An 83,535-nucleotide genomic window follows, 5' to 3' on the forward strand; every position below is an offset into this window, starting at 1 on the left:
GACGCGGCGGCGATGCCGCGCCGGCCGGCGGAGCGCGCCAGGAGCGTTCGGGCCGCCCCGCGGCATCCGGTCACAGCCACGCCCCCGCGGGCAACGGCGGCGGCCAGGGTCGTTCGGCTCAGGGCTCCGGTCGCTCCGGCGGCCTGCAGGTCGGCGGCCTCGTCCGCGGTGCCGGTTCCACCGGAGGCGCACGCCGCTCGGCTCCGCGCCGCGCGCAGGGCTAACCCCTCAGCACCACGTCTTGCCGTCTGAACGGGCCGGTCTCTCACGAGGCCGGCCCGTTTTGCGTTGCCGGAGTGGCAGTTGAGACGATTGTGCACCCCGCCGCAGCAGTGCTGCCACACTTCAGCGACAGGGTCGCCCCTCCCCCTCGTGGCTAACTCAGGAGAAACGTGACGGCGCCGGATGCTCGGCCCGGAATCACGCGGCCATCCGCCGGTTGCGCACCTGCCCGCCGCGGATCTCCTGAGTTGGCCACGGCAGCAGGCGACCGCGACGGGAGCCGGCGCGCGTTCTGCGGCGTGATCAGGCCGTGACCCCGGGGTGTAATTCAGCACCGCGTCGCTGGGTTAGTCTCGGGTCATGGTCACCACTGCAGTCATCCGTCCTGTCGAAGAAGCGGACGCCGAAAGCCTCGGCCGCGTGCACGCCACCTGCTGGCACGAAACCTACGACCAGCTGCTCAGCACGGCCGCCCTCGAGCAGCTGCAGCCGGCCCGTCTCGCCGCGATGTGGCGCAGGTTCAGCTCCCAGGGGCCGCAGTACCGGCAGGTCGCCGCCCTCGTCGACGGCGAGATCGTGGGATTCGCGGGCAGCGGCCCGGCCCGCGACACCGACAAGCCGGCGCCGCAGGAGCTCTACTTCATCTACCTGCTCGATGCGTATCACGGCACCGGCATCGGCCAGCAGCTCTTCGACGCCGTCGTCGACGAGGGCCCGTCCTACCTATGGGTCGCCGAAGTGAACCCCCGCGCGCACTCGTTCTACAAGCGCAACGGCTACGCCGCCGACGGCCACGACCAGGACCAGGAAGTCCTCGGCGAAGAATTGCACGAGGTGCGTCTGGTGCGTCCCCGGTCGCTCGCTCGCCGGCTCTCGCTCGTCACGTCCGAGTAGTCCCGCAGACGAGTAGCCCGGTTTCGGGCTCCCGCTGAGGGAGCCCGAAGCCCGCGCTGCGTCCCGTACTGGCACACCGGCCCGAGCTGGCACACCGGCCCGAGCTGGCACACCGGCCCGAGCTGGTGCGGCAGCCCGATCTAGCGGAGCTGTCCGACCGAGGCCAGCGCCATCCGCAGCAGGGCGCCGCGACCGCCCTCCATCTCCGCTGCCACGGCGTCCGAGGCTGCCTCCCGGGGCGTCATCCAGGTCAGTTCGAGGGCGTCCTGGCGCGGGTCGCAGGTGCCGGTGACGGGAACGACGTAGGCCATCGAGACCGCGTGCTGGCGGTCATCCGTGAACGCGGTGATGCCCGGCATCGGAAAGTATTCGGCGACCGTGAACGGCACCGGGCTCACCGGCAGCTGGGGGAAGGCCATCGGCCCGAGGTCCTTCTCGAGGTGACGGAAGAGCGCGTCACGCAGGGTCTCGCCGTAGAGGACCCGGCCGGACACCAGCATCCGGGTCATCTCGCCGGTCGACCGCGCGCGGAGGAGCACGCCGACCTCGACGACCTGGCCGAGACCGTCGACCCGCACGGGCACGGCCTCGATGTAGAGGATCGGCAGCCGACGACGCACCTCGGCCAGCTCGACGTCGCTCAGCCAGCCCTGGTTGGTGCTCGGCGGCGGAGCGTCCTCGGGGCCAGGCGTCCAGTCCGGATCAGGGTCAGGGGTGCGCACGCTCATGAAGCCATTCTGTACTACGCCGCGACCGGATGCCGATTTGCGGCCGCCCGGGGTCGTGACACCGACACGTCAGCGACCTTCGCGGGCGACGGATGCCGCCGGGCGGCCCTGATCGCGGTGCCGAAAACCGCACCGCAATGGAAGGATTGACTGGTCGACGGTCACGATGTCGACCTCGAGCAGGAGGACCGCCATGGACCAGTACGATCAGAGCAGCGACAGAACCGGCGCCGGCAACGACGACACCGCCAACGCCGAGAGCCCCGGCGCCACCGGGGATGCCCGCACGGTCCGCGCCGAACCGATCAACCCGGACGCCGTGCTGTGGTCCGCGTCAGCTGCCGACCGGGCCGGGCGACCGCTGCTGCTCATCCTGCACGGTTACGGCTCGCATGAGGGAGACCTCTTCTCCCTCGCCCCGCACCTGCCGCTGCATCCGGTCATCGCCGCTTTGCGCGCCCCGCTGGCGGCCGGACCGGGCTGGGCCTGGTTCCCGATCGGAGCGGCGGGGGCCAAGGTCAACCCCGGCTCGCCGAGCGCCGACGCCCTGGAGGCGGCGGCCGCCGGAGTGCTCGAATGGCTGGACACCCTGCCGGAGCAGCCGTCATCCGTGGGCCTGCTCGGTTTCTCGCAGGGCGGCGCGATGGCGCTTCAGCTGCTGCGCCAGGCCCCCGACCGGTTCGACTTCGCGGTGCAATTGAGCGGCTTCGTGGGGCGCAGCACGCATACGGGCGACGAACGCCTCGCCGAACGCCGCCTGCCGGTGTTCTGGGGTCGCGGCACGGCGGACCCGGTCATCCCTCAGGATGCGATCGACCGCACGCAGGCCTGGCTGCCCGGCCACTCGACGCTCACCGAGCGCATCTATGAGGGCCTCGAACACTCCATCTCCGAGGCCGAGCTCGGCGAGATCGTCACGTTCCTGCGCGCACAGTACGCCGCGCCGGCCGCCTAGACGCGCCGGGACCGCGGCATCCGTTCGCCCGAACGAATTCGACGGAGATTTTGGCCAAAAAGGGCTCAAACGGGCGAAAAACGGTTCGCAGCGCGAAAATCTCCGTCGAATTGGTTAGACGGCGCGCCGATCAGAACAGGCCGGGCCGACAGGGGCCGGGCCGAGCGGGCTAGCGGCCGCGGCCGGCCTTCTCGTTCTGGGCCGCCTGGCGGGCGACGTGCGCGATCTTGCGTGCGCGCTCGGCGTCGCGGTCCTTGACGCGGATCTGTTCTTCGCGCACCTCGAACTGGGTGGCCCGCTCGGTGACCAGCCAGGTCGGCGGCTGCTGCAGCAGGGCCAGGATCTCGGCGCTCGTGAGCGGCTCGGTCACGTCGCCGCGGACGAGGCCGGAGATCGACACGCCCAGCTTGGCGGCGACGACCTGCTTGGGGTGCGGGCCGTTGGCGCGCAGGTCCAGCAACCAGGCGGGCGGGTTCGCCTCCAGCGCGGCCAGCTCGGTGCGCGAGATGGGTGCGGCCTGGAAATCCTCGGGTGCTGCTTCGAGCAGAATCCCGAGCTTCTGGGCCGCCGTGGAGGGCTTCATGGTCTGGGTCTTCTTCTCGGTCATCAGTCAAGCGTATAGCCTGAGAAGACCCGTATAGCCGTAAGAGCCTGTCGTTCCGGCGGAAGACACGATACGAGACCCAGAAAGTATGAGGATGCCGGTGACCTTTTCCATTGCCTTCACCGCCGGTGTGACCCCCACCAAATGGACCCGGATCTGGGCCGATCGCAGGCCCGACCAGCCCCTTGAGGTCTTCCGCACCGACCCGTCCGAACAGGATGCGGTGCTGCGCGACGGCCGGGCCCAGGTGAGCCTGGTGCGCCTGCCCGTCGACGAAACCGACCTGAGCCTGATCGCCCTCTACCGTGAGATCCCCGTGGTCGTCGCGGCGAAAGACCATTTCATCGCCGACGCCGACAGCGTCGTCGTGGCCGACCTCGCCGACGATCACCTGCTCCAGGACCCGGACGCCGTGCCCGAATGGCGCGATGTCGCCACCGAGGTGCGCGACGGCACCCGCCGCCCCCTGCCGAAGATGCGCGACCTGGACGACACCATGGAGCAGGTCGCTGCGGGCGTCGGCATCGTCATCCTGCCCCATTCGCTGGCGCGACTGCACAGCCGCAAGGATGTCGTGTCCCGCCCGGTCGAGGACGTCTCGGAGAGCCAGGTGTCCCTGGCCTGGCTGACCCGGGAGACCACCGAAGACGTTGAGGAGTTCATCGGCATCGTGCGCGGCCGCACCCGGGACAGCTCGAGGGTCGACACCGTGCCGGCCGGCGCCGAAAAGGTGCGGAAGGAAAAGAAGACCGACAAGGCCAAGGCGGCCGCGAAGGCCGTGCGGGTGGCCGCCGCGAAGGCCAAGCCCGTCACCAAGAAGGCCACCAGCGTGACCGGGCGCACCCGCAACACGCCGAGCCCCCGGGCCGGCAAGCGCCGCGGCGGCCGCTGACCCGCACGACCCCAAGCACGGAACCGCCGACCGCGGCCAAACCAGGTCACCGCAAACCACACACCTGAGATAGGCTCAGCCATCTGCCCTCAGTGCAGGCTGAAGACCCATTTCAGGCCAAGGATCACGAGTGCCCGAACTCATCCGGTGGGTGTTGGTCCCGCTCATGCGTGCGTGGTCCGCGGCCACGACTCGCGACTACGCGGGCATCCCGCGTCCGACGGATGGCCAGCGCGCCCACTCCCCCGGAATCAACAGCGATCGCATCCTGATCTTCGGCAGCGGCCCCGCAGTCGGCTGGGGGGTGCTCAGTCACGACGTCGCCCTGCCCGGGTCGCTCGCGCGAGCCCTGTCCGCCCGCACCGGCCGGGGTACGGATGTCGATGTGGTCCCGAACCCGCACGTCACCATCCGAACGGCCCGGGCCGAACTCGACGGGCTGGGGCTCTGGCGGTACGACGCCATCGTCGTGAGCCTGGGCACGAGCGACGCCGTCAGCCTGATTCCCGCGCGGGTGTGGCAGCGGGAATTGACGGCGCTGCTGGACCGGATCGAACTGGAATCCTCGCTCACGACGAGGATCTTCGTGCTCGGCGTGCAGCCGATCCGGTCGATAGCCGCCTTCGATTCCCCCCTCGGCGCCGTGGCTGAGAAGAATGCCCGGTCCCAGAACGACATCAGTGCCTGGGTCTGCTCCCAACGCCCCCAGGCCCACTTCGTGCCGATGACGGCCAACCTGGCCGTGACGCCCGGGCGGGTGCGTACTGCGGCGCATTACAGCCGGTGGGCCGAACTCCTCGCCGCACGGATGGGGCCATCCCTCGACGCCGAACACCTCGAGGTCGACACGTCCGGCAACGGCCGTTCGAAGGCCCGTGACGCCGAGCAGCGCTCACCCGATCCGGGTCGCGCGATCGACCGGCTCGGCATTCTGGAAGGAGACCCGGACGCCAGGCTCGACCGGATCGTGGCCATCGCGAAGAGATCGTACGGCACCGCATCGGCCGCGCTCACCTTCATCGACGGCGACCGGCTCTGGGACAAGACGAACATCGGCCGGGCCCCGCGGGTCTTTCCGCTGGCAGGGTCGATCACGGCCATCGCGGTGAGCGAGCCCGGAGCGACGGTCGTGCCCGACGCTCAGGCGGAGGAGAGGTTTCGCGACCATCCCCTCGTGACGGGCGCCCCGCAGACCCGCTTCTACGCCGGGTTCCCGATCGAGGCAGACACCGGCGAGCGGATCGGCGTGCTCAGCGTGTTCGACCCGGAGCCCCGGCCCGCCGCCGACATCGACATCGTCCTGCTGCGCGAACTCGCCCTCCTGATCCAGGCGGAGCTGGGGCGCCTGCCGGACTAGCCGTGTCACACCGGGGCGACCGGCTGCCTGAGTACGGTCCGGAGCTTGGCGGGCTCGGTTCGGCGCGGGTCGCCGAGGTAGAGCTCGTGGTGCCGGCCGTTCATCCGCAGCCCGTGCTCGGCCAGGAACTCCCCGTGCAGGCCGGCGAGCGTGGGCGCCTCATCGGCGTAGGACCCGAGATGCAGCAGCTGCGCGCACAGGCCTTCGTCGAGGGCCTCCACCCGCACGCTCGCAAGGGCGGGCAGCTTCTTCTTCGCCCGGACCACCGCGATGGCGTCGGCGATGAAGGCATCCGTCACCCAGTCCGGCTGGCTGATCAGCATGGTCCACTGCCATCTCGCCTTCTCGCCGGCCGTGAAGACGGATGCGTCGTCGGCGTACCAGAGGCCCTCGAGCGGTGCCACGACCAGGTCCTGGCCGAGGGTGCGACGGCCGGCGAACTTGATCGCGTAGGCGACCGCGTAGAGCGCCTCGACGGCCTCGGCATAGGCGGGCGCGGTGGCCGGGTCGCCGCTGCCGTCGGCCGCGATGAAGCGCTGCGCGGGCACCTCGATCAGCTCCCAGTCGCGATTCGCGGGGGCGTAGAACGGCTTCAGCACGCGTTTCACGTCCCACGGGCCCGCCCCGGCCGGCGCGGTGTTGCGGGGCGAGCGCAGCTGTCCGGTGCGGCGGTCGGTGCGAAACGGCACTTCGCCGCTCATTCTGCGGTCCCACCCGACGCTGCGGCATCCTGCGGCGCCGCGTTCTGCGGCGCCGCGTTCTGCAACACCGAGAGGATGTTGCCGGCCGGGTCGGTGAACCAGGCGACCTTCGGGTCCCCGTTCCGGGAGACGCCCGCCGCGTCCTGGTCCATCCCCTCGTAGCGTTCGAATGCGACTCCCCGGGCCGTGAGCTCGGCCACCGCGGCGTCGATGTCCTCCACCACGAAGTTGAGGATGGTGAAGACGGCCGGCACGTGGTCCGGCTTCGGGTAGACGATCACCTCGGCCCCGCCGGGCAGGCGCAGGCGCAGCGGGCCCATGGCGTCATCCGTCACCTCGAGCCCGAGCGTCTCACCGTAGAAGCGGCGTGCGGCCGCCAGCTCGGGAACGGCGAATCCGCCGAACGCGTGCACGATTCCAATACTCATGTCAGGACTCCAGTCATCGAGGGCGGCCGGATGTCGGCCGGATGCGGCATCAGCGGGAGCTGATCGAGGCGAACTTGCGGATGCACAGCGGCACGAAAACGACCAGCATGACCGTGACCCCGATCAGGACCGTGGTGATCGGGTTCTGCAGGGTCCAGATGTCGGGAACCGGGGCGGTGCCCTCGTTGCCGAACAGCTCCCGGGCCGCCTGCACGAGCGCGGACACCGGGTTCCACTCGGCGAAGATGCGCAGCGGGTCGGGCAGGGTATCGCTGGGGACGAAGGCGACCGAGACGAAGGTCAGGGGGAACAGGATCAGGAAGGACGCGTTGTTGATCACCTCCGGTGACTTCACGCTCATGCCGAGCAGCGCCATCACCCAGCTGAAGGAGTAGCTGAACAGCAGCAGCAGCCCGACCCCGGCGAAGAACTCCGCCGGGGACGAATTCACCCGCCAACCGACGAAGAGCCCGGTGGCCATCATGATCACCATCGAGATCGTGTTCAGCAGCAGGTCGCCGTTGGTGCGTCCGATCAGCACGGCGGACGAGCTCATCGGCAGGCTGCGGAACCTGTCGATGATTCCCTCCTTGAGGTCCTGCGCCATCGCGGAGCCGGAGAAGGTCGACCCGAACACGACGGTCTGCGCGAAGATGCCGGCCATCAGGAACTGCACGTAGTCGGTGCCCTGCACGGAGATCGCGCCGCCGTAGACCTGGCTGAACAGCAGCACGAACATGATCGGCTGGATCACCGCGAAGACGAGCACGTCCGGGGACCGCTTGATCTTGATCAGGTTGCGCTTGGTCACCGTCCAGCCGTCGGAGTACCAGAGGGCGAGCGGGTTCCAGGCCGCCAGGCTGCCGGCGGCGCTCATTTCGACTTCTCCAATTCGCCGTCCTCCGCCGCGTCGGCGGCCCGGTCGGCCTTGTGCCCGGTGAGCTTCAGGAACACGTCGTCGAGGGTGGGCCGGCGCATCCCGGCGTCGTGCAGACGGATGTTGGCGGCGCCCAGTTCGGACAGGACATGCTTCAGCGCGTGGGGCCCGTCGATCACCGCGACCTCGAGTCCGCGGCCGTCGCTGGTCGACGTCGGCACACCCGCGCCGTACCGGGCCAGGATCTCCCGGGCCGCGGGGCCATCGTCACCCTCGACCAGGGCCAGCTCGAGCCGGTGCCCGCCGATCTGGGCCTTGAGCTGGTCCGAGGTCCCTTCGGCGATCACCCGGCCGTCATCGATCACGACGATGTCGTCGGCGAGCTGATCGGCCTCTTCGAGGTACTGGGTGGTCAGCAGAACCGTGGTGCCGTCGGCGACCAGACGCTTGATCACAGCCCAGAGCGCGATCCGGCTGCGCGGGTCGAGCCCGGTGGTCGGCTCGTCGAGGAACAGCACCTTCGGGTTGATCACCAGCGCGCCGGCCAGGTCGATCCGCCGGCGCATGCCGCCGGAGAACCCCTTGACCGGGCGGTTCCCGGCCGCGGTGAGTTCGAACAGGTCGATCAGTTCCTGGGCGCGACGCCGGGACGCGGTACCGCCGAGGTGATAGAGCCGGCCGACCATTTCGAGGTTCTCGAAACCAGTCAGGTTCTCGTCGACGGCCGCGTACTGGCCCGAGACGCCGATGATGCGCCGCACGGACTTCGGGTCGGCGGCCACGTCGATGCCGTCGACAAAGGCGGTGCCGGCATCCGGTCGAATCAGGGTGGTCAGCATCTTCACGACCGTGGTCTTGCCGGCGCCGTTGGGCCCCAGCAGCGCCTTCACGCTGCCGCGGGGCACGGACAGGTCCAGTCCGGCGAGCGCCCGCACGGGCCCGGACTTGGAACGGTAGGTCTTGGTCAGGCCAGTGGCCTCGATGATGGTCATTCGGTTGATCCCTGCCTGGTCGGGGGCGACACACGAGGTGGAAACGCGGTGAACCACAGACTCAACATTTTAACCACCCGCACCGGCTTCGACAATGACCGATCCGGGCAATAAACGGATGCGACGGCGGTCGCCGCCCGCGCGCACCGGCACCCCCGTGACTATGGTGTGCTCATGGATCAGGCGCGCTGGGACAGGCTCGTGCAGTGGCCGCTGCTCGCCGCATCCGTGCTCTTCCTGCTCAGCTACAGTTGGCGCGTGCTGGCCGACCTCGACGGCCCCCGGTACACGCTCACGTTCGCCATTCTGGTGCTCGCCTGGCTGGTGTTCCTGGCCGACTACCTGGTCAACCTCTATCTGGCGCCGCAGCGCGGACGCTGGTTCATCACCCATCTGTTCGACCTGCTGGTGGTCTTCCTGCCGGTCCTCCGGCCGCTTCGCCTGCTCAGACTGGTCACGATGCTGCCGGTGTTCCAGAAAACCCCGGGCTCGGCCGTTCGGTCCCGGGTCGGCCTCTACCTGGTCGGGGCGTCCAGCCTGCTGATCTGCATGGGCGCGCTGGCGGTGCTCGACGCGGAGCGGGCCTCGCCCCGCGCGAACATCACCACCATCGGCGATTCCGTCTGGTGGGCGTTCGTCACCGTGTCGACGATGGGCTACGGAGACTACTTTCCCGTCACCGGTGTCGGAAGGCTCATCACGGTGGGGCTGATGCTCGGCGGCGTCACGCTGGTCGGTGTGATCACGGCGACCCTGGCCTCCTGGATCATCGACCGCATCGCCGCCGTCGGCCAGGACCAGCGGTCCCGAGCGGGCAAGCACTAACCAATTCGACGGAGATTTTGAGTTAAAACCACGTTTCCGGCCGGTTTGGGCCCGATTCCGGCAAAATCTCCGTCGAATTCGTTCCGCGACGATGGTCTGGCGGCAGCGGCAGCGGCCCGAAGGCGGGTACGACTAGCGCAGCCGCACGAGTTCCGTCAGGTCGTCCCTCGGCAGCTCGTCGACCACGGCCGACACCGCCATCGAGTGCAGGAGCACCCCGCCGCCGATGGTGGTGAGAAACGCCGTGTCTGCGGCGTCGCGGCCCGTCGCGATCCGCACCAGCGACTGCCGGGGCGCCAGCAGGGTCGCGTCGACCACCTGCCAGGCGTCGTCGACGAAGGCCTCGGCCACGGCGCGGAAGTCCATTGGCGCCAACCCGGGCGCGTAGACGGAGACCAGCCGAGCGGGCACGTCGCGCGCCCGCAGCAGCGCCACGACCAGGTGGGCGTAGTCCCGGCAGACGCCCCGGCGGGCCAGCAGGGTGCGCACGGCGCCATCGGTCGGCAGTCTGGCCCCGGGCACGTAGCTGAGCTTCTGCCCGACCCACGACGTCACCCCGTGCAGCAGGTCGGCCCCCTCGAGCCCGGCGAATTCGGCGTGGGCGGTGGGACCGAGGCTGTCGGACTCGCAGTAGCGGCTCGGCCGCAGGTACCGCACCAGGTCGATGTCGGCCCCTGGCGACGGATGCGCCGGGCCGGCCAGGTCAGCGTGGTAATCCACCTCGACGGGGCCCGCTGCCACCTCGGCCAGATGCAGGCGGGTGCCGTGCTCGTCGGTGACCTCCCGAACCGGCACCTCGGCGCCACCCTGCATGACACTGAGGAGCTCGACCCGGTCGGCAGCGGCACCGGCAGCGTCGGCCGCACCGGCCGCACCGGCCGCGCCGACTGATTCCCGCGATGCGGTCGGGCCGCCCGCCACGGCGATGGACAACACGAGGCGTGCGGGCGCCAGGGCCTCGAGCGAGAGGTGCGCGGCCACGGTGCGTTTCATGCCTCGATCCTGACACGGCGCCGTGCGTGACGGCCACTCCGCGGCCGCAGCCACTGGCGAGGTGCCCGGCGCGGGGCCACACTGGGGCCGCATGCTGGGTGAACTGAACGAGCCTGAGATCGACGCTGTGCTGCGCCAGGCCGTGGTCGGCCGAATCGGCTGCCACGCCGAGGGCTGCACCTATATCGTGCCGATCTCCTACGCCTACGACGGTGACGCCGTGTACGGCCACAGCGCATCCGGAAGCAAGGTGCAGATGATGCGGGCGAACCCGTCGGTCTGCTTCGAGGTCGAGGAGGTCGACGATCTCGCGAACTGGCGCAGCGTGATCGGCTGGGGCAGCTATGAGGAATTGACCGGTGAGGATGCCGCGGCCGGGATGCGGGTGCTGCTGACCCGGTTCGCGCCGCTGGTCACGAGCGTCACCGCCGAGCCGCACCTGGGCCCGGACGGCACCGTTCTGCCGGGCCCGGCACCGGAGCCGAAATCGGTGCCCAAACCGGGGCCCGGGCCCCGGCCGAAGCCGGGTCCCGGGACATCCGTGCTGCCCCCGGACCACGCCGCCGCGGGGTCATCCCCGCACGCCGTGATCTACCGGATCCGGCTGACCGAGAAGACCGGCCGGTTCGAGAAGGCCTGAGTTCGAGAAGGCCCGAGTCGGAGAAACCCGCGGGGCCTACGCCTTGCCCGCGGCGAGGATATCGACGACGAACACGAGCGTGTCGGTGCCCGTGATCCCGGCCTGGGTCTGTCCCGCATCACCGTAGCCGAGCGCCGGCGGGATGATGATGACGACCTGGGAACCGACCGTCTGGCCGACGAGGCCCTGGGCGAACCCGGGAACGACGCTGCTCAGTGACATCGGGGTCGGTCCGCCCTTGCCCCAGGACTGGTCGAACACCTTGCCGCTGGACCAGACGACGCCCGAGTACTGCACGGTCACGGTCGCCCCCTCCGCGACCTTGCGGCCGTCGCCCTTCTTCAGCACCTCGGTCTTCAGGTCGGCTGGGGCGTCGGCCTTGGGGATGGTCACGGTCGGGGCGCCGTCCTTGGCCAGCGCCACGGTCGGGAAGCCGTCCTGGGGCTTCTGGTCCTTGCCGCTGGCGCGGGTCGGGATCTGGCCCTTGACGTCGATGACGAAGATGATGTTGTCCTTGGCGCCGACCTTGAGGTCCGCGTTTCCGGCACCGCCGAAGGCGTCAGCCGGCGGCGAAACGACGGCGACACGCGCTCCGTAGTTGGAGCAGGCCACGCCCTTGATGATGGCCGGAAAGACGCCCGACTTCTCGTCGAGGGTGATGGAGGCGCCGGCGGCGTCACCGTAGCCGCCGGCGTTCATCTTCTCGCCCGTGGTCGCGTTGTAGACCGCGAAAGCGAGTTCGACGACGTCGCCGGTCTTCACGGCGCCACCCTTGCCCTCGGTGATGACGCTGCGTTCGGTGGTCTTCGTGCTCAACGGCTTCGAGAATTTCACCGTGGGTTCCGCGTTGGCCTTCCCGGCGACCTTGACGGAATCCGAGACCTTCCCGGAATCGGTGCAGGAGATCGACGACGCGCCGGCCGCCTTGTCGGTCGAGGGAGAGGCGCTGCAGCCCGCGAGCGCGAGAACGGCGACGGTGGCAACGGAGATGAGGGCAGGAAGTTTACGCACGCTGATCTTTCTATTCGTCAAAGCCTGGTGTGGCTGGATTGAGGCGGGTTGGAACAGCCGCCCAACGCCGGGCCTTCGCCAGTATGCCGGAACGACATCTGTACCGGCTGAGTCCCCGGGTCAGAGGCCCTCGGCGATCGCCGCGGTGGCGAGGAGCCACGCCTCCCTGGTGCGAGGGTCGAGAGCGTCGATGTTGAGCGATCCGCCGGCGACGAGGGCGGCGTCATAGGGAACGTCGACCACCGCGCGGGTCAGCTGGCTGAAGTGGTCGTGCAGCCGTTTGGACAACTGGTGGTCCGCCGTCTTGGCCGGCGACGCGAGGATGGTGACCGCCTGCGCGACCTTGTCGGCGTGGCCCTTCTGTCGCAGCCCGTCCAGCAGGGCGGCCGCCCCGTAGGCGGTGTCCTCGCGGATCGTCGAGACGACGACGAGCTGGTCGGCCGTTTCGACGGCCGCTTCCCAGTTGGAGGCCCGCATGTTGTTGCCGGTGTCGATGATGAGCACGCGGTAGAACCGGCTCAGGGCAGCGTGCAGTTTGCCGAAGGCCACGTCGTCGATGCTGGCCGCTCCGGCCGGATCGAGGTCGGAGGCGAGGGCGTCGAACCGGGCATCGCCCTGGTTGCGCACGTAGTTGTCGAGGTCGCCGACGCGGGCGGAGCTCGAATAGGCGAAGTTGTCCAGGTCGCGCAGCAGGTCGACGGCGGTGTTGGTGTGCGAAGCGGTCTGTGCCCGCACACCGAGTGTGCCCATGGTCTCGTTGTTGTCCCAGGCGAGCGTGTACCCACCGCGATGGATGCCGAAGGTCGCCGCGATCAGGAGAGTGGCCGTCGTCTTGTGCGCGCCGCCCTTGGGGTTGAGCACGACGATGGTGCGCGGACCGACCAGCCGGCGCTGCACCGAGGCCACGGCGGCGCGGTGCGCCATCTCCGCGCCTCCCGGAGCCGGGGACACCACGCCGCCGGTCAGGCGGCGAACCGTTCCCTGCCAGCCCAGAATCGCCGGGCCGGCCACCATCGCCGGACGGGAGTTCATGAAATCGGAGAGATTGGGGCCCGCCTCGTCGCCGGAGACGCCATTCGAGGAAGCCGGGGCAGCCGGGGCAGCCGGCACCAGCCCGATGAAGGCCGAGGCAGAGCGGGGAACGCTGTGCGCGTCGGCCTCGGAGCCGAGGTCGAGGTCTGAGTCGAGGTCTGAGTCGAGGTCCGAGTCCTTGAGGTCCGAATCCAGGTCGGTCGACGGATCGAACATGAGGTTCTCGAACGGCTGGACCATGACGGATTCGAACGGGTCGGCCGGTCGGGCCGGCACGAAGTCCGCCTGGGAGGCCTCGAGCACGACAGCATCCAGGGGCGCCGGCTCGGAGCCGGTCAGGTCGCGGTCGGGCGCGTCGGCGTCGGTCTCGTGAGCGTCCGTCGCGTCAGTATCCGTCGCGTCAGCATCCGTCGGGAACCCGTCACTCGCACCGAGGGTGTCGGCCTCGAGGAACAGGGCCTCGATGTCGGCGTGGGGCGTGGCGTTCGCCATGTCGGCACGGTACGGTTCCGGCGAGGCAACCACGTCGATCACCATGGTCCCGGTCGGCTCGGCCGGATCGGCCGGATCGGCCGCGGGAGCAGGCGGGTTGGTGACCCCGAACGAGCGGGCGGCGGCGGCCGCGGGCTTCGGGATGAAGGCGCCGTCGGATTCCACGTCCCCGTCAGGGTGCACGATCAGTGGCGACTGGCCCTGCTCGTCCTCGGCGGTCAGGCGCACCGGACGGCCGACCTTGAGGGCGGCATCCGTGACCCGGTTGATGATCTCCTCGCGAACGCCGGCCTCGTCGGCGGCGACGATGTGCTGGCTCACGCCATCGATGGTGAGGTCCCCCGTGCCGTCGCTGCGGATCATCGCGCGGATGCGCGGGAGTTCGGATACGTTCTGCTTCATTTCGGCCTTATTTCCGTCGAGCTCAGCTCATCAGCGTGAGCACGTCGAAGATCCATCGAGCGTGCCGCCCCCAGCCTAACGGGGCAAGACGTGCTACCCCTCGTTCGGGCGGCGGTGCGGCCCGAGCCCGACAAACGATTCCCAGCTGGTTGGCATCCTGCGAAAGCATCACGAAATCAAGGATTTGTGCCCCGGACTCTTGCCGGGACCGCCGGTCGTGGCTCACCCTTAAGTGATGAAAGACACCGACTGGGTTTCGATCGCGTACTGCCGGGACTGCGGGGTCTACGGCACGGCCACCATCCGCGATGACCACAATTTCGTCTGGCCGGAGATCGTGCACGAAACCGACTGCCAGCTCGCTCGACACGGGGACATCAAGGAGATGCACTCGTGGTCCCCCAGTGCCCGGCCCGCCGCCGCGGCACCCTCCGGCCTGCTGGCCTGAGCCTCGCCGGTCCCGGCCGGGTCCCGGTTCGCCGGGAACCGAAGCCGGGAAAGCGTCAGGCGGCGTGCGGAGCCTGGCCGGTGTATCCGGACCAGCGAATGGCGTTCCGGCCGGCCCGGGTGGCGTGGGTGTCGTCGTGGCCGTTCTGGCGCCGGCACTCGACCAGGTCGTTCGCCGGGGTGATGTGCGGGTCACGGCACGAGTTCGCATAGCTGGTGTAATCGGTTTCGAGAAGGAGTTCGTCGTCGGTCATGGCTGCGTGTTTCCTGGTTCTGCCGCTGCGTTTCCGCTTCGGTGGTTCTGGTGGTTCACCCGGTTTTCAGCGGGCCAGTCGTCACTCCGCGCTGGTGATCCTGCTCCGTGCAGGGCCGTGCGAGGCTGGTTCTGTTTTTGACAGCGTACGGGGGTGAGTCGCGATTGCCAGCACGAACCCGAGCATTGGTCACTTCCGTTACCGAATTGGTGGCGGCGGCCCGATCAGACCGTCGCGACGGATGCGCTCTACTGCTCCAGCTCGAGGTGCAGGTCGCGCAGCATCATCTTCATGACCTTGCCCGTGGCCGTGCGGGGCAGCGTCTCGACGAACTGCACGTCGTCGGGAACCTTGAAGCTCGCGATCAGGTAGCGCGTGTGCGTCAGCAGGTCGACGGCCGTGGCGGCGTGGTCGGGCCGGAGCACCACGTAGGCCTTGGGACGCTCGCCCCACTTCTCATGCGGGATGCCTACCACGGCCACGTCGAGCACGGTCGGGTGCGAGAGCATCGCATTCTCCACCTCGATCGAGGAGATGTTCTCACCGCCGGAGATGATGATGTCCTTGGCCCGGTCCCGCAGCTCGAGGTAGCCGTCGGGGTGCATCACGCCCAGGTCACCGGTGTGGAACCAGCCGCCCCGGAACGCCTCGGCGGTCGCCTGCGGATCCCGGTAGTAGCCGAGCATGACGTTGTTGCCGCGCAGCACGATCTCCCCGATCGTGACCCCGTCCTTCGGCACGTCGACCATGAACTCGTCGACCACCCGGGCGCTCTCGGCCTGCAGCATCCCGACGCCCTGGCGCGAGATCCTTCGGGCACGCTCATCGGCGGGCAGGTCGTCCCACTCCGGCTGGTATTCGCAGATCGTGTACGGCCCGTAGACCTCGGTCAGCCCGTACACGTGCACGACGTTCACCCTCAGCCGCTCCAGCTGCTCGATCACACTGGGCGCGGGCGGCGCCCCGGCCGTGGTGATGCTGAGCGGCCGGTCCAGCTCGTGCGCCTGGGGGGCGTTCGCGATCAGGCTGCACACCGTGGGGGCGCCGCAGAGATTGGTGATGCCGAGCGTGTCGATGGCGCCCCACACGCTGTCGGCGCGCACGGCGCGCAGGCACACGTGGGTCGCCCCGGCCGCGGTGACAGCCCAGGGCGTGCACCAGCCGTTGCAGTGGAACATCGGCAGGGTCCACAGGTACACGGATGCGCTCGTGAACGAATTGTGGAAGACCTCGCCGAACGAGTTGAGGTAGGCACCGCGGTGCGAGTACACAACCCCCTTGGGCTTGCCGGTCGTGCCGGACGTGTAGTTGATGGTGAGCGGCGCCCGCTCGTCGTCGACGTCCCAGCGCAGCGGCCGGGCATCCGTCAGGGCGGCGGCGTCGCCGTCGGCCAGGAAGGACTCGAGGGTCTGCTGGCCGAAGTCCAGCCCGCTCGCGGCGAGACCGAATTCGGCGTCGGCCATCTCGATCACGCCGCGAAGGAACTTCGAGGACGGCCGGGCGTCGCCGACCGTGGCGGCCAGCTCGGCGTCGACGAACAAGAGTGACGCCTCGGAGTGTTTGAGCACGTACTCGATCTCGGGCCGGGCCAGCCGGGAGTTGAGGGCCACCAGGATTCCGCCGGCCAGGGGCACGGCGAAGTGCGCGATCAGCATCTCCGGCACGTTCGGGGCCAGGAACACGACCCGGTCACCCGGTGCGATGCGGGCACGGATGCCCCGCGCCATCCGTTCGGCCGCCGCCTTGAACTCGGTGTAGCTGTAGCGGCGGCTGCCGTAGAGGATGGCGTCCTTGTTCGGGTAGACCTCCGCCGACCGCTGCAGGAATCGCAGCGGGGTGAGCGGGGAATCGTTGGCTAGCCCGGCTGCGGGCTCGAGCGTCGTCATCTGTTCAAACATGGGGACTCCCTTGTCCGTCGTTTGGTGCGCGTGTCGTGCGAGAGATTCGTGCCGGCAGAGCGAAATCGGCAGAGCAAATCGCCGAGCGAAGTGCGGTGAAGTGCGGTGAAGCGCGGTGAATCAGCGGAAGGCGCTGATCCCGGTGAGGTCGCGCCCGATCAGGAGGGACTGCACGCTTTCGGTGCCCTCATAGGTGTGAATGGACTCGATGTCGGCCAGGTGCCGGATGACGTGGTTCTCCAGCAGGATGCCGTTGCCGCCGAGCATGTCGCGGGCGATGGCCGCGATCTCCCGCGCGGCGCGGGTGTTGTGGTACTTCGCCAGCGACGCCTGGATCGGCCGCAGCGTGCCGGCGGCGTCGAGTTCGGCGAGGCGCAGGCAGTGCAGCTGCATCGACGTGAGCTGGGACAGCATGATGGTCAGGCGCTCCTGCACCAGTTGGAAGCCGGCGAGCGGCTTGCCGAACTGGATGCGCTGGGTCGAGTAGTTCAGGGCCGCCTCGAAGACGGCGGTCGCGTGGCCGAGAGCGGACCACGCCACCCCCAGCCGTGTCGCGAACAGCACCGCGGAGGCATCCTTGAACGTGCGGGAACCGGGCAGGACGGCGTCGAGCGGCACCCGCACGTCGTCGAACCAGATCCGGGCCTGATGGATGGCGCGCAGCGATCCCTTTCCGGTGATCGCCTCCGCGCGATAGCCGGGGGTGTCCTGCTCGACCAGGAAACCGCGCACGTTACCGTCGTCGTCCCTGGCCCAGACGACGGTCACGTCGCCGACCGAGCCGTTGCCGATCCACTTCTTCTCTCCGTTGATGACCCACTCGTCGCCGTCGCGGTGCGCCGTGGTCTCCAGGCCCACCGAGTCGGAGCCGTGGTCCGGCTCGGTCAGGGCGAAGGCCCCGAGTTTCTCGGCTCGGGCGAGCGGCACCAGCCACTGTTCCTTCTGCGCATCGCTGCCGAACAGGGCGATGCTGCGCAGGGCCAGTCCGCCCTGGACCGCGACCACCGTGCCCATCGAGCCGTCGCCGCGGGAGATCTCCATGTTGACGAGGCCGGCGGCGAGCGGCGACATCTCGGTCAGGCCCGGGCCCTCGACCCCGTCGGTGAGCAGGTCGAGTTCGCCGAGCCGGCGGGCCAGGTGGATCGGGTATTCGGCCTTGTCCCAGGCCTCGGTCAGTTCGTCCAGCGTCTCCGTGGCGAACGTGCGGGCGCGGTCCCAGAAGGCCCGGTCGGCGGCGGGCACGTCGGCGAACACACCGTAGTAGTCGGTGTCGAGGGGCATGGAGACGTCGTAGTCGGGCACGGTTTCCCTTTCGTGGAGGACAGGCGAGGGGTTCAGCGGGTGGCCACGGTGGCCACCCCGGCCGGGTGGAAGAGGACGCCGTGCGCGGACATCGAGGCCCCCGACCGGTCGAGCAGCGGGGTCAGCCCGCCGGTGTGGTGCGGGTAGTTGGCCCCGAGGATCATGCAGGCGTCGATGTCGGCGGCCGTCTGCACGGTGCCCTCGGCGAGCATCCGCCCGGCTTCGTCGGCGAGGCCGTGCAGCAGGTGCCGGCGCACGTCCGCCTGGCTGCCGGGCACGACCGGACGTGCGTCGACGGGCGGCAGGATCTCCGCGACGGCCGCGGCGGCCGCCGGCGTGAGCACGCCGTCGGGGCCGACGTAGCTGGGCAGCGAGAGCTGCACGATCCGGCGCAGGCTCGGGCTGACCGTGAACCGGTCGGCGAAGCCCTGCTCCATGGTGTCGAGAATGTGCAGCTGCACGGCCGGTCCGATGTGACGGATGAGGGCGAGCGGCGTCATCGGGAAGCCGTCGCCGACGAGGGCGGTGTCCACGAGTTGCGCGTCCGCACCGGCATCGATCAGGGCGAGCGCGTCGCTGAACCAGCGGGTGATCAGGCGGTTGACGACGAACCCGGACGAGTCGGCCACGAGCACGGCCGTCTTGCCCAAGCGGCCGGCGAGGGTGAAGGCCGCCTCGACGGTCTCCTGGCTGGTGTCGGGCGCCCGCACGATCTCCACCAGGGGCAGCACGGCGACCGGGTTGAAGAAGTGGAACCCGACCAGGCGTTCCGGGTGGAGCAGGTGTGCGCCCTGGTCGGCGATCGAGAGCGAGGAGGTGTTGGTGAGCAGTAAAGCGCCCGGTTTCACGACCGCCTCGATCGAGGCCCAGACGTCCCGTTTGACGGTCAGGTCTTCGAAGACCGCCTCGATCACGATGTCGCAGCCGGACAGGTCGGCCACGTCGGTCGTGCCGCTGATCAGGGCGGAGACGCGGGCGCTCTGCGCATCCGTCATCGTGCCCCGGGCGACGGCCCGTTCGAGCTGGTCGGCGATGCAGTCGATGGCCTGGCTGACCCGGTCGGGCGTGAGGTCGGTGATCAGCACGGGGACGTCGAGGCGCTCGGCGAAGACGAGCGCGAGCTGGGTGGCCATGCGCCCGCCGCCGACCACGCCGACCGCGGCGGCCGACTCACCGGACCCGCCGTGGCGGCTGCGCTTACGGGCGGCCTGCAGGGCATAGAAGGCGTAGATGCTGGCCCGGCACTCGTCGCTGTAGAGCAGCGTGCCGAACGCGGCGATGGTCTCGGCCGCGACCGGGTCGCCGCCGCCGGCGAGCCGCTGCTCCGTGCGGGTGGAGGGTCCGGCGTGGGCTGTACCGGCGGTGCCGGCGGCGGACCCGCGGGTCTCGGCGGCCGTTCGGGTGCCGGCCTGCCAGGTGGTCAGAAGGGTGAGTGCGGCGTCGACGGCCGGGATGGCCCCGGGGATCCGCCTGGCCACGGCGGCGCGCACGTCGGCCGGGTCCCACGAGGCGGGGCGCGATCCGGGCCGTGCCACGGATGCCGCGGCGGTCGCGGCCGCCGTCGGGGCGGGGGTCTCCGTTCCGGCCAGCACCTCCGCCGCCCAGGCGAGGGAATCCGTGACGAAGTCCTCGTCGCCCAGGACCACATCGACCAGGCCTCGCCGCAGGGCCTCTCCGGCGGCGAGGTGTCGCCCGGACAGCGACCGGGTGACCGCGATGTCGGCGGCATCCGCGACCCCGATCAGCTCGCTCAGCGAGGAGAGGCCGCCCCAGCCGGGCACCAGCCCCAGCCGCACCTCGGGCAGGCCGATGCTACGGGCGGAGCGGGCCACGGTGCGGTAGTCGGCGCGGAGTGCGAGTTCGAGGGCGCCGCCCAGGGCCGTGCCGTTGATGAAGGCGAAGGTCGGCAGGCCGAGCCGGCTGATCCGGTCCAGCACCGAGTAGCCCTCGCGGGCGATGCGTTCGCCGTCTGACCGGGAGGTGGCGAACCGGAACGGGCCGAGATCGGCGCCGGCCCCGAAGATGGCCCCCTCGCCGGTGAAGGCGACGGCGTCCACCTGGCCGGCGTCGAGCGAGTCCACCGCGTCGCGCAGGGCCGTGAGCGCGTCCCAGGTCCAGGAGAGGAGTGCGCCGGGAGGAGGGCTGAAGGCCACCAGGGCGAATCGGCGGCCACCGACGGTTCGGTTGCTGACGTCGACTTGTGTGCTCAGCCCATTGTGCACGGTGCCCCCTTGCGCCGGTCATGAAATGCGTAAGTACAAGTTGTACCTGAGACTCAGTCTCAGGTCAAGTGATACTCAGTCTCACGCCGAGGGCGCTACGGAGGCGGAACGGAGCTGCGCCTCGATGGCGCGGGCCACCGCGCCCGGCGGTGTGGCCGCCGGGAAAACGGCGACGATCACGGCATCCGTCTGCGTTTTGCCACGGCCGTTCGCGACCCCATCCGGGTGGAACAGACGACTGACTTCCGCCAGCTCGGCATCCAGCGCGTCGGTCCCGACCTGCTCGGCGCCGCGGATCAGCCGGCGCAGAACGTAGTTGTGCGTGGCCGTCACTGCGGCCGCGAATCGAATCGTCGTCAGGGCCGGAACATCGGGGACTGCGGCGCGGAGATAGCTGGCGAAAATGCGTTCGTACCGGATCGCCATGATGGTTTCCCGGTCTCGCAGCACGGGGGTCTGCCGCACCACCTGGTCCCGGATGCGCACGATCTCCAGGCGTTCGCGGAACCGCTTGAAGACCATGGTGGCGGCCTCGGTGACGGCACGCCAGGGATCGTCGTGCGGGGCCGTGAAGTAGGCGCCGATCAGCGCGATCAGTTCATCGTGGTCGGCGAAGATCACATCGTCTTTCGAGCGGAACTGCCGGAAGAAGGTGCTGCGGGAGACCCCCGCCGCCTCGGCGATGTCCACGGTGCTCGTCGCCTCATAGCCCTGCTCGAGGAACAGGCGCACGGCGATATCGGCGACAGCCACCCGGGAGAGCGGTCGGTGCTGCCGGGACGCGTCGGCAGGAGGGGAGGATCCCTCGGGAAGTACGGACATAGTCTGGCGAAATTAGCACGGAACTCCCGGGTTCCGCGGAGCCTAGACCGGGCGGCGCCTTCCGGGCATTCTGGGACGGACGACGGGAGCAGCATGTCCATATCTGATCGAGGCGTCCACCCTCCGGCCCACCGCGCGCCGGTCGAGGGCCGTCGCATGGTTCGTTACGCGTGGATCTGCGTGGCGGTGCTGCCGGTCTCCTTCGTCGCGGCCATGATCCTCGGCGACGCCCTGCTCAGCCTCCAGGGCTACGACAGCGGCACGGAATCGCCGATCCCGATCGGAGTCCTGCTGCTGGCCGGTATTCCCGCCGTGCTGGTCCTGATCGCGCCGACCGTCCCGGCGATGTGGTTCGGCTTCCGGGCGCGGCGCCTGGGCGCGTCCTCCGGCCTCATCCCGGCCGTGATCGGGGCGACGGTGCTGGCCTTCGGCGTTCTCACGAACACACTTCCCCTCCTGTTCAGCAGGTGAGCCGCCGGCTGGAGCGCACTCCCCGGAAACCCACTCTGGTCTCGGGCGCGAATCCGGGGTAACGTTTCGGGCAGCCTGTCATGCACCCTCGTCGCCATTCACGGACCCGGAGGGGTTGGACAGGACATCCGGTGCGCTGACTCTCACGTTTCTTCTCGCCTGAGAGCGCTCCCCCCCAGCACTGTGACGCAGTCCAAAAGAAGAAGGTCGGCATGGAGTTCAGTCCCCCCTGCGTGAAGAAGGCATGCCACGGGCGGATGCGCACGCGCGCTCCAGCCGGCGAGACGCTGGCGGATGAGGAAATCTGGTTCCAGTGCGAGGAATGCGGCACCGAGAAGCACTCCACGAACCTCGGCGCCCACGACGCCCGCTAGAAGCCCGCAGCCCCGTCTGCACCGACCATGTCCCCGACCACGTCTCCGGCGTGAACGAATTCGACGGAGATTTTGCCCGAAACGGCCTCAAACGCTCAGGAACACAGGTTTTAAGCGAGAATCTCCGTCGAATTGGTTAGGGGCTACGGGGCGGTCGGTTGCGAAGCGGGTGGCGCGGCCGCCTGCGCGGCGAGCCGGGCACGCACGACGTCCATATCGAGGGTCTTCAGCGCCTGCACCAGCGTCTCGAGCTGGGTCGGGTTCAGCGCTCCCGCCTGGGAGAAGACCGGCATCTGCTCCTTGAACGCCATCAGGGTCGGGATCGACGAGATCGAGTATGTGCGGGCGAGCTGCTGCTGGGCCTCGGTGTCGACCTTGCCGAAGGCAACATCCGGATGCTGCTCCGAGCCGGCCTCGAAGGTCGGCGCGAAGGACCGGCACGGTCCGCACCAGGCCGCCCAGAAGTCCACCAGGACGATGTCGTTGTCGGCCACGGTCTGGTTGAACGTGGCGTCGGTCAGAGTGAGTGTGGCCATTCGGCTTCCTTCTTTCTCGTGAGGTGAAACGGGTCAGTCGCGCCGGTCAGCGCACCTGTTCGCCGGCCTGGCGCCAGGCGCCCATGCCGCCGCGCACCGAATACGACACATACCCCTTCTCGGCCAGCAGCCGGGCGGCGGAGGCGGAGCGCGCGCCGGACCGGCAGATCGCCACGACGGGGCGGTGTTTGGGGATGCCGGCCGTGCTGGTCTGCAGTCGGTCCAGCGGCACGTGCTTGGCCTGCGGCGAATGTCCGCTGCGCCATTCGTCCTGGCTGCGCACATCGACCAGGGTCGCCCCCGAGGCCATCAGCTGTTTGGCTTCTGCCACCCCGATGGTCTTGTAGGGCTTGGTGAAGATGGCCTTGAGTGAGTCGAGCATTCCCATGGAACGGGTCCTTTCGGTGATGAAGAAACGGGTGCGGGTGCAGGTGCGGAGCTCAGCCGGTGACCAGGGCGTAGACGCTGGCCACGCTCACCCCGGCGGCGACGACCAGCACGACGCCGGCGAAGGTGGCTTTGACCTTGCGTTCGGAGAGCCGGGTGGCGAATCGGGCGGCGACCAGCGAGCCCGCGATGGCGGCTCCCGCGAAGGTCAGCACGAGGGGCCAGTCCAGCGCCAGCGTGCTGGCGTACGCGGCCAGTCCCGCGGCCGAGTTGATCACGATGATCACGAGGGACGTGCCCACGGCGACTCCGATGCCCAGGCCGAGCACGAGGGTCAGCGCCGGCACGATGATGAAACCGCCGCCGATGCCGAGCAGGCCGGTCAGGAACCCCACCAGCGCCCCCACCAGCAGGGCCCGGGGCACGTGGGTGCGCAGGTTGCGGCGCTCGGGGCTCACAACGGCCGCCTGGCCCCGCTTCGGGATCATCCGGATGCCGGCGATCACCATCAGGGCGGCGAACACGAGCATGAGCAGGTTCGGGTCGAGCATCCGGTTGACGGCCGCACCCAGCCAGGCGGCCGGGATGCCGGCGAGCGCGACGATCGTCGCCGTGCTCCAGTCGACGCCCTGACGGATGCGCGGCAGCACCCCGACCAGCGCGGCCAGGCCCACGACGATCAGCGAGGAGGGGATGGCCTCGGCGGGGCTGAGCCCCAGCGCGTAGACGAGGGCGGGGACGGCGATGATCGAGCCGCCGGCCCCGACGAGCCCGAGCAGGCCGCCGACCAGCAGTCCGAGCGGCAGGGCGAGGAGAAGTACCCCCATGATCAGGCGTGCGCCGGCACGCGCAGTGCGGCCCAGGCGTTCGGGGCCACGCTGGAGCGTCGGCCGCCGCGCGAGAGACACCCGATGTAGTACTGCTTCACGATCATGGGTATCCTCCGGAGTCAGCCGACCGCAACGGATGCGGTGGATCGCCCCAGTCTCGCACATACCCCTGGGGGTATGCAAGAAGCCCGGTGGCGTAGCGTGTATCCCGCTGCTGGCCGCCGATCTCAGGCCAGTCTCCCCCACCCGGAAATGAGCCCCCACCATGGCAGACGGATCGCCCGCCGCACCATCGGCCGCCACCGGGCAGGAGTCCGCGGGCCGTCAGCGCCGAGCCGGACGACCGCACGAAAACGTTTTGTCCCGGAAGCTCATCACCGAGGCGGCGCTGACCGTGATCGGAGTCGAGGGTTACGGCGCCTTCACGATGTCGAGCCTGGCCCGGCGCCTGAGCGTAGCCCCGTCGGCCCTCTACAACCACGTCACCTCCAAGCAGGAGGTACTGCGATGGTTACAGGACCACGTGATGACCCAAGTGGACGTCAGCGGGTTCACCGCGGAGCCGTGGGACGCCGCGGTGCGCCGCTGGGCCTGGTCCTACCGTGACGTCTTCGCCGGCCACGTTCCCCTGATTCCCATCGTCGCCGTGCTGCCCGTCGCCGGCGCCCCCGAGACCCTGAAGATGTACGAGAAAGTCGCCGTCGGCCTGGCCGCAGCCGGGGTACCGGCAGCCCTGATCGTGCCGGGCATCGTTGCCCTGGAGTCGTTCATCTTCGGCTCCGCCCTGGACGCCACGGCCCCCGCCGACATCTTCGACACCGCGGACCTGTCCGGCACCAGCCCGACCTTCACCGCCGCGGTCGCCGCCCAGGACCGGGACACCGGCGAGCCGGCCGACGTCGCGTTCCGGTTCGGCCTGGACGCCCTCCTGGCCCAACTGGACTCGACCCGGCAAAAGGCCTCGGCCGACTGATCCGCCTCGGCAACGATCTGCAGGCAGTTTTCTTCATTCGCTTGCAATCTCGCAGGTCCACACCCAAACTAAACGAACTCAATTCATTTTGAGTCACAAACCCCCTCCCCACGACGCCTCGTCAGAGCTGACGCGCGCGCCCTGCTTCCCGAAAGAGTCATCATGACCGAAGTTTCCACCAGGGCCGCACCGGCTCCGGGCACCCCCGCTCACGCGCACAGCGCTCAGATCCACGACGCGGCGGGCACCCGCCACGGCATCACGGGCAAGGGACTCAAGGGCGGGCAGCTGGGCCTGCTGGCCGTCGTCGTGATGGGCGTCTCCTCGGTCGCCCCCGCCTACAGCCTGACCAGCTCGCTCGGTGCGACCGTGAGCGAGGTCGGATTCCAGGTTCCGGCGATCTTCATCGTCGCCTTCATCCCGATGATCCTGGTGGCACTGGCCTACCGTGAGCTCAACGCCGACTCCCCGGACAGCGGAACGTCGTTCACCTGGACCACCAAGGCGTTCGGACCGTTCGTCGGCTGGATGGGCGGTTGGGGCATGCTCGCCGCCAACATCATCGTGCTCTCCAGCCTGGCCGGCGTCGCCGTCAGCTTCTTCTACGTCTTCCTCGGCGAGGTCTCCGGCAATCCCGCCCTCGCCGACCTCGCCGACAACACCGCGGTGAACATCATCACCTGCCTGGCCTTCGTCGCCCTCGCCGTCTGGGTCAGCTACCGCGGCCTGCACGCCACGAAGCTCGTGCAGTACGGCCTGGTCGGGTTCCAGCTGGTCGTGCTCGGCATCTTCACCGTCTCGGCCCTGATCGGCGCCGGCGCCGCCGCCTCGACCACGGCCATCCCCTTCAGCTGGGAGTGGTTCGATCCCACCCAGGTGCAGAGCTTCAGCCAGTTCGCCGCCGGAATCTCGCTGGCGATCTTCGTCTACTGGGGCTGGGATGTCTGCCTCACCATGAACGAGGAGACCAAGGGCGGCCAGAAGACGGCCGGCAAGGCGGGAACCCTGACCGCGCTCGTCGTGCTCGGGCTCTACCTCGCTCTGATCGTGGCGACCATGATGGTGTCCGGCATCGGTGTCGACGGCATCGGGCTCAGCAACCCGGACAACCAGGGCAACATCTTCGCGGCCATCGCGTCGCCGATCATGGGGCCGCTCGCCGTTCTGATGTCCCTGGCCGTGCTGGCCAGCTCCGCCTCCTCGCTGCAGTCCACGATGACATCGCCGGCACGGACACTGCTGGCGATGGCCCACTACAACGCGCTCCCGCCGAAGTTCGCCAGCATCAGCAAGCGGTTCGGCTCCCCCGGCTACGCCACGATCGCCGCCGGCGCCATCGCGGGCGGGTTCTACGCGGTCATGACGATCATCAGCGTCAACGTTCTCAACGACACCATCATGTCCCTGGGCCTGATGATCTGCTTCTACTACGCGCTCACCTCCTTCGCCTGCGTCTGGTACTTCCGGCAGAGCCTGTTCAGCAGCATCCGAAATTTCTTCATGCGCCTGCTCGTCCCGGGACTCGGGGGCCTGATGCTCAGCATCGTCTTCGTTCAGACCGCGGTGAGCAGCTGGAGCCCCGACTTCGGAAGCGGTTCCGAGGTCTTCGGGATCGGGCTGGTCTTCGTGATCGGCGTCGGACTGCTGCTCCTGGGCGTCGCCGTGATGGGCCTGACCTACTGGCGCCAGCCGAGCTTCTTCCGCGGTGAGACCCTGCGCCAGGACACTCCCGCACTGGTCGTGCCCGAGTAGGGGCCGGCCGGCCTCACGGCGGGGGTGGAGCGCGCTCTGGCGTAGCGTGGGTGCAGCAATGACCGCACCCCGCTCCGCTCCCCCGGCATCCGGGCTGCCCCGCGCCTGGACGGGGCACTCCCGCGGCAGCCGCGACTACCGCCGGCTCCTGGCCGGCCTGTTCTTCGCCGGCATCGCGACCTTCGCCCAGCTCTATTCGCCCCAGGCGACGCTGCCCCAGATCGCAGCGGACCTGCACGTCGGCGCGGCGACCGCCGCCCTCGTGGTCTCCGCCTCCACGGTGGGCCTGGCGATCGGCGTCATCCCGTGGTCGGCGGTCGCCGACCACATCGGTCGCGTGCGGGCGATGACCGTCGCCGTCACGGCGGCCACCGTGTTCGGGCTCGTGGTGCCGTTCGCGCCCACCTTCCCGCTGCTCCTGACCGGGCGACTGCTGGAGGGCCTGATGATCGGGGGCGTTCCCGCCATCGCCATCGCCTATCTCAGCGAAGAGATCACGCCCGGCCACGCCGCGCGCGCGGCCGGCACCTATGTCGCAGGCACCACCATCGGCGGTCTGCTCGGCCGGCTCGTGGCTGGACCCGTCGCCGAGCTGTCGAACTGGCGCATCGGGGTCTTCTCCGTGGCAGTCCTCTGCGCGGTCGCGGCTGCACTGTTCGTGGCCCTCGCCCCGAAACCGCGGGGCTTCGTTCCGCGACGGGCGCGTGCGCGAAACCCCGCGGAGAGCCTCCATCGCCTGCTCGCCGTCAACCTCCGCTCACCGCGGCAGCTGGCCTTGTACGCCCAGGGGTTCCTCCTGATGGGCGGCTTCGTCGCCCTCTACAACTACCTCGGCTTCCGGCTCGCAGCACCGCCGTTCAACCTGCCGCAGACCCTGATCAGCCTCGTCTTCATCGCCTATCTCGCCGGCACGTGGTCCTCGGCCCAGGCCGGCATCCTCGCATCCCGGTTCGGTCGCCGCGCCGTTCTCCTCGTCTCGATCGCGGTCATGGTCACCGGGGTGCTCCTGACCCTGACGACCGCGGTCCTGCCGGTGCTGATCGGCCTGGTCGTGGCCACCGCGGGGTTCTTCGCCGCGCACGCGATCGCCTCCGGCTGGACCGGAAGCGATGCCACCACCGGGCGCGCGCAGGCCTCGTCGCTCTACAACTTCTCGTACTACGCCGGCTCGAGCCTGTTCGGCTGGCTGGGCGGGGTTTTCTTCGTCAGCTTCGGCTGGCTGGGCACCGCGGGCATGGTGGCCGGCCTCGCCGCCCTGGCCGGAGCCCTCACGCTGGCTCTGCTCCCCCGCGGTCGCGCCGGAATTGCACTGCCGAGCGGGTGTCGTAACTTCTGAATCGTCACTGCTCGTGCGGTGCCGGAACGAACAGGGAGTGCACCATGACCAATGTCGAGTTGCTCGTCTACGCCGACCGTCTGGGTGGCACCATCCACGATCTGCGGGCACTGCTCGACGGGCCGCTGCGGGCCTTCGGGAGCGTGCACGTGCTGCCGTTCTATGTTCCCTTCGACGGAGCGGATGCCGGCTTCGACCCGATCGACCATGCCGCGGTGGACCCGCGCCTGGGCACCTGGGACGACATGCGCAGCCTGGCCGGCACGCGCGGTCTGACAGCGGACCTGATCGTCAACCACGTCTCCTCCTCCTCGGTCGAATTCGTCGATTGGCTCGCCCGCGGCACCGCCTCCGCCTACGAGGGCATGTTCCTCACCTTCGACACCGTCTTCCCGCACGGGGGCACCGAGAAGGACATCACCGCGTTCTACCGGCCGCGGCCCGGCCTCCCTTTCTCGGCCTACCAGGGCGCCGACGGCAGTCGCCACCTGGTCTGGACGACCTTCATGCCCACCCAGGTCGACCTGGACGTGCACCACCCCGCGGCCCTCGCCTACCTGGCCCGGGTGCTGAAGACGCTGGCCGGCGGCGGGGTCACGACCGTGCGCCTGGATGCCGTCGGGTACGCCGTCAAGACGCCGGGCACCGACAGTTTCATGACGGAGCAGACCCTCGCGTTCGCCCGCACGGTCGTGGAGATGGCGCACGAGGAGAAGCTGGAGGTGCTGGTCGAGGTGCACGCGCATTACAGCCAGCAGCTCGCGATCGCCCCGATCGTGGACCGCGTCTACGACTTCGCGCTCGCGCCGCTGCTCCTGCACTCGCTGGGCACCGGAACGGTGGACCGGCTCGCCCGCTGGTTCGAGATCCGGCCGGAGAACGCGATCACCGTGCTCGACACCCACGACGGCATCGGCATCATCGACGCGGGTCCGATCGGAACGAAGCCCGGCCTGCTGACCCACGACGACATGGTGGACATCTTCGCGCGGGCGCACACGGCCACGGCCGGCCACTCCACGATCGCATCCGTGGTGCCCGAGTGGTTCACCCTGCCGCACCAGATCAACGCGACGTTCTTCAGCGTGCTCGGCGGCGAGGACCTGCCCTACTTCCTGGCCCGCGCCGTGCAGCATTTCCTGCCCGGTCGCCCGCAGGTCTACTACGTCGGCCTCCTCGGCGGGCTCGACGACTCCGCACTGTTCGCCCGCACCGGCAACGGGCGGGACGTGAACCGCCACGTCTACACGGCCGGGGAGATCGAGCAGGCCCTGACGACCGACATCACCCGGGCGCAGCTCGGCCTCGCCCGGCTGCGGTCGACCCACCCCGCGTTCGACGGTGACTTCTCCTGGGGCGTCACCGGCGACGACGCCCTCGAGCTCCGCTGGTCGCACGACGACGCCACCGCGCGACTCGCCGTGACCACCACGGTGGGCGCGCCGACCGTGAGCATCGTCCTGACGGATGCCGGGCACACGCAGGTGCTCGACACCCTGGCGGCCGTCGCCGACTGGACCCTCGTGATTCGCTGATCGCGGCGCGCCCGGGGCCCGAGTCCGGGCGTTCGCGCTTGACTGAGCTGTGCGCACCCGAACCCGCTGTTACCGCGACGGAATCCTCGTCGACGAGGATTTCCCCCTCGTCGACGTGTCCGAGCATCTCGCCCTGCCCGCCAGCGTCGTCTGGGTCGACCTGTCCGACCCCGACGAAAGCGACCTGGCCCTCCTGGCCGACGAGCTCGGTCTGCACGAACTGGCGGTCGAGGACGCCCTCAACCTGCGGCAGCGGCCCAAGCTCGACCGTTACCCGGACCACCTGTTCCTGTCCGCATATTCCATCAGCCTGGAGAAGTCCACGGCCCGGGTCAGCACGAACGAGATCGCCGCGTTCATCACCGACCAGGCGCTGGTGACCGTGCACAAGAACGGCCGATTCGACCTGGACGCGGTGGTGAACCGCTGGGATTCCACCCCGGACCTGGCCACGAATGGGGTCTCCTACCTCCTTCACGGCCTGCTGGACTACCTCGTCGACGGGTATTTCGAGGCGGTCGAGGCGCTGGACGACGAGATCGAGGATCTCGAAGACCTTCTGTTCCTTCCCAACAGCGACCAGGAACAGGTTCAGCGGCGCTCCTTCGAACTGCGCAAGAGCCTGGTGACGCTGCGGCGGATCATCCTCCCGATGCGCGAGGTTGTGAACACGCTGCTGCGCCGCGACCTGCACCTGCTCCAGGACGAGATGGGTCCCTATTTCCAGGACGTGTACGACCACGTGCTGCGGGCCATGGAGTGGACCGAGAGCCTGCGGGACCTGGCCACCAGCATCCTCGAGGCCAATCTCGCCATTCAGGGCAACCGGCTCAACGTGATCACCAAGAAGGTCACCGGGTACGCGGCTATCATCGCCGTGCCCACCGCCATCACCGGGTTCTACGGCCAGAACGTTCCCTACCCCGGATTCGCCCAGCCGCTCGGGTATTACACCTCCGGCGCACTGATCCTCGGCCTCTCGGGGCTGCTCTACCTGCTGTTCAAACGCAACGACTGGATCTGATCGGCTGGCGGCACCCCCGGCGTCACGGCACCCAGTAGCCGGTCTTGCCGAGCAGCCGGGTTTCGAGATCGGCCTGCGGCGACACGTCGATTTCCGGCCCGAACACGCCCATGGTGCGCCAGGCATCCGCCTGGGGAACGATCTGCTCCCAGAGGTTCTCGACCAGAGGTGCCGGCAGGGAGTAGTCGAGCCCGATCAAGCGCGCGATCGACCACGCCTGGAACGCACGGTAGATGCTCACGTGCTGCAGGTACTCGGCAAGCGTGAAATCGCCGTAACTGAGATGAACGATCGCGTCGGGATCGAGTTCACGGTTGACGGCGCCGGTGGCGAGGTCGTTCAGTCGGTCGTAGGCCGCGATCGGATCCTGTCCGAGGAGGTCGCCGTCGTACGTGTCGCCGACCTCGTCGATCGTGCGTCCGGAGAGAACGTCGGGCACCCAGGCCTCGTCACGAGCGTGCTCGGCGACGATGTCGCCCAGGGTCGGATCCGGCCTGCGTGTCCAGTCGGACGGAGCCGGCATCGTGAGCTGCGTTGGAATGAGCCGGTCGAGCACGGAGCGCAACGCGGCATCCGCCTGGAGAAACATCTCTTTCTGCTTCATCCCCGCACGCTAGCACGGAGCGTGAAGAGTGGTCGGAGGCCGCGGTTCGCCCCTGTCGTTTCGCGGCCCCCGGTCGTGCGGCGCCCCGGTTACCCGAGCGCCAGTCTGGAGGTGAAGGCTCAGTGCTTGAAAGCGTCCTTGACGTTTTCGCCGGCCTTCTTCACGCTGGCCTTGGACTGCTCGGCCTTGCCTTCGGCGATCTTGGAGTCGTCATTCGTGGCCCGGCCGACGGCCTCGGTGGCCTTGCCCTTGAGGTCTTCGGCGGCGTTCTCGATCTTGTCGGATGCGCTCATGGCGTGTTCCCTTTCGGTTGATGTCTCGTGGGTGGCAGCCAGGCGCGGGTGCGCCAGACGAACATGCTCGCAGCCGTCGGTTCCCCGGCGTCCACATCATCATCGCCATCGTCATCGGCCGGCCCGATGAGCAACGCATCGAACGTGGGCAGGACGGCACCGGCAGGTTTGGTGTCATCGGCGGCGAGTGAGTGGAACATCGGGCATCCTTCGGGTCTGCGATTGAGGCTGTCAGTGATAAGACGTGGGTTGTGCCATATTTGTCACACGTATTTGTCAAAAGTTTTTTGAACACGGCGGTGAAGGAGGCGGAGGGACGATGACAACGACCCCGACTCGGGCGCCGCTCGCGTCTCCCCTCGAGTCCTTCCCCGACCAGACCCTGGCCGATCGCGCCGCGGACGGGGACATGCGGGCCTTCGAGGTGCTCGTGCGCCGCTACGGCCCGCTGATGCGGGTGTATGCCAGCCGGGTCCTGGGGTCGAACGACGAGATGGACGACGTCGTGCAGGAGGCCTTCATCACGGCCTGGCAGCAGCTTCCCACCCTCGAGAACGGCGCCGCCGTCAAGAGCTGGCTGATGCGGATCGTCAGTCGCAAGAGCATCGACCGGGTGCGCGCACGGCGTCGGCACGTGGACATCGACCTCACGGATGCCGCGGCTCCGGAACACGAATCCCCGCATAGACTCGTGGAAGCGGAGTCACAGACGGAAGAACTCACACGTGTTCTCGCTACACTGCCCGAAGACCAGCGACGCTGCTGGATGCTCCGGGAACTGGCAGAGTGCAGCTACGGCGAGATCGCCGAACAGCTGGAACTGCCCGTCTCGACGATTCGCGGATTATTGGCCCGAGCACGCAAAACCCTGCTTCACGAGATGGAGGAATGGCGATGACCTCATCGAATGATCCCTCCGCAACATCCGTCGCTGATGACGACACCGCTCGCGAACTCGCGCAGTACGACGGTCACACCTTTGAACAGCTGAGCGAATATCTCGATCGGGACCGCACGCCCGCCAACCCGAGTATCGACGGCTCCCCGGAGTGCCAGATCGCCCTGAAGGGGATGCAGCGGCTTCGGAAGGCGCACCGCGCCCTTTTGGACGAGGACGTGCGGCGCGAAGTCGAGGGCGGTGACGGCTGGGTGTCGTCGATCCTGGCGCACATCAGCCTCGAGGCACGCGCAGGGCGCGACATCCCGATCGAGCACCCCTCGCCGGCCGCACGCCTGGTCGTGACCGAAGGGGCCGTGCGCGGCATTCTGCGGGCCGCGGGTGACAGCCTCCCGAACATCATCGTGGGCCGGTGCGGTCTGGACGGCGACGTGACCGTGCCGGGTACACCCATCACCGTGCGTGTCGATGCCTCGATCCGAGAGGGTGAGAATATCCCGGCCACAGCAGACGCCCTGCGGCAGGCGGTCTACGCCGCCCTGCGCCAGCACACCGACCTCACCGTTGCCGCGGTCGACATCACGATCCGCGACCTCTACGCCGGAGTCGCAGCAGCCGCCGCCCCGCGAACGGAATCGAGCACCGATGAGTGACGTCCTCCCCTCCGAGGAGCAACTCGACGACCTGATCCGGGCCGTCCCCGGCGTGGACGAGCTGTACTCGTCCGCCCCACTCGTGGCCGCCGTGATCGCCACGGCGGTTGACGCGGTGACCGGCCGATCACCCTCGGCTGGTTCCGTAGAGATCGCTCAGGGAAAGTCGGGTCTGAGCGTTTCGGTCAAGATCGGCATCGTCGAGTCATTCGCCGCCACCGACGTGTGCCGCCGCGTACACGACGCCATCGCGGAGCAGCTCGACCGGTCCGGCACCGGGCCGGTGGACGCGATCACGGTCACGGTGGCCCGAATCGGCTGACGGTCTCAGTCGACCTCATTCGCCCAGGCTGCCCCGTCGAACCGGATGAGCAGGCAGCTCTCGGACTCCAGCCACTGAGCGGGCGTGCCGAGCGCGGCGTTCAGCTGCTCCAGTCGCCGGGCGATCGGCCGCGCCTCCGCGCCGGCGAGCCGGGCCTGGAAACCGACGATCCGGGTCGGATACAGCCGCAGTGCGCGCGGTACCGCGCCGCTCGTCTCGAGCACGAAAACGAAGGCCTGATCGTTGCGTTCCACGGGGTCGACCGCGTAGTCGTCCACGAAATCGCCCGCGCTGTAGATGATCGGCCGACTGCGGTAGACCTCGACCGCCCGCACGATGTGCGGCGAATGCCCGTAGACGACTCCGGCGCCGGCATCGATCATCGCGTGCGCGAACACCCGGTGCTCGGCCGGGACCGAGCGACCCCAGTTGCCGCCCCAGTGGGCGGAGACGATCAGGAGGTCCACCCGGCCGCTGATCTGCCGCACGAGCCGGAGGAGGTCGTCGACGCGGGCATCCGGCAGGTCGACCGGAACGTAGTGCACACCCGGATGCCCCGGGCCGGCTACCCACCCCGGTTCGTTGTCCGTCACCGCGATGAACCCCACCGTGGCCTCGTCGTTTCGCCAGTAGGCCGGCCGCCGGGCCTCGTCCTCGTCGCGACCGGCGCCGGCACGCCCGATCCGATACCGGTCGAGCGTCCCGAGCATGTCTTCGAGCGCGCCCGTGCCGTAGTCGAGCACATGGTTGTTGGCCAGGGAGACGATGTCGATGCCCGCGGCCGTCAGGCATCCGGCGTTCCGGGTAGCGGAGCGGAAGTGGAACACCTTCCCCGGCCACGGCGTGCCGTCATCCGAGAGCACGCACTCCAGGTTGCCGATCCGCAGGTCGGCGTCGGCCAGGACCGGCAGGGTGTCGCCCCACGGGAAGGCCGGGTCGGCCGACTCGGCCAGATGCTCGTTGACGAGCCGACCGAGCATCACGTCTCCGAGGAAAGCGATTCTCATTCCGGCAGTGTAGGTCGCCCGGGGAACCCTCGCGCCCTTCCCCGCGACCTTCGGGGCGACACCGGCTCCGGTCACCCCGCCGCGTAGCCTTGACCCATGCCCCTGAAACCAGCGTTGAACAAAGACACCCGCCTCTGCATCTCCCTCGCTGCCCGGCCGAGCAACCTCGGCACGCGCTTCCACAACTACCTCTACGCGGAGTTGGGCCTCGACTTCATCTACAAGGCGTTCACGACCACGGACATCGCCACGGCCATCGGCGGGGTGCGGGCGCTGGGCATCCGTGGGTGCTCCGTGTCGATGCCGTTCAAAGAGGACGTCATCGCGCTGGTCGACGAGATGGACGCGTCCGCGACCGCCATCCGGTCGATCAACACGATCGTGAACGACGAGGGCTGCCTGCGGGCCTCGAACACCGACTACATCGCCGCGGCCGAGCTGATTCGCGCGCGCGGTATCGACCCCGCCACGCCGTTCCTGCTCCGCGGCAGTGGCGGGATGGCCAAGGCGGTCGCGGCGGCGTTCCGCGATTCCGGCTTCGAGCAGGGCACCCTGATCGCCCGGAACGAGAGCAAGGGGCGCGCCCTCGCCGACGAGCTCGGATTTCGGTGGGTGGCCGAGCCGACCGGGCTGACCGCCCCGCTGATCGTCAACGTGACCCCGATCGGGATGGCCGGAGGGGCGGAGTCGAATGACTCGGCCTACTCGGACGCGGCCATCGCCGCCGCGACCACGGTGTTCGACGTCGTCGCCCTGCCGGCCGAGACTCCGCTGATCCGCGCCGCCCGGGCGGCCGGGAAGGTCGTCATCACGGGCGCAGAGCTCATCGCGCTGCAAGCTGCGGAGCAGTTCGAGCGATACACCGGGGTTCGTCCGACCCCGGAGCAGATCGTCGCGGCCTCCGAATTCTCACGGAGCCGATAGCCCGCGGCGGGGAGCGAGTGCTAGACAGTGGATAGGGCCGCATTCGGGCGGCCAGTTGTTCGATGAGGAGCATTCCATGAGTATCGAATTCATCCCGAACCGCTTCCAGGGCCAGACCGCGATCGTGACCGGGGCCGGGTCCGGAATCGGGCGCGCCACGGCCATCCGTTTCGCCCGCGAGGGCGCCAGGGTCATCGCCACCGACGTGGTGGCGGACCGCCTGGACCAGTTGACCGCGGACTTCCCCGACCTCGACATCACGACCCTCGTCGGTGATGTGAGCCTGGAGGACACGGCTCAGGCCCTGGTCACGGCCGCGGGCGGCACGGTGGACGTGCTCGCGAACGTGGCCGGCATCATGGATGCGTTCCTCCCGCTGGCCGAGATCGACGACGCCACCTGGGAGCGCGTGTTCGCGGTGAACCTCACCTCGGTCATGCGGCTCACCCGCGCGGTGCTGCCGGGCATGATCGAGGCCGAACACGGCGCGATCGTGAACGTGTCCTCGGAGGCCAGCCTGCGGGCATCCGCGTCGGGGGTCGCCTACGCCGCCTCCAAGCACGCCCTCAACGGGCTGACCAAGAGCGTCGCGGTGGTCTACGGGCCGAAGGGCATCCGGGCGAACGCCGTCGCCCCGGGCGCCGTGAAGACCAACATCGAGGCGCCGTTCAAGTCCGCCTGGGCGCAGGAGCGCCTCGGGCCGCTGATGGCGATCATCCCCACCTTCGCCAAGGCGGAGGAGCTTGCGGCCTCGATCACCTGGCTCGCGAGCAGCGACGCCAGCAACGTCAACGGCGTGATCCTGCCCGTCGACGGCGGCTGGGCCGCCATCTAGCCGAGCGTTCCCGCGCCGGCCCCTGACCGGCCTCGACGAACCAATTCGACGGAGATTCGGCTCTAAAAAACCGGATTCGGGCTGTTCGGGCTGGGTTCGGGCAAAATCTCCGTCGAATTGGTGAGGGGCCGCCGCCCGGCCGCCGCCCCGGGCGCCGTCAGAGGCCGCCCGGCCAGCGGATCGAAGGTCGCGCTCGGGCGCCCCAGCAGGTAGCCCTGGGCCAGCACGCATCCGCTGGCCCGCAGAATCTCGAGCTGGTCGCGGGTCTCCACGCCCTCGGCGACCACCTCGACGCCGAGCTTCAACGCGAGCGCGAGGATTCCCTGCACGAGCGGCACGGAGGCGGCGTCAGGCAGATTCATGATGAAGCTGCGGTCGATCTTGATTTGGTCGACCGGCAGGGTGTTGAGCCAGGCGAGGGTCGAGAAACCCGTTCCGAAGTCGTCGAGTGAAATATGGATGCCCAGACGGCGCAACTCCACTAGCCGTTCGACGATGCCGGGGAGGTCGATGAGAGCGCTGCTCTCCACAACCTCCAGAATGAGCCGCTCCGGGGCGAGGGCATGTCGGTTGAGTGCGGCTCGAACCGTCGGAACCAGTCTCCGGTCGAGCAGCGTGGCCGCGTCGAGGTTGACTGCGACGCCGTATGGCCGCACTGCCGGCCGCGGCCAGTCGGCGACCGCAGCACAGGCGGCTCCGACCACCCACAGGTCCAGTTCGGGCAGCAGGCCCATCTCCTGAGCCAGAGGCAGGAACGCAGCCGGAGCCAGAAGACCCAGCCGGGGGTGCTCCCAGCGGATGAGGGCCTCCGCGCCGACCACGCGCTCCTCCCCCGCACGGGAGATGTCGACGACCGGCTGGAAGTGCAGCCTCATCTGGTTCTCGTCCAGGGCACACGCCAGCTCCAGCGGCAGTGATGGGCCGGTGGCCCCCGGCTCCTCCTGGCGGCCCGCAACGGCGATCTGGTTGCGTCCGGTTCTTTTGGCCGTGTACATGGCGCCGTCGGCTTCGTCGAGCAGGTGCTCGCCGTGGCCTCCCGGTCCCGTGTGGACGGCCACGCCCACACTGGCGGAGATACGCAGGTCCTGGCCGGCCAGGTGGAAGGGATGGTTCAGGCAATCGACTGTCCGGCGGGCCAGCTCGATGGCCGCCGCCTCGCCCTCCAGCTCGGTGACCAGCACCGCGAACTCGTCACCGCCGAGCCGTCCGATCACGTCGCCGCCGCGCACCTCCGCGCGCAATCGCGCCGCGACCTGCCGCAGCAATTCGTCGCCGACCTGGTGGCCCAGGCGGTCGTTGACGCGTTTGAAGTTGTCGAGGTCGCAGAACAGAACGGCCGAGGTGGACCCGTCCCGGCATTCCGACAGTGCGGTGTCGAGTCGGGCCGCGAACAGGACCCGGTTGGGCAGGCCGGTCAAGGCGTCATGCTGCGACTGGTAACGAACCGTGGCGAGCAGCCTGGCCTTCTGCATGGCCGTGGCCCCCTGGTGGCTGACACCCTCGATCCGGGCCATGGCATCGACCAGAACCGCTTCCCCGACCGCGCCGCGCCAGCTGACCGTGGCGACGCCCATCAGCACATCCCCGGCGAGGAGCGGCACCGCCACCAGGCTGTGCACACCGACCGAGCGGACCAGGTCGCCCAAGGCGGGGCTGGCCCCGTCCGCGGTGATCAGAACGAGCTCCTGCCGGGTGAGCAGTCCGATCAATTCCGGCGTCTGGTCGACCGAAATCGTCGTCTGCAGGAACTGTTCGCGCTGGGGGGTTCCGAGCCCGGTGGATGCGACCGGGCGAAGCTCACCGAGGTCGGCGTCCCAGAGCAGGACCGCCGCGGAGTCACTGCCGACGATCGTCGGCAGTGCCAACGCGACGACATCCGCGATCCCCTCGACGCTGTCGCTGGTCGCCAGCTCGTGCGCGAGACTGAGCAGCGCGGCCGTGCGCAGCCCTCCGCGACGGGACTCCTCCAGCGCGGTGAACAGGTCGAGGGCGGCCGCGGCGTGTCCGGCGTACGCCTCGAGCAGGGCCCGGTCGCCGACCATCGCGGTGTGTCCCACGGGGAACAGGGCGGCCAGGTGGCCGTGGATCCTGCGATTCGAGGCGATGTCGACGACCAGCGCGCGCTCGCCCAACTGCTCGCCGCGCAGCATCCGTTCGACCAGATCGTCGGCACGGGCCTCAGTGACCCCTCGGTGGCGCACCAGCGGGGCGCCGCCCCCGTCGGGTTCCACGATGAGCAGGTAGCCCGGCGCGAGCACGGCTGAGCCGGCGCGGTCGACGATCCGGGCAAGCATCTCGTCGAGGTCGTCGCTGCTGACGAGGTCCGCGGCGGCCAGCTGCACCTCCCTGACCTTGTCGCGCAGGACGGTGAGAGACGCGTCGACGAACCGGTTCCTGGCACGCCGGGACCACCAGTGTTCCCGCATTGACCAGGTCAGCTCGTATTCGCACTCCGGGTAACCGTCCGACTGGCACCGAGGGTGACTGACCCGAGCGGGTGCGAGACCGAAGATGGCGGGAACGGACGAGAACAGTCCCTGAGCATATTGGCAGTCCAGTCTGGAGGGCCGATAGCCCTCGTGGAGCCGGTAACCCACCGTCGCCGTGGTCTTGGCGACCTTGATGGCATCCATCGTGGACGTGGTGGTGAACTTCGGCACCATTCGCGGCATCTGGCGATAGATGGCGCCCGGCGAGGCGAACACGCTCAGCAACTGCACGAGCACGGGCTGAATGTCGCCGATCACCGACCCGGCGCCCACCGTGAACATCGTGTTCGGATCGTCGAGCACGGCCGTCGCCGCCTCGAACAGGCGGATGCGGGTGTCGTAGCCGACCCACGTGGACGGGTTCTCAAGAAGGGCCGCATCCTGATGCACGCCCGCCCGCGCGAGCACTTCAGCGACGGCTTCCTCCCCGCCGAGCCGGCGCACGTGGCGCAGGAGCAGGCTGATCGTCGTGCTCGCGGTCTCCCGCGATTCGCCATCCATAGTCCTCCACCCCACCAGTTCATTATCGACGGGATTTCGCGCGGGGTCGGCCGCGACGCCACGAAAAATCGCCGTTCACCGCACTCGCGTGGTGAACGGCGATTCTAGGCCGTGGCGGCTGGTCAGCCGTCGGGCTTGGTCAGCCGTTGATGACCTGGGGCACCCCGAGCGCTTTGAGTCCGTCCACGCCGAATTCCAGGCCGTAACCGGACTGCTTGGAGCCGCCGAACGGAACCATCGGGTGCACTCCGCCGTGGCCGTTGATCCAGACGGTGCCGGTCTCGAGGCGCGCCGCGACTTCGCGGGCCTTGTCGAGGTCGGCCGACCACACGGAGCCGCCGAGCCCGACGTCAACGCTGTTCGCCTCCCGGATCACCGCGTCAAGGTCGGTGTAACGGATGATCGGCAGCGCCGGCCCGAACTGCTCCTCGATGACGAGCGGATTGGCGCCGTCGATGTCGGCGATGAGGGTGGTCGGGTAGAAGTAGCCGGGCTGGTCGAGGTCGGGGTTTCCGCCGATGAGCACGCGGGCGCCGGACTCTTTCGCCGACTCGACCAGACGGGACACGATGTCGAACTGCGCCTGGTTCTGCAGCGGGCCGAGGACGTTCTTCTCGTCGAGCCCGTTGCCCATCGGCATGGCCGCGGCGACAGCGGTGAGCTCCTCGCAGACCGCGTCATAGACGTCGTCGTGCACGTAGAGGCGCTTGAGCGCGGCACAGGTCTGACCGGTGTTGATGAAGGCGCCCCAGAACAGGTTCTGGGCGATGGCCTTCGGGTCGACGTCGGGCAGCACGATGCCGGCGTCGTTGCCGCCGAGCTCCAGGGTGAGGCGCTTGATCGTGTCGGCGGAGCTGCGGATGATCGCCTTGCCGGTTGCGGTCGAGCCGGTGAACATCACCTTGCCGATGTCGGGGTGGGTCGACAGTCGCGCGCCGATCTCGCGGTCGCCCGATACCACGCTCAGCAGGCCGGCCGGCAGCACCTGGTTCATCACCGCGACGAGGGCGAGCACGCTGAGCGGGGTATATTCGGAGGGCTTGACCACGACGGCGTTGCCCATCCGCAGCGCCGGAGCGATCTGCCAGACCGCGATCATCATGGGCCAGTTCCAGGGGCCGATCGCGCCGACGACGCCGATCGGGCGGTAGTGCACCTCGGCGTGAACCTGGCCGTCATCGACGACGACCTCGGCCTCGAGCGGCGTCGCCGCGGTGGCGCGCAGCCAGGCGGATGACGCGCCGACCTCGAAGCGGGCGTTCGGCCCGTTCAGCGGCTTGCCCTGTTCCCGGGAGAGCAGCTCGGCGAGCGGCTCTGCCGCGGCGTCGATGGCATCGGCAACGCGGTTCAGCACCTCGCTGCGGGCCGCGTGACCCAGGGCAGCCCAGGCAGGCTGAGCCGCACCGGCGGCGGTGACCGCGCGGTCGAGGTCCTCGGCGGTGTCCACGGGGGCCAGGCCCACCACCGCACCCGTTGCGGGATCGAAAATTTCTCTCGTCGGTCCCGATGCCGGCGTGATCGTCGCAAGGAGATTGTCGTAGGTGTCCATGGGTCCTCCACTTTGAGTCCGTTAGTTCTCTGAACCTATCCAGCGGATGCCGGGCCCGTTTGTTCCAGCGCGCAGTGCGGTTGTTGCCGGGCGCAGGACCGGCATCCGCTTGCCGTGCGCAGTGAGAGCGGCATCCGTGTGCCGTGCGCCGCCGCGCGGTGGCGGCGACCCCGGGGCCGCTAGGCTTCCCGGCATGGGCAACGACGCACACCCGCCGGTCGGCATCGAGCGGAGCATTCAGCGCAGCAGCCCGCTCACCCGGAAGCTGCTCGCGCCCAACCCCGGACCGATGACCCTCGACGGCACCAACAGCTACCTCATCGCCGCGCCCCGTTCCGCCTCGGCTGTGGTGGTCGACCCCGGACCGCTCGACGACGCCCACCTGGCTGCGCTCGCGGCAACGGGTTCGGTTGCCCTGGTGCTGATCACGCATCGCCATGCGGACCACAGCGCGGCGAGCGCACGGTTCGCTCGGCTCACCGGTGCGCCGGTGCGGGCCCTCGACCCGGCGTTCTGTGTCGATGCCGGACCGCTGACCGACGGAGAGGTGATCGAGGCCGGGGGAACGCGCATCCGTGTCATCGCCACGCCGGGGCACACCGCGGATTCGGCGTGTTTCCAGTTGCCCGATGATGGACCGCACGGGTCGGTGCTCACCGGGGACACGATCCTCGGGCGGGGAACGACGATCATCGCTCCCGACGGCACGCTCGAGGGTTACCTGCGTTCGCTCACCGCCCTGCGGGCGCTCGGGCCCGCCACGGTGCTCCCCGCCCACGGGCCGGTGCTGCCGAACCTCGAGGCGGTCTGCGACGCCTATCTCGCGCACCGCCACCAGCGCCTGGCCGAGGTTCGCCGTGCTCTGGCCGAGCTGGGGCCCGACGCGACGGTCGCGCTGGTCACCGATCGCGTCTACGCCCACACGGATGCTGCCGTCCGCTTCGCCGCCGAGGCCTCGGTTCACGCGCAGCTGGCCTACCTTCGCGGCGCGGAGCCGGTGCCGGTGCCGGTGCCCGCGCTGGTGCCCGCGCCCGCGCCGCCGCTGGTGCCCGAACCGGACCAGTGAAGGTTCCCGGCGCCTCCGGACCGCCCCCGCCCCGGCCGCGCTCCCGGGGGCCCCAGTCCCTCCCGACGGGGAACGAATTCGACGGAGATCTTGCTCTAAACAGCCTGTTTTGGGCCAAAACAGCCCGATTTCGGCAAAATCTCCGTCGAATTGGTTAGTCAGTGAGCTGGTTCGTGGGACCTCGCCGCACCGGGGCAATGCGGGCTCCTCACGCCCGGCGCCGGATTACCGCGGCCGGCCGCGAGGCGCGGCGCCGACCGGCCCCCGCACCCGGCCCGCGTCTCGCACCGAGTTCGACAGTTCCGGTCGAGTTCGACCGGCTCAAGTGTCCGGCTCGACCGGAACGGTCGAACTCGGCGTGACTCATCGCAGAAAGACAGCGTCGACGATCTCCGGGGTACCCTCGGCTCTCACCCGCGCGCAGGCGCGGAACCGACTACATTGAGAGCCATTCGGTGAGATGAAGGGGAGCGACGTGACTCGGCCCAACGGTGTTGGTGTCCATTCCGTCGCGCAGACCGCCGAACCGCCCGCGCGGCGATTCTTGTGGCGTCAACGCCGGGCGGACGCGCTTGAAGGTCTGGCCTGGTTCTCGATGGCCGTGGTGCTGGCTCTCTTCCTGGCCGACGGGGGCTGGACATACTTCACGAATATCCGGGACGTCACCACGGGAATAGGGATAGTGGCCGGCCTGGTCGGAAGCAATCTCCTGCTCGTCATGCTCCTGCTGGCCGCCCGGTTGCCGGTCATCGACGGGGCGATCGGCTACGACCGTGCCCTCGCGGCCCATCGACGGCTCGGCAAACCTGTGCTGTATCTGATTCTCGCCCACATGGTTCTGCTGCTCATCAGCTACGGCCTCGCGCTGGGGCGCAACCCCGTGGCCGAGGCAATCGCCATGATCACGTCCATGCCGGACATGCCGCAGGCCTTCATCGCCCTCGTCCTCTTCGTGCTCGTTGTCGTGACCTCCCTCGTGATCGTGCGGCACAAGCTGCCGTACCTGGCCTGGTACCTGGTGCATCTCCTGGTCTATGCCGCCGTGCTGCTCGCGCTCCCCATCAGTTCGGTCAGGGCGAGCTTTTCGCGGTCGGAACGTGGGCGCGCTGGTACTGGCTGTCCCTGTATGTCGGCACCCTGGCCGCCGTGGCAGTGTTCCGGTTCCTGATCCCCCTCGTTCGCAACCTGCACCACCGGCTGCGGGTGTCAGAGGTGCGCGCCGAGGCTTCCGGCGTAGCGTCCATCGTGATGACGGGTCACGACCTGGACCGGTTGGCCGCGCACGGCGTTCAGTTCTTCAGCTGGCGGTTCTGGTCGCCCGGGCTTCGCCTGGAGGCGCATCCGTATTCACTGTCGGCGGCTCCCGACGGCCGAAGCCTGCGGATCACCGTGCGCAATCTGGGCAACGGGAGTCACCGCCTTCTCGGCGTGCAGCCGGGAACCCGGGTCTTCTTCGAGGGACCGTACGGCCTGTTCACCGCCTCGGCCCGCACCACCGGCAGGGCGGTGCTGATCGGCGGGGGAATTGGAATCACCCCGATCCGAGCCCTCCTGGAGGACATCGACACGCCAGCCGGGGCGCTCACCGTGATCCTTCGCGGCGACGACCCTGAACACGTGTACCTGAGGCGGGAGGTCGAAGAGATCTGTGGCCGTGTCGGCGCCCGCCTCGAGGTGCTCGTGGGTTTGCCACCCCACGAAGGTCATACCTGGCTGCCGTCGGCCGTGTTCGCTGCGGGCCAGACTATTTCGACTCTCGCGCCCGACATCCCCGATGTCGACCTCTTCGTCTGTGGCCCGAAGCCGTGGGCCGAACTCGTGATCCGCGATGCGCGCGAGGCCGGTATTCCCGCACACCGCATCCATGCCGAACGGTTCGACTGGTGATGCGACGCTTGAGCACCGCCATCGTCGGGGTGGGCTCCGTCGCCGTGCTGGTCGTGGGCTGGCTGGCAGGTTCGAACAGGTTCACGGATGACGTACCCGTCGCCCCCTCGACGCGGCTCCCGACCACGACACCAACCTCGCCCCCATCGGATTCCGGGCCGAGTGCGGTTCCGTCGCCCACCGAGGCGGTGCCGCTTGCCACGGCCTACGACGGCCAGCTGATCGAGACCAAGTACGGAACGGTGCAGGTGCGGGTCGTCTTCACGGACGGTGTGATCACGGATGTCGTCGCCCTGAAACTCACCGACACGAGTGAGACCTCGGTGGAGATCAGTGCACGGGCGGCGCCGATCCTGCGGGAGGAGGTGCTGGCGGCGCAGTCGGCTGCCGTGAGCAACGTCAGCGGGGCGACCTACACGTCCCAGGGCTATCTCGGTTCGGTGCAATCGGCGCTCGATGCCGCGGGATTCACGGGATAGCCGGGGCAACCCGATGGGCGTGCACACGTTCGAGACCATGGGCACCGTGGTCAGCATCCGTCTGGCAACGGATGCCGGTGCCAGCGCCGGCGCCCTGGCCGATGTCCACCGGGTTTTCGACGACCTCGACCAACGGTTCAGCCTCTACGCCCCGGAGTCGGAACTGTCGCTGATCGTCGCAGGCGTGCTGCCGCTCTCCCACGCCGGCCCGGAAATGCGCGGCGCCTACACGGATGCCCTGGGCTGGCGGGAGCGCACAAACGGGGCCTTCACCCCGCACCGGCCAGACGGCGTGCTCGATCTATCGGGCCTGATCAAGGGTGTCGCGGTGGAGCAGGCCGGCCTGGTCCTCGAGCGCCACGGACACCGGGTCTTCTCCATCAACGCGGGTGGCGACATCCTGACCGGAGGCGTGCCCGCGGAAGGCACCTGGATCACCGGGATCACCGATGCGGCCGACCGGACCAGGCTGCTGACCAGCGTGGGCCTCACTCCCGACTGGCCGGCCGCGGCGACGTCGGGTTCGGCCGAACGCGGCAACCACATCTGGCGGCGACCAGACACCGACCGATCCTTCCTCCAGGCCACCGTCATCGCCGGGGACATCGTGACCGCGGATGTCCTGGCCACAGCGATCATCGCGGGCGGACGGCCGACGCTGGATCACGTCACCGACAGATTCCGCATCGCCGTGCTCGTGCAACTCGCCGACGGCGCCCTGCTGGCGAACCCGGCCTTCCGCGCGCTCATCGCCCGCGATCCCGACGGCACCCCCAGCAGCATTCCCACAGCATCGGCGGCTGGTTCGTCAACGCAGTCATGAGGGCTCAGGCGATCGACCCGCCTCCCGCTGATCACTCCGCATGACCTCCGGCGCTCGGCGGCCAATCTCGCCATTAACGCCGACGCGAACGTGAGAGCCAACGTCCGCGATAGGAAGTCCTGCGCACGGAGCCGCGACCTGCTCGGAGGCAGTATGCTCAGTGGGCTTCGTGCCGGTCCCGTCTTTGGCGGCGAGATTCGATTGATTCTTCTTTGATTTAAGTGCAAGACTTGCAGAACTATCAAAGGACCGATCAATGAACGACGAGATATCTGCCGCACTCCGGGCAATTCATTCAGGCTCGGCTGTCGCCGACAAGCGCGAAAGTGTAACGCTCGACTTCAAACGTCAAGACAATTCAATCTCGGACACCAGCAACAACATTGCGGACGCCGTGGTCTGCTTCGCTAATGCCGGAGGGGGATCGGTGATTCTGGGGGTTCGTGATCGCATCGAGGGCCCAGATGCAATTGAAGGCACGAGTCTCGACGCATTGGCTTTGCGCAAAAGGATTCGTGAGGTCACCGCACCGAGTCTCGATGCAGTTGTTGCTGAGTTTGAATTTGAGGGCAAACGTCTCCTGGAGATTACCGTTCAGGAAGGTCTCGATGTGTATGTTTCACGCGGCAAGGTTCCGTCCCGGAGATTCAATGACGAATGCATCCCGATGACGACTGCCGAGATTAGCCGCCTCCACCAAGAGCGTCAGGGAGGCGATTGGAGCGCCCAAGACACAGGGCGCCCAGTTCAGGACATCGACCCGGACGCCATACTGAGAGTGAAAGCGCTGCTGCGTCAGCTTCCAGATGAGACTCGCAGAGCGATCGCGGATGCCGACACTGAGTTCATCCTCGCCACTTTGGGATTAATCACCAGCAATGGCACCCTCACTCGCACCGCTTCGATACTCCTTTGTCACAGCGACACGAACCCGACGGTGGAGGTTCTCGTGTATCAGCATCGGGAAAACATGGGAGGAGAAGTCAATGCCGGGCGACGCTGGACAGGCCCGCTACTCACGGCGCTAGTCGATGTCCTAGGAGTCATCGAAGCGCGCGTACAGACGACACCGATCAACCTCGCTTCGGGCCAACAAATTCAGATTCAGGACTACCCACTCGAGGCGGTTCGTGAGGCAGTCGCAAATGCAGTGATGCACGGCGACCATCGGCTTAATCGACCGATCACAATCGAGCATTCCGACCAATCGCTGGAAGTCCGCTCGCCGGGGCCCCTCGTCTCCGGTGTGACGCCGTCCAACATCCTCACACACCCCACGAAACCCCGCTTCCCATTGCTGGCTGACACGATGAGAGGGCTCGGGTTGGCCGAGAAGTGGGGCCAGGGTGTCGACCGCATGTATCGGGAAATGATTCGGAGCGGCAAGAAAGCACCAACGATCGAAGTCTTTGACGGCGATGACCCTGAGACATCGGTTACTTTCAGCGGCGGCAGCCCCAACGCACGTGTCGCGAAATTCTTCTCCACGCTTCCGCCCGGCGTGCAGAACGACACCAACGCACTGGTCGTCGTCTCGATGCTCACCGCCAAGCGCACTGTGACTGCGTTGGAAGTCGCCCCAATGATTCAAAGGGATATCGGCGTGACACAAGCAGAGCTTCAACGTTTGGCGAACGGCGAGGCAGAGCTCATCGAGCCGACGCCACGCACCGTCACCAGAAGCAACCCCGACTACCGGCTGCGAGCGAGTGCGTTGGCAGGGCTCGGATCCGCGCTCGGCTACCAGCCGCGGGGACGAAGCGACCGTGATCAGAAGATCATCGCCCATCTTCACGAGTACGGTTCCATCAACAACGCCACGATCCAGCGCATGTTCGATCTCGACGTCTTTAACGCGCGAAACGTGATTCAGGATCTCGTCGGCCGTGAGATCCTCGTCCGCACAACGAAGGCGAAGAGCGGAACTGCAGTCCGCTATGGACCAGGCGCGAAGTTCCCGGCCCGAGTTAAAGGTCGGAAGAATACGGGTCTTTCTCGGGAGCCGGCGACCCAGCTGGACCTGGAAATAGGCGAGGATTAGGTCACGAAATATTCAATAACCCAACAGATACATCGTGTCTCGACATTCCGCGAAAAGGGCCGCAGGCGTTGCGGCTCAGTCGGGGATGACTGACCGCGCTTCCATTGGCGCTCGGAATTGCTACCTTCGACACCTTCGCTCTTGAGCGGAGAATCCTGTTGCAGCGCGCAGACCCATCGAGGCGTCAATCCTCGCCTGAGCGTGCGTTGATAAAAGCAAAACCCCAAGTGTCTGCTTGGGACAGCAACGTTGCGTGGCACAGCGAGCGAGTTACCCCATACGGGCAACTCACAGGCCGCTGAATCACTGGGCAGTTATTCGGCACTTTCGCGCACATCCTCTTCGCTCTGCCAAATAGCTTGCTACCGGCCGCCAACTCGTCGAGCGACTCCCCCGTAATTGTGAACTACGGGGTGCCACCCTCGAGCAGGAGCGCGAGCTCGTCGAGTTCGACGTCCCAGCCCTCTCGGTTCTGCTCAAGACGCTCGCGACGGTAGAGGGTGCCGCCGGGAAGTGTGTCGAAGCCCGATTCGATCACCGTGACATCCGTCCCGGTACCAGCATCGGCGATGGTAAAGCGCACGTGCGTCGCGTACTCGTCGAGCTCTTCGGCGGGGATTCCCGACCAACGGAAGCCGAACGAGGCGTCGGGCACCACCTCGGTGATTTTAATCGGGAAGCTGCCGTAGTCATCCCAGTCGATGCTGCCAGTAGCACCGGGCTCGAGCGCGGCGAACCCCACACCGTCTCCGAACCACTTGACCATCACCTCGGGGTCGGTCAGCGCCTTCCAGACGCTGGGGCGCGAGGCCTCGATGTGCACGGTGCGGGTCACGGTGTGGCCCTTGATTCTTGCGTGATCAGACACGGTGTTTCCTTCACGTTCGAGCTGAGCGCGACGGGACATTGCCCGCCGAGCGGCACGTCAACTAGTTCCGCAAAACGCACCTCATCGAGCGTACCCATGATTGCGCATCTGTTCACGGGCGGAAGAACTCCTCACTGGGTCAATCCCGGCAAGAAAAACCCCCTGCCTCCCAATCAAATAACGGGCTGCAGGGGGTTTTCCGTGGCGGTACCGGTGGGATTTGAACCCACGGTGGAGTCTCCCCCACACAACTTTTCGAGAGTTGCACCTTCGGCCGCTCGGACACGGTACCGAGGGAAAGTGTAGTTGAGAAGCGGGTGCCGGCGCCAATCGCGATCCGGGCATCCGTGTCTGAACGGCGCGCACCCAGCCGGCCGCTGTAATCTCGCGAGGTGATATCAGCGAACAACCGGCTCCGTTCCCTTGCCCTGACGGTCGGCGCCGTGTCGACGGCCGCCGGCATCGGCGTGGCCGTCGTGGCCAACCACCGGGCCTTCCAGCAGCGCGTCTCCGCGAGCGCTGTCATCCTAAACGAGACCCTGCCGGTGCACTCGCTGTGGTGGCGCACCCGGGCGAAGGACAAGGGCGAGCTCCTCTACGCCGTCATCGGTGACAGCGCCGCCCAGGGGATCGGCGCGAGCTCCCCGCACCGCGGCTACGTCGGCATCCTGGCCGACCAGATCGCGCTGACGACCGCCCGCACCGTGCGGGTGGTCAACCTGAGCGTCTCGGGCGCGACGGTCGGACTGGCCGTGCGCGACCAGCTGCCAAAGTTTGTGAAGCTCACCCCCGACATCGTGACGGTCGCCATCGGCGCCAACGACATAGCCCTCTGGGACGCGGTGGCGTTCGAGGCAGGCATCCGCACGGTCTTCGCGGCACTCCCCCCGCATGCGCTGGTCGCCAGCCTGCCCTGCTTCCACCTGCCCCGCAACGAACGGATGGTCGCAGTCGCCAACCGCATCATCGCCGAGGTGGCCGCGGAGCACCGGCTCACCGTGGTGCCGCTGCACGCGACCACCAAGCGGCTCGGGCTGCGCAGCGTCGCCACGCACGTCGCGGGCGACCTGTTCCACCCCAACAACCGTGGCTACCGGGCCTGGGCCGACGCGTTCCTGCCGGCGCTGGAAGCGAGCCTCACCCGGCGGTTCCCTCCCCTCGAAGCGGAGTCCGCACCGGCGGGCGCGGCGACCTCGGCACCGGCGCCCGCGGCGGCACCCACCACGGCAACGGACCCCGCGGAGGCACCACTCACGGCAACGCCGACCGGGTCCGCAGCCGAAACGACGGCCGCAACAACCCCCAACACAAGCGGTGTCGGCGGCCCCAGCTAGGCTCGCAGGCATGGCCAGACCCGTTTCCAACTTCCGTTGCACCGAATGTGGCTGGACCACCCTGAAATGGGCGGGCCGCTGCGGCGAATGCCAGCAATGGGGCACCGTCGTCGACATGACCGAGAAGGCGAGCCTGGCCCGCGCACTTAAGCCGGCCAGCGTCAGCGGCGACGGCATCGCCCGGCCGATCACCCACGTCGACACCAACGCGGTCTCGCACTGGCCGACCGGCATCGATGAGTTCGACCGGGTGCTGGGCGGCGGCATCGTGCCGGGATCCGTCATCCTGCTCAGCGGCGAGCCCGGGGTCGGCAAGTCCACCCTGCTGCTCGAGGTCGCGTCGAAGGCCGCGGCCGCGAAGTCCCGCGTGCTCTACGTCAGCGCCGAGGAGTCGGTCAGCCAGGTGCGCCTCCGCGCCGAGCGCACCGGGGCGCTGCAGCCCGAACTGTTCATCGCCGCCGAGACCGACCTGGCCACCATCCTCGGCCAGATCGACGCGGTCAAACCCAACCTCGTCATCATCGACTCCGTGCAGACCGTGGCCAGTTCGCTCTCCGACGGCCTCGCCGGCATGCCCAGCCAGGTGCGGGAAGTGGCCTCCACCCTGATTCGGGTCGCCAAAGACCGCGATCTGCCCATCCTGCTGGTCGGACACGTCACAAAAGACGGCACGATCGCCGGCCCCCGCCTGCTCGAGCACCTCGTCGACGTGGTGTGCCAGTTCGAGGGCGACCGGCAGACGGCGCTGCGTTTCGTGCGCGCGCTGAAGAACCGGTTCGGTTCCACCGACGAGGTGGGCTGTTTCGAGATGACCGGCGACGGCATCGCCGAGGTACCCGACCCGAGCGGACTCTTTCTCAGCCGCGGCAACTCGGCCGTCTCGGGTACCTGCGTCACCGTGGCGCTCGAGGGCCGGCGGGCGATGCCGGTCGAGATCCAGGCCCTGGTCATCAAGACCCAGGCCCCCAACCCCCGTCGCGTCACCAACGGCGTGGACTCCTCCCGGGTGGCGATGCTCCTCGCCGTGTTGGAACGGCGGGCGAACCTGACCGGCCTGGGCGGGATGGATGTCTACGTCTCGACCGTGGGCGGCATCCGTCTCACTGAGCCGGCCGCTGACCTCGCCATCGCCCTCGCCATCGCGTCGGCGTTCCGGGACCGGCCGATCGCGCAGAACACGGTCGCATTCGGCGAGATCAGCCTGGCCGGCGAGGTGCGGCCGGTGTCGGCGTCCAAGCTTCGCACGGCCGAAGCGGGCCGCCTCGGCTTCACCACCCGCATCGACGCCGAGGCCGGGTCGATCGGTACCGCGGTCGCCGCGGCGATCGCGACCGGCGTCTCTGCCCGCGAGGCGGAACTGGACCGCTCCTTCTAGGGCCTCGGCTCGCTGAAGCCTCGGATCGCTCAGGCCTCAGATCGAATCTCTCAGAAGGGTGCGGGGTCGCCGGGCGGTTCGGGTGATCCCAATGAATTCGGCGCCACAGGGTGCCCAGGCGTCACAGCTTGCACAGGCGTCACAGCTTGCACAGGCATCACAGGTGCCGCCGCACGGATGACCGTGGCCGGCTCGGTCACAAATGCTCGCCCGCTCGGTGACCTCCACTCCAGAACGCCATTTTCGAGGTGTTTCACGCTCCACCCGGTCTCGCTCTTCAGCGCATGGCACGGCGGACACAGGTGCGCGAGGTTGTCCTCGGCGGTCAAACCGTTGAACTGCCAATCCAACGAATGGTCGATGCCCGAATGGGCCGTCGAACGGTTGCAGCCCGGGAACCGGCACGTCTCGTCCCTCACCCGCAGATACTTTTTGAGGTCCTTGGGCACCTTGTACCGGTCTCGACCGACCGAGAGCACCACCCCGGTCTCCGGGTGCACCAGAAGCCGGGTGAAGCTCGGTGCGCCGGCGGCGATTCGCCGCGCGGTGTCGGCGTCGATCGGGCCGTACCCCTCCAGGTGGGCGGGTTCGTCAGTGAGACCCATCAGGCTGAACACCGGGACCGTGATGTTCACCGAGCCCCGAATGCCCTTGCCGAGTCCCGACGGCGTGACCCCGTCGAGGATGAGATCTTCGAACACGTCCGCCTTCAACTGGGTCAGGGTTCGTTCCTCCTCGGCGCACTGCAGGCTCAGGGCCATCAGCGTCACCCGTTCGTAAGCCGCCTGCGCCTTCTCCGCACTGGCGTAGAAGGTGAGGGATGCCATGCCGTCCTGTTCGGGCTCGAAGAACACGGCCCGGTCAAGCACGGACTTCTGGTACCGGGCCTTGATCGTCTCCGGATGCCACCGCTCTCGCAGAATCCGGGCGTTGTACTTCAGCTTCGACGCGGTGAGAGTGCCTGCCGACTTCAACACCGCGGCTTCGAATTTCGCGCGACCTTCTTCCGGGACACTCCAGGCCTGGTTGACCACCACCTGCGCGTGCCGGTAGCTGATCTCTCCCGACGCCAGCGCAGCCCGGGTCGCGGGGAGATCCACGGCCAGGGCCCGGCTCTCCGCGACCAGGTTCTCCGCCGTGCGCTGCGGCACCCGGATCGTGCAGGCCAGCTCGCTCGAGAACTCCCGCTCGGCGACCTCCCGTGCGTCCCAGCGGGCCCCCGGCCCCCGGGCCGCGGTGCGGGCGATGGCCTGCCCGAATCGGCGGGCATCCTCGACCCGTTCCGCCCGCCGGGCGAAGGCCGCGGCGAGGTCCCGCTCGGCCTCGGCGATGGCATCGAAATGCCGGCCCATGGCCTCACGCTCTTCAATGAATGACGGCTTCATGAGGGACAGATTACGGGCACCCACCGACACTCCCCCGGCATCCGTGCACACGGTGGAAAACCCGATCAAGGCCACATTGTGGAGGGATCGGACAGGGTCCAAACTAGGGTGGGGACGCGGCCGCGCTAAGCGTGCACGACCTGGTTTCGGCCGGCCTGCTTGGCTACGTAGAGGCGGGTGTCCGCGGCCCGCAGCAGGTCCGAGGTGTGTTCGCCGTCGAGCGGCGCCACCGCCACGCCGATGCTCGCCGTCACGGGCAGGTTCTCGGTGATCGGCCACCAGTCGAAGTCGGCGATGGTTCGCCCGAGCTCGTCGAAGACGGCGCGGGCCTGGTTCGCATCCGTTTCCGGCAGGATCAGCAGGAATTCCTCGCCACCCAGCCGCGCGGCGATCCCGCCCGGCACGGCCCATACGGCGTCGATCAGGATGCGCCCGATCGCGCGCAGCACCTCGTCGCCGATCTCGTGGGAGAACGTGTCGTTGATGCGTTTGAAGTGGTCCAGGTCGAGCATCGCGACCGCCAGTTCCGGTCCGCCCTCCCGCAGCCTCATCAGGGCCAGACCGAGGTGCTCGTCGACGAACCGCCGGTTGTGCAGCCCGGTCAGCGGGTCCCGTTCGGCCAGCTCGCGATACCGGTCGCTCTCCCGACGGGACTCCGCGGTCTGGAACATGGCATCGAGGATGCGTCCCCGCGCCTCGTTCTCGCTCGCGCCGAGGGCCTCGAACTGCTCGTGGTAGTGGCGGTAGGCCTCGAACGCGAAGCGGTAGTCGTCGTTCGCGGCATGAGTCTCGGCCTGCTCGCGGGTCGTTTCCGTCAGCCAGCGATTGAGACCGTTGCGCTGGGCGATGTCACGGCAGCGGTCGATCACGAGCTGCGCCTTCTCGAGCCGCCCGTCCAGGCGGTACAGCTGGGCCAGGGCGACCAGGGCGGCCGCGGAGCTGTCCGGGTGCGCGTCGCTGATGGCAGGGTCCATGGCCGTCAGCAGCATCTGCTCCGCCTCGTCGATGCGACCCACCGTCAGGTAGATCCGCGCGATCGTGTCCCGGGCGGACATCCCGATCTGGCGGTCGCTGAGCTCCGACAGACCGACCAGGCGGTCGACCGCGGCGAGGGCCTCGACCTGGTTGTGTGCCAGGTGCTCCGTGAAGGCCAGGTTGTTGAGGATGATGTAACGGATGTTGGTTTCCGGGTCATCGATCACCAGCCGCAGCGCATCGTCATACCGCCTCCGCGCCTCGTCGAGAGAACCTGCCGAGCCGAGGGCATCCGCGAGGCACTTACGGGCGGCGGCCCGCATCAGCGGAGTCTCGGACTCGTCGAGCAGATCGTTCGCTGTGACGGCATGCTCCAGCGCGAGGGCGCGATCGCCGACCATCTCGAAGACCGAGCCCAGAACGTCGTGGCACCGGGACTGCAGCGCGACCTCGCCGTGCTGTTCCGCCCAGCCCAGGATCTGCTGCACATCGGTGGCGATCTGGCCCGGGTCGGTGCGATGGATGCGCACGGCGGCGATCAGCACAATCAGGCGGCGCGACGTGGCCCCCGAGTCTGCCTCGCCGAGTTCCGCGAGCCACTCCTCGGCGGCTTGGAGCGCCACGTCCCGGTCGATCCAGAACTCTCGTTCAATGCGCGCCAAGCGTGCGGTGTCCCGACCACGCACAGTCCCCACCACCACGTCCTGCTCCCTGACAGATGCAGAAAGCAGACCGTGAAAAGTCCGTCGGATGCTCCGCTGGTGAGAGCGGGCCGAACACTGTCGCGCTCAGCCTAGCGTGGGCCGCCTGCTCGGCCGGGTGTTTGCGAACCCCCAGCCTGAGGGGAGAAGAGGCGAGTTACTCGCCGTCGCCATCGCTGTCGCTGTGAGCGGGTTCGTCTTCGCCCGGGAGCGGACCCAGAGCCCGCAACAGGTCGGCCGGGGCAGCCTGCATCACGTGCGGGCCGGCGATGTCGAAGAACACCATCTCCAGCACCTGCTTGTGCACGGTGAGGAACTCCCGCAGCCACTGGCCGTCGGCGACCATCACCTGCGGGTCGACCTCGTCCGGCACCATGCGGGCATAGTTCTCGGCGGAGGAGAAGAGCAGCAGCATGCGCCGGTCGGTGCCCTCGCGCCCGAACACGCGCACCTGCTCCGCCTGGCCGTTGACGACCAGCTGGGGCACGATCATCACGTCGTTGCGCAGGGCGTAGGCCACGGCGACCACGTCCTGCTCGGCCAGAGCAGTGGCAAGGGCGAGGGAATGGGTCGGTGGAGTCGCGTCAGTCACGGCATCCATTCAACCAGTTGATCAGGACAGGAAGAACTGCTTCGGCGTGGCCGACTCGATCCCGTCGACGGAGACGCTTAGGTTGTACGCCGCTCCCCCGGCCGGCGCGGCGTCGCGGGTGGCCTCGTCGCAGGTGTCCGGGCTCGACCGCACCCGCTCCCACTCGATGGCGGCCGACGAGCTCACCGGCTGGCCGGGCTTGAGGGTCACCTCGGCGTCGGCCGGGTCGGTGAGGCAGTCGGTGGACGTCCAGTAGACGTCCGCGCCGCTGGAGATCGTGAAGACCTGCTTCGACGTTCCCACGTTGATCACGCAGGGCTCGGTGCCGGTGTTCGTCAGGCTGAGCGAGAGTGCCGGCTGCTGTCCGGGCTCGTAGCTGACCGCGTCGGTGATGGCCTCCACCTGCACCCTCGCCGGGTTGCAGGCGGATGCCCCGGCGGCCGGGTCGGACGCCGCGGCGGCCGGCGCATCCGTCGTTGCGGCGCTGGCCGCCGATTTCGGGGCGGTGCCCTGCTCGTCGGGGCCCGCACCGGGCCGCACGATGATCAGGAAGATAATGACAAGCACGAAGAGCAGGCCCACACCCACGATGAGGCGACGGCGCCAGTACACCTTGCTGGACTGGGGCCCGACCGGATGTTTGATCGTCGACATGACCCAAGGCTAACGAGGTATACCGGCGCCGCCGGGGAATGCTCAGCGTGTCGAGCGGGAATATAGGAAGAGGCGCGGCCGAGCCCGGAGAGGCTCGGCCGCGCCCGCGCACGTCCTATGGTCAGCGAGGGGCCTTGACCTTCGCAACCGTGATCTCGGTCCACCCGAGCACGGCACCGGTCGCGTCCTGCACGACGAGCTGGTACTTGCCTGCACGGATGTCGGCCGGCAGTGTCGTGCTGACCTCACCCTTCGCGTTCACCAGCAGCCAGCCGCCCAGGTTCTTGACCGGCTTGGACTGCAGCGACACCGAGACGAACTCGCCCGCGTGCGCCGCTCCGACGTCGACCGTGACCGTGGCGCCCGCGGCGTAGGCGGCCGCGTACGTGTCGACCTTGTCCTTGATTGCCTTGGTCAGGGCCTTCGGGCTGGCGGCGGTCGGATCGGTCGCCGGCGGCACCGGCACGTTCACGGTGATCGGCACCCGCACGATCGTGCCGGACTCCGTGGCCGTGAGAACGAGCTCGCTGTTCGCCGCGGCATCCTGCGGCACCGTGACGGTGACCGCGGCCTTGCCGGAGGCGTCGACGGCTGCCGTGCCCGGGCCGGCACTGCTGCCGGACCAGAGCAGCGTCAGCGCCGTGTTCTTCGGGGCGCCGAGCGAGCTCAGGTTCAGGTCGCCCACGGTGAACGTGACCGAGGCGCCGCGCTCGACGGCCCCGCTCGGAACGCCCGTGACGCTGGCCTGGCGGGCGGCGAACGACGGTGCCACTGGACTCTTGGCCGTGAGGTAGGAGATCCAGGCGTCCCGGTCGACCAGACCGGAGTCGCGCGTGCCCGTTCCATTCTTGAACTCCCGGAAGTTGTCGCCGCCGGTGAGCAGGAAGTTGAACGAGCCGACCCGGTAGGAGCGCGCCCGGTCGATGGCCGAACCGTCGATCCAGATGCCCGTGATGCGGTCGCCCTCAGCCCGGGTGGCGTCGAACGTGTAGTTCACGTTGTCGGAAAGCCCCAGCTGCAGGTACGGGCGGCTCGGGATGTTGCCGGCCGCGTCACGCTGCCACTGCTGTTCCAGAACGGTCTTGAACTGATCCCCGGTGAGGCTGGTCGTCCACAGGTTGTTCAGGAACGGCAGCACCGCGTTGGCCTCGGCGTAGGTGACGACACCGTCCGGCGAGTACAGCAGTTCGGCGCGCATGCCGCCCGGGTTGACCACGCCGATTTCGGCGCCGCCCTTGGCCGGGTCGGCCAGCGATTCGCGCAGGGAGTTCGCCACCAGCGTGCCCATGGCAGACGGTGCGGCCCGGTTCTCGGCGCACGGTGAGGTGCCGCCGAGGCAGGCGCGGGTGATGTCGGCGGTGACCGAGCCGATCGGCTGGTTGCCGATGACGGCCGCCTGGGCGAGCGCGGCATCCGTGATCGTCTTCACCGCGGCGACCCGCGGGTATGCGGCGACCAGGGTGGCGTCGGCCGTGACCGAACGCTTGACGTTCTGGTTCTTCACGGTCGTGGTGTCACCGGACGCAACGTCGTAGTTGAGCACGACCTGGCCGATGTTCTCGCCGTAGCTTCCGGTCTGGAGCACCGGGCGGGTGACCCCGGCGGCCGCACCGGGGAGCTGGGCGTTCCACGCGTACTGCTTGTGCGTGTGGCCGGTGAAGATCGCGTCGACCTCGGCGGAGGTCTGCGTGACGATCCGGGCGAACGCGCTGTCGGTGAGGGCGAGCTCCTGCTCGAGGGAAGCGCCGTCCGGCGTTCCGGCGCTGGCCCCCTCGTGGTACTCGGCGATCAGCACATCGGCTTCGCCGTTGGCGGGGTTGCCGTCGGTGAGCTGGGCCGAGACCCGGTTGACCGCGGCGACCGGGTCACCGAAGCTCAGGCTGGCGATGCCGTTCGGCGAGACCAGCGCCGAGGTCTCCTCGGTGACCGCGCCGATCACGCCGACCGTGACGCCGTTGACGACGTAGGTGGCGTACTCCTGCATGGCCGGGGTTTCGGTGCCGAGCTGGTAGACGTTCGCGCCCAGGTAATCGAAGTCGGCGGCGTCGGCGACGCGGCCGGTCAGGTCGGAGAAGCCCTGGTCGAACTCGTGGTTGCCCACGGCCGAAGCCTTCAGGTCGAGGGCGTTCAGCACGTCGATGGTGGGTTTGTCACCCTGCGAGGCGGAGGCGAACAGGGAGGCGCCGATGTTGTCACCGTCGGAGAGGAACAGGGTGGACGCGTCCCCGTATTCCGCGCGGAGCTGCTCGACCGTTCCAGCGAACTTGACCGTGTTGGCGTCGATGCGGCCGTGGAAGTCGTTGATGTTGAGCAGGTTGATGTCGACGTCGGTGGGGCTGGCGAGGTTCAACCCGACGACGGCCGGGTCGTGGTCGGACGAGCGGAACGCGTCGGCCAGGTAGAAGTCGGTGACGTTGTTGTTGTACCGGCTGTACTCCAGGGCGACCGACTCGACCGAGTTGATGTTCCAGACGTCCACATCTGTGACCGCGGCATCCGCCTCGGGCGACGCGAACACGTGGTCGAGCGAGCCGACCATGCCGCCGAACGCGTAGGTGTACTCGCCGCTCTTGGCTTCCTCGCTGAGGTAGCCGGCGTCGGTGATGACCTTGATCGGGTCTTCCTGGTCGTAGGCGTTGAAGTCACCGGTGAGGAAGACGCGCGCGATGCCGGTGCTGGTCTTCAGCGAGTCGGCGAACCCGACGAGCGCCGTCGCCTGGTTCACACGGGACAGGTTCGAGGCGCCCTGGCCGTCGCCCGTGTCGGCGTTGGCGCCGGTTCCGGACCCCTTCGACTTGAAGTGGTTGACGATCGCGAGGAAGCGGCTGCCGGTGTCGCCGACCAGCTGGAAGGCCTGGGCGAGCGGCTGGCGGGCGTTGACGAAGGCGGCGTGGTCGAAGATGGTCGACCCGCCGACAGTCTCGACGGCGGCGGTCTTGTAGATGAACGCGGTGCGGATGACGTCTTCGCTGACCGGGAGGGCGGCCGGTGAGGGCACGAAGGCCCAGACCGGGCTGCCCGCGGCGGTGTTCAGCGCGGCGACGAGGTTGGCGAGGGCGGAGTCGCGGTCCTTGCCGAAGCGGGCCGAGTTCTCGATCTCCTCGAGCGTGACGACCTGGGCGTCGAGCGCGTTGATCGCGGAGACGACCTTCGCCTGCTGGCGCTCGAAGCTGACCTGGGTGGCCGCGCCGCGGGCGTCGCAGCCGCTGTTGACCGTGATCGGCGTGCCGGCCCGGTCGGTGTAGTAGGTGCAGCCGGTGATGGAGTCACCGGTGGTGGCGAAGTAGTTGAGCACGTTGAAGGTGGCCAGACGGATGTCGCCGCCCACCGGTCTGGGCGCCGCTGTGCGGGTGTTGGCGAAGGTCGCGGGCTGCACGGCGGCGGCGGTCGCGGGCACCAGCTCGGCGGTCGGCTGGAACTTCCAGTTGCTGTTGCGGAAGTCGAAGATGACCGGCTTCGTGAACGTGACGGCCGCACCGATGCGCACGGGGTTCGCGGTGGACAGATACGGAACAGGGAGGCCCTTGTTCGTGGCGCTGCCGAGGTAATTGGTCGTGGCGCCGTCGTCGAGGGTGACCGCGCGCGCCTTGTTGGCGGCGACGGCCGCGGTGTACGCGTCCGTTCCCGGGCGGGCGGTGACGGTCGGGCCGACGAGCGGGGTGCTCCCGGCGGCGAGGCCGATCTCGCCGTACTGGTTGGTCGAGTAGTTGTTCGTGACGGTGAACGCGCCGGCGGGGGCCAGGAGCATGCCCTCGAGGGACTCGCGCGCGGCATCCGTGGCCGGAAGGCCGACCGTGGCGGGTGCCGGGGCGACGATTCCGGCCTTGTCCAGGGCGGTGACGTCGCTGAGCGCGCCGACGGTGAGCTGCGTGAGTCCGAAGAACTCGGACGCGGTGCCGGTCACCGAGACGTAGTCGCCGGCCGTGACGGGGGCGACGAGCGCGTTCGTGTAGACGAAGATTCCGTCCGAGGCGGTGTGTGTGGTCAGATCGACCGCGCCGCCGGTGCCGGGGGTCTGCAGGTAGAAGCCCCTGAAGCCGCCGGCCGGGTAGGTGGCGGTCACCACGCCGGTCGTGGTGACGAGCTTGCCGGTCTGGGCGCCGGCATCCGTGCTGCCCTGGATCTCATTGATCGGGAGCGCGGCGGCGGGCGCCGGCGGGGTGGTCGGCGCCGGGGTCGGAGTGGGCGTGGTGGTGGCCGCGGTCTCGCCGGCGGCGTTGGTCGGGGTGGGGGCCGCGAGCGTGAAGTCGCCCGAGTTGACGTCGGTGTCGAGGCCCGTCGCGCGGCTGAGCGCGGTGGTGACGGATGCCGCGGGCGCCGCCGTGGTCTCGAACGTGAGCGACGAGCCGTACCCGATCAGGTCGATGACGCCGGGTGCGTTCAGCAGGGATCCCGTGGGGGGAGCGGTCAGCGCCGTGGTCTGGTTGGCGAGGAAGAGGGTTCCGCCGCCGCCAGCGAAGGAGGAAGAGAGAGAAGCGTTCGGAGTAGGGAGGGGGGCGCCGTTGGCGGCGTTCGAGTTTCCCTGCACGAGGTAGTAGCCCCTGGCCGGGATGGACCCGGTCAGCGGGAGCACGGCGGTCGGGTTCGTGGTGCCGGTGGCCGAGCGGTACTGCAGCGAGGTGCCGTCGAGGGTGACGAGGGCATCCGTCGGGTTGTAGAGCTCGACGAACTTGTTCAGGTAGGTGGCGCCGGCGCTGCCGCCGTTCAGGTAGGCCTCGTTGATCACGACCCCGGTGCCACCGACGTCTGCGACGGCCGGCAGCGCCACGAGCGGGCTCGCGACCAGGCCGAGGCCGAGGAGAGAGGCGAAAGTCAACTTCCAACTGCTGTGTGCTGCAGGCGACATGGGTTCCCTAAGTAGGCGACGACATTGATCGCAATGCTACGGAGGCAGGGCCCTGCTTGAGCGTCCTGCAAAATAACAAAAGGTGAATTCAGGCGTTCTGCTCGAATGAGCAGAAGAATGCGAAAATACCCCCACATGAGCGCCGCCCGAAGGGGTACTGTGCGCTCTTCACTCTGCTCTTCACTGTGCTGGCAGGCCGGCACGAGCCGGTCCGGTCCACCCGGCTCCGGGTCAGACGAGCCGCTTGACCATCCGGGTATTGCCGAGTGTGTTCGGCTTCACGCGGGCCAGGTCGAGGAACTCGGCGACGCCCTCGTCGTGCGAGCGCACCAGTTCGGCGTAGACCCGCGGGTCCACCGTTTCGGAGCCCATGTCGCTGAAGCCGTGCCGGGCGAAGAACGGCACCTCGAAGGTCAGGCAGAACAGGCGGCTGAGTCCGAGCTCGCGGGCATCCGCTTCGAGCCGGTCCATCAGTGCGTGGCCGACGCCGCGGCCCAGCCAGTCGGCGGTCACGGCGAGAGTGCGCACCTCGCCGAGGTCTTCCCACATCACGTGCAGGGCGCCGCAGCCGATCAGGTTGCCGTCGGCATCTTCGACCACCCGGAATTCCTGCACGGCCTCGTAGAAGACGACGCTTTCCTTGCCGAGCAGGATGCGCTCCTGCACCAGCGGCGCGACGATGGCCTGGATGCGGGGCACGTCGGTGGTGCGTGCCCGGCGAACCGAATACTCCTGCATCTGTCGCCGACCGGCCTTTCCTGCTGATTCATCCCGCACCATCAATCTCCCAGTCTAGGAACCAATTCGACGGAGATTTTGCCGGATATGCCCATTTCCGGCCCAAAACAGGGTTGTAGAAGCAAAATCTCCGTCGAATTGGTGAGGGACGGAACGTGGAAAGGGGCGGGCGAGAACGCAGAAGGGCCCGGCGGATGCTCCGCCGGGCCCTTCTGAACGGGGTTGCGCTAGTCGCTGGTCACCGCGAGGTCGGGCGAGCCCGGCCCCGTGCCGATCGCGGCCGTCGTGTTGACCCCGACCCCGACCGCTGAGGCGCGAACGGTCGTGGTGAAGACGTACTCCCCGCCCACGTAGTCCACGTGCACGTGGTCGCCGGCGTTGAGCTCGCCCTGCAGGATCTTCTCTGACAGGCGGTCCTCCACCTCGCGCTGGATCGCGCGGCGCAGCGGCCGGGCACCCAGTGCGGGGTCGAAGCCGACCTCGATCAGGTGTTCCTTCACCGCGAGGGTCAGGTCCACCGTCATGTCGCGGTCGAGCAGACGCTCGCCCAGCCGCTTGATGAACAGGTCCACGATCTGCAGCAGTTCCGGCTTGGTCAGCTGCGGGAAGACGATGACCTCGTCCACGCGGTTGAGGAACTCGGGCTTGAAGTGCTTCTTCAGCTCTTCCTTGACCTTGCCGCTCATCCGGTCGTAGCTGGTGGCCGTGTCGCCCTCGAGCTGGAAACCGACGGGCGCGCCGCTGATGTCCTTGGTGCCGAGGTTCGTGGTCATGATGATCACGGTGTTCTTGAAGTCGATGACGCGACCCTGGCCATCCGTCAACCGGCCCTCTTCCAGAATCTGGAGGAGGGAGTTGAAGATGTCGGGGTGGGCCTTCTCGATCTCGTCGAACAGCACCACGGAGAACGGCTTGCGGCGCACCTTCTCGGTGAGCTGGCCGCCCTCTTCGAAGCCGACGAACCCGGGAGGGGCGCCGAACAGTCGGGACACGGTGTGCTTCTCGCCGTACTCACTCATGTCGAGCGAGATCATGGCGGCCTCGTCGTCGAAGAGGAACTCGGCGAGCGCCTTAGCCAGCTCGGTCTTGCCGACGCCGGTGGGGCCGGCGAAGATGAACGAACCGCTCGGGCGCTTCGGGTCCTTCAGGCCGGCACGGGTGCGGCGGATGGTCTTGGCGAGCGCCGAGATGGCCTCCTCCTGACCGATGACGCGCTGGTGCAGGGCCTTCTCCATGAAGACGAGCCGCGAGGACTCCTCTTCGGTGAGCTTGAAGACGGGGATGCCGGTCGCCTGGGCCAGGACCTCGGCGATCAGTCCTTCGTCGACGACGGCGGTGGTCTTGACGTCGCCCGACTTCCACTTCTTCTCGAGGCGCAGCCGCTCGCCGAGGAGGTTCTTCTCCTCGTCGCGCAGGCCGGCGGCCTTCTCGAAGTCCTGCTCCTCGATCGCGGTCTCCTTGGCGGCGCGCACCACGGCGATCTTCTCGTCGAATTCGCGCAGCTCGGGCGGGCTCGACAGGATCGACAGGCGCAGGCGGGCGCCGGCCTCGTCAATCAGGTCGATGGCCTTGTCCGGCAGGAACCGGTCGGACACGTAGCGGTCGGCGAGGTTCGCCGCGGCCACGAGGGCGCCGTCGGTGATGGACACCTTGTGGTGCGCCTCGTACCGGTCGCGCAGCCCCTTGAGGATGTTGATCGTGTGGGGCAGAGACGGCTCGGCGACCTGGATCGGCTGGAAGCGGCGCTCGAGCGCGGCATCCTTCTCAAAGTGCTTGCGGTACTCGTCGATCGTGGTGGCACCGATGGTCTGCAGCTCGCCGCGGGCGAGGAGAGGCTTCAGGATGCTGGCCGCGTCGATCGCGCCCTCGGCGGCACCGGCACCGACGAGGGTGTGGATCTCGTCGATGAAGATGATGATGTCGCCGCGGGTGCGGATCTCCTTGGTGACCTTCTTCAGGCGTTCCTCGAAGTCACCGCGGTAGCGGCTGCCGGCGATGAGCGAGCCGAGGTCGAGCGAGTAGAGCTGCTTGTCCTTCAGCGTCTCGGGCACATCGCCCTTGACAATGGCCTGGGCGAGGCCCTCGACGACGGCCGTCTTGCCGACGCCGGGCTCACCGATCAGAACCGGGTTGTTCTTGGACCTGCGGGACAGGATCTGCATGACCCGTTCGATCTCTTTCTCGCGCCCGATGACCGGGTCGAGTTTGTTGTCGCGGGCGGCCTGCGTCAGGTTCCGGCCGAACTGGTCGAGAATCTGGCTGCCCGCCGGACCGCTCGCCTGCTCGTTCGCGCCGACCTGCACCTGCTCCTTGCCCTGGTATCCAGACAGGAGCTGGATGACCTGCTGGCGCACCCGGTTGAGGTCGGCGCCGAGCTTAACGAGCACCTGGGCGGCAACGCCTTCACCCTCGCGGATGAGGCCGAGCAGAATGTGCTCGGTACCGATGTAGTTGTGGCCGAGCTGCAGCGCCTCGCGCAGACTCAATTCGAGCACCTTCTTAGCGCGCGGCGTGAACGGGATGTGCCCGGTCGGCTGCTGCTGGCCCTGGCCGATGATGTCCTGCACCTGCTCGCGCACGGCGTCGAGGGATATGCCCAAGCTCTCGAGGGCCTTGGCGGCGACACCCTCGCCTTCGTGGATCAGGCCGAGCAGGATGTGCTCGGTACCGATGTAGTTGTGGTTGAGCATCTTGGCCTCTTCCTGGGCCAAAACGACGACGCGACGAGCTCGGTCGGTAAATCTCTCAAACATGTGATCGCTCCCTTGGCGCCAGGGCAGTTGTGGCGCCGATACATCGAGAGTAACGAGGGAACCCTGAAATGCATGCCTCTGTTCGCCGCAGGCGTGACGGATGTCGCCGCGCACCCGCCGAGGCACCCGCCGCCGCGCCCGCCGCCGCGGCCCCGAGGCACCCGCCGAGACATGGCCGAGAGATCGCCGAGTTCGACCGTTGCGGCCGAGTTCGCCAGGCATGCCGGGCGAACTCGACCGGAAGTGGCGAGCTCGGCGGTGCGCGGGTACGGGGGGCGGCATGGGCAGGGGTGCGGCGTGGGCAGGGGGCGGGCGACATGGGCAGGCGTGACGGATGTCGCCGCGCACCCGCCGAGGCACCCGCCGTCGCGGCTCATAGGCACCCGCCGTCGCGGCTCATAGGTACCCGCCGCCGCGGCCGGCCGCGCGCTCCTTACGCATCGACCGGCGAGCGCAATAATGACTCCGAACGGTGGCGGGGAACGCGCCCCGGGGGGCCGTGACAATCGCAGGCGAGAGGCGGAGGCAGTGGACCGGACCGGAAGTCCCGAAGCGGAAAGCACGGCTGCGGCGGAAAGCACGGAAGCGGCGCTGGCCCGGCTGTCATCCGAGAATGCGCGGCTGCGAGAGCACCTCGACGCCGCAGAGGCCGCCGCGGCGGCCGGCGCAGAGACCGTTCCCCTTCCCGGCCTCGCCGCCCCCCCCCCNCCCCCCCCCCCCCCCCGCACTCCTCCCCCTTCCCGCCACCGATGGCGCGCGTTCCTGGCGGTGCTGCTGGTCACCGTCGGCGTTCTGCTGGCGCCGGTCGCCGTGGTGGCCCACTGGACCCGCAACGTGGTGACTGACACCAACACGTTCGTGGCCACCGTTGCGCCGCTGGCCGACGATCCCGCATTCCAGGCCTACCTGGTCGATGAGATCGTCACCGTCGTCGACGAGAAGGTCGATATCCAGGGGGTGACGAAAGACCTCTTCGACGGGCTCTCGAGCCTCAACCTGCCGCCCCGGGCGCAGGACGCCCTCGCCCTGCTGGAGGCGCCGGCCGTGCGCGGAGTGGAATCCCTCATCCGTTCCGGCGCCGAGCGGGTCGTCACCTCGAATGCGTTCGCGCAGGTCTGGGAGGAAGCCCTGCGGCTCAGCCACACCCAGATCGTCGCGGCGCTGGAGGGCGAGACCTCCTCCGCGCTCGTGATCAGCGGCACCGGCGAGGTCGGGATCCAGCTCGGGCCGATCATCGCCGAGGTGAAGAAGCAGCTTGTGGCGCAGGGCTTCGGCCTGGCCGCGAACATCCCGGAGGTCGATCGCACGATCCCGATCGCGCAGGCGGATGCCCTCGTGCAGGCCCGAACCGCGTACCAGCTCCTCGACGTTCTCGGCGCCGTGCTGCCCTGGGTGAGCCTGCTGTTGATCGCCGCCGGCGTGCTCGTGGCCAGGCGCAAGTCGCGCGCCCTGATCTGGGCGGGCGTGACTCTCGGTCTCTCGATGGCTCTGCTGGCCGCGGGGATCTCCGTCGGCCGCATCCTCTTCGTCAACGCTATATCGCCCGCCGATCTGCCGGCCGACCTCGCCGGCACCGTCTATGACGCGCTCGTGCCGCTCGTGCCGCTCGTGTACGCCACCGCGCTGTCGGTGGGCCTGGCCGCGGTGACCGTCGCCGTGGTCGCGTACCTGGCCGGCCCGTTCCGCGGGGCGATCGCCGTTCGTCGCCTGACCCGCGACGGGGCCCGAAGCCTGCGCGGCTCCGCCGCGCGGAGCGGCGTGACCACCGGGCGGGCTGGCGTCTGGCTCTACCGGGCCCGGCGCTACATCCGGGCAGCGGTCGGCGTGGCGGCCGCCGCGGTCGCGATCTTCTGGCGACCGCTCACCCCGGCCGTGATCATCTGGACCGCGTGCTCGCCCTTCTGGTGGTGCTGCTGCTCGAGCTGCTGCAGCGCCCGCCGGACGAGGTGCCGCCCCTCACTCCCGACGCGCCGACGGAACCGACCGACCTGACCGAGACGGCCGAAATACCGGCTGAGGGTGTCACGGTTGGAGCGGGGCCGGTGGGCTCAGAGGCCGTCGGCTCCGGGCCGCCCCCGCCCAGCCGCGACGACGTCGACTAGCCCGCACCCGGCACGGCACTGCACATCGGCCTACGAGGGCACGCCCGCCCCGAAGGTGGCGGTCACGGAGTACCGCTCGCCCAGAATGTGGCTGCAACGCAGTTCAACGGCGGCTCCGCGCTGGTAGCCGATTCTCTCGATCCGAAAAATAGGGGCTCCGGGGGCGCAGCCGAGACGTTCGACGTCCAGAGCCGAGGCGGTGTCGGCGCGTAGCTCCTCAACCCCGCCGTCCACGGTGATGCCACATCGCTCGCGCAGCTCCTTGTAGAGCGCGGTTGCGGCGAAGTCGACGCTCAGGAGCGGGCGGACCCGGTCAGCGGGGAGCCAGACGTGATCGACCGCGAACGGCTCCTCGTCTGCGAGACGCAATCGAGACAATTTGAACAACTCCTGGGCCGGCGGCAGCGAGAGGCGTTCGGCGACGGCCGGATCGGTGACCAGCCGGCGCTCCAGAACAACGCTGCGCTGGGTCATCCCGGATTCCTGCACGGATGCGAACAGGCTGTAGACCGGGCCGAAGGCGCTGCCCAGGCCGCCCACGATCACCCGGGGCTTCCTGCCCCTCTGAGCGGTAACCGACCCCGTCTCCCTGAGCGGGCGAAGGGCGCTGCGGATCGTACCCCGGCTGACGCCATAGGTCGCGGCCAGTTCCAGCTCACCGGGGAATCCGTCCGCGAATTCTCCCCGGGCAACGCGAACCGCGAGGTCCGCGCCGATGCTCTCCCAGAGCGGCCTGCGCGGGGCCGATTCAGACGGATCATGAGCGCGTGCGCCTGGCTGGGCAGGTGCTGCCACGGCTGTCCTTTCTCACTAAATGTCTATACATTGTAAATGTCTCATCAAAATCCGGGAGGGCGACGACCATGGCATCTGCGCAACCCAAGAACGCGTCGTCGGGCTCCCGCCGACGCGGCCTTGTCTACCTGATCGCCGGCGCTGTCGCGATTGTAGTCGTCCTCGGGGTCGGCTTCGCGGCCCAGTCCGGCACGGCAGAGCAGGCATCGCCCCCAGCCGGCGCCGACGAGCAAGGCTCCGAACCGGCCTTCGACATGTCCCGTCGAATTGACGGCGATCCGACGGCGCGGGGTGACACGGATGCCCCGGTGGTGCTGGTCGAGTATTCGGACTACCGCTGCCCGTTCTGCGCCGTCTTCGCCCGAGAGACCCTCCCGCTGCTCATCGGCGAATATGTTGATTCGGGCCAGGTGCGCATCGAATGGCGGGATCTCACGGTCTTCGGCCAGGAGTCCATTGACGCCGCCGTTGCGGGACGGGCAGCCGGGGCGCAGGGCCTGTTCTGGGAGTTCAACGAGGCGACGTTCCGGGATGCCCCCGAGAGAGCCCACCTCGCCCTGCCGCGGGAGCGTCTGCTCCAGATCGGCCGCGACATCGGAGTGCCTGACATGGCTCGTTTCGAGAGCGACCTGGCCGACCCCGCGCTACTGGCGGCTGTCACCAGGGACACCGACGAGGCTCGCTCGTTCGGCGCGACCGGAACACCGCTGTTTCTCGTCAACGACACGCCCATTTCCGGCGCCCAACCCGTCGAGGCCTTCCGCCAGGCCATTGATCGAGAACTCGCCGAAGCCGCCGAATAATGGATATCGGTTACGCCGGCGCGCTGATCGGCGGGGTCCTGACCCTGCTCAGCCCCTGCTCGGTCCTGCTCCTTCCCGCGTTCTTCGCCTACGCGTTCTCGACGCCGACGAAGCTCCTGGCCCGCACGGGACTCTTCTACCTGGGGCTGATCACCACACTCGTGCCGATCGGTGTCCTCGCCGGCACGCTCGGAGCGTTTTTGACGCAGAACCGCGCCGGGTTCGTGGCCGTCGCCGCATCCCTCGTGATCGCCCTCGGACTGGTCCAGCTCATCGGCATCAGGCTTCCGGCGTTCGCCAGGGACGGGGGCGGTGAGGGCACCTCCTCGGCCTCGGTCTTCCTCCTGGGATCGGTCTACGGGGTGGCCGGGGTGTGCGCGGGCCCCATTCTCGGATCGGTCCTCACGGTTGCCGCCGTCGGCGGAAACGCCGCCTACGGCGGCATCCTGCTGGCGATCTATGCGCTGGGAATGACCGTGCCCCTGTTCGTGCTGGCGCTGGTTTGGAACCGCCTGAGGATCGCGGAGCGCGGCTGGCTGCGGCCGCGAATGGTGCGGATCGGACGCTGGCAGAATTCGTGGCTGCTGGTCGTGTCCGGCCTGCTCTCGATCGGAATCGGAGCACTCCTCCTGCTGACCGAGGGCACGGCCGGACTCGGTGGCATCCTGACCATCGGCGAGCAGTTCGCCGCCGAGTCCTTCGTGCTGAACGCCTCCTCGGGCGTCTCCAATCTCGTCTTCGGCCTGGCGGCCATCGTGGCACTGATCATCATCGCCGTGATCTTCTTCGTGCGCGGCCGGCAACCGGCAGCTCCGGCGCGAGCCACAGAGCAGGCCGAACCCGGGCGATCAGCAGAGCCGATCGCCCGGTGACGAGTGCCAAGGGGCTCCTACTGCACCGCGGAGGTCAGCCGGGCGAGGTTGTCGAGCACCGTGGAGCGCAGCGGCTGCTTCATCCACTCCTCGAGGGTCAGTTCGCGGCTGTCGGCGCGGTAGCCGTCCTGCACCGCGCGCAGTTGCTGCACGAATGAGCGGCCGCGCACCATCATCGACACCTCGAAGTTGAGGCTGAACGAGCGCATGTCCATGTTGCTCGACCCGATCACGGCCACCTCGTCGTCGATCGTGAAGTGCTTGGCGTGCAGCACGTACGGCGCCTTGTACATGAAGATCTTCACGCCGGCCCGCAGGAGTTCCTCGTAGTAGGAGCGCTGCGCGTGGTAGACGAGGGCCTGGTCGGCGACCTCGGACACGAACAGTTCCACGTTCAGCCCGCGCTGGGTCGCGGTCGTGATCGCGTACAGGATCGATTCGTCCGGCACGAAGTACGGGCTCGTGATGATGATGCTGTCCTGGGCGTAGTAGAGCAGCGCCAGGAACAGCCGCAGGTTGTTCTCGCCCTCGAACCCGGGCCCACTGGGCACCACCTGACAGTCCAGCGAATGCGGAACGACCTCGGTCGACACCGGCTGGATATCGCGGGTGAGCAGGTCGTTCGTCTCGCTGTACCAGTCCGTGATGAAGATCGCGTTGAGTCCGGAGACGATCGGCCCCTCGACCCGTGTCATGAGGTCTTTCCACTGCAGTCCGCGACGGATGTTGGCGGGCATGTTGTAGCTGCGGTCGATGACGTTCTGTGACCCCATGTACCCGACCGTGCCGTCCACGATCAGCAGCTTGCGATGGTTGCGCAGGTCGGGACGCTGCCATTTGCCCTTCAGCGGCTGCAGCGGCAGCAGCAGCTCCCACTTCACTCCGGAGGCGGTGAGCCGGTTCAGCGTCGCCCGGTAGCCGGGCTTCCGCATGGACTGGATGTGGTCCATCAGCACGCGCACCGTGACGCCGCGCTTGACCGCGTTCTCGAGGGCGTCGAAGAACGGCGCCGTGGTCCTGTCGAGCGAGAAAATGTAGAACTCGACGTGCACGAAATTGCGTGCCTGGTCGATGTCGGTGACCATCTCGGCGAAAGTGCCCTCGTAGTCACCGAGCAGCCGGGCCTCGTTGCCGCCGACCAGCGGCATGGACCCCAGCGTGCGGTTGAGTTCGACGACCGATTCCAGCCACGGCGGCCACGGATGGTCGCGGCGCACCTGGTCGATGCCCTCGGTGCTGTCGAGGATGAACTGGTTGATCTCCTCCTGCATCTCCAGGCGCTTCCTCGGCAGGGTACGGTAGCCGATCATCAGGAAGAGCAGTGCGCCGATGAACGGCAGGAAGAAGATCGCGAGCAGCCAGGCCATCCCGGAGGTCGGCCGTCGGTTGCGGGGCACGACGATGATCGCAACGACACGGATGGCGAAATCGACCACCAGGGCGATCACCAGGATGACGGTCGAGACATCGATGCCGAACATGCGGTGCTAGGTGACCGGCTTGTCGAGCCCGAGCTTGGCGCGCTCTTCCGCCTCGATCCGGGCGTATACCTTACGTTCCGTTCGGTCGGCACGCAGGATGGACCGCATGATCACCCAGAAAATGAGCCCGACCAGAATGGTGGGCAGGAGCGACCAGAATGCGCTGACCCAGAAGTTGTCCATAGTCCCTCCAACGATACGGGAAAACGGTGGGCGAGGGCACAGGTCCACGGGGCTGTTCGGCTCGACCCGGGGGCTTTGTGAAGTGTTGATGGCTAAGCTTGCCCGGTGCCAGAAGGAGGACGGATACCGAAGCCCCGCGCGGCGTTGACGACCGCCACGAGCCGCGGCCTGGTCCTCGATCTGATCCGGTCGGCGGGGCCGATCAGCCGGGTCGAACTGGCCGAACGCACGGGTTTCACCCAGGCGACCATGTCCACCGTGGTGCGGCAGTTGATCCGGGAGGGCCTGGTGCGGGAGGCCGGCAGGAGCGAGTCCACCGGCGGCAAGCCGCGGGTGCTGCTCGAGGTCGACCCGGACGCCCGCTTCGCCGTCGGAATCCAGCTCGGCGCGGACTTCATCACCTTCGTGGTCACGAACCTGAGCGGGGCTCTGGTGGGAGGCACCCGCATCCGTGGGGTCGGGCCTAGCGATCCCGACCTCACGGTGGCACGGATGGCCGCCCAGGTCGACGCGCTCCTCACCGGGCTGGGCGTCGCGCCCGGCCGCGTGGTCGGCATCGGGATCGCGGCCCCGGGCCCGCTGGACCTTGATTCCGGGAGCCTGCTCGCCCCTCCGACCCTGGCGGCCTGGCGCGACTTCCCGATCCGAGACGCGGTCCGGCGCGCGACCGGGTTTCCGGTCACCATCGACAATGACGCGACCGCGGCTGCCATCGGCGAGTTCTGGAGCGGCTCCATCGCCGGCACGGCGGCGCACTGCACGGTCTACATGGGCGCCGGGATCGGATCGGGCATCGTGCTCGGCGGCACTGTCTACCGCGGCGCCAGCTCGAACGCCGGCGAGATCGGCCAGCTCTGGGTGAGCGCCCCCGACGGGGCGGGACCGGGAGCCACCGTGGAGGACCTCGCCGGGCCGAAGGCGATCGCGGCCAGCGCGCGGGCCGGTCTCGCCGAGGGACGCCGGTCGGCCGTTGAGCTGTCCCCCGAGGGAGACCCGTTCCTCGACTTCGAGCTCGTCGCCGCGGCCGCCGTCGACGGCGACCCGTTCGCCCTGGAGCTGATCACCCGGTCGGCCGACCACCTGGCCACGGCCATCGTCGCGGTCGCCAACATCCTCGACCTGGACTCGATCGTGCTGGCCGGCCCCTCCTTCGCCACGGCCGGCCCGCTCTACCTCGTTGCGGCCGAGCGCCGCCTGGCGGAGGGGTTCTTCGCCCGGGCGCGGCACCGCGTGCAGGTGCGCCTCTCCGCCCACGTCGCAGACGCCGCCGCCGTCGGCGCGGCCGCCCTCATCCTGCACCAGGAGCTCGCCCCGCACTCCGCCGGGCAGACCGCCCCGCGGGCGCGGCGACTTCCTATTTGACCAGGATGCCGTAGAGGCCGGTGACGACCAGGTACAGGCCGATGCCGCCGCCGATGATCCAGACCACGATCCGGTTCCGCGAGGGCCCGTTCCGCCGGGGCCAGCCGGATTCGGTGGGCTCGCCGGGCGCGGGGGTGCCGGAGGCGGGCGTGTGGGGGTTCGGCGTGCCGGAGGCGGGCGTGTGGGGGTTCGGCGTGTCGGAGGGCGTGATGCTCATGCGTCCATCATTTCACCAACGGGAACAGAATGGTCTCCCGGATGCCGAGGCCGGACAACGCCATCAGCAGGCGGTCGATGCCCATGCCCATGCCGCCGGTGGGCGGCATCCCGTACTCGAGGGCGCGCAGGAATTCCTCGTCCAGGCGCATCGCCTCCGGGTCTCCGCCGGCCGCGAGACGGGCCTGCTCGATGAAGCGCTCCCGCTGCACGACCGGGTCGACGAGCTCGGAGTAGCCGGTGGCCAGTTCGAAGCCGCGCACGTAGAGGTCCCACTTCTCGACCACGCCGGCGGTCTCCCGGTGGCCGCGCACGAGCGGGCTGGTGTCGATCGGGAAGTCCATCACGAACGTGGGGCGGGTCAGTCCGCCCTTCACGAAGTGCTCCCACAGTTCCTCGACGTACTTGCCGTGGATGGGGTGGTCGATCTCCAGGCCCTCCCGGTCGGCCAGCGTCTGGAGCTCGGCGAGCGGGGTTTCGGATGAGATGAGGTAGCCGACGGCCGCGGACAGGCTGTCGTACATGCCGATCCGGTCCCAGTCGCCGCTGAGGTCGAACTCGGTGCCGTCGGCCCAGGTCACCACATGCGAGCCGGCGATGGCCAGCGCGGCATCCTGGATCAGGGTCTGGGTGAGGTCGGCGATGGAGTTGTAGTCGCCGTATGCCTCATAGGCCTCGAGCATCGCGAACTCGGGCGAGTGGGTGGAGTCGGCGCCCTCGTTGCGGAAGTTGCGGTTGATCTCATAGACCCGGTCGATGCCGCCGACGACGGCTCGCTTGAGGAACAGCTCGGGGGCGATCCGCAGGTACAGGTCCGTGTCGAACGCGTTGCTGTGCGTCGTGAAGGGGCGGGCGGATGCGCCGCCGTGCATGACCTGCAGCATCGGCGTCTCGATCTCGATGAAATTGCGCTCGGTGAAGGTGCGGCGCAGGCTCGCGACCGTCTGCGAGCGCTGCACGACGCTGCGGCGGGCCTGTTCGCGGCTGATCAGGTCGAGGTACCGGCTGCGCACCCGGGTCTCCTCGCTGAGCTCGGTGTGCAGGTTGGGAAGCGGCAGCAGCGCCTTCGCGGCGACCTGCCACTCCGCCGCCATGATCGACAGCTCACCGCGGCGGGAGGAGATGACCTCGCCGGAGACGAACAGGTGGTCGCCCAGGTCGACGAGGTCCTTCCAGGCGGCGAGGGACTCCTCGCCCACCTCGCTGAGGGAGACCATGATCTGGATGCGGGTGCCGTCGCCGGACTGGAGACTGGCGAAGCAGAGCTTTCCGGTGTTGCGCAGGTGCACGACGCGGCCGGCGAGGCCGACGGTGACGCCGGTGACGGCATCCGCTTCGAGGTCGCCGAAGCGCGCGCGGACGGCCGGGATCGTGTCGGTCACGGGCACCGACACCGGGTAGGCACCCCCGCCGGGGCCGGTCGCGGCGGCGTTCAAGCGGTCACGCTTGGCCAGGCGCACGAGCTTCTGCTCGTTGCTTTCGGCCTCCGCTGCTGCGGCTGCCGCGGCGTTCTCGGCGTCGGTCGGTTCGGGGTTCTGCTGCTCGCTCATGCGGTTCTCCGTCTAGGGGATGTCCAGGGCCACGTTGTCGATCAGTCGGGTGTTCCCGACCAGCGCCGCGACCAGCATCCGGGCCGGCCCGACGTGGTCGGCGCCGACCGGAAGGAAAGTCCGCGGATCCACGACAACGAGATAGTCCAGTTTAACCAGCGGCTGAACGTCGATCCGCGCGTGGGCCGCGGCCAGCGCGGCGGCGACGCCCTGGGGGGCAGCGGATGCCGCCGCGTCGAGACCGGCGCTCAGCGACCGTGCGGCCAGGCGCTGGGCGGGATCGAGGTTGCGGTTGCGGCTGGAGAGGGCCAGTCCGCCCTCTTCGCGCACGATCGGCACGATCTCGAGGGCGAGCCGGAAGTCGAGGTCGGCCAGCATCCGTTCGACCAGGAAGACCTGCTGGGCATCCTTCTGGCCGAAGACGGCCAGGTCGGGGCCGACGATGTTGAACAGCTTCGCCACCACGGTGAGCATGCCGTCGAAGTGGCCGGGGCGCGCGGCGCCCTCGTACAGCGCGCCCACGGCGCCGGCGGTGACCCGGGTGGAGGCTGCGCCCGCCGGGTACATCACCTGGCTGGTCGGGGCGAAGACGAAGTCAACGCCCTCCTCGGCCAGGGCGGCGACGTCCGCGTCCAGGGTGCGCGGGTAGGTGTTCAGGTCCTCTCCCGCCCCGAATTGCAGCGGGTTCACGAAAATGGAGACCACGACGATGTCCCCCCGGCTGCGGGCGCGGCGCACCAGGGTCAGGTGGCCGGCGTGCAGGGCGCCCATGGTCGGCACCAGGACGATCCGCGCGTCGCCGGGAACGGCCCGCTCCCGTGCGGAGGCCAAGCGGCTCCGCAACTCGTCGATGCTGGTGATTACTTCTGGTGTGGTGAGCACGTTCACTCGTCCTCCGGTGTGTTGCGGTTGAATCATTCGTCGAAATCGTCGCGGTCGTCGGGCCGGTCAGGGGGGTCGAGTCCGGCCGGACCCCCGAGCCCCTCGAGGTGCGAGAGGTCGAGCCGGTCGGGGCTGGTGCGGGCCAGCGCATTCTCCATCGCCGAGCGCATCAGGGGGGCGATCACGGCCCCCGGATGTTCGATCCCGATCCCCGAGAGCAGCCCGGTGGCCTGCTCCACGATCGAGGTGGAGAACGCGGTCGCGGTCTCCACGGCCTCGGCGTACCGGGCCCGGTCGGCCTCCGCGACGATCACGGGCTCGCCGCCCATCTCCACGACGAGGGCCTGCCCGATCGGCAGCACCGGGGTCGGCGCGGTCACGGCGAAGTAGGTGTCGGCCAGACGGGCCAGGTCGATGCTGGTGCCGGTGAAGCTCATGGCCGGGTGAATGGCCAGGGGGATGGCGCCGCCGGCCTGCGCCGGCGCCAGCACCGCGGTGCCGTAGCGCGCCGAGGTGTGCAGCACGAGTTGTCCGGCCTGCCAGGTGCCGGTTGCGGCGAGCCCGCTGACCAGGCTCTCCAGCTGGGCGTCCGGTACCGCGATGATGACCAGTTCGCTGCGCTCGACCAGTTCGGGCACGCTGAGGATCGGCACGAACGGAAGGATGGCCTCCGCCCGGTCGCGGCTGGCCTGGGAGATCGCGGAGATTCCGACGATGGCGTGGCCGGCGCCGGCGAGGGCGGCGCCGAGGATGGGGCCGACGTGGCCGGCCCCGATGATGCCGATTCCGAGGCGGCCGGGACGCTGGCTCATTCGAGGGCTCCGTTCGGGAGGTTCCAGTGGTGGGTGGTGTCCGCTTGGGCGGACGTGATCGCTCCGGACGAGACCTGCTCGAACAACGCCACGGCTTCGCCCGCGTCGAGCACGCTGAGGGTCGCCACCACCGGTCCGGCGACGGTGTGCAGGCGCGCGGAGGCGAGGCGCAGCATCCGTTCGACCGGGCCCTGGTTGATGCCCACGCTCTGCAGCCGGGCCAGAGGAACGAGGATCAGCTCCCGGGAGAGCACGCCGCGGCGGAGCAGGGCGACCCCCTCGGAGAGGGCGTAGCCGGTGCGGCGCCAGGAGAACGGCAGCAGCCAGGCGGCGCGGCGCGGCGCGTTCGTGAAGCCGTCGTCGCCCCCCGTGGAGCGGAGCCCCCGCTCGATCAGGGCCTGCTGAGGCGCGGAGTCGAACCCCGGCAGGATCAGTTCGAGTACCCGGGCGACGTCGGCGAGCGTGCCCACCGGCAGCGTCGTGGTGTCGGCCTCGCCGCCGGCGCCCTTGTTCGTGGAGTGGCCGGCCGTGTTGATGTGCACCTGCCACCAGCCGAACGGGCGCCAGAGGATGGGCTGGGAGACACGGATGGCGTGGATGCGGCCCGGCGGCAGGGTCTCGTTGCTGGTGGTCAGCAGGCCGAACCCGACCCGCACGCCGTCGGCGGTGCCGGCGATGCTGTAGCGCAGCGACCTGGTGACGCGGGAGAAGTAGAAGCTGACGCTCGCGATCAGGCCCGGCAGGATGACCACGAGCAGCCAGCCGCCGGTGTCGGCGGTCCAGCCGAAGACGGCCAGGGCGATGGCCGCCAGGACCAGGAAGACCGTGAACCTGCTGAAGAGGACGGAGCCGATCAGCCGTCCGGGCGGGATCCGCACGACGGATTCCGGCGGCGCCGCGTCGGGGTCAAGCTCGGGAGCGAAGAAGTCGGCGGCCCGGTGGGCGGCGAACGCGCCGAGCCCGGCCGGGGTTCCCGCGCCGGGGACCACGGCGGCGGCACCCTCGAGGGGAGCGGCGGCGCCCGGCTGCACCGGCGCGGGCTGCCGCAGACCTGACGCGAGGCGAAGGATGTCCCGGCGCAGCTGGTCCGCGTTGGCCGACCCCAGGTAGGCGAGCTGCACGTTCGCGTCCTGGCCGGCCACGCTCACCTCGAGCTTCGCGGCTCCGAACAGGCGCGGCACGAAGGGGCGCACGATGTTGACGCCCTGGATCCGGTCGAGGCGGGCACGGCGGTTGCTGCGGAAGACCAGGCCGCTGCGCACCTCGACCACCTCGCCGGTGACCCGGAAGGTGTGCATGCGCCAGGACAGGTAGAAGCCCGCCAGGATCGCGATCAGCACGGCCGTGAGTCCGAGCAGGGCCCAGCCGACGGCGCCGCGCTCGAGGATCTCGTCGATCGGGTCACCGCCGTAGCGTGGAACCCCCAGGAAGAAGTCGACCAGGCGTTCGCGCAGGTTCGCGACGATGAAGCCGAGCACCGCGACGATGAAGATTCCGCCGCGCAGCAGGGGGCTGGCCGGGTGCAGCCGGTGCCACTCCCCGTCGGCCAGCTCGGTCACAGTCCGGCCCGACGGCTCTCGGCCAGTTCGACGAGAGCGTCGCGCAGGCTCTCCGCATCCGCCTCGGTGAGCCCGGGGATGAGGACTCCGGAAGAGGCGGCGGCCGTCACGAACTTGAGGTCGGCGAGTCCCAGCCGGCGCGCGATCGGTCCGCGGGTGATGTCGACCAGCTGCATCCGCCCGTAGGGAACCGACACGAACCGGGTGAACATGATGCCCCGCCGGAAGAGCAGGTCGTCCTGGCGCAGCTGGTAGCCGATGGCGCGCACCCGGCGCGGTTCGAACGCGACCGTGACCGCCGTGATCACGATGATGGCCGCGAGCAGGTACGGCGCCCACTGCACGTCCGCGACCAGCCACAGCGCGGAGGCTGCGGCGCACAGGGCCAGGCCGAAGAGCACCGTCCCGACGATCTCCACCACCACGTACCTGGGCGAGACGCGCTTCCACTCACCCGCCTCGGGCAGGTCCAGTCGTCCGGCGGTCTCAGGCACGTATTCCGCCCTGCTCGTCGTCCTCGTCGTCCGGGGGGAGCGTGCAGAAGTGCTCGGCGACGAGACAGAGGGTCAGCAGGATCGCGGCCCCGAGCGCCATCCCGAGTGCGGACCAGACCGACGTTGCCGCCGGCATCACGGACCGGGTCAGGGCGTAGAGCACGATGCCGAGGCCGAAGCCGAGCATCAGCGCCCCGCTCAGCGCTGAGGCCTTCGCCAGGACGGCAACGCGCATGGCGAGGAAGGGGTTGACGTGCCGGCGCACCTTGCCCCGGGTCGCCTGCCGGATCGGCCACGCCAGCGCCACCACGGCGATGGCGATGCCGACCAGGGCCACCGGCAGCGTGGCCGGGGGCAGGACCATCGCGGCCCCGGTCGCCGCCGAGGTGATTTCGACCAGGAAGCCGACGACCAGGCCCAGCATGGTCAGGGCGATGACGGGTGTCGCGCGGGTGCGCTTCACCGGGCGCCGCCGATGTCGTGCGGCAGACGGTAGGGCCGCACCGTGGAGCCGACGGCGGCGAGCAACGCGCGCACCGTGCCGTGCCCCGGCAGGACGGCCTCGGGGTCGAGGTCCAGCCACGGGGCCAGCACGAAGTCGCGCTCCCAGGCCCGAGGGTGCGGGAGGGTCAGGCGGGCGTCATCGATTTCGAGGTCGTCGAAGGCGATGATGTCGATGTCCAGGGTGCGATCACCCCACCACTCGGCGCGCACCCGGCCGTGGTCGTTCTCGATGGCGTTCACGGCGTCCAGCAGGGTGTGCGGGTCGCCGTCGTAACGGATGCCCACCACCAGGTTGAGGTACCGGGGCGCGTTCTCGTCGACGCCGTGCGGCTTCACCGCGACCGATTCGTACACCGGGGACACGGCGGTCAGCTCGAGCCCGTGAATCCCGGCCAGCTCGTTCACGGCCGCCGCGAGGGTGGCCGCCCGGTCGCCGAGGTTGCTCCCGAGGGCCAGCAGCGCCGGCTGCCCGCTCATTCGCGGGTCCGCAGGATCTGCACCGCGACATCCGTGAACGGCACGGAGATCGGCGCCTGCGGCTTGTGCACCGTCACCTGCACCCGCTCGGCCACGTCGTGGGCCAGGACCACGGCGGCGATGCGCTCGGCCACGGTTTCGATCAGGTCGACCGGGTTGTGCCGGGCTGCATCGGTGACCTCGACGGCGAGTTCGCCGTAGTGGATGGTCTGGGTCACGTCGTCGGACGCCGCGGCCCGCTGCAGGTCGAGCCAGACCGTCACGTCGATGACGAAGTCCTGACCGTTCTCACGCTCGAAGTCGTAGACGCCGTGATGCGCGTTGACTCGGAGCCCGGTCAACGTGATGGAGTCGCTTCTCATAGTTCCATTGTGGCCGAGTCGACCAGTGCGAGCACGTTCAGTGCCGTGCGCGTCGCCGCGACGTCGTGCACGCGAACCGCCCAGGCGCCGGCCTGGGCCGCCAGCACGCTGACCACCGCGGTCGGCAGGTCGCGCTCGGAGAGGCCGACGTCGGCGGGGAGCGCCCCGGCCAGGAACCGTTTCCGGGACGCGCCCACCATCACGGGAAGCCCCAGGTCGGCGAAGGACGTCAGGTGCGCGAGCAGTTGCCAGTTGTGCTCGGGCAGTTTCGAGAAGCCCAGACCGGGGTCGAGCACGATGTTGCCCCGCAGCACGCCGGCCTCGGTGAGCGCCTCCACCCGGGCGGAGAGTTCGGCGCGCACGTCGGCGACGACATCGCCGTACCGGGCCAGCGCGTCCATCTTCCGGGCGTGTCCGCGCCAGTGCATGGCCACGTAGGTGAGCCCGCTGTCCGCAGCGACGGATGCCATCACCGGGTCGGCCAGTCCCCCGGAGACGTCATTGATGACGCTCGCGCCGGCGGCGGCGGCCGCCGCGGCGGTGCCGGAGTTGAGGGTGTCCACACTGATCCGGAGACCCTGGCGGGCCAGTTCGGTGATCACCGGGATGATCCGGGATTGCTCCTCGGCGGGCGAGACGCGGCCGGCGCCGGGGCGAGTGGACTCGCCGCCCACATCGATCAAATCGGCCCCCTCGCCCGTGAGCGCGAGGGCGTGGGCGATGGCGGCATCCGTGGAGGCCCACTTCCCGCCGTCGCTGAAGGAGTCCGGGGTGACGTTGAGCACCCCCATCACCAGGGTCCTCGGCGGGGTCGGCGCCGACGAATGCGGGGGCGTCACCGCCCGGCCCCGATCAGGGCCATGATCTCGGCGCGCGCGGCGGGCTCGGACAGCTCGCCGCGGCTGGCCATGGTGACGGTCGAGCTGGCGGACTGCCTCGGGCCGCGGGCGGTCACGCAGCCGTGCACGGCGTCGAGGACCACGAGCACCCCGCGCGGCCGGAGCCCCGTGTGCAGGGCCTCGGCGATTTCCTCGGTCAGCCGCTCCTGCAGCTGGGGCCGGGTGGCCAGGGTGTCGACCACGGCGGGCAGCTTGCCCAGCCCGACGACGCGTTCGTCGGGCAGGTAGGCGAGGTGGGCGGTGCCGAGGAACGGCAGCAGGTGGTGTTCGCAGACCGACCGGAAGGCGATGTCCCGCAGCAGCACGAGCTCGCCCGTGTGGGGTCCCACCGGGATGGTGTCGCGCAGGTGGTCGACCGGGTCGACGTCGAGCCCCGCGAAGAATTCAGCGTAGGACTCCGCTACCCGCCGGGGCGTCGCCTCGAGCCCCGGCCGGGCGACATCCTCGCCGATTGCGGCGATGATCTCGGCGACCGCGGCTTCGATCCGCGCCCTGTCTACTGCCACCGGCGCGACCTAGGCGGTGGCGGGACGGGGGCTGCGGGCCGGCGTGCGGGCCGGCTTGCTCGCGACGGCGTCGCCGTCGAGCACGCCGGTCGGGGCGGAGATCTTGGGTGCCGGCATCGGGATGGGAGGCTGGTCGGAGACGGGGCGCTTGTCGCTGGACAGCCACTGCGGCCGGGTCGGGAGCTTGACGACGCCCTCGAAGATATCGGCCAGCGCGTGCTGGTCGAGCGTTTCGTGCTCGAGCAGCGCCGCGGCCAGCCGGTCCAGGATCTCCCGGTTGGTGTTCAGCACCTCGTAGGCCTCGTCGTGCGCGTCTTCGAGGAGCTGGCGCACCTCGGCGTCGACGCTCTCGGCGACCCTTTCGGAGTAGTCGCGCTGGTGGCCCATGTCGCGGCCGAGGAAGACCTCACCGGATCCCTGGCCCAGCTTGAGCGGGCCGACGGCCGAACTCATCCCGAACTCGGTGACCATCTTGCGGGCTGTGGACGTGGCCTTCTCGATGTCATTCGAGGCACCGGTGGTGGGGTCGTGGAAGATGATCTCCTCGGCCACCCGGCCGCCCATGGCGTAGGCGAGCTGGTCGAGCAACTCATTGCGCGTGACGGAGTAGCGGTCTTCGACCGGCATCACCATCGTGTAGCCGAGGGCGCGACCGCGGGGCAGGATCGTGATCTTCGTCACCGGGTCGGTGTTGCGCATCGCGGTCGCGACCAGCGCGTGGCCGCCCTCGTGGTACGCGGTGATCAGTTTTTCCTTGTCGCGCATGACCCGGCTGCGGCGCTGCGGACCCGCCATCACCCGGTCGACGGCCTCGTCCAGGGCGCGGTTGTCGATCAGCTGGGCGTTGGAGCGGGCCGTCAGCAAGGCGGCCTCGTTCAGCACGTTGGCCAGGTCGGCGCCGGTGAAGCCGGGAGTCTTGCGGGCCAGCACCTCGAGGTCGACGCCGGGGGCCATGGGCTTGCCCTTGGAGTGCACCTCGAGGATGCGCTTGCGTCCGAGCATGTCGGGGGCGTCCACGCCGATCTGACGGTCGAACCGGCCGGGGCGCAGCAGCGCCGGGTCGAGGATGTCCGGACGGTTCGTCGCAGCGATCAGGATGACGTTGGCCTTGACGTCGAAGCCGTCCATCTCGACCAGGAGCTGGTTGAGGGTCTGCTCACGCTCGTCGTGACCGCCGCCCATGCCGGCGCCGCGGTGGCGCCCGACGGCGTCGATTTCGTCGATGAAGATGATGGCCGGGGCATTTTCCTTGGCCTGCTGGAACAGGTCGCGCACGCGGCTCGCGCCGACGCCGACGAACATCTCGACGAAGTCGGAACCGGAAATGGCGTAGAAGGGCACGTTGGCCTCACCGGCCACGGCGCGGGCGAGGAGAGTCTTTCCGGTGCCGGGAGGGCCGTAGAGCAGAACGCCCTTCGGGATGCGCGCGCCGACGGCCTGGAACTTGGCCGGTTCCTTGAGGAAGTCCTTGATCTCTTCGAGTTCTTCGATCGCCTCGTCGGCGCCCGCGACATCCGCGAACGTGACCTGGGGGCTCTCCTTGGAGACGAGCTTGGCCTTGGACTTGCCGAACTGCATGACCTTGTTGCCCCCTCCCTGCATGCCGGAGAGCATCAACCAGAAGAACACGCCGATCAGCAGCAGCGGCAACAGGATCCCGAGCAGGGACAGGAACCAGCTCGATTTGGGCACCTCGTCGGTGAAACCGTTCTTCGGGTCTGCGTTCGTGACGGCGGTGATGATCTCCTCGCCGCGCGGGGCGACGTAGTAGAACTGCACCTCGCTGCCGAGTTTCGGATCGGCCTTGGTCAGGGTCAGGTCGACGCGCTGCTCGCCGTCGACGATCTTGGCCTCGGAGACCTTCCCGTCCTTGAGGAACTCGAGCCCCTGTTGGGTCGAAATCTCTTTGAATCCCGACATGGTAATGAGGCTCGACCCTACCCAGACGGCAACAAATGCCAGCAGAATGTAGAGGAGCGGCCCGCGCAGTAGCTTCTTGACGTTCATCGTGGTCACAGGCTACCTTGCCGCCACTGAGCGGGAACCGTGTGTTCGCCCAAAGCGCTATGTGTGTCAGCGCCAGGGTGTCAGCGCTCCGTGCGGGTCAGGCGTAGATGTGCGGGGCGAGCACGCCGACCGAGCGCAGGTTGCGGTAGCGCTCGTCAAAGTCGAGGCCGTAGCCGACGACGAACTGGTTCGGGATGTCGAATCCGAGGTACTTCACGTCGATGTCGACGCGAGCCGCGGCGGGCTTCCGCAGCAGCGCGCAGATCTCGACGGATTCGGGTCCGCGCGACTTGAGGTTGGCGAGCAGCCAGGAGAGCGTCAGCCCGGAGTCGATGATGTCCTCGACGATCAGGACGTTCCGCCCGTGCAGGTCGGTGTCAAGGTCCTTGAGGATGCGGACGACGCCGCTGGACTGCGTGCCGGAGCCGTAGGAGCTCACCGCCATCCAGTCCATCGTGATCGGGTGCACGAGTTCGCGGGCCAGATCCGCCATGACCATGACCGCGCCCTTGAGAACGCCGACCAGCAGCAGGTCCTTGCCGGCGTAGTCCTTCTCGATCACGCGACACAGCTCGGCGAGCCTGGCCCGGATCTGCTCCTCATCGATCAGAATCTCGGTGAGGTCGCCTTCAATGTCGCGGGGTTCCATGGGAGCGGGATGTTCCTTTGCTTGGAGTGTGTCCAGGCGCGGCGAAAATCAGCCAACCGTCCTGCCGTACAACTCTAACGCCTGGCAGGTCCAGCGCCTTCTGTCCGTGCCAGTCGGTGACCAGCCGAAGCGCGGCCAGCGTGTGCACCCGTTCCAGGGATGCGCCGAATTCGCGCTCTACCGCGAAACGGATGATCCGCTGCCGCAGCGCGGGCGGGTTCGCTTCCAGCCCGCTCACCGCCAGCCGCACGCCGCCCGTACTTAGTTCGCAGAGCTCCTCGGCCCGCTGCCGGGCCAGGTCGTCCAGGGCGCCGGAGTCCTCCCTCAGGTGGTCGGCCGTGCGCGCGAGCGCCTCGGCGACGCCCGGGCCCAGTTCGTCCTCGAGCAGCGGCAGCACGGTGTGCCGCACCCGCACCCGCGCGAATCTTCGATCGAGATTATGGGGGTCCTGCCAGGGCGTCAGTCCGACGTCGAGGCAGAACCGGCGCGTCACGGCTCGGCGAATGCCCAGCAGCGGCCGCAGGAACGGCCCGCTGACGGCGCTCATCCCCTGCAGGCTGGTCGGGCCGGAGCCCCGCGCCAGCCCGAGCAGCACGGTCTCGGCCTGGTCGTCGAGGGTGTGGCCGAGCAGCACGTGGCTCGCACCGGTCTCCGCCAGCGCCCGGTCGAACGCCGCGTACCGCGCCTGGCGGGCGGAGGCCTCCGGCCCGCCGGCACCCGCGCCTTCGTCGACGGTGACCCGCAGGGTGAGCACCGGGTCGAGGCCGAGCGCACCGGCCTGACGGGCCGCCTCGGCGGCGACCTCGGCCGAGCCGGCCTGCAGCGCGTGGTCGACGATGACCGCCCCGGCGCCCAGGCCGGCGCGCGACGCCTCGAAGGCGGTGGCGGCGGCGAGGGCGAGCGAGTCGGCTCCCCCGCTCAGCCCGACCAGCACGAGACCGGCCTCGGGGAGCAGCTCACGCACCATCCGCCGCACATCGGCGATGGCCGGGCTGAGCCTCGGACGGCGGGGGGACTCCATCCAGTAACGTTAGCGGCAGACTTTGATCAAGGGAGAAACAGGCCATGGCCGCATACGACGCAGTAATCGAAATCCCCCGTGGGAGCCGTAACAAGTACGAGGTCGACCACGAGACCGGCCGGGTCTACCTGGACCGGGTGCTCTACACGAGCTTCGTCTACCCGACCGACTACGGCTTCTTCGAGAACACCCTCGGCCTGGACGGCGACCCGGTCGACGTTCTCGTGCTGCTCGACTTCCCGCTCTTTCCGGGCGTCGGGCTCTCCGTGCGTCCGGTCGGCGTGTTCAACATGACGGATGACGGCGGCTCAGACGCGAAGGTCATCGCCGTTCCGGCCGGCGACCCGCGCTGGGACCACATCCAGGATGTCAAGGACATCCCGGAGTACACGCGCAAGGAAATCGAGCACTTCTTCGAGCACTACAAGGACCTCGAACCCGGCAAGTGGGTCAAGACCGAGGGCTGGGGCGACGCCGCCGAAGCCGACCAGATCGTGCGCGACGGGATCGAGAAGCTGGCGACCGAGGGCCACTAGCCTCCGCTCCTCCAACACCCACACACACTCGCCGAACCGTGAGAAAAGCCCCTTCCCGGAGTCCGGGAAGGGGCTTTTCTCACGGTTCGGCGTAGAAGGGCCGGCCGGATGAGGGGTCGGGGTCAGCCGGTGGGCCGGCCGACGTACGGGGCTACGTCCCCGGGCGACCAGATGCTGTGGATGCGCACCGGCTTGCCGACGTCCGGAGCCTCGAGCACCTGCCCGCCGCCCACGTAGATGGCCACGTGGTAGTAGTCGCCGCCGCCGCCCCAGAAGACGAGGTCGCCGCGCTGAACCTGGCTGAACGACACCAGCCGGCCCTGGTTGGCCATCGTGCGGTACTGCGCGGTCGCCGAATGCGGCCCGACGTAGACGCCGGCCGCACCGTAGGCGGCCTTGGTCAGGCCGGAGCAGTCCCAGACGTCGGGACCGGATCCGCCCAGTTGGTAGCGGTCGCCGAGCTGCTGACGGGCGAAGTTCAGTGCCGTGTCGACGGCGCTCGCGTTGGGGGTCGGTGCCGAGGCGGCCGGCTGAGCCGGCGCAGGTGCGGGTGCCGGCGCAGGTGCCGGCGCAGGTGCGGGTGCCGGCGCAGGAGCAGGAGCCGGAGCCGGCGCAGGAGCCGGAGCCGGAGCAGCCGGCTTAGCCGCAGCGGGAGCCGGCTGG

Annotated in this window: 82 protein-coding genes, 1 tRNA gene and 1 pseudogene; 33 read left to right on the plus strand and 51 right to left on the minus strand. The window is 68.8% G+C overall.

Annotation, left to right across the window (positions count from 1 at the left end; translation table 11 throughout):
• Positions 1-224 (plus strand): annotated as a pseudogene (locus E3T37_RS16855) (DEAD/DEAH box helicase); the annotation flags it as partial.
• Positions 225-582: 358 nt separating this feature from the next.
• Positions 583-1,116 carry a GNAT family N-acetyltransferase gene (locus tag E3T37_RS10770; RefSeq protein WP_134366782.1) on the plus strand — a complete coding sequence of 178 codons (534 nt, stop codon included), beginning with the start codon at positions 583-585 and terminating at the stop codon, positions 1,114-1,116.
• Positions 1,117-1,256: 140 nt separating this feature from the next.
• Here the strand turns inward: E3T37_RS10770 and E3T37_RS10775 are convergent, their stop codons facing one another.
• Positions 1,257-1,844, minus strand: a complete 588-nt coding sequence (locus E3T37_RS10775) for an NUDIX hydrolase family protein (protein ID WP_134366783.1) — start codon at positions 1,842-1,844, stop codon at positions 1,257-1,259.
• 69 nt (positions 1,845-1,913) lie between these two features.
• Positions 1,914-2,039, minus strand: a complete 126-nt coding sequence (locus E3T37_RS17640; RefSeq protein ID WP_255572818.1) for a hypothetical protein — start codon at positions 2,037-2,039, stop codon at positions 1,914-1,916.
• Here E3T37_RS17640 and E3T37_RS10780 point away from each other — a divergent pair.
• Positions 2,038-2,799 (plus strand): alpha/beta hydrolase, encoded by a 762-nt coding sequence (locus tag E3T37_RS10780; RefSeq protein WP_134366784.1) that lies wholly within the window; start codon positions 2,038-2,040, stop codon positions 2,797-2,799. The genes E3T37_RS17640 and E3T37_RS10780 overlap by 2 nt on opposite strands.
• Before the next feature lie 169 nt (positions 2,800-2,968).
• On the opposite strand, the gene E3T37_RS10785 is transcribed toward E3T37_RS10780, so the two are convergent.
• On the minus strand, positions 2,969-3,406 hold the full coding sequence (locus tag E3T37_RS10785; RefSeq protein ID WP_134366785.1) for a DUF5997 family protein: 438 nt from the start codon (positions 3,404-3,406) through the stop codon (positions 2,969-2,971).
• 97 nt (positions 3,407-3,503) lie between these two features.
• On the opposite strand from E3T37_RS10785, the gene E3T37_RS10790 reads away from it, so the two are divergent.
• Entirely contained in the window at positions 3,504-4,295 is a 792-nt protein-coding gene (locus tag E3T37_RS10790; RefSeq protein ID WP_160141070.1) for a LysR substrate-binding domain-containing protein, read from the plus strand.
• A 130-nt stretch (positions 4,296-4,425) separates the two neighbouring features.
• The gene (locus E3T37_RS10795) at positions 4,426-5,652 is read left to right on the plus strand and encodes a GAF domain-containing protein (protein WP_134366787.1); all 1,227 of its coding nucleotides are present in this window, start codon (positions 4,426-4,428) and stop codon (positions 5,650-5,652) included.
• A gap of 5 nt (positions 5,653-5,657) precedes the next feature.
• Here E3T37_RS10795 and E3T37_RS10800 read toward each other — a convergent pair whose 3' ends face one another.
• From E3T37_RS10800 to E3T37_RS10815, 4 genes are read right to left on the minus strand one after another with little or no spacing between them, the layout of a single operon-like run.
• Entirely contained in the window at positions 5,658-6,353 is a 696-nt protein-coding gene (locus E3T37_RS10800) for a GyrI-like domain-containing protein (protein WP_134366788.1), read from the minus strand.
• Positions 6,350-6,781, minus strand: a complete 432-nt coding sequence (locus E3T37_RS10805) for a VOC family protein (RefSeq protein WP_134366789.1) — start codon at positions 6,779-6,781, stop codon at positions 6,350-6,352. The genes E3T37_RS10800 and E3T37_RS10805 overlap by 4 nt, the downstream gene beginning before the upstream one ends.
• Positions 6,782-6,830: 49 nt before the next feature.
• The gene (locus E3T37_RS10810) at positions 6,831-7,658 is read right to left on the minus strand and encodes an ABC transporter permease (protein WP_134366790.1); all 828 of its coding nucleotides are present in this window, start codon (positions 7,656-7,658) and stop codon (positions 6,831-6,833) included.
• Complete coding sequence (locus E3T37_RS10815) at positions 7,655-8,650, minus strand: ATP-binding cassette domain-containing protein (RefSeq protein WP_134366791.1); 996 nt, start codon at positions 8,648-8,650, stop codon at positions 7,655-7,657. The genes E3T37_RS10810 and E3T37_RS10815 overlap by 4 nt, the downstream gene beginning before the upstream one ends.
• A gap of 174 nt (positions 8,651-8,824) precedes the next feature.
• On the opposite strand from E3T37_RS10815, the gene E3T37_RS10820 reads away from it, so the two are divergent.
• Complete coding sequence (locus E3T37_RS10820) at positions 8,825-9,475, plus strand: potassium channel family protein (protein WP_134366792.1); 651 nt, start codon at positions 8,825-8,827, stop codon at positions 9,473-9,475.
• A gap of 132 nt (positions 9,476-9,607) precedes the next feature.
• On the opposite strand, the gene E3T37_RS10825 is transcribed toward E3T37_RS10820, so the two are convergent.
• Positions 9,608-10,468 carry a transglutaminase family protein gene (locus E3T37_RS10825; protein ID WP_134366793.1) on the minus strand — a complete coding sequence of 287 codons (861 nt, stop codon included), beginning with the start codon at positions 10,466-10,468 and terminating at the stop codon, positions 9,608-9,610.
• A 91-nt stretch (positions 10,469-10,559) separates the two neighbouring features.
• On the opposite strand from E3T37_RS10825, the gene E3T37_RS10830 reads away from it, so the two are divergent.
• Positions 10,560-11,108 (plus strand): pyridoxamine 5'-phosphate oxidase family protein, encoded by a 549-nt coding sequence (locus E3T37_RS10830; protein WP_134366794.1) that lies wholly within the window; start codon positions 10,560-10,562, stop codon positions 11,106-11,108.
• A gap of 36 nt (positions 11,109-11,144) precedes the next feature.
• Here the strand turns inward: E3T37_RS10830 and E3T37_RS10835 are convergent, their stop codons facing one another.
• Together E3T37_RS10835 and E3T37_RS10840 are read right to left on the minus strand one after the other, a co-directional pair.
• Entirely contained in the window at positions 11,145-12,119 is a 975-nt protein-coding gene (locus E3T37_RS10835; RefSeq protein ID WP_134366795.1) for an FKBP-type peptidyl-prolyl cis-trans isomerase, read from the minus strand.
• Positions 12,120-12,239: 120 nt separating this feature from the next.
• Complete coding sequence (locus E3T37_RS10840) at positions 12,240-14,045, minus strand: chromosome partitioning protein (protein ID WP_134366796.1); 1,806 nt, start codon at positions 14,043-14,045, stop codon at positions 12,240-12,242.
• A gap of 235 nt (positions 14,046-14,280) precedes the next feature.
• Here E3T37_RS10840 and E3T37_RS10845 point away from each other — a divergent pair, with 235 nt between their 5' ends.
• Positions 14,281-14,493, plus strand: a complete 213-nt coding sequence (locus E3T37_RS10845) for a hypothetical protein (RefSeq protein ID WP_134366797.1) — start codon at positions 14,281-14,283, stop codon at positions 14,491-14,493.
• A gap of 55 nt (positions 14,494-14,548) precedes the next feature.
• Here E3T37_RS10845 and E3T37_RS10850 read toward each other — a convergent pair whose 3' ends face one another.
• The 5 genes from E3T37_RS10850 to E3T37_RS10870 form a co-directional block, all read right to left on the minus strand.
• Positions 14,549-14,746, minus strand: a complete 198-nt coding sequence (locus tag E3T37_RS10850; RefSeq protein ID WP_134366798.1) for a hypothetical protein — start codon at positions 14,744-14,746, stop codon at positions 14,549-14,551.
• A gap of 248 nt (positions 14,747-14,994) precedes the next feature.
• On the minus strand, positions 14,995-16,644 hold the full coding sequence (locus E3T37_RS10855) for an AMP-binding protein (protein WP_241978605.1): 1,650 nt from the start codon (positions 16,642-16,644) through the stop codon (positions 14,995-14,997).
• Positions 16,645-16,764: 120 nt separating this feature from the next.
• Positions 16,765-17,925 (minus strand): acyl-CoA dehydrogenase family protein, encoded by a 1,161-nt coding sequence (locus tag E3T37_RS10860; protein WP_134366852.1) that lies wholly within the window; start codon positions 17,923-17,925, stop codon positions 16,765-16,767.
• 53 nt (positions 17,926-17,978) lie between these two features.
• Positions 17,979-20,168, minus strand: a complete 2,190-nt coding sequence (locus E3T37_RS10865; RefSeq protein WP_134366799.1) for a 3-hydroxyacyl-CoA dehydrogenase NAD-binding domain-containing protein — start codon at positions 20,166-20,168, stop codon at positions 17,979-17,981.
• 81 nt (positions 20,169-20,249) lie between these two features.
• Positions 20,250-20,990: a TetR/AcrR family transcriptional regulator gene (locus E3T37_RS10870; protein ID WP_134366800.1), complete on the minus strand. Its 741-nt coding sequence runs from the start codon at positions 20,988-20,990 to the stop codon at positions 20,250-20,252.
• Between the two features lie 156 nt (positions 20,991-21,146).
• Between E3T37_RS10870 and E3T37_RS10875 the strand changes: the two genes are divergently transcribed.
• The gene (locus E3T37_RS10875) at positions 21,147-21,461 is read left to right on the plus strand and encodes a hypothetical protein (RefSeq protein WP_134366801.1); all 315 of its coding nucleotides are present in this window, start codon (positions 21,147-21,149) and stop codon (positions 21,459-21,461) included.
• 212 nt (positions 21,462-21,673) lie between these two features.
• Positions 21,674-21,835, plus strand: coding sequence for a hypothetical protein (locus tag E3T37_RS16860; RefSeq protein WP_160141071.1), 162 nt, complete (start codon positions 21,674-21,676; stop codon positions 21,833-21,835).
• Between the two features lie 143 nt (positions 21,836-21,978).
• On the opposite strand, the gene trxA is transcribed toward E3T37_RS16860, so the two are convergent.
• Genes trxA through E3T37_RS10890 form a run of 3 tightly spaced genes read right to left on the minus strand, consistent with a single transcriptional unit; the run spans position 21,979 to position 23,585 of the window.
• Entirely contained in the window at positions 21,979-22,371 is a 393-nt protein-coding gene (trxA, locus tag E3T37_RS10880; protein WP_134366802.1) for a thioredoxin, read from the minus strand.
• A gap of 46 nt (positions 22,372-22,417) precedes the next feature.
• Entirely contained in the window at positions 22,418-22,759 is a 342-nt protein-coding gene (locus E3T37_RS10885) for a rhodanese-like domain-containing protein (protein ID WP_134366803.1), read from the minus strand.
• A gap of 52 nt (positions 22,760-22,811) precedes the next feature.
• Positions 22,812-23,585, minus strand: coding sequence for a sulfite exporter TauE/SafE family protein (locus E3T37_RS10890; protein ID WP_134366804.1), 774 nt, complete (start codon positions 23,583-23,585; stop codon positions 22,812-22,814).
• A 268-nt stretch (positions 23,586-23,853) separates the two neighbouring features.
• Between E3T37_RS10890 and E3T37_RS10895 the strand changes: the two genes are divergently transcribed.
• The 5 genes from E3T37_RS10895 to E3T37_RS10915 all read left to right on the plus strand — a co-directional run bounded on the left by E3T37_RS10895 (position 23,854) and on the right by E3T37_RS10915 (position 30,208).
• Positions 23,854-24,561 (plus strand): TetR/AcrR family transcriptional regulator, encoded by a 708-nt coding sequence (locus tag E3T37_RS10895; protein ID WP_134366805.1) that lies wholly within the window; start codon positions 23,854-23,856, stop codon positions 24,559-24,561.
• A 162-nt stretch (positions 24,562-24,723) separates the two neighbouring features.
• The gene (locus E3T37_RS10900; protein WP_134366806.1) at positions 24,724-26,313 is read left to right on the plus strand and encodes an APC family permease; all 1,590 of its coding nucleotides are present in this window, start codon (positions 24,724-24,726) and stop codon (positions 26,311-26,313) included.
• 58 nt (positions 26,314-26,371) lie between these two features.
• Entirely contained in the window at positions 26,372-27,649 is a 1,278-nt protein-coding gene (locus E3T37_RS10905; protein WP_134366807.1) for an MFS transporter, read from the plus strand.
• 44 nt (positions 27,650-27,693) lie between these two features.
• Entirely contained in the window at positions 27,694-29,184 is a 1,491-nt protein-coding gene (locus E3T37_RS10910) for an alpha-amylase family glycosyl hydrolase (protein ID WP_134366808.1), read from the plus strand.
• 49 nt (positions 29,185-29,233) lie between these two features.
• Positions 29,234-30,208 (plus strand): magnesium transporter CorA family protein, encoded by a 975-nt coding sequence (locus E3T37_RS10915; RefSeq protein ID WP_134366809.1) that lies wholly within the window; start codon positions 29,234-29,236, stop codon positions 30,206-30,208.
• A 22-nt stretch (positions 30,209-30,230) separates the two neighbouring features.
• Here E3T37_RS10915 and E3T37_RS10920 read toward each other — a convergent pair whose 3' ends face one another.
• From E3T37_RS10920 to E3T37_RS10930, 3 genes are all read right to left on the minus strand, one after another.
• Positions 30,231-30,812, minus strand: a complete 582-nt coding sequence (locus E3T37_RS10920; RefSeq protein WP_134366810.1) for a hypothetical protein — start codon at positions 30,810-30,812, stop codon at positions 30,231-30,233.
• Between the two features lie 119 nt (positions 30,813-30,931).
• A complete protein-coding gene (locus E3T37_RS10925) occupies positions 30,932-31,105 on the minus strand; it encodes a CsbD family protein (RefSeq protein WP_134366811.1) in 174 nt (57 codons plus the stop codon).
• On the minus strand, positions 31,102-31,305 hold the full coding sequence (locus E3T37_RS10930) for a hypothetical protein (RefSeq protein WP_134366812.1): 204 nt from the start codon (positions 31,303-31,305) through the stop codon (positions 31,102-31,104). Before E3T37_RS10930 ends, E3T37_RS10925 begins: the two co-directional genes overlap by 4 nt.
• Before the next feature lie 119 nt (positions 31,306-31,424).
• Between E3T37_RS10930 and E3T37_RS10935 the strand changes: the two genes are divergently transcribed.
• The 3 genes from E3T37_RS10935 to E3T37_RS10945 are packed head-to-tail and all read left to right on the plus strand — an operon-like array spanning position 31,425 to position 32,978.
• Positions 31,425-32,003, plus strand: a complete 579-nt coding sequence (locus E3T37_RS10935; protein WP_134366813.1) for an RNA polymerase sigma factor — start codon at positions 31,425-31,427, stop codon at positions 32,001-32,003.
• Positions 32,000-32,656 carry an Asp23/Gls24 family envelope stress response protein gene (locus E3T37_RS10940; protein ID WP_174844095.1) on the plus strand — a complete coding sequence of 219 codons (657 nt, stop codon included), beginning with the start codon at positions 32,000-32,002 and terminating at the stop codon, positions 32,654-32,656. Before E3T37_RS10935 ends, E3T37_RS10940 begins: the two co-directional genes overlap by 4 nt.
• The gene (locus E3T37_RS10945; RefSeq protein WP_134366814.1) at positions 32,649-32,978 is read left to right on the plus strand and encodes a hypothetical protein; all 330 of its coding nucleotides are present in this window, start codon (positions 32,649-32,651) and stop codon (positions 32,976-32,978) included. The genes E3T37_RS10940 and E3T37_RS10945 overlap by 8 nt, the downstream gene beginning before the upstream one ends.
• A 5-nt stretch (positions 32,979-32,983) precedes the next feature.
• Here E3T37_RS10945 and E3T37_RS10950 read toward each other — a convergent pair whose 3' ends face one another.
• Positions 32,984-33,985 (minus strand): CapA family protein, encoded by a 1,002-nt coding sequence (locus E3T37_RS10950; RefSeq protein WP_134366815.1) that lies wholly within the window; start codon positions 33,983-33,985, stop codon positions 32,984-32,986.
• Between the two features lie 96 nt (positions 33,986-34,081).
• Here E3T37_RS10950 and E3T37_RS10955 point away from each other — a divergent pair, with 96 nt between their 5' ends.
• A complete protein-coding gene (locus tag E3T37_RS10955; RefSeq protein ID WP_134366816.1) occupies positions 34,082-34,909 on the plus strand; it encodes a shikimate 5-dehydrogenase in 828 nt (275 codons plus the stop codon).
• Between the two features lie 76 nt (positions 34,910-34,985).
• On the plus strand, positions 34,986-35,744 hold the full coding sequence (locus tag E3T37_RS10960; protein ID WP_134366817.1) for an SDR family NAD(P)-dependent oxidoreductase: 759 nt from the start codon (positions 34,986-34,988) through the stop codon (positions 35,742-35,744).
• A gap of 62 nt (positions 35,745-35,806) precedes the next feature.
• Here the strand turns inward: E3T37_RS10960 and E3T37_RS10965 are convergent, their stop codons facing one another.
• On the minus strand, positions 35,807-38,734 hold the full coding sequence (locus tag E3T37_RS10965; protein WP_134366818.1) for a bifunctional diguanylate cyclase/phosphodiesterase: 2,928 nt from the start codon (positions 38,732-38,734) through the stop codon (positions 35,807-35,809).
• 139 nt (positions 38,735-38,873) lie between these two features.
• Complete coding sequence (locus tag E3T37_RS10970) at positions 38,874-40,283, minus strand: aldehyde dehydrogenase family protein (protein ID WP_134366819.1); 1,410 nt, start codon at positions 40,281-40,283, stop codon at positions 38,874-38,876.
• Between the two features lie 193 nt (positions 40,284-40,476).
• On the opposite strand from E3T37_RS10970, the gene E3T37_RS10975 reads away from it, so the two are divergent.
• The 6 genes from E3T37_RS10975 (at position 40,477) to E3T37_RS11000 (ending at position 46,579) form a co-directional block, all read left to right on the plus strand.
• Positions 40,477-41,349, plus strand: a complete 873-nt coding sequence (locus E3T37_RS10975) for an MBL fold metallo-hydrolase (protein WP_134366820.1) — start codon at positions 40,477-40,479, stop codon at positions 41,347-41,349.
• A 475-nt stretch (positions 41,350-41,824) separates the two neighbouring features.
• A complete protein-coding gene (locus E3T37_RS10980; RefSeq protein ID WP_160141064.1) occupies positions 41,825-42,517 on the plus strand; it encodes a ferric reductase-like transmembrane domain-containing protein in 693 nt (230 codons plus the stop codon).
• On the plus strand, positions 42,496-43,236 hold the full coding sequence (locus tag E3T37_RS10985) for a hypothetical protein (protein WP_134366822.1): 741 nt from the start codon (positions 42,496-42,498) through the stop codon (positions 43,234-43,236). Before E3T37_RS10980 ends, E3T37_RS10985 begins: the two co-directional genes overlap by 22 nt.
• Positions 43,236-43,715, plus strand: a complete 480-nt coding sequence (locus tag E3T37_RS10990) for an FMN-binding protein (protein WP_134366853.1) — start codon at positions 43,236-43,238, stop codon at positions 43,713-43,715. The genes E3T37_RS10985 and E3T37_RS10990 overlap by 1 nt, the downstream gene beginning before the upstream one ends.
• Before the next feature lie 13 nt (positions 43,716-43,728).
• Positions 43,729-44,538, plus strand: coding sequence for an FAD:protein FMN transferase (locus E3T37_RS10995; protein ID WP_241976192.1), 810 nt, complete (start codon positions 43,729-43,731; stop codon positions 44,536-44,538).
• A 256-nt stretch (positions 44,539-44,794) separates the two neighbouring features.
• On the plus strand, positions 44,795-46,579 hold the full coding sequence (locus E3T37_RS11000) for an ATP-binding protein (protein WP_134366823.1): 1,785 nt from the start codon (positions 44,795-44,797) through the stop codon (positions 46,577-46,579).
• Positions 46,580-46,985: 406 nt separating this feature from the next.
• Here E3T37_RS11000 and E3T37_RS11005 read toward each other — a convergent pair whose 3' ends face one another.
• Both E3T37_RS11005 and E3T37_RS11010 read right to left on the minus strand, forming a co-directional pair.
• The gene (locus E3T37_RS11005) at positions 46,986-47,447 is read right to left on the minus strand and encodes an SRPBCC domain-containing protein (protein ID WP_160141063.1); all 462 of its coding nucleotides are present in this window, start codon (positions 47,445-47,447) and stop codon (positions 46,986-46,988) included.
• Between the two features lie 202 nt (positions 47,448-47,649).
• A tRNA-Ser gene (locus tag E3T37_RS11010) sits at positions 47,650-47,739 on the minus strand.
• 100 nt (positions 47,740-47,839) lie between these two features.
• On the opposite strand from E3T37_RS11010, the gene E3T37_RS11015 reads away from it, so the two are divergent.
• Both E3T37_RS11015 and radA read left to right on the plus strand, forming a co-directional pair.
• A complete protein-coding gene (locus tag E3T37_RS11015; protein ID WP_241976067.1) occupies positions 47,840-48,781 on the plus strand; it encodes an SGNH/GDSL hydrolase family protein in 942 nt (313 codons plus the stop codon).
• A 10-nt stretch (positions 48,782-48,791) separates the two neighbouring features.
• Complete coding sequence (gene radA, locus E3T37_RS11020) at positions 48,792-50,156, plus strand: DNA repair protein RadA (RefSeq protein WP_134366825.1); 1,365 nt, start codon at positions 48,792-48,794, stop codon at positions 50,154-50,156.
• Between the two features lie 50 nt (positions 50,157-50,206).
• Here the strand turns inward: radA and E3T37_RS11025 are convergent, their stop codons facing one another.
• The 7 genes from E3T37_RS11025 to E3T37_RS11055 form a co-directional block, all read right to left on the minus strand.
• Entirely contained in the window at positions 50,207-51,541 is a 1,335-nt protein-coding gene (locus E3T37_RS11025) for an HNH endonuclease signature motif containing protein (RefSeq protein WP_134366826.1), read from the minus strand.
• Between the two features lie 125 nt (positions 51,542-51,666).
• Positions 51,667-53,178, minus strand: a complete 1,512-nt coding sequence (locus E3T37_RS11030; protein WP_134366827.1) for a diguanylate cyclase — start codon at positions 53,176-53,178, stop codon at positions 51,667-51,669.
• Between the two features lie 196 nt (positions 53,179-53,374).
• On the minus strand, positions 53,375-53,809 hold the full coding sequence (locus E3T37_RS11035) for a dehydrogenase (RefSeq protein WP_241976069.1): 435 nt from the start codon (positions 53,807-53,809) through the stop codon (positions 53,375-53,377).
• A gap of 21 nt (positions 53,810-53,830) precedes the next feature.
• Positions 53,831-54,463 carry a hypothetical protein gene (locus tag E3T37_RS11040; RefSeq protein WP_134366829.1) on the minus strand — a complete coding sequence of 211 codons (633 nt, stop codon included), beginning with the start codon at positions 54,461-54,463 and terminating at the stop codon, positions 53,831-53,833.
• A gap of 121 nt (positions 54,464-54,584) precedes the next feature.
• Complete coding sequence (locus E3T37_RS11045) at positions 54,585-59,279, minus strand: ExeM/NucH family extracellular endonuclease (RefSeq protein WP_241994562.1); 4,695 nt, start codon at positions 59,277-59,279, stop codon at positions 54,585-54,587.
• A gap of 261 nt (positions 59,280-59,540) precedes the next feature.
• Positions 59,541-60,047 (minus strand): amino-acid N-acetyltransferase, encoded by a 507-nt coding sequence (locus tag E3T37_RS11050; protein ID WP_134366856.1) that lies wholly within the window; start codon positions 60,045-60,047, stop codon positions 59,541-59,543.
• A 227-nt stretch (positions 60,048-60,274) separates the two neighbouring features.
• Positions 60,275-62,800, minus strand: coding sequence for an ATP-dependent Clp protease ATP-binding subunit (locus E3T37_RS11055; protein ID WP_134366831.1), 2,526 nt, complete (start codon positions 62,798-62,800; stop codon positions 60,275-60,277).
• A 768-nt stretch (positions 62,801-63,568) separates the two neighbouring features.
• Here E3T37_RS11055 and E3T37_RS11060 point away from each other — a divergent pair.
• Positions 63,569-64,792, plus strand: a complete 1,224-nt coding sequence (locus E3T37_RS11060; RefSeq protein ID WP_134366832.1) for a hypothetical protein — start codon at positions 63,569-63,571, stop codon at positions 64,790-64,792.
• Between the two features lie 140 nt (positions 64,793-64,932).
• Here E3T37_RS11060 and E3T37_RS11065 read toward each other — a convergent pair whose 3' ends face one another.
• Positions 64,933-65,697, minus strand: a complete 765-nt coding sequence (locus E3T37_RS11065; RefSeq protein ID WP_241976073.1) for a GntR family transcriptional regulator — start codon at positions 65,695-65,697, stop codon at positions 64,933-64,935.
• 68 nt (positions 65,698-65,765) lie between these two features.
• Between E3T37_RS11065 and E3T37_RS11070 the strand changes: the two genes are divergently transcribed.
• Both E3T37_RS11070 and E3T37_RS11075 read left to right on the plus strand, forming a co-directional pair.
• Positions 65,766-66,500, plus strand: coding sequence for a thioredoxin domain-containing protein (locus E3T37_RS11070; RefSeq protein WP_134366833.1), 735 nt, complete (start codon positions 65,766-65,768; stop codon positions 66,498-66,500).
• Positions 66,500-67,372, plus strand: coding sequence for a cytochrome c biogenesis CcdA family protein (locus tag E3T37_RS11075; RefSeq protein WP_134366834.1), 873 nt, complete (start codon positions 66,500-66,502; stop codon positions 67,370-67,372). The genes E3T37_RS11070 and E3T37_RS11075 overlap by 1 nt, the downstream gene beginning before the upstream one ends.
• A 17-nt stretch (positions 67,373-67,389) precedes the next feature.
• On the opposite strand, the gene cls is transcribed toward E3T37_RS11075, so the two are convergent.
• On the minus strand, positions 67,390-68,853 hold the full coding sequence (gene cls / locus E3T37_RS11080) for a cardiolipin synthase (RefSeq protein WP_134366835.1): 1,464 nt from the start codon (positions 68,851-68,853) through the stop codon (positions 67,390-67,392).
• A gap of 6 nt (positions 68,854-68,859) precedes the next feature.
• A complete protein-coding gene (locus E3T37_RS16865) occupies positions 68,860-69,036 on the minus strand; it encodes a hypothetical protein (RefSeq protein ID WP_166787168.1) in 177 nt (58 codons plus the stop codon).
• A 105-nt stretch (positions 69,037-69,141) separates the two neighbouring features.
• On the opposite strand from E3T37_RS16865, the gene E3T37_RS11085 reads away from it, so the two are divergent.
• Entirely contained in the window at positions 69,142-70,398 is a 1,257-nt protein-coding gene (locus tag E3T37_RS11085; protein ID WP_241976075.1) for an ROK family transcriptional regulator, read from the plus strand.
• Here the strand turns inward: E3T37_RS11085 and E3T37_RS11090 are convergent.
• The 14 genes from E3T37_RS11090 to tilS all read right to left on the minus strand — a co-directional run bounded on the left by E3T37_RS11090 (position 70,391) and on the right by tilS (position 82,336).
• A complete protein-coding gene (locus E3T37_RS11090; protein ID WP_134366836.1) occupies positions 70,391-70,615 on the minus strand; it encodes a hypothetical protein in 225 nt (74 codons plus the stop codon). The two genes, E3T37_RS11085 and E3T37_RS11090, sit on opposite strands and share 8 nt — an antisense overlap.
• 7 nt (positions 70,616-70,622) lie before the next feature.
• Positions 70,623-72,164, minus strand: coding sequence for a lysine--tRNA ligase (gene lysS / locus E3T37_RS11095; protein WP_134366837.1), 1,542 nt, complete (start codon positions 72,162-72,164; stop codon positions 70,623-70,625).
• 12 nt (positions 72,165-72,176) lie between these two features.
• Positions 72,177-73,046, minus strand: a complete 870-nt coding sequence (gene panC, locus E3T37_RS11100) for a pantoate--beta-alanine ligase (RefSeq protein WP_241981074.1) — start codon at positions 73,044-73,046, stop codon at positions 72,177-72,179.
• A 32-nt stretch (positions 73,047-73,078) separates the two neighbouring features.
• Positions 73,079-73,858 (minus strand): Rossmann-like and DUF2520 domain-containing protein, encoded by a 780-nt coding sequence (locus E3T37_RS11105; protein WP_134366839.1) that lies wholly within the window; start codon positions 73,856-73,858, stop codon positions 73,079-73,081.
• A complete protein-coding gene (locus tag E3T37_RS11110) occupies positions 73,855-75,417 on the minus strand; it encodes a PH domain-containing protein (RefSeq protein ID WP_134366840.1) in 1,563 nt (520 codons plus the stop codon). The genes E3T37_RS11105 and E3T37_RS11110 overlap by 4 nt, the downstream gene beginning before the upstream one ends.
• Positions 75,414-75,911 (minus strand): PH domain-containing protein, encoded by a 498-nt coding sequence (locus tag E3T37_RS11115; protein ID WP_134366841.1) that lies wholly within the window; start codon positions 75,909-75,911, stop codon positions 75,414-75,416. Before E3T37_RS11115 ends, E3T37_RS11110 begins: the two co-directional genes overlap by 4 nt.
• Entirely contained in the window at positions 75,904-76,374 is a 471-nt protein-coding gene (locus E3T37_RS11120; protein WP_134366842.1) for a DUF3180 domain-containing protein, read from the minus strand. Before E3T37_RS11120 ends, E3T37_RS11115 begins: the two co-directional genes overlap by 8 nt.
• Positions 76,371-76,892 (minus strand): 2-amino-4-hydroxy-6-hydroxymethyldihydropteridine diphosphokinase, encoded by a 522-nt coding sequence (gene folK, locus E3T37_RS11125; protein WP_134366843.1) that lies wholly within the window; start codon positions 76,890-76,892, stop codon positions 76,371-76,373. Before folK ends, E3T37_RS11120 begins: the two co-directional genes overlap by 4 nt.
• Positions 76,889-77,254 (minus strand): dihydroneopterin aldolase, encoded by a 366-nt coding sequence (gene folB / locus E3T37_RS11130; protein WP_134366844.1) that lies wholly within the window; start codon positions 77,252-77,254, stop codon positions 76,889-76,891. The genes folK and folB overlap by 4 nt, the downstream gene beginning before the upstream one ends.
• The gene (folP, locus tag E3T37_RS11135) at positions 77,251-78,045 is read right to left on the minus strand and encodes a dihydropteroate synthase (protein WP_134366845.1); all 795 of its coding nucleotides are present in this window, start codon (positions 78,043-78,045) and stop codon (positions 77,251-77,253) included. The genes folB and folP overlap by 4 nt, the downstream gene beginning before the upstream one ends.
• A gap of 44 nt (positions 78,046-78,089) precedes the next feature.
• On the minus strand, positions 78,090-78,659 hold the full coding sequence (folE, locus tag E3T37_RS11140; RefSeq protein WP_134366846.1) for a GTP cyclohydrolase I FolE: 570 nt from the start codon (positions 78,657-78,659) through the stop codon (positions 78,090-78,092).
• Between the two features lie 9 nt (positions 78,660-78,668).
• Positions 78,669-80,666 (minus strand): ATP-dependent zinc metalloprotease FtsH, encoded by a 1,998-nt coding sequence (gene ftsH, locus E3T37_RS11145; RefSeq protein ID WP_134366847.1) that lies wholly within the window; start codon positions 80,664-80,666, stop codon positions 78,669-78,671.
• Positions 80,667-80,763: 97 nt separating this feature from the next.
• On the minus strand, positions 80,764-81,315 hold the full coding sequence (gene hpt / locus E3T37_RS11150) for a hypoxanthine phosphoribosyltransferase (RefSeq protein ID WP_134366848.1): 552 nt from the start codon (positions 81,313-81,315) through the stop codon (positions 80,764-80,766).
• The gene (gene tilS / locus E3T37_RS11155; RefSeq protein WP_134366849.1) at positions 81,296-82,336 is read right to left on the minus strand and encodes a tRNA lysidine(34) synthetase TilS; all 1,041 of its coding nucleotides are present in this window, start codon (positions 82,334-82,336) and stop codon (positions 81,296-81,298) included. The genes hpt and tilS overlap by 20 nt, the downstream gene beginning before the upstream one ends.
• Positions 82,337-82,380: 44 nt before the next feature.
• On the opposite strand from tilS, the gene ppa reads away from it, so the two are divergent.
• Positions 82,381-82,872 (plus strand): inorganic diphosphatase, encoded by a 492-nt coding sequence (ppa, locus tag E3T37_RS11160; RefSeq protein WP_134366850.1) that lies wholly within the window; start codon positions 82,381-82,383, stop codon positions 82,870-82,872.
• 122 nt (positions 82,873-82,994) lie between these two features.
• On the opposite strand, the gene E3T37_RS11165 is transcribed toward ppa, so the two are convergent.
• On the minus strand, positions 82,995-83,535 hold a 541-nt coding region (locus E3T37_RS11165), incomplete at its 5' end, for a C40 family peptidase (RefSeq protein ID WP_174844096.1).

This window comes from Cryobacterium sp. TMT2-10, from assembly GCF_004403075.1.
Lineage (GTDB): Bacteria > Actinomycetota > Actinomycetes > Actinomycetales > Microbacteriaceae > Cryobacterium > Cryobacterium shii.

Excerpts from the sequence above, each read along its gene's own strand:
- ppa (WP_134366850.1), top strand. The coding sequence starts at position 82,381 with ATGGCCGCATACGACGCAGTAATCGAAATCCCCCGTGGGAGCCGTAAC.
- E3T37_RS10935 (WP_134366813.1), top strand. The coding sequence starts at position 31,425 with ATGACAACGACCCCGACTCGGGCGCCGCTCGCGTCTCCCCTCGAGTCC.
- E3T37_RS11050 (WP_134366856.1), bottom strand. The coding sequence starts at position 60,047 with ATGCAGGAGTATTCGGTTCGCCGGGCACGCACCACCGACGTGCCCCGC.
- folK (WP_134366843.1), bottom strand. The coding sequence starts at position 76,892 with ATGAGCGGGCAGCCGGCGCTGCTGGCCCTCGGGAGCAACCTCGGCGAC.
- E3T37_RS10930 (WP_134366812.1), bottom strand. The coding sequence starts at position 31,305 with ATGTTCCACTCACTCGCCGCCGATGACACCAAACCTGCCGGTGCCGTC.
- E3T37_RS10850 (WP_134366798.1), bottom strand. The coding sequence starts at position 14,746 with ATGACCGACGACGAACTCCTTCTCGAAACCGATTACACCAGCTATGCG.
- E3T37_RS10805 (WP_134366789.1), bottom strand. The coding sequence starts at position 6,781 with ATGAGTATTGGAATCGTGCACGCGTTCGGCGGATTCGCCGTTCCCGAG.
- E3T37_RS10950 (WP_134366815.1), bottom strand. The coding sequence starts at position 33,985 with ATGAGAATCGCTTTCCTCGGAGACGTGATGCTCGGTCGGCTCGTCAAC.
- hpt (WP_134366848.1), bottom strand. The coding sequence starts at position 81,315 with ATGGAACCCCGCGACATTGAAGGCGACCTCACCGAGATTCTGATCGAT.
- E3T37_RS10780 (WP_134366784.1), top strand. The coding sequence starts at position 2,038 with ATGGACCAGTACGATCAGAGCAGCGACAGAACCGGCGCCGGCAACGAC.
- E3T37_RS10925 (WP_134366811.1), bottom strand. The coding sequence starts at position 31,105 with ATGAGCGCATCCGACAAGATCGAGAACGCCGCCGAAGACCTCAAGGGC.
- E3T37_RS10955 (WP_134366816.1), top strand. The coding sequence starts at position 34,082 with ATGCCCCTGAAACCAGCGTTGAACAAAGACACCCGCCTCTGCATCTCC.
- E3T37_RS10905 (WP_134366807.1), top strand. The coding sequence starts at position 26,372 with ATGACCGCACCCCGCTCCGCTCCCCCGGCATCCGGGCTGCCCCGCGCC.
- E3T37_RS10820 (WP_134366792.1), top strand. The coding sequence starts at position 8,825 with ATGGATCAGGCGCGCTGGGACAGGCTCGTGCAGTGGCCGCTGCTCGCC.
- E3T37_RS11000 (WP_134366823.1), top strand. The coding sequence starts at position 44,795 with ATGAACGACGAGATATCTGCCGCACTCCGGGCAATTCATTCAGGCTCG.
- E3T37_RS10885 (WP_134366803.1), bottom strand. The coding sequence starts at position 22,759 with ATGGGAATGCTCGACTCACTCAAGGCCATCTTCACCAAGCCCTACAAG.
- E3T37_RS11075 (WP_134366834.1), top strand. The coding sequence starts at position 66,500 with ATGGATATCGGTTACGCCGGCGCGCTGATCGGCGGGGTCCTGACCCTG.
- folB (WP_134366844.1), bottom strand. The coding sequence starts at position 77,254 with ATGAGAAGCGACTCCATCACGTTGACCGGGCTCCGAGTCAACGCGCAT.
- E3T37_RS11040 (WP_134366829.1), bottom strand. The coding sequence starts at position 54,463 with ATGTCGACGATCAAACATCCGGTCGGGCCCCAGTCCAGCAAGGTGTAC.
- radA (WP_134366825.1), top strand. The coding sequence starts at position 48,792 with ATGGCCAGACCCGTTTCCAACTTCCGTTGCACCGAATGTGGCTGGACC.
- E3T37_RS10815 (WP_134366791.1), bottom strand. The coding sequence starts at position 8,650 with ATGACCATCATCGAGGCCACTGGCCTGACCAAGACCTACCGTTCCAAG.
- E3T37_RS10800 (WP_134366788.1), bottom strand. The coding sequence starts at position 6,353 with ATGAGCGGCGAAGTGCCGTTTCGCACCGACCGCCGCACCGGACAGCTG.
- E3T37_RS10910 (WP_134366808.1), top strand. The coding sequence starts at position 27,694 with ATGACCAATGTCGAGTTGCTCGTCTACGCCGACCGTCTGGGTGGCACC.
- E3T37_RS10940 (WP_174844095.1), top strand. The coding sequence starts at position 32,000 with ATGACCTCATCGAATGATCCCTCCGCAACATCCGTCGCTGATGACGAC.
- ftsH (WP_134366847.1), bottom strand. The coding sequence starts at position 80,666 with ATGAACGTCAAGAAGCTACTGCGCGGGCCGCTCCTCTACATTCTGCTG.
- lysS (WP_134366837.1), bottom strand. The coding sequence starts at position 72,164 with ATGAGCGAGCAGCAGAACCCCGAACCGACCGACGCCGAGAACGCCGCG.
- E3T37_RS10840 (WP_134366796.1), bottom strand. The coding sequence starts at position 14,045 with ATGAAGCAGAACGTATCCGAACTCCCGCGCATCCGCGCGATGATCCGC.
- E3T37_RS10990 (WP_134366853.1), top strand. The coding sequence starts at position 43,236 with ATGCGACGCTTGAGCACCGCCATCGTCGGGGTGGGCTCCGTCGCCGTG.
- E3T37_RS10960 (WP_134366817.1), top strand. The coding sequence starts at position 34,986 with ATGAGTATCGAATTCATCCCGAACCGCTTCCAGGGCCAGACCGCGATC.
- E3T37_RS10860 (WP_134366852.1), bottom strand. The coding sequence starts at position 17,925 with ATGCCCCTCGACACCGACTACTACGGTGTGTTCGCCGACGTGCCCGCC.
- E3T37_RS10870 (WP_134366800.1), bottom strand. The coding sequence starts at position 20,990 with ATGTCCGTACTTCCCGAGGGATCCTCCCCTCCTGCCGACGCGTCCCGG.
- E3T37_RS11025 (WP_134366826.1), bottom strand. The coding sequence starts at position 51,541 with ATGAAGCCGTCATTCATTGAAGAGCGTGAGGCCATGGGCCGGCATTTC.
- E3T37_RS10945 (WP_134366814.1), top strand. The coding sequence starts at position 32,649 with ATGAGTGACGTCCTCCCCTCCGAGGAGCAACTCGACGACCTGATCCGG.
- E3T37_RS17640 (WP_255572818.1), bottom strand. The coding sequence starts at position 2,039 with ATGGCGGTCCTCCTGCTCGAGGTCGACATCGTGACCGTCGACCAGTCA.
- E3T37_RS10825 (WP_134366793.1), bottom strand. The coding sequence starts at position 10,468 with ATGAAACGCACCGTGGCCGCGCACCTCTCGCTCGAGGCCCTGGCGCCC.
- E3T37_RS11090 (WP_134366836.1), bottom strand. The coding sequence starts at position 70,615 with ATGAGCATCACGCCCTCCGACACGCCGAACCCCCACACGCCCGCCTCC.
- E3T37_RS10855 (WP_241978605.1), bottom strand. The coding sequence starts at position 16,644 with ATGTTTGAACAGATGACGACGCTCGAGCCCGCAGCCGGGCTAGCCAAC.
- E3T37_RS10770 (WP_134366782.1), top strand. The coding sequence starts at position 583 with ATGGTCACCACTGCAGTCATCCGTCCTGTCGAAGAAGCGGACGCCGAA.
- folP (WP_134366845.1), bottom strand. The coding sequence starts at position 78,045 with ATGGGGGTGCTCAACGTCACCCCGGACTCCTTCAGCGACGGCGGGAAG.
- E3T37_RS11070 (WP_134366833.1), top strand. The coding sequence starts at position 65,766 with ATGGCATCTGCGCAACCCAAGAACGCGTCGTCGGGCTCCCGCCGACGC.
- E3T37_RS10785 (WP_134366785.1), bottom strand. The coding sequence starts at position 3,406 with ATGACCGAGAAGAAGACCCAGACCATGAAGCCCTCCACGGCGGCCCAG.
- E3T37_RS10975 (WP_134366820.1), top strand. The coding sequence starts at position 40,477 with ATGGGCAACGACGCACACCCGCCGGTCGGCATCGAGCGGAGCATTCAG.
- E3T37_RS10965 (WP_134366818.1), bottom strand. The coding sequence starts at position 38,734 with ATGGATGGCGAATCGCGGGAGACCGCGAGCACGACGATCAGCCTGCTC.
- E3T37_RS10895 (WP_134366805.1), top strand. The coding sequence starts at position 23,854 with ATGGCAGACGGATCGCCCGCCGCACCATCGGCCGCCACCGGGCAGGAG.
- E3T37_RS16860 (WP_160141071.1), top strand. The coding sequence starts at position 21,674 with ATGGAGTTCAGTCCCCCCTGCGTGAAGAAGGCATGCCACGGGCGGATG.
- E3T37_RS16865 (WP_166787168.1), bottom strand. The coding sequence starts at position 69,036 with ATGGACAACTTCTGGGTCAGCGCATTCTGGTCGCTCCTGCCCACCATT.
- cls (WP_134366835.1), bottom strand. The coding sequence starts at position 68,853 with ATGTTCGGCATCGATGTCTCGACCGTCATCCTGGTGATCGCCCTGGTG.
- tilS (WP_134366849.1), bottom strand. The coding sequence starts at position 82,336 with ATGGAGTCCCCCCGCCGTCCGAGGCTCAGCCCGGCCATCGCCGATGTG.
- E3T37_RS10890 (WP_134366804.1), bottom strand. The coding sequence starts at position 23,585 with ATGGGGGTACTTCTCCTCGCCCTGCCGCTCGGACTGCTGGTCGGCGGC.
- E3T37_RS10900 (WP_134366806.1), top strand. The coding sequence starts at position 24,724 with ATGACCGAAGTTTCCACCAGGGCCGCACCGGCTCCGGGCACCCCCGCT.
- E3T37_RS10920 (WP_134366810.1), bottom strand. The coding sequence starts at position 30,812 with ATGAAGCAGAAAGAGATGTTTCTCCAGGCGGATGCCGCGTTGCGCTCC.
- E3T37_RS11105 (WP_134366839.1), bottom strand. The coding sequence starts at position 73,858 with ATGAGCCAGCGTCCCGGCCGCCTCGGAATCGGCATCATCGGGGCCGGC.
- E3T37_RS10995 (WP_241976192.1), top strand. The coding sequence starts at position 43,729 with ATGGGCGTGCACACGTTCGAGACCATGGGCACCGTGGTCAGCATCCGT.
- E3T37_RS10775 (WP_134366783.1), bottom strand. The coding sequence starts at position 1,844 with ATGAGCGTGCGCACCCCTGACCCTGATCCGGACTGGACGCCTGGCCCC.
- E3T37_RS10810 (WP_134366790.1), bottom strand. The coding sequence starts at position 7,658 with ATGAGCGCCGCCGGCAGCCTGGCGGCCTGGAACCCGCTCGCCCTCTGG.
- E3T37_RS10845 (WP_134366797.1), top strand. The coding sequence starts at position 14,281 with ATGAAAGACACCGACTGGGTTTCGATCGCGTACTGCCGGGACTGCGGG.
- E3T37_RS10830 (WP_134366794.1), top strand. The coding sequence starts at position 10,560 with ATGCTGGGTGAACTGAACGAGCCTGAGATCGACGCTGTGCTGCGCCAG.
- trxA (WP_134366802.1), bottom strand. The coding sequence starts at position 22,371 with ATGGCCACACTCACTCTGACCGACGCCACGTTCAACCAGACCGTGGCC.
- E3T37_RS11055 (WP_134366831.1), bottom strand. The coding sequence starts at position 62,800 with ATGTTTGAGAGATTTACCGACCGAGCTCGTCGCGTCGTCGTTTTGGCC.
- E3T37_RS10875 (WP_134366801.1), top strand. The coding sequence starts at position 21,147 with ATGGTTCGTTACGCGTGGATCTGCGTGGCGGTGCTGCCGGTCTCCTTC.
- E3T37_RS10970 (WP_134366819.1), bottom strand. The coding sequence starts at position 40,283 with ATGGACACCTACGACAATCTCCTTGCGACGATCACGCCGGCATCGGGA.